General features: G+C 63.5%; 106 protein-coding genes, 3 pseudogenes, 1 riboswitch and 1 other annotated feature (2 of these 111 running past the window's edge). Of the genes and pseudogenes, 55 read left to right on the plus strand and 54 right to left on the minus strand.

Annotated elements, in window-relative coordinates; genetic code table 11:
* The 10 genes in view from BVG12_RS20760 to BVG12_RS20805 are tightly spaced (at most 35 nt apart) and all read right to left on the minus strand, a layout consistent with a single transcriptional unit that may run on beyond the window.
* Positions 1–787 carry the 5' portion of a TIGR03088 family PEP-CTERM/XrtA system glycosyltransferase gene (locus BVG12_RS20760; protein ID WP_075794065.1) on the minus strand. The gene continues 380 nt to the left of window position 1, outside the view, so only the first 787 of its 1,167 coding nucleotides appear in the window; it begins with the start codon at positions 785–787; its stop codon lies beyond the left edge, outside the window.
* Positions 788–806: 19 nt separating this feature from the next.
* Positions 807–2,024, minus strand: coding sequence for a TIGR04063 family PEP-CTERM/XrtA system glycosyltransferase (locus tag BVG12_RS20765; protein ID WP_075794066.1), 1,218 nt, complete (start codon positions 2,022–2,024; stop codon positions 807–809).
* 35 nt (positions 2,025–2,059) lie between these two features.
* Positions 2,060–3,613, minus strand: a complete 1,554-nt coding sequence (gene xrtA / locus BVG12_RS20770) for an exosortase A (RefSeq protein WP_075794067.1) — start codon at positions 3,611–3,613, stop codon at positions 2,060–2,062.
* Complete coding sequence (locus BVG12_RS20775; protein WP_075794068.1) at positions 3,604–4,806, minus strand: TIGR03087 family PEP-CTERM/XrtA system glycosyltransferase; 1,203 nt, start codon at positions 4,804–4,806, stop codon at positions 3,604–3,606. The genes xrtA and BVG12_RS20775 overlap by 10 nt, the downstream gene beginning before the upstream one ends.
* A gap of 4 nt (positions 4,807–4,810) precedes the next feature.
* Positions 4,811–5,908 carry a FemAB family XrtA/PEP-CTERM system-associated protein gene (locus tag BVG12_RS20780; protein WP_075794069.1) on the minus strand — a complete coding sequence of 366 codons (1,098 nt, stop codon included), beginning with the start codon at positions 5,906–5,908 and terminating at the stop codon, positions 4,811–4,813.
* Complete coding sequence (locus BVG12_RS20785; protein WP_083685266.1) at positions 5,905–6,789, minus strand: XrtA system polysaccharide deacetylase; 885 nt, start codon at positions 6,787–6,789, stop codon at positions 5,905–5,907. Before BVG12_RS20785 ends, BVG12_RS20780 begins: the two co-directional genes overlap by 4 nt.
* On the minus strand, positions 6,786–7,856 hold the full coding sequence (locus BVG12_RS20790) for an XrtA/PEP-CTERM system-associated ATPase (RefSeq protein ID WP_075794070.1): 1,071 nt from the start codon (positions 7,854–7,856) through the stop codon (positions 6,786–6,788). Before BVG12_RS20790 ends, BVG12_RS20785 begins: the two co-directional genes overlap by 4 nt.
* Before the next feature lie 17 nt (positions 7,857–7,873).
* Positions 7,874–9,424 carry a TIGR03016 family PEP-CTERM system-associated outer membrane protein gene (locus BVG12_RS20795; RefSeq protein WP_075794071.1) on the minus strand — a complete coding sequence of 517 codons (1,551 nt, stop codon included), beginning with the start codon at positions 9,422–9,424 and terminating at the stop codon, positions 7,874–7,876.
* Positions 9,405–10,334, minus strand: coding sequence for an XrtA-associated tyrosine autokinase (locus BVG12_RS20800; protein WP_075794072.1), 930 nt, complete (start codon positions 10,332–10,334; stop codon positions 9,405–9,407). The genes BVG12_RS20795 and BVG12_RS20800 overlap by 20 nt, the downstream gene beginning before the upstream one ends.
* A 16-nt stretch (positions 10,335–10,350) precedes the next feature.
* Positions 10,351–11,895 (minus strand): XrtA system polysaccharide chain length determinant, encoded by a 1,545-nt coding sequence (locus tag BVG12_RS20805; protein ID WP_075794073.1) that lies wholly within the window; start codon positions 11,893–11,895, stop codon positions 10,351–10,353.
* Between the two features lie 368 nt (positions 11,896–12,263).
* Between BVG12_RS20805 and BVG12_RS20810 the strand changes: the two genes are divergently transcribed.
* The 8 genes from BVG12_RS20810 (at position 12,264) to BVG12_RS20845 (ending at position 19,372) form a co-directional block, all read left to right on the plus strand.
* Entirely contained in the window at positions 12,264–13,067 is an 804-nt protein-coding gene (locus tag BVG12_RS20810; protein ID WP_075794074.1) for a S1C family serine protease, read from the plus strand.
* Between the two features lie 129 nt (positions 13,068–13,196).
* The gene (locus BVG12_RS20815; RefSeq protein ID WP_075796481.1) at positions 13,197–13,799 is read left to right on the plus strand and encodes an XrtA/PEP-CTERM system exopolysaccharide export protein; all 603 of its coding nucleotides are present in this window, start codon (positions 13,197–13,199) and stop codon (positions 13,797–13,799) included.
* 240 nt (positions 13,800–14,039) lie between these two features.
* A complete protein-coding gene (locus BVG12_RS20820; protein ID WP_156895696.1) occupies positions 14,040–14,612 on the plus strand; it encodes a hypothetical protein in 573 nt (190 codons plus the stop codon).
* Positions 14,613–14,627: 15 nt separating this feature from the next.
* The gene (locus BVG12_RS20825) at positions 14,628–14,894 is read left to right on the plus strand and encodes an HPr-rel-A system PqqD family peptide chaperone (protein WP_075794076.1); all 267 of its coding nucleotides are present in this window, start codon (positions 14,628–14,630) and stop codon (positions 14,892–14,894) included.
* Complete coding sequence (locus BVG12_RS20830; protein WP_075794077.1) at positions 14,888–15,805, plus strand: HprK-related kinase A; 918 nt, start codon at positions 14,888–14,890, stop codon at positions 15,803–15,805. The genes BVG12_RS20825 and BVG12_RS20830 overlap by 7 nt, the downstream gene beginning before the upstream one ends.
* The gene (locus tag BVG12_RS20835; RefSeq protein ID WP_075794078.1) at positions 15,802–16,890 is read left to right on the plus strand and encodes a nucleotidyltransferase domain-containing protein; all 1,089 of its coding nucleotides are present in this window, start codon (positions 15,802–15,804) and stop codon (positions 16,888–16,890) included. Before BVG12_RS20830 ends, BVG12_RS20835 begins: the two co-directional genes overlap by 4 nt.
* Before the next feature lie 18 nt (positions 16,891–16,908).
* Positions 16,909–18,531: a GMC oxidoreductase gene (locus BVG12_RS20840; RefSeq protein WP_075794079.1), complete on the plus strand. Its 1,623-nt coding sequence runs from the start codon at positions 16,909–16,911 to the stop codon at positions 18,529–18,531.
* A gap of 43 nt (positions 18,532–18,574) precedes the next feature.
* Positions 18,575–19,372: an SDR family NAD(P)-dependent oxidoreductase gene (locus BVG12_RS20845; protein ID WP_075794080.1), complete on the plus strand. Its 798-nt coding sequence runs from the start codon at positions 18,575–18,577 to the stop codon at positions 19,370–19,372.
* 63 nt (positions 19,373–19,435) lie between these two features.
* Here the strand turns inward: BVG12_RS20845 and pepA are convergent, their stop codons facing one another.
* From pepA to BVG12_RS20895, 10 genes are all read right to left on the minus strand, one after another.
* Positions 19,436–20,320: a flocculation-associated PEP-CTERM protein PepA gene (gene pepA, locus BVG12_RS20850; RefSeq protein ID WP_075794081.1), complete on the minus strand. Its 885-nt coding sequence runs from the start codon at positions 20,318–20,320 to the stop codon at positions 19,436–19,438.
* 184 nt (positions 20,321–20,504) lie between these two features.
* Positions 20,505–21,794 (minus strand): glycosyltransferase, encoded by a 1,290-nt coding sequence (locus BVG12_RS20855; RefSeq protein ID WP_075794082.1) that lies wholly within the window; start codon positions 21,792–21,794, stop codon positions 20,505–20,507.
* A 79-nt stretch (positions 21,795–21,873) separates the two neighbouring features.
* Entirely contained in the window at positions 21,874–22,938 is a 1,065-nt protein-coding gene (locus BVG12_RS20860) for a nitroreductase family protein (RefSeq protein ID WP_075794083.1), read from the minus strand.
* Complete coding sequence (locus BVG12_RS20865) at positions 22,935–23,822, minus strand: ThiF family adenylyltransferase (RefSeq protein WP_075794084.1); 888 nt, start codon at positions 23,820–23,822, stop codon at positions 22,935–22,937. The genes BVG12_RS20860 and BVG12_RS20865 overlap by 4 nt, the downstream gene beginning before the upstream one ends.
* Positions 23,823–23,890: 68 nt before the next feature.
* Positions 23,891–24,667 (minus strand): N-acyl amino acid synthase FeeM domain-containing protein, encoded by a 777-nt coding sequence (locus tag BVG12_RS20870; RefSeq protein WP_229503673.1) that lies wholly within the window; start codon positions 24,665–24,667, stop codon positions 23,891–23,893.
* A gap of 116 nt (positions 24,668–24,783) precedes the next feature.
* Positions 24,784–27,564 carry an XrtA/PEP-CTERM system TPR-repeat protein PrsT gene (gene prsT / locus BVG12_RS20875; RefSeq protein WP_075794085.1) on the minus strand — a complete coding sequence of 927 codons (2,781 nt, stop codon included), beginning with the start codon at positions 27,562–27,564 and terminating at the stop codon, positions 24,784–24,786.
* Positions 27,565–27,743: 179 nt separating this feature from the next.
* Complete coding sequence (locus BVG12_RS20880; protein WP_075794086.1) at positions 27,744–28,064, minus strand: hypothetical protein; 321 nt, start codon at positions 28,062–28,064, stop codon at positions 27,744–27,746.
* A gap of 40 nt (positions 28,065–28,104) precedes the next feature.
* A complete protein-coding gene (gene icmF, locus BVG12_RS20885) occupies positions 28,105–31,404 on the minus strand; it encodes a fused isobutyryl-CoA mutase/GTPase IcmF (protein WP_075794087.1) in 3,300 nt (1,099 codons plus the stop codon).
* Positions 31,405–31,599: 195 nt separating this feature from the next.
* Positions 31,600–35,175: an indolepyruvate ferredoxin oxidoreductase family protein gene (locus tag BVG12_RS20890; RefSeq protein ID WP_075794088.1), complete on the minus strand. Its 3,576-nt coding sequence runs from the start codon at positions 35,173–35,175 to the stop codon at positions 31,600–31,602.
* Positions 35,176–35,352: 177 nt separating this feature from the next.
* Entirely contained in the window at positions 35,353–36,285 is a 933-nt protein-coding gene (locus BVG12_RS20895; RefSeq protein ID WP_075794089.1) for a LysR substrate-binding domain-containing protein, read from the minus strand.
* Positions 36,286–36,420: 135 nt separating this feature from the next.
* Here BVG12_RS20895 and BVG12_RS20900 point away from each other — a divergent pair, with 135 nt between their 5' ends.
* The gene (locus BVG12_RS20900; RefSeq protein ID WP_075794090.1) at positions 36,421–37,641 is read left to right on the plus strand and encodes an HD-GYP domain-containing protein; all 1,221 of its coding nucleotides are present in this window, start codon (positions 36,421–36,423) and stop codon (positions 37,639–37,641) included.
* Between the two features lie 31 nt (positions 37,642–37,672).
* On the opposite strand, the gene BVG12_RS20905 is transcribed toward BVG12_RS20900, so the two are convergent.
* Positions 37,673–38,710: a GGDEF domain-containing protein gene (locus tag BVG12_RS20905; protein WP_075794091.1), complete on the minus strand. Its 1,038-nt coding sequence runs from the start codon at positions 38,708–38,710 to the stop codon at positions 37,673–37,675.
* Between the two features lie 389 nt (positions 38,711–39,099).
* Here BVG12_RS20905 and BVG12_RS20910 point away from each other — a divergent pair, with 389 nt between their 5' ends.
* The 12 genes from BVG12_RS20910 to BVG12_RS20965 all read left to right on the plus strand — a co-directional run bounded on the left by BVG12_RS20910 (position 39,100) and on the right by BVG12_RS20965 (position 50,121).
* Complete coding sequence (locus BVG12_RS20910) at positions 39,100–39,279, plus strand: Flp family type IVb pilin (RefSeq protein ID WP_075794092.1); 180 nt, start codon at positions 39,100–39,102, stop codon at positions 39,277–39,279.
* 61 nt (positions 39,280–39,340) lie between these two features.
* Positions 39,341–39,865 (plus strand): A24 family peptidase, encoded by a 525-nt coding sequence (locus BVG12_RS20915; protein ID WP_075794093.1) that lies wholly within the window; start codon positions 39,341–39,343, stop codon positions 39,863–39,865.
* Between the two features lie 94 nt (positions 39,866–39,959).
* Complete coding sequence (locus tag BVG12_RS20920) at positions 39,960–41,324, plus strand: DUF8689 domain-containing protein (RefSeq protein ID WP_083685272.1); 1,365 nt, start codon at positions 39,960–39,962, stop codon at positions 41,322–41,324.
* Complete coding sequence (cpaB, locus tag BVG12_RS20925; RefSeq protein WP_075794094.1) at positions 41,321–42,172, plus strand: Flp pilus assembly protein CpaB; 852 nt, start codon at positions 41,321–41,323, stop codon at positions 42,170–42,172. Before BVG12_RS20920 ends, cpaB begins: the two co-directional genes overlap by 4 nt.
* Before the next feature lie 20 nt (positions 42,173–42,192).
* Entirely contained in the window at positions 42,193–43,743 is a 1,551-nt protein-coding gene (locus tag BVG12_RS20930) for a type II and III secretion system protein family protein (RefSeq protein WP_075794095.1), read from the plus strand.
* 9 nt (positions 43,744–43,752) lie between these two features.
* A complete protein-coding gene (locus BVG12_RS20935) occupies positions 43,753–44,031 on the plus strand; it encodes a hypothetical protein (RefSeq protein ID WP_075794096.1) in 279 nt (92 codons plus the stop codon).
* 74 nt (positions 44,032–44,105) lie between these two features.
* Entirely contained in the window at positions 44,106–45,278 is a 1,173-nt protein-coding gene (locus BVG12_RS20940) for a CpaE/TadZ family protein (protein ID WP_075794097.1), read from the plus strand.
* Between the two features lie 19 nt (positions 45,279–45,297).
* A complete protein-coding gene (locus tag BVG12_RS20945; RefSeq protein WP_075794098.1) occupies positions 45,298–46,641 on the plus strand; it encodes a TadA family conjugal transfer-associated ATPase in 1,344 nt (447 codons plus the stop codon).
* 21 nt (positions 46,642–46,662) lie between these two features.
* Positions 46,663–47,646, plus strand: a complete 984-nt coding sequence (locus tag BVG12_RS20950; RefSeq protein WP_075794099.1) for a type II secretion system F family protein — start codon at positions 46,663–46,665, stop codon at positions 47,644–47,646.
* 10 nt (positions 47,647–47,656) lie between these two features.
* Positions 47,657–48,601, plus strand: a complete 945-nt coding sequence (locus BVG12_RS20955; protein WP_075794100.1) for a type II secretion system F family protein — start codon at positions 47,657–47,659, stop codon at positions 48,599–48,601.
* A 12-nt stretch (positions 48,602–48,613) separates the two neighbouring features.
* Entirely contained in the window at positions 48,614–49,708 is a 1,095-nt protein-coding gene (locus BVG12_RS20960; RefSeq protein WP_075794101.1) for a LytR C-terminal domain-containing protein, read from the plus strand.
* 89 nt (positions 49,709–49,797) lie between these two features.
* Positions 49,798–50,121 carry a BON domain-containing protein gene (locus BVG12_RS20965; RefSeq protein WP_075794102.1) on the plus strand — a complete coding sequence of 108 codons (324 nt, stop codon included), beginning with the start codon at positions 49,798–49,800 and terminating at the stop codon, positions 50,119–50,121.
* Positions 50,122–50,124: 3 nt separating this feature from the next.
* Here BVG12_RS20965 and BVG12_RS20970 read toward each other — a convergent pair whose 3' ends face one another.
* Positions 50,125–50,892, minus strand: a complete 768-nt coding sequence (locus tag BVG12_RS20970) for a GIN domain-containing protein (protein WP_075794103.1) — start codon at positions 50,890–50,892, stop codon at positions 50,125–50,127.
* 183 nt (positions 50,893–51,075) lie between these two features.
* Here BVG12_RS20970 and BVG12_RS20975 point away from each other — a divergent pair, with 183 nt between their 5' ends.
* Together BVG12_RS20975 and rtcA are read left to right on the plus strand one after the other, a co-directional pair.
* Positions 51,076–52,311, plus strand: coding sequence for an RtcB family protein (locus BVG12_RS20975; protein ID WP_075796484.1), 1,236 nt, complete (start codon positions 51,076–51,078; stop codon positions 52,309–52,311).
* Between the two features lie 11 nt (positions 52,312–52,322).
* Entirely contained in the window at positions 52,323–53,342 is a 1,020-nt protein-coding gene (gene rtcA / locus BVG12_RS20980; RefSeq protein ID WP_075794104.1) for an RNA 3'-terminal phosphate cyclase, read from the plus strand.
* Between the two features lie 85 nt (positions 53,343–53,427).
* Here rtcA and BVG12_RS34160 read toward each other — a convergent pair whose 3' ends face one another.
* Entirely contained in the window at positions 53,428–53,874 is a 447-nt protein-coding gene (locus BVG12_RS34160) for a hypothetical protein (protein WP_075794105.1), read from the minus strand.
* Positions 53,875–54,131: 257 nt separating this feature from the next.
* Here BVG12_RS34160 and BVG12_RS35865 point away from each other — a divergent pair.
* Positions 54,132–54,296 (plus strand): annotated as a pseudogene (locus BVG12_RS35865) (transposase); the annotation flags it as partial.
* Positions 54,292–54,461: pseudogene (locus tag BVG12_RS35870) on the plus strand (IS3 family transposase); the annotation flags it as partial. The pseudogenes BVG12_RS35865 and BVG12_RS35870, both read left to right, overlap by 5 nt.
* A 603-nt stretch (positions 54,462–55,064) precedes the next feature.
* Here BVG12_RS35870 and BVG12_RS34170 read toward each other — a convergent pair.
* On the minus strand, positions 55,065–55,754 hold the full coding sequence (locus BVG12_RS34170; RefSeq protein ID WP_156895698.1) for a hypothetical protein: 690 nt from the start codon (positions 55,752–55,754) through the stop codon (positions 55,065–55,067).
* 70 nt (positions 55,755–55,824) lie between these two features.
* On the opposite strand from BVG12_RS34170, the gene BVG12_RS34175 reads away from it, so the two are divergent.
* A complete protein-coding gene (locus tag BVG12_RS34175) occupies positions 55,825–56,193 on the plus strand; it encodes a hypothetical protein (protein WP_156895699.1) in 369 nt (122 codons plus the stop codon).
* A gap of 529 nt (positions 56,194–56,722) precedes the next feature.
* On the opposite strand, the gene BVG12_RS21005 is transcribed toward BVG12_RS34175, so the two are convergent.
* The 11 genes and pseudogenes from BVG12_RS21005 to petA all read right to left on the minus strand — a co-directional run bounded on the left by BVG12_RS21005 (position 56,723) and on the right by petA (position 68,034).
* Positions 56,723–57,921 (minus strand): IS3 family transposase gene (locus tag BVG12_RS21005; RefSeq protein ID WP_156895493.1). Its coding sequence is split into 2 segments (ribosomal slippage): positions 56,723–57,630 and positions 57,630–57,921, totalling 1,200 coding nucleotides; the frame shifts between segments, so codons are not numbered across the junction.
* Positions 57,524–57,640 (minus strand) — a sequence feature (AL1L pseudoknot). It overlaps the preceding gene by 117 nt.
* A 524-nt stretch (positions 57,922–58,445) precedes the next feature.
* Positions 58,446–58,931: a hypothetical protein gene (locus tag BVG12_RS34180; RefSeq protein WP_156895700.1), complete on the minus strand. Its 486-nt coding sequence runs from the start codon at positions 58,929–58,931 to the stop codon at positions 58,446–58,448.
* Positions 58,928–59,560, minus strand: a complete 633-nt coding sequence (locus BVG12_RS34185; RefSeq protein ID WP_169926834.1) for a hypothetical protein — start codon at positions 59,558–59,560, stop codon at positions 58,928–58,930. Before BVG12_RS34185 ends, BVG12_RS34180 begins: the two co-directional genes overlap by 4 nt.
* Positions 59,561–59,661: 101 nt before the next feature.
* Positions 59,662–60,828: a site-specific integrase gene (locus BVG12_RS34190; protein ID WP_156895702.1), complete on the minus strand. Its 1,167-nt coding sequence runs from the start codon at positions 60,826–60,828 to the stop codon at positions 59,662–59,664.
* On the minus strand, positions 60,825–62,306 hold the full coding sequence (locus BVG12_RS34195) for a site-specific integrase (RefSeq protein WP_156895703.1): 1,482 nt from the start codon (positions 62,304–62,306) through the stop codon (positions 60,825–60,827). The genes BVG12_RS34190 and BVG12_RS34195 overlap by 4 nt, the downstream gene beginning before the upstream one ends.
* Positions 62,303–63,406, minus strand: a complete 1,104-nt coding sequence (locus BVG12_RS21020; RefSeq protein ID WP_075794108.1) for a tyrosine-type recombinase/integrase — start codon at positions 63,404–63,406, stop codon at positions 62,303–62,305. Before BVG12_RS21020 ends, BVG12_RS34195 begins: the two co-directional genes overlap by 4 nt.
* A 521-nt stretch (positions 63,407–63,927) precedes the next feature.
* Complete coding sequence (locus BVG12_RS21025) at positions 63,928–64,398, minus strand: ClpXP protease specificity-enhancing factor (protein WP_075794109.1); 471 nt, start codon at positions 64,396–64,398, stop codon at positions 63,928–63,930.
* 89 nt (positions 64,399–64,487) lie between these two features.
* Complete coding sequence (locus BVG12_RS21030; RefSeq protein ID WP_036231132.1) at positions 64,488–65,099, minus strand: glutathione S-transferase N-terminal domain-containing protein; 612 nt, start codon at positions 65,097–65,099, stop codon at positions 64,488–64,490.
* A gap of 90 nt (positions 65,100–65,189) precedes the next feature.
* The gene (locus tag BVG12_RS21035) at positions 65,190–65,951 is read right to left on the minus strand and encodes a cytochrome c1 (RefSeq protein ID WP_075794110.1); all 762 of its coding nucleotides are present in this window, start codon (positions 65,949–65,951) and stop codon (positions 65,190–65,192) included.
* Positions 65,952–66,003: 52 nt separating this feature from the next.
* Positions 66,004–67,419, minus strand: a complete 1,416-nt coding sequence (locus tag BVG12_RS21040; RefSeq protein WP_075794111.1) for a cytochrome b — start codon at positions 67,417–67,419, stop codon at positions 66,004–66,006.
* A gap of 1 nt (position 67,420) precedes the next feature.
* Positions 67,421–68,034 (minus strand): annotated as a pseudogene (gene petA / locus BVG12_RS21045) (ubiquinol-cytochrome c reductase iron-sulfur subunit).
* 264 nt (positions 68,035–68,298) lie between these two features.
* Here petA and mscL point away from each other — a divergent pair.
* Genes mscL through BVG12_RS21065 form a run of 4 tightly spaced genes read left to right on the plus strand, consistent with a single transcriptional unit; the run spans position 68,299 to position 70,993 of the window.
* Positions 68,299–68,739: a large conductance mechanosensitive channel protein MscL gene (gene mscL / locus BVG12_RS21050; protein WP_075794112.1), complete on the plus strand. Its 441-nt coding sequence runs from the start codon at positions 68,299–68,301 to the stop codon at positions 68,737–68,739.
* Between the two features lie 16 nt (positions 68,740–68,755).
* Positions 68,756–69,907, plus strand: coding sequence for a Do family serine endopeptidase (locus BVG12_RS21055; RefSeq protein WP_075794113.1), 1,152 nt, complete (start codon positions 68,756–68,758; stop codon positions 69,905–69,907).
* Between the two features lie 15 nt (positions 69,908–69,922).
* Complete coding sequence (locus tag BVG12_RS21060; protein ID WP_075794114.1) at positions 69,923–70,609, plus strand: DUF2461 domain-containing protein; 687 nt, start codon at positions 69,923–69,925, stop codon at positions 70,607–70,609.
* Positions 70,610–70,621: 12 nt separating this feature from the next.
* Positions 70,622–70,993 (plus strand): cupin domain-containing protein, encoded by a 372-nt coding sequence (locus BVG12_RS21065; RefSeq protein ID WP_075794115.1) that lies wholly within the window; start codon positions 70,622–70,624, stop codon positions 70,991–70,993.
* A gap of 8 nt (positions 70,994–71,001) precedes the next feature.
* Here the strand turns inward: BVG12_RS21065 and BVG12_RS21070 are convergent, their stop codons facing one another.
* The 5 genes from BVG12_RS21070 to BVG12_RS21090 form a co-directional block, all read right to left on the minus strand.
* Positions 71,002–72,054 carry an NAD(P)H-dependent glycerol-3-phosphate dehydrogenase gene (locus BVG12_RS21070; RefSeq protein ID WP_075794116.1) on the minus strand — a complete coding sequence of 351 codons (1,053 nt, stop codon included), beginning with the start codon at positions 72,052–72,054 and terminating at the stop codon, positions 71,002–71,004.
* 11 nt (positions 72,055–72,065) lie between these two features.
* Positions 72,066–72,521 carry an SH3 domain-containing protein gene (locus BVG12_RS21075; RefSeq protein WP_075794117.1) on the minus strand — a complete coding sequence of 152 codons (456 nt, stop codon included), beginning with the start codon at positions 72,519–72,521 and terminating at the stop codon, positions 72,066–72,068.
* 131 nt (positions 72,522–72,652) lie between these two features.
* Entirely contained in the window at positions 72,653–73,126 is a 474-nt protein-coding gene (gene secB / locus BVG12_RS21080; RefSeq protein ID WP_036231111.1) for a protein-export chaperone SecB, read from the minus strand.
* A 135-nt stretch (positions 73,127–73,261) separates the two neighbouring features.
* Entirely contained in the window at positions 73,262–73,531 is a 270-nt protein-coding gene (grxC, locus tag BVG12_RS21085; RefSeq protein WP_075794118.1) for a glutaredoxin 3, read from the minus strand.
* 17 nt (positions 73,532–73,548) lie between these two features.
* Positions 73,549–73,953 carry a rhodanese-like domain-containing protein gene (locus BVG12_RS21090; RefSeq protein ID WP_075794119.1) on the minus strand — a complete coding sequence of 135 codons (405 nt, stop codon included), beginning with the start codon at positions 73,951–73,953 and terminating at the stop codon, positions 73,549–73,551.
* Between the two features lie 88 nt (positions 73,954–74,041).
* Here BVG12_RS21090 and gpmA point away from each other — a divergent pair, with 88 nt between their 5' ends.
* The 16 genes from gpmA (at position 74,042) to BVG12_RS21170 (ending at position 90,083) form a co-directional block, all read left to right on the plus strand.
* Positions 74,042–74,788, plus strand: coding sequence for a 2,3-diphosphoglycerate-dependent phosphoglycerate mutase (gpmA, locus tag BVG12_RS21095; RefSeq protein ID WP_075794120.1), 747 nt, complete (start codon positions 74,042–74,044; stop codon positions 74,786–74,788).
* A gap of 57 nt (positions 74,789–74,845) precedes the next feature.
* Positions 74,846–76,267: a murein hydrolase activator EnvC family protein gene (locus BVG12_RS21100; RefSeq protein ID WP_370662848.1), complete on the plus strand. Its 1,422-nt coding sequence runs from the start codon at positions 74,846–74,848 to the stop codon at positions 76,265–76,267.
* A 28-nt stretch (positions 76,268–76,295) separates the two neighbouring features.
* Positions 76,296–77,792, plus strand: a complete 1,497-nt coding sequence (locus BVG12_RS21105) for a S41 family peptidase (RefSeq protein WP_075794121.1) — start codon at positions 76,296–76,298, stop codon at positions 77,790–77,792.
* Entirely contained in the window at positions 77,789–78,544 is a 756-nt protein-coding gene (locus tag BVG12_RS21110) for a HesA/MoeB/ThiF family protein (RefSeq protein ID WP_075794122.1), read from the plus strand. Before BVG12_RS21105 ends, BVG12_RS21110 begins: the two co-directional genes overlap by 4 nt.
* Positions 78,545–78,710: 166 nt before the next feature.
* On the plus strand, positions 78,711–79,166 hold the full coding sequence (gene gspG / locus BVG12_RS21115) for a type II secretion system major pseudopilin GspG (protein ID WP_075794123.1): 456 nt from the start codon (positions 78,711–78,713) through the stop codon (positions 79,164–79,166).
* A gap of 13 nt (positions 79,167–79,179) precedes the next feature.
* Entirely contained in the window at positions 79,180–79,680 is a 501-nt protein-coding gene (gene gspH / locus BVG12_RS21120; RefSeq protein ID WP_075794124.1) for a type II secretion system minor pseudopilin GspH, read from the plus strand.
* 10 nt (positions 79,681–79,690) lie between these two features.
* Complete coding sequence (gene gspI / locus BVG12_RS21125; protein ID WP_075796486.1) at positions 79,691–80,080, plus strand: type II secretion system minor pseudopilin GspI; 390 nt, start codon at positions 79,691–79,693, stop codon at positions 80,078–80,080.
* Positions 80,077–80,760 (plus strand): PulJ/GspJ family protein, encoded by a 684-nt coding sequence (locus tag BVG12_RS21130; RefSeq protein WP_075794125.1) that lies wholly within the window; start codon positions 80,077–80,079, stop codon positions 80,758–80,760. Before gspI ends, BVG12_RS21130 begins: the two co-directional genes overlap by 4 nt.
* Positions 80,757–81,734 (plus strand): type II secretion system minor pseudopilin GspK, encoded by a 978-nt coding sequence (gene gspK / locus BVG12_RS21135; RefSeq protein WP_075794126.1) that lies wholly within the window; start codon positions 80,757–80,759, stop codon positions 81,732–81,734. The genes BVG12_RS21130 and gspK overlap by 4 nt, the downstream gene beginning before the upstream one ends.
* Positions 81,735–81,813: 79 nt before the next feature.
* Entirely contained in the window at positions 81,814–83,025 is a 1,212-nt protein-coding gene (gene gspL, locus BVG12_RS21140; RefSeq protein WP_075794127.1) for a type II secretion system protein GspL, read from the plus strand.
* Positions 83,022–83,540, plus strand: coding sequence for a type II secretion system protein M (locus tag BVG12_RS21145; protein ID WP_075794128.1), 519 nt, complete (start codon positions 83,022–83,024; stop codon positions 83,538–83,540). Before gspL ends, BVG12_RS21145 begins: the two co-directional genes overlap by 4 nt.
* A complete protein-coding gene (gspN, locus tag BVG12_RS21150) occupies positions 83,537–84,310 on the plus strand; it encodes a type II secretion system protein N (RefSeq protein WP_075794129.1) in 774 nt (257 codons plus the stop codon). The genes BVG12_RS21145 and gspN overlap by 4 nt, the downstream gene beginning before the upstream one ends.
* Positions 84,307–86,670 (plus strand): type II secretion system secretin GspD, encoded by a 2,364-nt coding sequence (gene gspD / locus BVG12_RS21155; protein ID WP_307189082.1) that lies wholly within the window; start codon positions 84,307–84,309, stop codon positions 86,668–86,670. The genes gspN and gspD overlap by 4 nt, the downstream gene beginning before the upstream one ends.
* A gap of 6 nt (positions 86,671–86,676) precedes the next feature.
* A complete protein-coding gene (gene gspE, locus BVG12_RS21160; protein ID WP_075794131.1) occupies positions 86,677–88,101 on the plus strand; it encodes a type II secretion system ATPase GspE in 1,425 nt (474 codons plus the stop codon).
* 3 nt (positions 88,102–88,104) lie between these two features.
* The gene (gene gspF, locus BVG12_RS21165; protein ID WP_075794132.1) at positions 88,105–89,325 is read left to right on the plus strand and encodes a type II secretion system inner membrane protein GspF; all 1,221 of its coding nucleotides are present in this window, start codon (positions 88,105–88,107) and stop codon (positions 89,323–89,325) included.
* 11 nt (positions 89,326–89,336) lie between these two features.
* The gene (locus BVG12_RS21170; protein ID WP_075794133.1) at positions 89,337–90,083 is read left to right on the plus strand and encodes a type II secretion system protein N; all 747 of its coding nucleotides are present in this window, start codon (positions 89,337–89,339) and stop codon (positions 90,081–90,083) included.
* Positions 90,084–90,096: 13 nt separating this feature from the next.
* On the opposite strand, the gene BVG12_RS21175 is transcribed toward BVG12_RS21170, so the two are convergent.
* The gene (locus BVG12_RS21175) at positions 90,097–90,828 is read right to left on the minus strand and encodes a helix-turn-helix domain-containing protein (RefSeq protein ID WP_075794134.1); all 732 of its coding nucleotides are present in this window, start codon (positions 90,826–90,828) and stop codon (positions 90,097–90,099) included.
* A gap of 237 nt (positions 90,829–91,065) precedes the next feature.
* Between BVG12_RS21175 and BVG12_RS21185 the strand changes: the two genes are divergently transcribed.
* Positions 91,066–91,452, plus strand: a complete 387-nt coding sequence (locus BVG12_RS21185) for a cupin domain-containing protein (protein WP_229503674.1) — start codon at positions 91,066–91,068, stop codon at positions 91,450–91,452.
* A 20-nt stretch (positions 91,453–91,472) separates the two neighbouring features.
* Here BVG12_RS21185 and BVG12_RS21190 read toward each other — a convergent pair whose 3' ends face one another.
* The 9 genes from BVG12_RS21190 to BVG12_RS21230 all read right to left on the minus strand — a co-directional run bounded on the left by BVG12_RS21190 (position 91,473) and on the right by BVG12_RS21230 (position 99,954).
* On the minus strand, positions 91,473–91,670 hold the full coding sequence (locus tag BVG12_RS21190) for a hypothetical protein (RefSeq protein WP_075794137.1): 198 nt from the start codon (positions 91,668–91,670) through the stop codon (positions 91,473–91,475).
* Between the two features lie 27 nt (positions 91,671–91,697).
* Positions 91,698–93,032, minus strand: a complete 1,335-nt coding sequence (gene hslU, locus BVG12_RS21195) for an ATP-dependent protease ATPase subunit HslU (RefSeq protein ID WP_075794138.1) — start codon at positions 93,030–93,032, stop codon at positions 91,698–91,700.
* A gap of 37 nt (positions 93,033–93,069) precedes the next feature.
* Entirely contained in the window at positions 93,070–93,606 is a 537-nt protein-coding gene (gene hslV, locus BVG12_RS21200) for an ATP-dependent protease subunit HslV (RefSeq protein WP_075794139.1), read from the minus strand.
* 107 nt (positions 93,607–93,713) lie between these two features.
* A complete protein-coding gene (locus BVG12_RS21205) occupies positions 93,714–95,039 on the minus strand; it encodes a hypothetical protein (protein WP_075794140.1) in 1,326 nt (441 codons plus the stop codon).
* Positions 95,040–95,267: 228 nt separating this feature from the next.
* Positions 95,268–95,720 (minus strand): RNA polymerase-binding protein DksA, encoded by a 453-nt coding sequence (dksA, locus tag BVG12_RS21210; RefSeq protein ID WP_036231049.1) that lies wholly within the window; start codon positions 95,718–95,720, stop codon positions 95,268–95,270.
* A gap of 189 nt (positions 95,721–95,909) precedes the next feature.
* Positions 95,910–96,953, minus strand: a complete 1,044-nt coding sequence (locus tag BVG12_RS21215; protein WP_075794141.1) for a CobW family GTP-binding protein — start codon at positions 96,951–96,953, stop codon at positions 95,910–95,912.
* Between the two features lie 123 nt (positions 96,954–97,076).
* On the minus strand, positions 97,077–98,024 hold the full coding sequence (gene xerC / locus BVG12_RS21220) for a tyrosine recombinase XerC (protein ID WP_075794142.1): 948 nt from the start codon (positions 98,022–98,024) through the stop codon (positions 97,077–97,079).
* A 1-nt stretch (position 98,025) separates the two neighbouring features.
* The gene (locus BVG12_RS21225) at positions 98,026–98,691 is read right to left on the minus strand and encodes a DUF484 family protein (RefSeq protein ID WP_075794143.1); all 666 of its coding nucleotides are present in this window, start codon (positions 98,689–98,691) and stop codon (positions 98,026–98,028) included.
* A gap of 186 nt (positions 98,692–98,877) precedes the next feature.
* Positions 98,878–99,954, minus strand: a complete 1,077-nt coding sequence (locus BVG12_RS21230) for a porin (RefSeq protein WP_075794144.1) — start codon at positions 99,952–99,954, stop codon at positions 98,878–98,880.
* 467 nt (positions 99,955–100,421) lie between these two features.
* Here BVG12_RS21230 and BVG12_RS21235 point away from each other — a divergent pair, with 467 nt between their 5' ends.
* A complete protein-coding gene (locus BVG12_RS21235) occupies positions 100,422–102,005 on the plus strand; it encodes a tetratricopeptide repeat protein (RefSeq protein ID WP_075794145.1) in 1,584 nt (527 codons plus the stop codon).
* Positions 102,006–102,157: 152 nt separating this feature from the next.
* Here BVG12_RS21235 and dapF read toward each other — a convergent pair whose 3' ends face one another.
* From dapF to BVG12_RS21250, 3 genes are read right to left on the minus strand one after another with little or no spacing between them, the layout of a single operon-like run.
* Positions 102,158–103,021, minus strand: coding sequence for a diaminopimelate epimerase (dapF, locus tag BVG12_RS21240; RefSeq protein ID WP_075794146.1), 864 nt, complete (start codon positions 103,019–103,021; stop codon positions 102,158–102,160).
* 10 nt (positions 103,022–103,031) lie between these two features.
* On the minus strand, positions 103,032–103,895 hold the full coding sequence (locus BVG12_RS21245; protein WP_075794147.1) for a lysophospholipid acyltransferase family protein: 864 nt from the start codon (positions 103,893–103,895) through the stop codon (positions 103,032–103,034).
* Positions 103,892–104,743 carry a lysophospholipid acyltransferase family protein gene (locus tag BVG12_RS21250; protein WP_075794148.1) on the minus strand — a complete coding sequence of 284 codons (852 nt, stop codon included), beginning with the start codon at positions 104,741–104,743 and terminating at the stop codon, positions 103,892–103,894. The genes BVG12_RS21245 and BVG12_RS21250 overlap by 4 nt, the downstream gene beginning before the upstream one ends.
* Before the next feature lie 180 nt (positions 104,744–104,923).
* On the opposite strand from BVG12_RS21250, the gene metK reads away from it, so the two are divergent.
* From metK to metF, 4 genes are all read left to right on the plus strand, one after another.
* Complete coding sequence (metK, locus tag BVG12_RS21255; protein WP_075794149.1) at positions 104,924–106,093, plus strand: methionine adenosyltransferase; 1,170 nt, start codon at positions 104,924–104,926, stop codon at positions 106,091–106,093.
* Between the two features lie 159 nt (positions 106,094–106,252).
* Positions 106,253–106,323: riboswitch (S-adenosyl-L-homocysteine riboswitch) on the plus strand.
* 28 nt (positions 106,324–106,351) lie between these two features.
* Positions 106,352–107,767, plus strand: coding sequence for an adenosylhomocysteinase (gene ahcY, locus BVG12_RS21260; RefSeq protein WP_075794150.1), 1,416 nt, complete (start codon positions 106,352–106,354; stop codon positions 107,765–107,767).
* A gap of 98 nt (positions 107,768–107,865) precedes the next feature.
* Complete coding sequence (locus tag BVG12_RS21265; protein ID WP_075794151.1) at positions 107,866–108,219, plus strand: phage holin family protein; 354 nt, start codon at positions 107,866–107,868, stop codon at positions 108,217–108,219.
* Positions 108,206–109,039 (plus strand): methylenetetrahydrofolate reductase [NAD(P)H], encoded by an 834-nt coding sequence (gene metF / locus BVG12_RS21270; RefSeq protein WP_075794152.1) that lies wholly within the window; start codon positions 108,206–108,208, stop codon positions 109,037–109,039. The genes BVG12_RS21265 and metF overlap by 14 nt, the downstream gene beginning before the upstream one ends.
* Before the next feature lie 54 nt (positions 109,040–109,093).
* On the opposite strand, the gene BVG12_RS21275 is transcribed toward metF, so the two are convergent.
* The gene (locus BVG12_RS21275) at positions 109,094–109,657 is read right to left on the minus strand and encodes a 5-formyltetrahydrofolate cyclo-ligase (RefSeq protein WP_229503675.1); all 564 of its coding nucleotides are present in this window, start codon (positions 109,655–109,657) and stop codon (positions 109,094–109,096) included.
* Positions 109,658–109,736: 79 nt separating this feature from the next.
* Here BVG12_RS21275 and BVG12_RS21280 point away from each other — a divergent pair, with 79 nt between their 5' ends.
* The 3 genes in view from BVG12_RS21280 to BVG12_RS21290 are tightly spaced (at most 35 nt apart) and all read left to right on the plus strand, a layout consistent with a single transcriptional unit that may run on beyond the window.
* Positions 109,737–111,746, plus strand: coding sequence for a lytic transglycosylase domain-containing protein (locus tag BVG12_RS21280; RefSeq protein ID WP_075794153.1), 2,010 nt, complete (start codon positions 109,737–109,739; stop codon positions 111,744–111,746).
* 35 nt (positions 111,747–111,781) lie between these two features.
* Positions 111,782–112,747 (plus strand): complex I NDUFA9 subunit family protein, encoded by a 966-nt coding sequence (locus BVG12_RS21285; RefSeq protein ID WP_075794154.1) that lies wholly within the window; start codon positions 111,782–111,784, stop codon positions 112,745–112,747.
* Positions 112,748–112,768: 21 nt separating this feature from the next.
* Positions 112,769–113,303, plus strand: partial view of a glutathione S-transferase family protein gene (locus BVG12_RS21290; RefSeq protein WP_075794155.1) — the 5' portion only. 182 nt of this gene lie beyond the right edge of the window; only the first 535 of its 717 coding nucleotides appear in the window; its start codon is at positions 112,769–112,771; the stop codon falls past the right edge of the window.

A 113,303-nucleotide genomic window follows, 5' to 3' on the forward strand; every position in this document is an offset into this window, starting at 1 on the left:
TGACGCCGAGGCGCGCGGCCTGTTCGCGCACGGCCGGCAGCAGCGGACCGTCGCCGACGATCGCGAGTTTCAAACGCGGCGCCAGGCCGGGCAGGCGGGCCCGCAGCTGCGCGAATGCGTCGACGAGGGCGCGGTGGTTCTTGACGTCCTGGATGCGCGCGACGGTGCCGATCACGATGTCGCCGTCGATGAACGGTGAGTCCGCGGCGGGCGCGCCGCCGGGCGCGTACTTGTCGGTGTCGACGCCGTTCTTGATGAACAGCGTCTTTGCGGCCGGGATGCGCACGACGTCGCCGAGCCAGCGGTTCAGGTCTTCGGACACGGGAATGAAGCGGTCGACGAACGGGACCAGACGGCGGCGCAGGAAGTTGTGTTTCGGGTTCAGGCCGTGCGGATCGCTCGCGTCGCGGCCATGTTCCGCGTGGATGCGCACGGGAACGCCCGCCATGGCCGCCGTGAACGCATACTCCAGCGCGGCCAGGTTATACGTGTGCAGCACGGTCGGACGCAGGCGCCGCATCAGGCGCCAGAACGTCAGGTGCGTGCCGAGGCCGAGGCCGGGCGGCTTGCCGAGCGCGTGCAGCTCGACGTCGCGGCGGGCGATGCGGTCGGCGAACGACGTGTAGGTCGTCAGGCAGACGACGGCGTGGCGCCACGCCGGCATGCGATTGATGCAGTCGACGAGCAGCGTCTCCAGGCCGCCGACGCCGAGCGAATACACGAGGTGCACGACCAGCGGCCGGGTGTCGACGCCGGCCGGCGCGAGCGCGGTTGCAGGAGCGTTCATCGTCGTGCCTTCAACGCGGTCATGCCGCCAGCGCCTTCTGCGTCAGGCGGCCGTAGATGGCCGGATAGCGGCCCACGCTGACCTTCCAGTTGCGCTCCGTCTCGACGTAGCGGCGGCCGGCCTGGCGCAGCTGCGGCCACGAGTCGTGCGCGGCCAGCAGGGCACCGACCTTGTCCGCCAGCGACTCCGGATCGTCGGCGCCGAACAGCACGCCGGTCTTGCCGTCTTCGATCAGCTCGAGGTGGCCGCCGACATCGGACGCGGCCAGGATGCGGCCCTGCGCCATCGCTTCCAGCGGCTTGAGCGGGGTGACGAGATCGGTCAGGCGCATCGACAGGCGCGGGTACACCAGCACGTCGAGCAGGTCGTAGTATTTGTTGACCTGGTCGTGCGGCACGCGGCCCGTGAACACGACCTTGTCGGCGATGTTCAGGTCCTTGGCCATCTGGCGCAGCTGGGCATCCTGCGGACCGCCGCCGACGAGCAGCACGCGCAGGTCCGGCATGCGCGCGACGAGCTTCGGCACGGCGCGCAGCAGCACGTCCAGGCCTTCGTACGCATAGAACGAGCCGATGAAGCCGATCAGGCGGGCGCCGGAGAGGCCCAGCTGCTCTTTGAGTCCGACGTCGGGCGTGCCGCCCATCGAGAATTTTTCGATGTCGACCGCGTTCGGGATGACCGTGACCTTGTCGGCCGGGACGCCGCGCGCGACGATGTCGCGGCGCAGGCCTTCGCAGATCGTGGTGACGGCGTCGGCCTGTTTCAGCGCATAGGTCTCGAGGGCGCGCGTGAGGCGGTAGCGCAGGCCGTTCTCCGTGCTGGTGCCATGGTCGACGGCGGCGTCTTCCCAGAACGCGCGCACTTCGTACACGACGGGAATGCCGAAGCGCTTGCCGGCGCGCAGCGCGGCGATCGCGTTCAGCGACGGCGAGTGCGCGTGCAGCACGTCCGGCTTGACCAGTGGGATGATCTCGGCCAGGCGCTTGGCCAGGCCGTCGATCACGTTCACCTGGTTCAGCACGGGCATCTTCGCCAGCGCACCCTTCGATTCCGGCGTGCGGTAGAAATGCAGGCCGTCGACGGTTTCTTCCAGCATGTCGCCGGAATTCTGTTTGGCGCCGGTGACGTGGAAGGTTTCCCAGCCGAGCGCGCGTTGTTCGCGCAGGATCGAACGGGTGCGGAAGGTATAACCGCTGTGCAGCGGGATCGAATGGTCGAGGACGTGCAGAACTCGCATGGTCTTGGTTTCCGTTCTTGTTGTCGCGTGATGAATTAGTGGGTTCGGGTCGCGTTCAGCGCCTGGTCCAGCGCAGCGCCCTGGTCGGCCAGGAACCGGTGCAGCGCGGCGCGCGTGCGTTCCTTGTCGTTGTCGTACGGGACCGCGAGCATCACGGCCGCGCCGTCGTCGCCGCGCATCATGGCCTTGTTCGCGGCCTGCCACAGCTTGCCGACGTAGTCGCTGCCCGTGTAATGCCCGCCGACCCATTTGAAGGCCCAGACCATGAGCGCGCCCTGCGGCGTGCGCAGGATGCCTTCGTGCAGCGTCACGGGTGTACCGGCGACGGTCTCGGCGCGCGCCGCGCTGTCGACTTCGTGCCAGGCATCCTCGTAGCCGCTCAGGCGGTTCATGGAACTGATCAGGTTCTTTTCCGGATTCTGGTTGCGGTAGTACAGGACGGTCAGGCTGACCGGCAGGCTGCCTGCCTGGTAGGCCTGGTGGAAGCGCGCGTCCGGCGTCATGTAGAAGGGTTTCCAGTCCGCGAAGTCGGCGGTTTGCGGCGCGGTCACGGCGATATCGGCCAGGCGCACGGGCGCCGGGTTGTGGTTGGCGCGCTCGCCCACCAGCGCCAGCGCGGGCCAGAACGCGCACACGAGCAGCACGCCGGCCACCATCGCCGGCAGGCGGCGCGGCGTGCCGGCCGCTTTCGCGATGGACGCGGCGACGGCCACCGGCGCGGACGTAGACACCGTGGCGCCGTCCTCGCGCCAGAAGCTGCCGATCCAGAACATGACGAACATGACGAGGCCGAAGAACAGCCAGCCGTAGATGATGTGGTCGACGCCCGTCGCCAGCTCCATGCCGGACAGGTGGCCGATCATCACGATCATGTACGCGCGCAGGCCGTTGGCGATGACGGGAACGATGACCGACAGGCCCACGAACAGCACGCGGCGCGCGGTCGAGCGGTAGGTCAGGTAGGCGTACAGGCAGCCCAGCGTGATCGAGGAAATCAGGTAGCGCACGCCGCTGCAGGCTTCGACGACGGACCAGCTGCCGGTCGGCAGTTCGAAGCGGGTACCGCTGCGCAGCACGGGAATGCCGGTGGCGCGCACGGCCCACACCGTGAAGTCGGCCGTGAACTGGATCAGCGGGCCGACGAAGATCTCGCCGAACGGCACCGCGAACAGCAGGAACAGCAGGGGGAATGTGAGCGAGCCGGCCAGGCGCGGGCCGAACAGGGCCAGCGCGGCGACGGGGAACATCGCGACGAACGTGTATTGCGATACGACCTGCACCTCGCCCAGCTGCGCGGCCAGCCAGCCGGCGCCGAGCAACCCCAGGAGCACCAGCGCGGGCGGCCAGGGCTTCGGCGGATACAGGCTGAAATTCTCGCGCCGGCGCCACACGAGCCACAGGCTGATCGGCAGGATCACGTAGCCGTGCGCGAAGGTCTCGGAACTGTTCCACACCGAGACGATCGAGCGCACCGTGCCCAGGTACAGCAGGAACGGCGCGAGCAGGGCCAGCGCGATCAGCATGGTGCCCTGGCGCGAGATGGGCGCGGTGGTGGCGTTGATCACGCCGGGCGGCGGTTTCAGGAACATTCGAGACTCTCCCCGATGCAGGCGAGGTTGCTGGACCAGCTGTAGCGGCGCTGGACCTTGGCGCGGGCGGCGGCGCCGATCGCGGCGGCCGCGCTGTCCTGGCCGGCCAGCAGCGTGGTCACGGCGTCGATGAAGGCGCTGGCATCCTCGGCCAGTACCAGCTCGCTGCCGGGGACCGCGTCGATGCCTTCCAGCGCCTGCGGCGACACGACGACCGGGGTCGCCATCGCCATCGCTTCCAGCACCTTGTTTTGGATGCCGCGCGCGATGCGCAGCGGCGCCACGGACACGGCGGCGTGCGCGATGTACGGCCGCACGTCCGGCACGGTGCCCGTCACGACGACGCCCGGCAGCTTGGCCAGTTCCTGCACGGTCGGCGCCGGGCGCGCGCCCACGATATAAAACGTCACGTCGGCGAAGCGTTCGCGCAGCGTCGGGAAGATGTCGGCGGCGAACCACTGCACGGCATCCACGTTGGGCCAGTAATCCATCGCGCCCGTGAACACGAGGGCGCGTTCGCCCGCCGCGTACGGATTCGCATGCGGCTGCTCGGGCGAAAAATAATCGGTGTCGACGCCATTGTTGAAGTGGCCGATCTTGGCGGTGCTTTCCGGCGCCAGCTGGCGGAACAGGTCGGCCTCGGGCGCCGAGACGAACAGCGACGCGTCGTAGTCGCGCGCCACGCGGCGTTCGTAGGCGAGCAGCTGGCGCGCCTCGTAGCGGTACAACCAGCTCATCGGCCACGATTTCTGGTCGGCGTACTGTCTCCACTTGTCCGAGTCGACGTCGCAGAAGTCGACGACGCGGCGCGCCGAGCGGTACGGGTCGGCGTACTGCGCCATCGCCGACGAGAACACGAGCACGCGCTCGATCTTGTGCTTCGACACCGTCTCGTCGACCCAGCGCGCGAGCGAGGCGTCGCGGTAGTACTCGAGCGAGAGCGAACGGTTCTTCAACAGCGCCTGCAGGCTGCGCACACGCGCCAGCAGGGGCTTCATGCCGGCGAAACGGCTGCTGGCGCACAGCGCCTCGACGTGCGGCACGTGTTGCCAGTCGTCGGGGTCGTCCACGAAAGTGGCCAGGTGCACGCGGTAGTGGCGGGCCAGGTGCTTCAGCAGGTGGTACGAGCGGATCTTGTCGCCCTTGTTGGGCGGGTACGGGATCCGGTGGATCAGCAGCAGCAGGTCTTCCATCGTGTTATCCCAGATTACGGACGATGTAGGGGCCCATGAAGTTCGCCACCGGCAGCGGCAGCTTCTTCCACATTTTGATGAACAGCTGGTATTTCGGGTTCAGCGGATTGTTGTCCGGCAGCGCGCTCGCGCCATACAGCTTGTACTCGTACGGCAGGTGTTGCGCCGTGAAGCCCCAGTTCTTCTTGAAGTCGTAGGCGCCGGTACCCAGCTTGCTGCGGCCGAAGTCGAACAGCCGGCAGCCGCGCGCGGCCGCTGCCTGCATCAAATTCCAGTACATGAAGTCGTTGCCGGCCACTTCGCGCGCGAGGTCCATGCCGCCGCCGTAGTAGGGCACGACTTCGTCGCGCCAGTAGAACGACAGCACGGCGGCGACGAGGCGGTTGTCTTCCGTGACGATGCTGCGCACTTCGCACTCGTCGCCGAAGACTTCCTGCAGCATGGCGAAGTATTTTTTCGGGAACACCGGCGTGCCCAGGCGGTGCACGCTGTGCGCATACGCCTCAAACATGCGGTCGACGTTCGCGTCGACCTCGCCGCGCAGGCCCAGCTTGATGCCTTTGCGGACCATCGCGCGCTGCTTGCGCGGGATCGCGTTCATGTTCGCTTCGTCGTCGCCCGTGATCTCCTTGCGGAAGGTGACGTACAGTTCCTTCGTGTGCCAGCTGGCGTCGTCCGGGTGGAAGCGCTGCATGCCGCGGTATTCCAGGTGGCCGACGCCGAGTTGTTGCGCGAGTTCGTGCGCGGCCTCGTCGAGCATCTTGCGCGCGGCATCGTTCGTCGCGGCCGGACCGCCGTACACGCAGAACGGCATCGCGCCGAGCGAGTGGCCGAACAGGCGGCTCTTGATTTCCGCGAGAGGCAGCACGCCGAGGATCTGGCCGTCCTGCTGCACGTAATAAAACCAGGTCTTGATGCCGAACGAGCCTTCGATGACCTTCTGCCAGCCGGACAGGTGGAAGAAGGTGGCGTCAGGACAGGCGCGCACGAACGCGTCCCAGCGGCCGTATTCGTGCGGCTGCAGCGTATGCAGCGTCATGGGGGAGGTCGCCAGTACGGGTGCGGCCCGTTTGGCGGCAGCGGCTTCGATGATCGAGTTCATGGGCGGTTCAGGAAGATGTTGTCCATGCGGTCCCACGCGAAGTCGCGCGCGAGGGCTTCGATACGGCGTTCCATCCGGTCGATGTTGATGTAGTGGCGGAAGCGCGCCTTGGCGCCGAGGCCTTCCGGACGCGGCTGGCCCGGGTCGACTTCCCACGGATGGAAGTAGAACAGGGCGGGCTGGCCGTCTTCGCGGTTGACCTTGGCCATCATCCAGCGCGACAGCGCATAGGGCAGCAAGCGGAAATAGCCGCCGCCGCCGGCCGGCAGGTTACGGCCCATCATCTGCACGGTCGTGATCGGGACTTCCAGCAGGCCGTCGGTGCCGTTCGGGTAGAACGCGAAACGCGGCGCTTCCGGCATGCCGTAGTGGTCGTGCACGACCGGGTAGATGCTCGAGCTGTAGCGGTAACCCGCTGCCAGCAGTTCGTCGAGCGCCCACAGATTGTCGCGGCCGATCGAGAAACTGGGCGCGCGGTAGCCCAGCACGGCCTGGCCGCCGATGTCTTCCAGCAGCGCTTTCGCGGAGCGGATGTCGTTGGCGAATTCGGCACGGGTCTGGTCCGATGCGCGCAGGTGGCCGTAGCCGTGGCTGGCCAGTTCGTGACCGGAGGCGACGATGCGTTTGACCACCTGCGGATAGCGCTCGGCGATCCAGCCCAGCGTGAAGAAGGTGGCGCGCACACCGTGGCGCTCGAACAGCGCGAGGATGCGATCCATATTCGCTTCGACGCGGCATTCGAGGCTCGGCCAGCTGGCGCGATCGATATAGGGCGCGAACGCGGAGACCTGGAAGTAATCCTCGACGTCGCAGGTCATCGCATTGCGGATGCGTTGTCCCGGGCCCGGCATGGGCCGCGGGGCGAGTTCGACCATGTTCATTCTTGGTTGTCCATAGGATGGGTTACCGCGCCCTGGGGCGTGGCGACGATTTTCTTCAGGATCGACAGTACGGAAACGATCGACTTCTCAAGGCGCATCATGCGTTCGTCGAGCACTTCGACGCTGCTCACCCGGCGCTCGCCGATGCGCTGGTCGATCGTGCGCAGGCCGGTCTTGTAGCTCGCGTCCACGTCCGATTCGGTCGCGGCATCGGGCAGCAGCTGCGGTGCCGGCGTGCCGATCGGATCGGGCACTTCGAATTCCTCGCTGATGTCCTTCACGACCGTGTTGATGTCCTGCTCGGCGAGCGCGTGCATCTCTTCCAGGTAGCCCATCAGCAGCACGCGGTCCATCAGCGTGTTGACCTTGCGCGGGATGCCGCCGCTGTAGGCGTAGATCGCGGCATGGGCGCCATCGTCGAACGACGGGTCGCCTTTCCAGCCGACGGTCGTCAGGCGGTGTTCGATGTAGGCGCGGGTTTCCTGCGCATCCATCGGGCCCAGGTGGTAGCTGGCGATCACGCGCTGGCGCAGCTGCTGCATGCCGGGGCTGTGCAGGGTGGCGCGGAATTCGGGCTGGCCGAGCAGGAAAGTCTGCAGCAGCGATTTGTCGTCGGTCTGGAAGTTCGACAGCATGCGCAGCTCTTCGACCGTGCGCGCCGACAGATTCTGCGCTTCGTCGATCACGAGCAAGGCGCGCTTGCCTTGGTGGTCGACGTCGCACAGGAATTTTTCCAGGCGCGTGAGCAGGTCCGTCTTGCTGGCGCCTTCGTACGGCAGGCCGAACGCCGACACGACCATGCGCAGCGTGTCGTCGGGGTCGAGGTGCGTGTTGACGATGTGGGCGGCGACGATCTGGTCGGACGGCAGCCGGTTGAACAGGTTGCGCACGAGCGTGGTCTTGCCCGCGCCGACTTCACCGGTGATGACGATGAAGCCTTCGCCCTGCGAGAGGCCGTACTCGAGGTAGGCCATGGCACGTTTGTGGCCTTTGCTGCCGAAGAAGAAATGCGGGTCCGGACGCAGCTGGAAAGGTTTGGCGGAAAATCCGTAGAAAGACTCGTACATCGTATGCCTCCGCGGGCTCAATACTGGACGGTAAGCGTCGCCACGATCGCGTTCTCGTGGTAGTCGCGGTTGTCGAACACGCCGACGCGGCCCTTCGAGTGGCGCAGGTCGAGCGATCCGGTGGTCTTGGTGTCGAAGCGGCTGCTCAGGCCCGCGCTCAGTTGGCGGATGTCGTTGGTGAGACCGGTGCGCAGCGATTTCACGTTCGCGCCGTACAGGTTGGCGTGGGCCGAGGTCCGCGTGGACAGCCGGTAATCGAAATTCGCACTGGCGCCGCGCTGGCTCGTGTCTTCGTTCAGGGAACTTAGCTGCGTCGGCAGCAGCGTGCTGTCTTCCTGCTGCAGCGACAGGGCGTTCGTGCGGTCCTTGAACACGGAGAGCAGTAAGGCGCTGCGCGCGCCCTTGAACGTGACGGAACCTTGCAGGCGCTTGTTGCGCATATAGCGGTTGCTCAGGTAGTTGATGCTGTTGGCGAGCGTGGGCGGCAGGCCCGTCTGCGCCATATACGCCTGCACGATCTGCTGGCGCAATACCGGATCCGGATACGCGCCGGCGAACAGGCGGTCGAGCATGGCGGCCGTGTCGAGCGCGGCCGGGATCAGGAATTGCGAGCGCGTCGTCGTGACGATGTCGGCATAGGTCAACGACCAGATGCTGTGCTGGGTACGGTAACTGCCGTCGAACGAACCCGTCTTGCCGAAGTAACGCCGGCCGTACGTGGCCGACACCCTGGTGCGCGACGACGGCTGCCAGATGAAGCCGCCCGACCAGCTGCGGCCGCGCGTCCGTTCGGCGAGCGCGCGGTATTGGTATTTGTCGTAGCCGACGCTGGACGTGACGCTCAAATGTGGCGTGAGCCGGTACTGCAGGCCCGCCAGGCTGTTTTCGGTCGTGGTGTTGCCCGTAAGCTGGGCGTTCATGTCCTGGTGCGAATAATGCACGTTCCAGCCGAGATCGGGGAACGCGGGGCCGCTGGTCACATCGAACGCACGCGTGCTGGCCAGGCTGTTGCCGAAACCGCTGTTGCTGCCGCTCTCGACCGAGTCGCGCGACAGGCGGGCCGTCATCGTCGCCGTCGAGCCGAAGCGGTGGCGCAGATAGGGGCTGATGCTCCAGGTGCGGATATCCGCGCTGTTGTTGGCCGTGTACGAATTGTTCGGGACCGGACCGAATGCCGACACCGCCTGGCGCGACCCGCTGGCGGTGGCATCCACGTACAGCAATTCCTTGACGGCGACGGCCTGGGCGGACGCCTGGTAGCTGCGGTCGCTGTTGCGCACGTTGGGCATGTCGTCGTTGCTGTAGACGTACTTGTGCCATTCCGCGCTGGCATTGAACTTCAGGCGCGACCCGGTGCCGGAGATGACCAGGTTGGGCGCCGCTTCGCTGATGAAGCTGCCGCGCGCCTGTTCGTCGGGCTGGTTGCCGGCGTTGTCGGAATACGATTCACGCAACTGGATGGTCGGCGTGACTTTCCATTCCGCCCTGCAGTCGTTCGCCAGCAGCAGCGCCGCCAGCGCAAGCGGCGTGAGTCTGAGCGCGGCCCAATTAGCCGTAGTGATAGTCATACGTTTCTTCGATGCCGGGGAACTCCCTGGTCTTGTTATAGATGAGATTGACGTTCGGATAGCCTTCCAGCTGGTGCAGGGCTTCCTTGACCGCGTGCTGGGTCGTCGTCTGCGCTTCGACCACCATCACGATCTGCCCCATGTGCGAGGCCAGCACGCGCGATTCGCTCGTCAGCAGCAGCGGCGGCGAATCGAAGATCACGACGCGGTCCGGATAACGATTGGCGATCTCGTTCACCAGCGTGCTCATGGCCGAGCTGGCCAGCAGCTCGGTCGCGCGCGGCGTGCTGGTGCCGGCCGGCAGGATCGACAGCGTGTCGACGTTCGTGCGCAGCATGACGTCGGCCATGTCGATCTTGTCGTCCAGCAGGATATCCATCAGGCCGCGGTGCGCGGGCAGGCCGAGCGAGCGCAGCACCGACGGGCGGGCGACGTCGGCGTCGACGAGCAGCACGGTGTGGTCGAGTTCCATCGCGATGCTCATCGCCAGGTTGATCGCGCAATAGGTCTTGCCTTCGCCCGGCAGCGAGCTGGTCACCATGATCAGGTTGCCCGGCTTTTCGCCCACGGCGCGTTCCGCAAAGGCGCGCTGCAGCAGCGGGCGCTTGATGACGCGGAAGTCTTCCAGCAGGCGCGTGCGGCCGCCGGCGGCGGTGACCATGCCCAGGTCGCGCATCCGGTTCAGGTCCAGTTCCACGCGGCGGGTCGAGAATTTCTGCGCCGGGTGCGGTGCCGCCTCGGCTGCCGCGGGTGCCGCCGCGGGTTCGGGCTGCACGGGGGGCGCGACCGGCGCGAGGACCACGTGGGGTGCCGCCTCGATGGCGTCGACCGCCGCTTCCGGCGTCTTGGCGACGGTGGGCGCGTTGCGCTGCAGGTCGATCCGGCTTGCCGCTTTTTCGATGATGCTCACGGTGTACTCCTTAATCTTAAAGCGTGGGGCGGACCAGGATTGCGGCCATCCCGATGCCATAGGCGCCGAACAGCAGCAGCACGGAGCTCGCGAGCGCGAACAGGCGGCGCTTGCGCTTGACGGTCTGCTCCGGCGTCCAGTTCATGCCGATCGAACCGAGCACCGGCAGGCCGGTCACGTCGCGCAGCGTGCTCTGGCTCAGGAAGGTCGGACGCAGTTGGCTCATCAGGAACGCGACGGCCAGACCCGCGACGAGGGCGCCGACGAACACGAGCGAGAACAGGCGCAGGCGGTTCGGGCCGCTTGGATGGTTCGGCACGGTCGGCGGATCGATCACGCGGAACTGCAGCATGTCGGTGGCGGACGACAGGTCGCCCGACAGGCGGGCCGACTCGCGGCGCTCGACCAGCTTCTGGTAGTTCTCGCGGTTGACCGTGTAGTCGCGGTTCAGCTGGGCGAACTGGGCTTCGATTTCCGGCGCCGTCGTGCTCTGGTTGCGCAGGCGCGCCACGCGGTTCTCGTATTCCGCGACGCGGGCACGCATCGACGCCACGCGCGCCTCCGCCTGCGACAGCGACACGTTCAGCTGCTGCAGCATCGGGCTGTAGCTGGCGCCCGGGTCGAGGCTGCGCTTCTTGTTCTTGGCCAGGTCGGCCTTCTGCGCCAGCAGCTGGTCGAGCAGGCGGCGGTTGGCGATCACGTCCGGATGCTGTTCCGTGTACTGCAGGCGCAGATTGTCCAGGTTCTTCTGCGCCTGCGCGATACGGGCTTCCAGTTCCGGGTCCACGAGGGCCGGGTCGACCGTCACGGTGCCCGGCTTGGCCGGTTCGCCGTCGATCTGGCGGCGGATCGCGTTGCGCGCCTGTTCCGCTTCGGCCAGCTCCAGCCTGGCTTGGCTCAGCTGGTCGTTCGCCGTTTGCAGCTGGCCGCCGAAGTCGCCGGTGCCGCTGCCGCCGCCCGGCAACATGCCGAGGTTCTTGAGCTTGAATTCCTTCAGCGAGTTCTCGGCCGCGGCCAGTTTTTCTTCATACGTCTTGATCTGGTCGTCGATGAACTGGACCGCTTTTTCCGAATCCTGCTTCTTCCCGCTGAAGCTGCCTTCGACGAAGATGGTCAGCAGGGACGATACGACGTCCTTGCCCAGCTTGGGATTGTCGGACACATAGGTCAGCGTATAGATGTCGTCGCGCTCCGTGCCGGAGACCTTGATCTGCGACATCAGCTCATCGACAATCTTGTCGTGTTCCTTGCTGTCCTTGGCCTTGACGTCCAGGTCGACCATGCGCATCAGGCGCTCGACGTTCGGGCGGCTGATCAGCGTACGGCGCATGAACATGACCTGTTGTTCCAGATTGGGCACGGTCGTCATGCTCGACAGCAGTGGTTTCAGGATGCTTTGCGTGTCGACATAAACGCGCGCCGATGCCTCGTATTGATTGGGCAGGCGCAATACGACCACCCAACCGATCAATGCGACAACCCAGGTAATGACGACGGCATGCCAACGGTATTTGCCAATCGCCTTGAGGAAGTTAAGAAGTACGGCTGTGATCTCTGCCATCTCGTCAGTCTCGCCATGAACGGCCCGCGACCTTTTGGGAAGGGGCCAGAAAAATAATCAAATACCTTGCATGATCGCTTGTACCCCGAGCAATTGCAATTACGCGCGAGAAAAATATGGCGGGCTCATTTGGGCGTGCCTCATCTGCAACACAAATGCCACCAAGCAATCTGAGGACCATGCGGTTTTTTGCTTAACAACCGTGAATTATTAGCACGGATTTAATAAAAAATCGTTAAACCGTTGTACGCCTTCAACGGCAACAACGCACGTCGAGGGATCGCATCGCGTAGACTTACGTTGCAGCAATTATTCAAGTTCAAGCGCTTTATTGTAATGTCTAAAATACAAAAGGGGGTGCACGGTTGATGCCGCTTCGAAATAAGGTACCCGCTCCGGTCAACCCGTCGCTCCCTGCCCGCCGTCGGGTGGCCGCGGCACTCGCCCTCCTGGCCGTGCCGCTCCTGGCCCCAGCGGCCGACCTCAGGGCGATCATTCCGACCATCAAACGGTCCGTCGTCGGTGTCGGCACGTTCGAGCGGACCCGCAGCCCGTCGACGGTCTTCGTCGGCACCGGTTTCGTCGTCGGCGACGGCCTGGACGTCATCACCAATGCCCACGTCGTCCCGGCCGCCCCGGCCGACGGCAAACTGGAGCAGCTCGGCATCGTCCTGCCGGATGGCGAAGGGGTGCGCTTCCGGCCGGCCGAGCTGGTGGCGCGCGACAACGAACACGACCTGGCCCACCTGCGCCTCAGCGGCACGCCATTGCCCGCGCTCGAGCTGGGTGATTCGGACACGGTCCAGGAAGGCCAGGAACTGGCGCTGACGGGTTTCCCGCTCGCCATGGCGCTGGGGCTCCACGCGGCCACGCACCGGGCCACGCTGGCGGCCATCACACCCATCGTCCGGCCGTCGCTCGGCGCCCGCAGCCTCGATCCGCGCCAGATCGCGGCCCTGCAGCGCGCGCCCTTCAATATCTTCCAGCTCGACGGGACCGCATATCCCGGCAACAGCGGCAGCCCAGTCTACGATCCCGCCACCGGCAAAGTCCTGGGCGTGATCAATGCCGTGTTCGTGAAAGGGCTCAAGGAGACGGCGATCACGGCGCCGAGCGGGATCACGTATGCCATCCCGGCCAACCATGTGCGTGATTTATTGAAGAAAAAGTGAGCAGAACAATTTCTATTGTGCGCAGTCTTTTCGTTGAGCACTATGTTATACAATACGAAGCTGTTGATGGCTTTATAACAACGGCTTTACCGAAAGGGATCTGACGTGGGCAAGTACAAGGCGAACCTGATGAAACATTCGGCGATGATGCTCGCCGCCGCATGCGCGCTGGCGCTGGGTGGCTGCGCTACGCGCGGCCAACAGCCGGTCGAGACGCAGGTGACGGATACGCAATACCTGATCGGTCCTGGGGACGCCGTCAACATCATCGTCTGGCGCAATCCGGAAGTGTCGATGTCGGTACCGGTGCGTCCGGACGGCAAGATCACGACGCCGCTCGTCGAAGACCTGCCGGCCGCGGGCAAAACCTCGACCGCGCTCGCGCGCGACATCGAAAAAGCCTTGGCCAAATACATCCAGCAGCCTGTCGTCACCGTCGTCGTGACGAGCTTCGTCGGCAATTACGACGAGCAGATCCGCGTGATCGGCCAGGCTGCCAAGCCGCAGGCGCTGCCGTACCGCCGTGACATGAGTCTGATGGACGTGATGATCGCCGTCGGCGGCACCACCGAGTTCGCGGCCGGCAATCGCGCCAGCCTGATCCGCAACGTGAACGGCAAACAGCAACGGTTCAACGTCCGCCTGGACGATCTGATCAAGGAAGGCGACATTTCGGCCAACGTGCCGATGCGTCCCGGGGACGTTTTGGTCATTCCGGAAAGCTTCTTCTGACACAAGATTCGTCGATATTTTTTACATCGCCCAGCATTCCAACTTACAATAGTAGTTGCTGGGTGGTACGGCACCAAAATAAGCACCTGATTTTAATGTAAGTTTTTCTTCCTGGCAGCATGCTGGCGCAAAACTTGCTTGTTCAGGTTCTGGTCGCCCTCAGTGAGCGCGACAACATTTTGGGGAACGCACGTGGCTACCGAACATCAAGATAACGACAAGATTCAAACGGCGCCGTCCTTGACTCAACGCGGGGCAGCCCGCCGCCGCCTGGCCCGGATCGGCATGGGCGCCGGCGTCCTCGCGACGCTGGAAAGCAAATCGGCGATGGCGTCGATGGTGTGCCGATCTCCTTCGGGCTCGCTGTCGAACGGCCTGTCGACGAGTCACTACGGACCGAAAGCACCTGCGTGCAGCGGATTATCGCCGGGCTACTGGAAACAGCCGCAACACGCGTGGCCGGTCTCGCGCGATCTCATGTTCAACAGCGTGTTCTATGCGGCCAGCTCCGGCACGGTGTGTCCGGTCCGGGCGAGTTCCTACCCCAACGGCAGCTACTACAAGCCGGGCTCGTATTTCTGCGCCAAGCTGGACGACATGCTGAACCCGCAGGACTTCGACAAAAACAATGTCGGCATGCACCTGGTGGCGGCATACCTGAATATCCTGGCGAAGTACGTCGGCTTCCTCGAGGTCACCGACCTGCAGACCATGTGGAGCGAGCTGCAGACGACGGGCCGCTACAGCCCGACCGCCGGGGTGTACTGGGACAATGCCCAGGTCGCGAACTACCTCAGCTCGATCCACGACTGACAGGCGGCGACACGCATGTGGCGTTTGACGCCTGGCCAGGCGCTGGCCTGCCGGGAATGGGATGGGGAAGCCGTGCTGTACAACGACTTGTCGGGCAGTACCCACTTGCTGGACGGCGCCGCCCTCGACCTGCTCCTTGCACTGCGCGATGAACCCGCCGATGCCGTCATGCTGGCCGCCCGCCTGGCCGAACGCTTCGATGCCGGCGACGACAACCTCGTTTCCCTGATCGACGAGATGCTGGTCGCGCTGGCCGGACTGGACCTGATCGAACCATGCTGACGGTCGGTTCGCTGTCGCGCGCCGAACTCACGGCGCGCCTGTCCGGCGACGGTCTCGTGTTGCGCACGGGGCCGTTCACCAACCGCATCCGCAGCGACGTATCCCCGCTGATCGACGGCCTCGCGCTGATGTATGCCGATTACCCCGTCGAGCCGGCGGGCGGCTTCGTCGATTTCCACCTCGAATTGCAGCGTTCGGGCGGCCTGCGCCGCTGGCATCGTTCCCAGGTTCATTTTACCTACGACGGCACGACGCCGTTCCAGCCGCTGCCGCTGGGGCAGGCCTATCCGATGCTGGAATGGACGATGAACTGGTGCGTCTCGCACCGCGCTCACGGCTACCTGATCATCCACGCGGCCGTACTGGAAAAACATGGCCGCGCGATTATCCTGCCGGCGCCGCCCGGCTCCGGCAAGAGCACCCTGACGGCCGCGCTGCTGGGGCACGGCTGGCGTTTGCTGTCGGACGAGCTGACCCTCGTGCACCTCGGGGACGGCGTACTGGTGCCGCTGCCGCGTCCGGTCAGTCTCAAGAACGCCTCGATCGACATCATCCGCGCCTTCCGTCCCGACGCCGTGCTGAGCCGTCCCGTGGAGGAAACAACCAAGGGGACGATCGCCCATTTGAAGGCGCCGCAGGACAGCATCGCCCGCGCCCTCGAACCGGCCAAGCCGGCCTGCATCGTATTCCCGCGCTGGGAGGCCGGCGCCGCCATCGCATTGGATCCGCTGCCCAAGGCGCGCGCCTTCATGCAGGTGGCCGACAACTGCTTCAATTACCAGGTGCTGGGCGCGCGCGGCTTCACCGCCCTCGGCGCGCTGATCGATGCCAGCGACACGTACACGTTCCGTTACAGCAGCCTGCCGGATGCGATGGCGTTGTTCGAGCGCCTCGCGCAGGGGCCGGCATGACGGGCCTGCCTCTCTTGATACGCGTATTGCGCGATCCGCACGCCGTGCGCGCCCTGGACGGTGCCGGCTGGGACTTGCTGCTGCGCCAGGCCGATGCCGCCAACCTCGATGCGTACCTGCTCGTGCTGCTGGAAGATGCGGGGTTGCTGGATACGGTCCCCGCCGCGCCGCGCGCGCACCTCGAGTGGACGCGCGTGGGCGCGGCCGGCCATGCCCAGGCGGCGCGCTACGAAGTCCGCCAGATCGGCCGTGCTTTGGAAGGGCTCGGATTGCCGCTGATCCTGCTCAAGGGCGCCGCGTATGCGATGGCGGGCCTGGACGCGGGCCGCGGCCGGCTGTTTTCCGACATCGACATTCTCGTGCCCAAGGCGCGCCTGCCCGAGGTCGAGGCGGCGCTCATGATGCATGGCTGGATCACGACCCACCACGACGCCTACGACCAGCGCTACTACCGGCAATGGATGCACGAGCTGCCGCCGATGCAGCACGCCCGGCGCGGCAATTCGATCGACGTGCACCACGCGATCCTGCCGGAGACGGCGCCCGTCCGTCCGGACCCGGACAAGCTGCGCGCCGCGGCCCGTCCGATCGCGGGCGAGCCGCAACTGGCCACATTGTCGCCGGCCGACATGGTGCTGCACAGTGCCGTGCACTTGTTCTTCGATGGCGAATTCGACAAGGGCTTGCGCGACCTGGTCGACTTGCACCGGCTGCTGGGCCAATTCGGCGCCGAGCCCGGCTTCTGGGACGCGTTGCCGGCGCGTGCCCGCGAGCTCGAATTGGGGCGGCCGCTGTTCTATGCGTTACGCTATTGTCCACGCCTGCTCGGCACGGTTGTCCCGCCGGCGGTGCAGGCCGCCGTGGTATCGGACGGGCCGAACCCGGCGCTGCTGTGGCTGATGGACCGGCTGTTCGGACGGGCGCTGCTGCCGCTGCATGCGAGCTGCGACGACGTGCTCAGCAGTCCGGCGCGCTTTGCGCTGTACGTGCGCGGGAACTGGCTGCGCATGCCGCCGCTGTTGCTGGCGCAGCATCTGTTTCATAAAGCGTTTATCACGAAGCACAACGAGTCGCAGGCGGCCTGAGCCTCGGCTGGGGGAACTATGTCCGAATCGTTTGATATCGACCAGAACTGGGATGCGGTCGTGGTGGGCACCGGCATGGGCGGCGCCACGCTCGGTTACGCGCTGGCGCGCGCGGGCCGCCGCGTGCTGTTCCTCGACAAGGGCGCCGCCCACCCGGACCTCGTGGGCCGCTACGCCGAGGACGCCTTTCCGCGGCCGGAGGCGCCGCAGCCGGCGCACCGGGACATCCTGAAACGGGCCGGCCGCTATCCGGACCAGATCGTCGACCGTTCGGCGCCGTGCACCCAGCGTTTCGTCCCCTTCATCGGATCCGGCGCGGGCGGCTCGAGCGCGCTGTACGGCATGGCGCTGGAGCGCTTCTTTCCATCCGATTTCGCCGCGGCCGATCACTACCAGGCACCGCCAGGCGCCGACCTGCCGCCGCGCTGGCCCGTCGCCTACGACGAGCTGGCGCCGTACTACGACAAGGCCGAGCAATTGTTCCGGGTGCGCGGCACGGCGGATCCGCTGCGTGCGGACGGGCAGCGCGAACACTTGCTGCCGTCGCCGCCGTTGACGCCGGGGTCCGCGGAACTGTTCGGCTTCTTCGAGGGCCGCGGCCTGCATCCGTACCGGTTGCCGCTGGCCTGCGAATTCGTCGACGGCTGCAGCGGCTGCCAGGGCTATCTGTGCAGCCGCGCCTGCAAGAACGACGCGGGGAAGATGTGCCTGGCGCCCGCCATGCGCGACCACGGCGCCCGCCTGCTCGACGAGTGCGAGGTCGTGGCGCTGGACGCGGACGGCAGCCGCGTCACCGGGGTCGTGTGCGAGCGGGGCGGCAACCGGTTCACCGTGCGCGCGCCCATCGTCGTGCTGGCCGCCGGCGCCCTCGAGACGCCGCGCATCCTGCTCGACTCGGCCTCGAACGCGTGGCCGCAAGGCCTGGCCAACGCCTCCGGTCTCGTCGGCAAATACCTGATGCGCCACCACATCGACCTGTACCTGATCGCGCCCAAGCTCAGGGGCGAGTTCGACAATCGCCAAAAAGAGCTCGCGTTTAACGATTTTTATCTGCTGGACGGGCAGAAACTCGGCTCCGTGCAATCGTTCGGCCGCCTGCCGCCGCCCGCCACGCTGGCGGCGTCCGTGGCCGACGACCTGCGCCAGGGCCCGCTGCCGTGGGTGGCGCCGCTGTTCAACTTGGCGAAGCCGTTCGTCACGCCGGTGCTCGACGGTCTCGTGCACCGGCGCATGATCCTCGCCGCGACGCTCGAGGACTTTCCGTATGCCGACAACCGCGTCGAGCCGGCGCGCGCCGATGCGCAAGGCGCCCGTCTCGCCATCGAATACCGCGTGCGCGACGCCGACCGTGCGCGCATCGCCGGCTTTCGCGCACGGATGCGTGAGGTGCTCGACGGCTACAGCTTCAAGCTCATCAAACAGGCCGAGAACAACCAGCGCATCGCCCACGTGTGCGGCACGTGCCGGTTCGGCGACGATCCCGCACAGAGCGTGCTCGACCGCAATAACCGCGCGCACGGGCTCGCCAATTTGTATGTCGTCGACAGTTCGTTCTTCCCGTCGTCCGGCGGCACCAATCCGAGCCTGACGATCGCGGCGAACGCCCTGCGCGTGGCCGATCACCTGCTGGCGCAGGCTTGATGCGGCTTTACCGATTCATCATTCATCGACAAGGAGAACGCCGATGCGGCTTTCCGACTTAAAAGGCCATTGGGCGCTGGTGACCGGCGCATCGTCCGGCATCGGCGAGGAATTCGCCCGTCAGCTGGCGCAGGCCGGCATGCAGCTGGTGCTCGTGGCGCGGCGCGACGAGCGCCTGCAGACCGTCGTCCAGGCATTGCGTGCCGAATACGGGGTCGAAGCGCGGGCCATCGCCGCCGATCTGGCCGATCCGGCCGCCGTGGCGCGCATCCGCGCGGAACTCGATAGCGCGGGCATCCGCGTGCGCCTGCTGTGCAATAACGCCGGGGCAGGGCGCTGGGGGCGGTTCGAGGCGACCGATGCGAGCGTCTACGACGAACTCAATACGCTCAACACGACCACGCTCGTCGCGATGTGCCGCCGTTTCTTCGAGCATCTGTCCTCGTTCCCCAGCAGCGCCGTGATCAATGTATCGTCGGCCGCGGCCTACCAGCCCGTGCCTTATATGGCGGTGTACGCGGCCAGCAAGGCCTTCGTGCAGAGCTTCAGCCAGGCGCTGCATGGCGAGTGGAAGGAACACGGGATCCTCGTGCAGACGCTCGTGCCGGGCCCGACGGCCACCGAATTCGACGCCAAGGCCGGCGCCTACGAGAGCGCCCTGGTGGAACGCGATCCGCCGGCCCACGTCGTGCGCGCCGCGCTGGCGGGGCTGGAACGCGATGTGCCCGTCGTGAACGCGGCCAAGGGCACCTATAAACAACGCGTGTTTGCCGGGCTCGCCCCGCACGCGATGGTCATCCGCGAAGTCGGCAAGATGTTCAAGCCGCCCGAAGGCACGTAAAACGGCAATAAAAAAACCGCGGTCGAAACCGCGGTTTTTTCATGAGGCGATCCGAAAGACCGATCAGGCCTTCGGAGCGCGGCGGCGACGCTGTGCGCCGACCAGACCCAGCATGCCCATGCCCAGCAGCATCATCGTGCCCGGTTCCGGAACAGCGTTCGTGAAGGTGTTCGAGCCGTCGACCTTGAAGACGATGTCTTTCGAGGTGTTCACGGTGTAATCCGGGAACAGGCTGCTGCCGCCTTTGTGGAAGTTCAGGGTAGCCGAGTTGCCAGCCGGGAAGTTCAGGTTCGATTCGAAGTTCACGCCGAACAGCAGGCTCGACACGCCGTCCAGATAGTTCGGATCGATGAAGTCACCGGCTTCGACTTTGCCAGCGGACAGCTTGGTCGAACCCTGGCCGCCTGCACCAACGATGGTGAAGGTCGACTGGGTGTTGCTCGGAACGATGGTCAGCAGGGCGATCAGCGTGCCGTCGTCGAAACCGGTACCGCCGGTGGTCGATGCATTGGCCTTGGTATCGTAGTAGATTGCGACTTTGTTGTCGGCTGCGGTGCCGGCCAGGCCGAACTCGGCGGTTGCGCCGGTCAGGTTCGTGACTTTTTCGGTCATCTTGGCGACGATCGTGAATTCGAACGTCTTGCCAGCGCCTTTGACGCCGTTGGCGTTGAAGTCCAGGCCGTTGAACAGGGCGGTCGTGTCGCCGTCGACACTGGCCAGGTTCGACTGGTACAGGAACTGGAAGGTCTGGCCGACGGTCAGCGGGGAGCCGAACGGGCCGACGCCTTTCGCAACACCGCTACCGGTCGCGTTCCAGTCCAGCGTGGTCGAATCCGTTGCCAGGACGTTGGTGCCATCCTTCAGGGTGAAAGCTTGTGCCGACGATGCGGCAAATGCGAAACCGAGGGCGGCTGCAACCGGGATCAGTTTGCGGAACGAATTCTTCATTGTGGCTCCAAGTAATCTGCAGTTAAGTTTGTCGGGGAGAGCCTGCGTTATTGCAGGCTTTGTCCAACCTAATGCAAGCACCATGCCAGCTTGCTGAGTGCCTTTTAAAATCAAGGACTTATATAAAAGTTGAGTAGCGCCAATAAATTGCAGGATGCATAGTGTAAAAAATACCGACAGTCATTTAACGCATATCGGAAAGCATCGCGCCGTCGTCCTCCAGCATGCCCAACCGGTGTTCGCCTGCGCCATGAGCCGGCGCAAACCGGTGGAAAGCACGTATCCCTTCCAGAAAAGCGGCCATGCGTTGCGGCGTCGGGTAATTGGCGAACGCATCGGCCACGCGCCGCGCCCCTGCCTTGAGCGTCGGATCGTCGAGCATCACGCGCACCTGGCGCGTCAGTTTTTTGGCGCGGAAACGGTCGGCGCGCAGCAGGGCGCCGGCGCCGGCCTTGATGACGCCGCTCATGTTCAGGAATTGGTCGAGGTTGGCGGCGATGCCCAGCACCGGCACGCCGGCGACCAAGGCTTGCTGGCTGGTCGGGCTGCCGCCATTGCAGACGACGAGGCTGGCACGCTGCGCCGCCAGGTCGCCCGGCAGATACGGTGCGACGAATGCATTCGCCGGCGCGCTGGCGACGTCGATCGTGCCGGCCGTGGCCGCGATGACGGTCACGGGCAGCGGCGCCAGCGCTTCCAGCACGAGCGGCAGCAGGCGGCCCTGGCCGGAACTGCCGAGGGTCACATAGACGATCGGCTTGTCTTCCGGCAGCTTGTCCCACCAATCGGGCTGGGCCAGCGGCGGTGCCCAGATGATGGGGCCGATGTATGCATGCTGCTGCGGCAGGCTTTTCGGAGGGAACAGTTCGGGGACGTCGGCATACATGCTGTAGTCGGCGTCCGTATAGACCTTGCGCAGGTCGGTGCCCAGCGAAGGCAGCCCGTACTGGCGGCGCACGCGGTTCAGCGGCACGGAGTGCGAGGCGAACGCGACCGGGCGCGCCATGCGGAAGATCGCATTGGCGATGCGGATCGGCAGGAGGCGCGTCAGCGGGATGTGCGGCACGGCGTAATGCTGCACGACGTAAGGGCTCCAGTACGCGTTCATCAGCGACACGTACGGAATCCGGCGCAGGCGTGCGCTGACGGACAACGATAGGCGGAAGTCGCCGACGACGATGTCGGGGCGCACGGCGTCGAGCACGCGCAGGTCGTCCTCGACGTAACCGGCCAGCGTCGCCGCGTTGTACACGGGCTTGCCACCCGCGAGCGCGTCGAGGAATTGCTGGCTGGGGATGCTGTGGATGGTCCAGCGGGTGAACTGCGTGCCGTTGAAACAGAATTCGTAGCCTTCCGCGCAGGCGAAATGCACGTCGAAGCGCGCGGGATCGAGGGATTGCGCGAGCGCGATGGGACGCCCGACGTGGGCCAGGGTGACCGCTTCCGCAAAGAATAGGATTTTGATACGTTCCATAGGGGCGTTGATCGTCAAAGGGTTGCGGGAACGTGCGTGACGGACGGCGCCGGCAGCGCGGGAAACCCGCGCCGCCGGTTTACTTCATCAGTTCTTCGAGCGGCTTGCGCAACGAACGGGCCTCGGGTGCCGGGCCGGCGCCGAGCCGTCCCATGAAGACCGGATGACCGTTGCCGGTGCCGATCAGCTTGTGCAGGCGCTGCCGCAATTGCCGCGCCGAACCGTGTAATTTGTCGACCGTCGAGAACGGCTGGTCGTGCTCCACGTAGGCGGAAAAGATCAGGGGCGTCATCTCGGGCTGCATGGCCAGGCCCAGGTGGGTCAGCGTCAGCCAGAAGCGCTGCACGGCGCGGCCGGCGGCGACGTGGTCTTCGACCGTCTCCGGCGCGCGTTTGGCCATGATGACGAAGTGGGCGGCGCAGCGCAGCCCCGGAACGAGGTCCATCTGCAGGCGCGGCGCCCAGGTGCCCATCAGGCGGTTCATCGTCGACAGGCGGCTCCAGCTGACCATCGCCCATTTCATCAGGCGCAAGGTGGCGGCGTCGACGCCCAGGGCCTGGTCGGGCACGCGGTCGGGGCTGTGGCGTGCGTTCCAGTGGATGATGCGGCGGTGCACCTCGTAGGCTTCCGGCATCGTCAGGCGCAGCTTGGCGTTCGAAAACATCAGGCGCGCCGCGGCCATCTTGCCACCGAAGCCTTCGATCCAGCGCACGTGGTAGCCGTCGCCGACGGCATCTTCGAGGGCGCGTTTTTCTTGGGGAAGCAGGGCGCGCGTGCTCATCGCGCGGCGCTGCACGCTGCGGGTCTGGATGGCGGCGATGAGCGGACTCGGTTTCGCCGCCGGATCAGGCACGAAACGCACGTCGAACACGGGCAGGTGGTCCTGGTCGTCCGGGCGTCGGGCGATCTCGGTGCGCAGGCCGTGGGCGGTGGCGGCGATCGCCATCGTTTCCAGCAGAGTGCCGTGCGACAACTGGCTCGGACGGCCGCGGAAGTCGTACACGGTATCTTCGCGCGTGTCGTAAAAGTGCACGGCGACGTGGTCCGGACCGAGCACTTCGAATCGCCACACCTGGGTGTTGTCGCCGCTTGGCGCCCAGCGTGCCAGGTCGAGGATGTCGCGGATCGTCTGCGGCAGGTTCATGCCTGTACCGCCTTCCCGGCCAGCTGGCGTGTCATCTGGCGCTTGGCGACGGCGATCATCAGCCGGTGCAGCGGATTGGCGTTGCCGCCCGGGCGCCAGGTGTGGGCCAGCTTGTTGCGATAGGCGTCGAACTGCACGCCGCGCGGCGCGGCCAGTACTTTGCCGCGGCCGAGCAGGATCTTGAGCGCCTCCGTGGCGACGATGCCGGCGCACAGCTGGCAGGCCATGAACGTGGACGGACCGCGGCGTTCCACGAAGTTGACGGCTTCCGGCACGACCAGGTAAGGACGGTGCAGGCCGGCCGGCGCGAGGCCGACGACGAAGCGGATCGCCTTGTCCAGTTCGGGCAGATCGCCCCATTGGAAATAGTCTTCGAACGTCATCTGTCCCGGCAGGAAGTTCAGCAGGGCGGCGCCCATGCCCAGCGGCGCGGCCGTCGTGGCCGGGATGCCGAGGCGGGCGCAGGCGGCGAACGTCTGCTGGCGGGCGTCGAAAGCGAAGAAGTCGAGGGCGTCGACGTACAGGTCGACGCCGTCCAGGAATGCGTTGAGATTGCCCTGGTTGACGCCGTCAGGAAAGATCTTGACGTCGATTTCGGGGTTGATGTCCTTGGCCATGCGAGCCAGGACCTCGGCCTTGGGCTGGCCGACCGTCGACATCATGGCGCCGACCTGGCGATTGAAATTGACGATATCGAACGTGTCGAAGTCGGCGATATGAAATTTTGTTACGCCCAGCCGCGCCAGGGTCAGCAGGTGTACGCCGCCGACTCCGCCGCCGCCCGCGATGGCGATACGTTTGCTGCGCAGGGTCTGCTGTTCTGCCGGCGTCACCCAGCCGATATTGCGTGAAAACGCCTGTTCATAGCGGAACGGATTTGTCATTGATGAGGAAAAACGGTTTTATCGATAAAAGGGGCCGTGGCGATGATACCTGCTGCGCACAGCCCTTTTTATGCGTGCTGTTCGTCCATGCGCAGGAGGCGGTTGATAATGCCTCGTTCTTCGCGCGGCGAGAAGAAATAGGGATAAAAGGACCGCTCGGAAACGTTGTTATCGGCGCTGAATGTGCCGCCGAATTTCTGGATCTGCTCGGTCACAAATTCCAGATTTACCCGCAATAGGTAGGCCGGTGCATCGACGCGCGGATTGATTTTGAGTTCGCCCTCCTGCTGGAAGCCGAGCATGCGTTCGTAAAAACGGCGATGGCGCGGATTCACTTCGATGACGATATCCGTACATTGATGGATGTCGCGGGCATAGATAACGGCCAGGTGGAACAGGTTGGCCAGCGAAGTCTTCGAACGTACCGACGGGTCGAACGCCAGCTTCGTGAATTCGCACAGGCGCGCACCCTGATTGCGGTGTGCGTCCAGCTCCTCCTTGAAGATCTGGTCCGCCATCAGGCCGATCGGCGAATCGATGCCGATTGTGAGCGTACCGACCACATCGCCCTTGTCGGTGGCGGTGAGCGTAATGCGATTCGGGTCGTCGCTGAATTGGTGCGTGCCTGAATAGCCGCGCCAGGCGTACATCTTGTTGATCAGCATACTTGCCGAATTTCGCCCGTCCGCAGTATCGGTAAGCCGGATTCCATACGAATCGTGGTTCACGATGACATCCTCATATTGCGAGGGCGTCATATTATCGCGATCACCAAAATCATGAGCGTCCGATAGGGATGCGGCCGAACCACCCTCTGGATCCTTAAAATCGTCGAAAGTCGTCATCGCAGGATTCCCCAAGTTTAAAATCACCCGCACGCGGCGGACGGAAGTTCTGGTAGCCCATGCCCTGGCGCTGCCGGGCATGGATTATTATTTATTTATTAACGTATATTAGCTTCTTACAATGTTTTTAGCAACGCGCGCGCTTCGTCGGCCTGGGCGAACGATTTATCGCTCGCGAGGAGCTTATCGAGCTCCTTGCGCGCGCCCGCCTTGTCGCCCGACTTGCTCAGGCCCACCGCCAGGTGGTAGCGCACTTCCGACGAGTTCGGCGCCAGGCTGCTGGCCTTCTGCAGCAGTGGCACGCCGCGCGTCGTATTGCCTTGCTCCACCAGCAGCCAACCCAGCGTATCCATGATGCCGGGGCTGTTGTCTGCCAGTTTATACGCCTGCTCGGCAGTTGCCAGGGCACGCGGATCTTTTTCTTGCTGATAAGCATACGCCAGGTTGTTCAGCGCGGCGGCGTTGGTCGGCGTGCGCTTGACGATACCTTCCAGGCGCGCGATCGCGGCCTTGTAATCCTTGGCGGCCAGGTCGTTCTCGGCCACGTACATGCCGATCAGGACGTCGTCCGGATGGTCCTTGATCCACTGGGCCGCGCGCGCCTGCGCTTCCTTGCCCTTGCCGGACAGCGTCATGGCCTGCAGGGATTTCACGAGAATTTCCGGCGCCTTGGCGAGCGACAAGGCCTTGTCGTAGGCCGGCAGGGCTTGCGCCGGCTTTTTCTGCGCCATCAGCACGTCGCCTTCCGTCGCATAGCCGACGGGTGATTTGTCGTTGAGCTTCTGGATTTGGCGGGCCATGGCCAGCGCGTCGTCCGGGTGGCCCATGCGCATGGCCAGCTCGACCTGGGCCAGGCGGGCGGGAAGCAGGTCCGGCTGCAGTTCGACGGCGCGCTTGAGGTCATCGACCGCGGCGGTATTGTTTTGCATCATCATGTGCACGCCGGCCAGGCGCAGGTGCGGCGCGGCCGATTTCGGCACCAGGTTGGTCAGCTTGCTGTAGGTTTCCAGCGCGCCGGCCGTGTCCTTGTTGGCGAGCTGGGCCTGGCCCAGCAGTTCCACCAGTTCCGGATTGGTCGGGTTGGCGGTCTGGAACTTGCGCGCCACGGTCAGGGCTTTCTGTGCCTGTCCCGTACGCAGGTAATGCCTGCCGAGCGTGATCGCGGGAACAACGGCATTCGGATTCGAATTGCTGGCCTTCTCGAACCACGTCGTCGCTTCGTCGGGATGATTCTGCATGAGCGCCAACTCACCCAGGGCACGCATCGCGTCGGCGTTGTTCGGTTCCTTTTGCAGGACTTTTTCGTAGCGCTGCTTGGCGGCGTCGGGTTTTTTCTCGACGAGGTCCAGGCGCGCCAGGTTCTGCACGGCCGGAATGAAGGTCGGCTGCAGGGCCACGGCCTTGTCCAGCGCGGCGCGGGCGGCGGGAATGTCGCCCTTCACCATGTTGACCGCGCCGCGTAGGGTCAGCACCTGCGGATTCTCGGGCTGCTGCTTTTCGAGGGCGTCGATGGCGGCCAGCGCCTTGTCGTAATGCTTGAGGCTGATTTCCGTCTGGACCAGGGCCATCGTGGCATGCGCCGACTTGGGATCGAGCTCCGTGGCCATTTCCAGTTCGGACAGGCCGCGTGCCTGGTCGCCCTGGGCCAGCTTGGACAGGCCGAGCGAGGTGCGCAGCCCGGCCGCCTTCGGCGCCAGCGCCGCGGCCTTTTCCAGGTAGGCGCTGGCTTTGTTGAAGTCATGCACCTGCATATAGGTTTCGCCGGCCAGGGCCAGGACCTGCGGATCGTCCGCCGCGCTCTTGAGTGCCGGCGCCAGGGTAGCGGCGGCATCGTTCGGCTGGGCGCTCTTGAGCTGGACCTGGGCCAGCAGCTTGCGGGCATAGACGTCGTTCGGATTGTTTTCCAGGTACTTGCGCAGGTGCTGGTCGGCCTGTTGCAGGGAGCCGAGATTCAGCTCGGATGCACCCGCCAGCAGGATGCTCGGCATATGATCGGGCGCGACTTTCAGCACGCGCTGCAGGGCGTCCTGGGCAGCTTGGTATTTGCCTTGCGAGAATTCGTACAGGGCGCGGGTATAGATCACGAGTAGATTGCCTGGCGCATTCTTCTCGGCGGCATCGATTTCCGTTTTCGCGTCCGGGAATTTGCCGCGGGTGATATCGATATAGGCTTTTTCGATATGGGCCGTACGATGGTGCGGATCGAGTGCCAGCGCCTGGTCGAAGGCGGCGATCGCCTCGTCGGCCTTGCCCTGCGTGCGCAGCATGGTGCCGTGCGCCATGAAGACTTCCGGATTTTTGGGATCCTTGGCCACCGCTTCATTGATATAGCGCTCGGCGGCATCCCTGTCCTGTTTGGCGATGGCGTAGCGCGCCAGACCGAGCAGCGTATCGCCCGCATTGGCGTTCAGCGCCAGCGCCTGGTCGAACGCCTGCTTGGCTTCGTCGACCTTGCCGGTCGACAGCAGGGCTTCGCCGCGCAGCGTCAGCAGCGGTGCCGACTTGGCGGCGACTTCCGGCGTGATGTCGTCGAGAATTTCCTTGAACTTGCCTTGCTGCGACATCGCCTTGGCCAACAGGGGCAGCACGCGGTCGGCCGCGACACCGCTCGATCGGGCCTTGCGGAATTCCTTTTCGGCCGAGGCGTAGTCGCCCATGCCGAGTTCCAGACTGCCCAACTGGATGCGCGCTTCGCCGTTTTCCGGGTTCTTTTCGACGGCATTTTTGAGCTGGATCATTGCCGACTTCAGGTCACCCTTCTTCTGATACTGTTTGGCTTCACCCAGCAGCTGTTCGGTCGATTGCGTGGAGCGACCGCAGGCGGACAGGCCGGCTACCATGAAAGCACCGGACAGGATGGCAGCGGTAAGTTTGAGCTTGTTCGGATGACGCGGCATCTAGAATTCCTTGGGATATGGGTCGTAACCGCATTGTTGTGCGGATTCCTCTTCAACAATAATACCTGAAGGAATAGTAATAAAGCCGCACAAGTTCGACGTCATGTTGCAAATCCCCCCACGAAAGTGGTGGAAGTCTCGCCCTTTTAACGTCATTTCTCGACAATATGACGGCCATATTACTGCTCCGGGCCGTTTTCACCTTTGCGCAGGCGGCTCAGCAGGGCTTCGACATTGTCGCCGACAGGCAAACCGTGGCGACGCAATAATTGCACGTGCAATACCAGATTCTCGAGTACGAGCTTGGCTGATACGGCCAGCAGGGTCATCAGGCGATCTTCGGTGCTGAAGTTCTCCATCGAGGCGGCCATCTCGCACAGGTGGTTGGCGACCAGCTCGCGCAGGTCGTCCTCGGGGAAGGGCAGGTCGGCGAAGTCGATCGGGTCTTCCTGTTCGACTTCGCGCATGAGGGCGGCAAGTTGTTGCGGTTGGATCGGCATGCGTGGCTCCGTGATGGTCCCGGAACCATTCTACCGGGGCTCACATATTGCGACGATATTGTCCGCCGACCTCGAACAGCGCCGTCGTGATCTGGCCCAAGGAACATACACGCACGGCGTCCATCAAACGCGCGAACACGTTCTCGTTGTCGATGGCGGCCTGCTGCAGGGCCGCCAAGGCGGCCGGTGCCTCGTCCGCATGACGGCGGTGGAAGTCTGCCAGGCGCGTGAGCTGCGATTGCTTTTCCTCAATCGTGGAGCGGGCCAGTTCGATCGTCGCCGGGGCTTGCGCACCCTTCGGGTTGCGGAAAGTGTTGACGCCGATGATGGGCAGACTGCCATCGTGCTTGCGGTGCTCGTACAGCATCGACTCTTCCTGGATCTTGCCGCGCTGGTAGCCCGTCTCCATGGCACCGAGCACGCCGCCGCGCTCGGCGATGCGCTCGAATTCCTGCAATACCGCTTCCTCGACGAGGTCGGTCAGTTCCTCCAGGATGAACGAGCCCTGGTTCGGGTTCTCGTTCTTGGCCAGGCCCCATTCGCGGTTGATGATCAGCTGGATCGCCAGCGCACGCCGCACGGATTCGTCGGTCGGCGTCGTGATCGCCTCGTCGTAGGCATTCGTGTGCAGCGAGTTGCAGTTGTCGTAGATCGCGATCAGCGCCTGCAAGGTCGTGCGGATGTCGTTGAAGTCGATCTCCTGCGCGTGCAGCGAGCGGCCCGACGTCTGGATGTGGTATTTCAGCTTTTGCGAGCGGTCGTTCGCGCCGTACTTGTCGCGCATGGCGACGGCCCAGATGCGGCGCGCCACGCGGCCCAGCACCGTGTATTCCGGGTCCATGCCGTTGCTGAAGAAGAACGACAGGTTCGGCGCGAAGTCGTCGATGTGCATGCCGCGTGCGAGATACGCTTCGACGAAGGTAAAACCGTTCGACAAGGTGAAGGCCAACTGCGAGATCGGGTTCGCGCCCGCTTCCGCGATGTGGTAGCCGGAGATCGACACGGAATAAAAATTGCGCACCTGGTTCTGGACGAAGTATTCCTGGATGTCGCCCATCACCTTCAACGAGAACTCCGTCGAGAAGATGCAGGTGTTCTGGCCCTGGTCTTCCTTCAAAATGTCCGCCTGCACGGTGCCGCGCACGTTCGCCAGCACCCAGGCCCGGATCTGCGCGGCTTCCTCAAGGTTCGGCTTGCGGCCGTTGTCGCGCTCGAACCTGTCCATCTGCTGGTCGATCGCGGTGTTCATGAACATCGCGAGGATGGTCGGGGCGGGGCCGTTGATCGTCATCGACACGCTGGTAGCAGGGCTGCACAAATCAAAACCGTCGTACAGCACTTTCATGTCGTCCAGCGTGGCGATCGACACGCCCGAGTTACCGACCTTACCGTAGATGTCGGGCCGCAGCGCAGGGTCGGCGCCGTACAGCGTGACGGAGTCGAATGCCGTCGACAGGCGCTTCGCGTCCATGCCTTGCGAGACCAGTTTGAAGCGGCGGTTGGTGCGGAACGCGTCGCCTTCGCCGGCGAACATGCGGGTCGGATCCTCGCCTTCGCGTTTAAAGGGGAACACGCCCGCCGTGTAGGGGAAGGCGCCCGGCACGTTTTCCAGCATCAGGAAGCGCAGGATCTCGCCGTGGTCCTCGAAGCGGGGCAGGGCGACCTTGCGCACCTTGTTGCCGGACAGCGTCGTGTAGGTGAGGTTCGTGCGGATTTCCTTGTCGCGGATTTTGACCACATGCTCGTCACCGGCATAGGTCTCCTGAAGCTGCGGCCAGGACGCGAGCAGTTTCTTCGCCTCGCCTTCCATCGCGTTGTCGCGTTCCGTGATCAGGTCGTCGAGGACCACTTCACGGTTGGCGGCGGCCAGCATGCGCTTCGTTTCCGTCAACTGCTGGCGCTCGCGCGCGAGCTTCACCTGCTTGGCGACGCTGCGGTGGTAGCCGCGCACCGTGTCCGCGATCTCGGCCAGGTAGCGCGTGCGCGCGGGCGGCACGATCACGTTCTTGCCGCTCGAGTATTTGGTGGCCGGCTTGGGCAGCTTCGACGTTTCCGTTTTCAGGCCGAATTGGGCCAGCGCCGGCAGCAGGCCGAGGTACAGGGCGGTCACGCCGTCGTCGTTGAAGCGCGACGCCTGCGTGCCGTAGACGGGCATCTCGTCCGGCGACTTGCTCCACAATTCCTTGTTGCGCTGGACCTGTTTCGCCACGTCGCGCAGCGCGTCCTGGGCGCCCTTGCGGTCGAACTTGTTGATGGCGATGAAGTCGGCGAAGTCCAGCATGTCGATCTTCTCGAGCTGCGAGGCGGCGCCGAATTCCGGCGTCATCACGTACATCGACACGTCCACATGCGGCACGATGGCGGCGTCGCCCTGGCCGATGCCCGACGTCTCGACGATGACGAGGTCGAAGCCCGCGACCTTGCACGCGGCGATCACGTCGGGCAGCGCCTGCGAGATCTCGGAGCCCGCCTCGCGCGTCGCGAGCGAGCGCATGAACACGCGCGCCCGCATTTCTCCATCCTTGTTCCACGGATTGATCGCATTCATGCGGATGCGGTCGCCCAGCAGCGCGCCGCCGGATTTGCGGCGCGACGGGTCGATCGAGATCACGGCGATGTTGAGGCGGTCGCCCTGGTCGAGGCGGATGCGGCGGATGAGTTCATCCGTCAGCGACGATTTGCCCGCGCCGCCCGTGCCCGTGATGCCCAGCACCGGCACTTTCAGGCCCTCGGCCGTGTCCATGATGCGCTTGCGCAGTTCGGCCGATGCCTTGCCGTTTTCCAGTGCCGTAATCAGCTGCGCGAGCGGACGGTGGCGCTGCTCGACAGATCCGGTCTGCAGCGGCTCGAGGGTGGTCGGGGCATAGGTCGACAGGTCGACGTCGCACGCTTCCAGCATCGAGCGGATCATGCCGACGAGGCCCATGCGCTGTCCGTCTTCCGGCGAGAAGATGCGCGTGACGCCGTAGGCATGGAGTTCCTCGATCTCGTGCGGGACGATGACGCCGCCACCGCCGCCGAACACCTTGATGTGGGCACCGCCGCGCTGGCGCAGCAGGTCGATCATGTACTTGAAATATTCGACGTGGCCGCCCTGGTAGCTGGAGATGGCGATGCCCTGCACGTCCTCGGCCAGTGCCGCGGTGACGACTTCGTCGACCGAGCGGTTATGGCCCAGGTGCACGACTTCGGCGCCGTTCGTCTGCAGGATGCGGCGCATGATGTTGATCGAGGCGTCGTGGCCGTCGAACAGCGAGGCGGCGGTGACGAAGCGGACTTTGTTGGACAGTTTGGCATGCTCCGGCAGGTCGAGCTTGGCGGCGGGCGTGATGTCGTTCATGGTGTTCCTTGGAAAACGGAAGCGAACTGGGGGTTCTTTGTACGGTATATGACGTTAACGTAAACGTCAAGAATGCATCGTCATTCCCGCGCGCGCGGGAATCCATGCTGAGTTTGCGTCTACGCTGCTTCAGTATGGATCCCCGCTTGCGCGGGGGACGACGTCGTGATAACGCGGGGACGACGTCGTAATAAATCAGGCGGCACGCTTTTTGATGTTGCCGGAGAGGAGCTCCTGCAGGCGCACCCGGTACTCGGCCACGGCCTTTTCCTTGACGTGCCCGAAGCCGCGGATCTGCTCCGGCAGCGCCGCCAGCTCGACGGCGACGGCGTGGTTGGCGGCGTCCAGCGACGGCAGCAGCGCCTCGATCATGTCACGGTATTCCTTGACCAGGGCGCGCTCCATCTTGCGCTCGGCCGTGTAGCCGAACACGTCGAACGCCGTGCCGCGCAAGCCTTTCAGCTTGGCCAGCAGCTTGAAGGCACTCCACATCCACGACCCGAATTCGGCTTTCACGAGGTGGCCCTTGGCGTCCTTCTTCGCAAACAGCGGCGGGGCCAGATTGAACTTCACGCTGAACGTGCCTTCGAACTGGCTTTGCAACTGCTCGACGAAGCGGCCGTCCGTGTACAGGCGCGCGACCTCGTACTCGTCCTTGTAGGCCATCAGCTTGGCGTACGATTTGGCCACGGCCATCGAGAGCTTGTTGCCGAGGCCAAGCGCCGCCTCGCGCTCACGCACGCGGGCGACCAGCGTTTCGTACTGCGTCGCGTAGGCCGCGTCCTGGTAACCGGTCAGGAACTCGACGCGCTTCCTGATCACGCTGTCGAGGCTCTGCGGCATCTGGATCACGACCGGTTGCGCCGGGATCGCCGTGCGTTCGACCCGTTTCAGGTCGACTGCGGCGCGGCGGCCCCACAGGAAGCTGCGCTGGTTCGATGCGACCGCGACGCCATTCAATTCGATGGCGCGCAGCAGCGACGCTTCCGACAGCGGCACGAGGCCCTTCTGCCACGCATAGCCCAGCATGAACAGATTAGCCGCGATCGAATCGCCCATCAGGTTTGTTGCCAGCTTGGTCGCATCGAGGAAGTCGGCACCGGCCTCGCCACCCACCGCTTCCACGATCAGCGAGCGGACTTGCTCGGCCGGGAATTCCCAATCTCTCTGTTGGGCGAAGGTGCCGGTCGGCTGTTCGTGCAGGTTGACGACGACCATCGTGCGGCCCGGACGCATTTTCGAAATGGCGTCGGCGGCGCCGGCGGTCAGCATGTCGCAGCCCAGCACGAGGTCGGCCTCGCCGGTGGCGATGCGCTGGGCACGCAGGCGTTCCGGCGTTTCCGCGATCTTCACGTGCGAGGTGACGGAGCCGTTCTTCTGGCTCATGCCCGTCATGTCCAGCACGGACGCGCCTTTGCCTTCGAGATGGGCCGCCATGCCCATCAGTGCGCCCACGGTGATGACACCCGTGCCGCCGATGCCGTTGATCAGGATGTTGTACGGCGCCGCGATCGACGGCAGCGATGGCAGCGGGAGCGGACCCCAGCCATCGTCGCCGTCCTTCTTGCTGGCGCCGGCCTTGTTCTTTTTGAGCGTGCCGCCTTCGACGGTGGCAAAGCTCGGGCAGAAGCCCTTCGCGCACGAATAATCCTTGTTGCACGCGGATTGGTCGATGGCGCGCTTGCGGCCGAATTCCGTTTCCTTCGGCAGGATGGACACGCAGTTCGACTGCACGCCGCAATCGCCGCAGCCTTCGCACACGGCTTCGTTGATCACCATGCGCTTGGCCACGTCCGGGAATTCTCCCTTTTTGCGACGGCGCCGTTTCTCGGCCGCGCAGGTCTGGTCGTAGATCAGCACCGTCACGCCCGGGATCTCGCGCAGTTCGCGCTGCACCTCGTCCATCTTGCTGCGGTCGTACAGCGTGACTTCGGCCGGCAGGGCCGAGCGGTCTTCATAGCGCGACAGGTCTTCCGTCACGAGCGCGATGCGCTGCACGCCTTCGGCCGCCATCTGGCGCGCGATCAGCGGCACGGACGTCGTGCCGTCGACCGGCTGGCCGCCGGTCATCGCGACCGCATCGTTGTACAGGATTTTATAAGTGATGTTGACCTTGGCCGCGATGGCGGCACGCACGGCGAGATAACCCGAGTGGAAATAAGTGCCGTCGCCCAGATTCTGGAATACGTGCGGCACCTTGGAGAACGCGGCCTGTCCGATCCACGGCGCGCCTTCGCCGCCCATATGCGTCGTCAGCTTGTTCATCTCCGGATAGATTGACGTGGCCATCACGTGGCAGCCGATGCCGGCCAGCGCGAACGAGCCGTCCGGCACCTTCGTCGACGTGTTGTGCGGGCAGCCGGAGCAATAGAAGGCGGGGCGGAACGGCGTCGTCACGGCTTTCATGAGCACCGCGTCCTTCGCTTCCAGGAAGGCCAGTCTCGCCTTGATCAGGTCGCGGGTGCGCTCATCGAGATTCAGCCGGGTGATGCGGCCGGCGATCACGCGCGCCACCTGGGCGACGGAGAAATCGGCCTTCGGCGGCAGCAGCCATTCGCCGCGCGGCGCGACCCATTCGCCCTTTTCGTCGAACTTGCCGATCACGCGCGGGCGCACGTCGTCGCGCCAGTTGTACAGCTGTTCCTTGAGCTGGTATTCGACGACCTGGCGCTTCTCTTCCACGACGAGGATCTCGTCCAGGCCCTGGGCGAATTCGCGCACGCCTTCCGGCTCCAGCGGCCAGATCATCGCCACCTTGAACAGGCGCAGGCCGACTTGCGCCGCCATCGCTTCGTCGATGCCCAGTTCTTCCAGCGCTTCCAGCACGTCCACATACGATTTACCCGACGCGATGATGCCGAGCTTCGCATCCGGGCTGTCGATCGTCGTGCGATTCAGCTTGTTCTCGCGCGCATACGCGAGGGCCGCGTAGATCTTGTAGTCCTGCATCAGGGCTTCCTGATTGCGCGCCTGCTGGCCCAGCGGGATGGACGACAGCCGCGTATTCAGGCCGCCTTCCGGCATCGCGAAGTCCTGCGGCAGTTTTACCTCGACGCGGAATGGATCGGCATCGACCGAGGCGCTCGATTCGACCGTATCCGCCAGCGCCTTGAACGCGACGGCCAGGCCGGAAAAGCGCGACATCGCCCAGCCGTGCACGCCCAGGTCCAGGTATTCCTGCACGTTCGACGGATACAGCACCGGGATCATGCACGCGGCGAAGATGTGGTCGGACTGGTGCGGCAGGGTCGACGAATAGGCGCCGTGGTCGTCGCCCGCGACGAGCAGCACGCCGCCGTTCTTGGCCGTGCCGGCATGGTTCATGTGTTTGAAGACGTCGCCACAGCGGTCCACGCCCGGGCCTTTCGCGTACCACATCGCGAACACGCCGTCGTACTTGGCCGGCCCGATCAGGTCCACGGTCTGCGTGCCCCAGACGGCGGTCGCCGCGAGATCCTCGTTCACGCCCGGCACGAACTGGATGGCTTTCGCTTCGAGGTGACCCTTGGCCTTCCACAGGTTCTCGTCCAGGCCGCCGAGCGGCGAACCGCGGTAGCCGGACACGAAGCCGGCGGTGTTCAGGCCGGCCTGTTCGTCGCGCAGCTTCTGGATCATCGGCAGGCGCACGAGGGCCTGAATGCCGGACAGGAAGATCTTGCCGGAGGTGGCGGTGTACTTGTCGTCGAGGCTGACGTCTTTGAGGGGAGCGGGAACGGCGGGCGTGGCAGGCATGGACGCGGATGCGCCCTGGCCCAGAACGGTGTCAGGCATGGTGTCTCCAAACTTTGTGTTTTCAGATGGACCCGTGCTGGTGGCGCGCCGGGTAGGCGCTTGCCGGATCGGGTCCCGGTGCCGCTTTGGCGGCTGTTACACCAAGTGTAGAGACAAGTTGACGTATACGGAAATACGAAATGGGGATGGAGCCATAAGAAAAAATGATGGCCCGCATTACGCCGCGACCGAACGCGCGCCGATCCAATGACCGTCGACACACAGCCCCTGCGCTACCTCGACCACGAGACGGCTGACGGCCGCGGCCGCATTGGTGAGCGGGATATTGCGCGAGGTGCACAGCACGACGGTGCGGGCGATGGCCGGGCTGCGGATGGCCAACGCCCGCATCGCGCCGCGCTCGACCTCGGCCTGCACTGGCGCCACCGGCAGGATGGTGGCGCCCATGCCGGCCAGGATGGCCGATTTCAGGATCGCGATCGAATTGATTTCGATGACGTCGCGCGTGGCCAGGCCCGCGGCCCGCGCCGTGCTTTCGATGCGCGGCCGCACGCCATGCTGCAGGCCCGGCAGGATCAGGGTCGTGTCAAGCGCGTCGCGCAAGGTCAGGCTGTCGCGCCCGGCGGCGGGCGCGTCGGCGCGGCAGATGAAGCGCAGCTCTTCTTCCACGAGTGGGGTGGCGACGAAACCACCGAGCTGGCCGTCGTCGAACAGCACGGCCAGGTTGATACGGCCGGCGCGCAATTGTTCGGCGAGGCTGCCGGTGATTTCCTCGGTCAGCTGCAGCGTGATTTCGGGATAGCGCTGGCGGATCGCCGTCAGCAGCGGCAGCGCGAGGGCATCCGAAATACTGTGCGGCAGGCCGAGCGTGACGCTGCCCGACGGCCGCTCGGCCGATTGCACGACGGCCGCCTGCGCATCCGCGACTTGCTTGAGGATGGCCAACGCATGTTCGTAGAACACCTTGCCGGCGTCGGTGCTGAGCACGCCCTGCGCCGAGCGGTGCAGCAATTGCACACCCAGTTCTTCTTCCAGCTGGCGCAGTTGCTGGGTCAGCGCCGGCTGCGCCACGTGCAGGACGAGGGCAGCGCGCGACAGCGAGCCGTGGTCCACGATGGCGACGAAATAGCGCAGCTGGCGGAGTTCCATTTTGTAAATACTTGTATCTTTATGGCTACATAAAGTGACCAGAAATTTATTTCCGGAAATTGTTGTTGCCACTCACTTGATATACTTGAACGACACCAAAACGTGGCGAGATTAACACACCCCCCGGATCCTCACATGCTCAAGAAAGTCGATTCTTCCCAGCTACGCGTGGGGATGTTTATTCATGACTTGGATTGCGGCTGGATGGAACATCCGTTCGTCCGCAACCGTTTCGTCATTACGACCGAGGACGAGATCCGCAAGATCCTGGCGGCCGGCATCCGTACCGTGGCGATCGATTGCGCGCGCGGGCTGGACGTAAGCAACGCCCCGACCGTGGCCGAGGCCGAGGCCGCGACGGAGGCCGAGGTCGCCGCGATTGCCGCCCAGCCGATAACGCCGCTGCGCACCACGCTGGCCGAGGAATTCGACCGCGCCATGACGATCCGGCGCCAGGCCGCCGGCCTGGTCAAGACGGTGATGCAGGATGCGCGCCTGGGCAAGGCGGTGGAAATGGACAGGGTGTCGCCGGTGGTGGAGAACATCACCGCATCGATCCTGCGCAATGCGTCCGCGTTGCTCGGTTTGTCCGCCATCAAGAACAAGGACGACTACACGTTCCTGCATTCGGTCAGCGTCTGCACGCTGCTCGTCGCCTTCTGTCGTTCGCGCCAGATGGATGCGGAGACCACGTACCAGGCGGGCATCGGCGGTCTGCTGCACGATACGGGCAAGGCTCTGGTGCCGGACGCAATTCTGAACAAGCCAGGGCGCCTGACCGAGGAGGAATTCGAGATCGTCCGCCGCCACCCCAGGGACGGCTACGATCTCTTGCGCCGCTCGCCCGAAATCGGCGCCATCCCGCTCGACATCACGCTGCACCATCACGAGCGCCGCGACGGCACGGGGTATCCGGACCGCCAGGGCGAACAGGACATCAGTGAGCTGGCCCAGATGGCTGCGATTGTCGACGTGTACGACGCCATCACGGCCGACCGCTGCTACCACAAGGGCATGCCGGCGGCCGAGGCGCTGCGCAAGATGTACGAATGGAGCAAATTCCATTTCAATCCGGCGCTGACCCAGGAATTCATGCGTTGCGTCGGCATCTACCCGATCGGCACCCTCGTCCTGCTGGAGTCGGGCCGCCTGGGCGTGGTCGTCGAACCGCACGAAACGAGCTTGCTCACACCTAAGGTCAACGTGTTCTACAGTACCAGGAGTCAGACCTATATCAAGCCGCAGGTGGTGGACCTGGCGCGCGGCGTGGGCCATGGCGGCGGCGACAAGATCGTGCGCCACGAATCGCCCGAAAAATGGCAGGTCGACCCGCTGCGTTTCCTGACGGTGGCGTAAGCCAGCGCGGCCTGACGCGCTCAAGCGGCGATCAGAAGAATTCAGCGGTGTCGTTGGACGTGACGGTATGCAACAGGCCGTGCGCGATGAGGTCGTCGTAATGGCAGGCGCGGTTGCGCCCGTTGCTTTTCGCGTAGTACAGCGCCTGGTCGGCATGGCCCAGCGTGACCACGGGCGATTCGTAGGCGCTGATGCTGACGAAGCCGACGCTGACCGTGACCCTCCCCACCTGCGGGAAGACGTGGCTTTCGACATTGGTCCGGAAGCGTTCGATGATTTTCCAGGCATTGTCCAGCGTGGTCGAGCGCAGCAGCACGACGAATTCCTCGCCGCCGAAGCGGAATACGCGATCCTGGGCGCGGAACGAGGATTGCAGCAGGTTGGCGATCAGGATCAGCACCTCGTCGCCGTACAGGTGGCCGAATCGGTCGTTGACGGCCTTGAAGTGGTCGACGTCGACGACGGCCAGCCACTGCTTTTCCTCGCCGTGATGCTGGCGCCGCTCGGGCAGCCCCGGCAGACGCGGATCCTGGTCGTGGGAATGCTGCAGCATGCGCGCCAGCTGGTCGTCGAAGGTCTTGCGGTTGAGCAGGCCGGTGAGTGAATCGCGCTCGCTGTAGTCGAGCAGGTTCTGGAAATTCCGGTAGACGCCGACGATGCCGCCGATCACATACACAGTGTCGTGCGAAAAAACCTTGTCGTCGCGGATTTCCAGGCAGGTCGTGGCCTTGTCGCCGAACCAGATCGGCAGCCACAACACGCGCATGCCGTCGGCGGAGATCGCTTCCGCGCTGGCTTCGTGCTCGGCAAGGCAGCGTTTCAGTTCTGGAAGGGCGGCCACGGGATCGCCGAGGACACCATCATGCGTCTCTTCCAGACGGGCGGCGCCACCTTTCACGATGCTGGCGCGTGCGCGCAGGTACTGCTGTCCGGACACGGTCGTGATGGCCAGTATGCGCGTCTGCGCCGCACCGGCCAGCTCCTGCACTGCCGAGATCACGGAAATATCGAGCATCGCGTGATCGCGGTGGCCGGTCATGTCCACCATGTGTTTCAGAAGCGAATCCATGTCGTTCTCAGCAATGTAATCAACCGACCTGCAGGCTGGGCACAGCCGCCGTCGCGTTCGCAGGTATCAGGCATTTCACAAAGAGCAAGCGAAACAGGATATAGCTTTTTTGCATTCTAAGCAATTATGCAAATGCAATTTTTTTAGCCTCAGTGAACTTTCTCAAACTCATCTGGCATCGTGTTTCCCCAGTCGAGGGGGATTTCGATTCAATAGAACAAAAAATAGTTCCGTGCAGCAAAGTTGTTGGTGGTCAACTTGCCGTACGGCATCAACTTTTATAGTGAACTCACTGGCCCGGAACGCAGCAAGTCAGCTAGGAAGTGATGACGTGACCCGCGCCTCCGGCTAGTAGCAGTTCTTATTAACCCACCATATGGGAGTTTGTCATGAGCAACTTCATCTCTGCAGTCAAAACCTTCGCCGCTGACGAGAACGGTGTGACAGCCATCGAGTATGGCCTGATCGCGGCCTTGATCGGCGTGGCGATGGCCGCCTCGGCGACAACTGTGGGCGAGAAGGTGAAGGCGACGTTCACCTACATTGCGGGACAGTTGGTTACCCCGTAACCGTAGTGTAGTGGCAGCCCTCCGGGTCTCCGGGCCCGGAGGGTTTTTTTTGGGAGCTGTCATGCAAATCGAACAATATCGCGATGCGCTGCTGCTGCTCATGGTGGGCATTGCCGCCGTCAACGATCTGGCGACGCGGCGTATCCCGAACCGTCTTCTGCTCGCCGGCCTGGCCGGTGCGCTGCTGCTGCACGCATTGTCCGCCGAACCGGGCGTCGCGTTGCTGTCCGCATGCGGTGGCATGCTGCTGGGCCTCGCCGTCTTCCTGCCGTTCTACCTGGTGCGCGGCATGGCAGCCGGCGACGTCAAGATGATGGCCGTGATCGGCTTCTTCACCGGTCCGGCCGAAGCGTTCCAGATTGCCGTCTTCACGTGGTGCGCGGGTGGCGTGATGGCGTTGTTCCTCATCCTGCTGCGCAGTCGCGTACGGCTGGCCTTCGTCAACATCGGCCACCTGCTGTCCGGACTCATCGTGCCGGGCACGAAATTGTCCGATACGACGCTCCCGCAGAGTGCCGGCTCGATGCCTTACGGGCTGGCCATTGCGTTCGGCACGATCGCCGCGCTGGTCACTCATTATGGATGAGTCCGCTCTTGGCGAACCTCAAGGGTGGCCAAAAGTCCGGTCGTTAGAATCATTCTGACCTGTTTCGGAAAACAAGCAAGGCAAGGGGGTTCCGATGTTTGAAACGCTATCGACAGGCAGTACCGCGCCTGGGGCGCGCACCGCGCAACCGACGCCGGCGGGCGGTACGGAGATCGCGCCGGTCATGCCGCGTCAGGCCAAGACCGTGCGCGACACCGGTCTCGAACCGCGCTTCGTGACGGACCTGGTACTCAAGGCGATTCAGGCCGGTGGCAAGGCGCCGTTGACGCATCTGGCCGGCAAGCTGCGACTGTCGATCAGCGTGCTGCGCGAAGTCCTCAATCCGCTGATCGCGGAACAGCAGGTGGAAGTGGCCTGGTGTGGCGAGTCCGACATCGACATGCAATACCAGCTGACGGCGATTGGCCAGCGCGGCGTCGCCGATGCCCTGGCGCGTTGCCGCTACCTGGGTCCTGCCCCCGTGACGCTCGCGTCGTATCGCGCCATGGTCGAACGCCAGGCGCTGCGCGACGCCGACGCCGACCGCATTACGCCCGCGCAGCTGGCTGGCGCGCTCGGCGAGGACGCCCTCGCGCCGGCCGCGCGCGACGTGTTGGGTGCGGCCCTGTACGCGCGCCGTTCGCTGCTGCTGTACGGGCCGTCGGGCAGCGGCAAGACCACGCTGGCGCGCAAGCTCGGGCGCTTGCTGCCGGGCCCCATCGCGGTGCCGTACGCATTGATGGCCGGACGCCAGGTGATCCGCCTGTACGATCCCGCCGTGCACGTGGCGCCGCCACCGATCGCGCGCCAGCAGGAAGAGCGGCGCAGTTGCGATGCGCGCTGGACCGTGTGCCAGCGTCCGCTCGTCCACGTCGGCGCCGAACTGGGACGCGACATGCTCGAGCTGCGCTACGACGCTGAGCAGGGCGTGTACCACGCGCCGCCCCACCTGCAGGCGAACAATGGAATGCTGGTGCTCGACGACGTCGGACGCCAGCGCATCGCGGCCGCCGAGCTGCTGAACCGCTTCATCGGTCCGCTCGATGCCGGCTGCGACCAGTTGTCGCTGCAGGGTGGCCAGACCGAACTGGTGCCGTTCGATGCCGCCGTGGTGTTTGCGACCAACCTGGCCCCGGGCGTCGTGTTCGACGATGCCGCGCTGCGCCGCATCGGTTACAAGGCCGACATCGGCCCCCTGGAGCCGCACGCCTACCGCGCACTGTTGCGCCGCCAATGCCGTCTGCGCCGCATCGAGTTCGAAGACGCCGCGGTCGACCATCTGATCGAGCGGCTGCACGCGCAATCCGGGCGCGCGCTGTTGGCCTGCTACCCGGGCGAACTGCTCGACCGGGTCGCCGATTTCGCCGGCTTCGCCGGGACCGAACCGCGTCTCACCGTCGCGGCGGTCGAGCAGGCCTGGCGCAGCATGTTCATCGCATGTGCGGAGGCCCAATCATGAAGAACAAGCGTGCCATCCTCGTCATGGCCGTCGCGATCCTGTTCGGCTTCGCGGCCGTCCTGTTCGCATCGCGCTGGCTGCTGAAGCAGCCGGGCAGCGGCAGCGACCATATCGTCGTGGCCGCGACCGACATCAGCCTCGGCCAGCGCCTGACGCCCGAGATGTTCAAGCTGGCCGACTGGCCGGCCGACAGCATGCCGAAAGGCGCCTTCATCGATCCGCAAAAACTGGGCGGCCGCGTCCTCAAGACGAATCTGTTGATGGGCGAGCCGGTCAGCGAAGCGAAGCTGGCGCCGGCCGGCACGCTCGGCGGCTTGTCGGCGCTGATCACGGAAGGCAAGCGCGCGATCACGGTGCGCGTGAATGACGTGATCGGCGTGGCGGGTTTCGCGCTGCCCGGGAACTACGTCGACATCATCGTCAGCACCCAGAAGGAGGTGCCGCCCGGTGCCGATGCCCACCAGCAGAATATCTCGAAGATCGTGCTGGAACGAATCCTCGTGCTGGCCGTTGCCCAGGAAGTCAATCGCGACGAGACCAAGCCCAAGGTCGTCAATGCGGTCACGCTGGAAGTCACGCCGGAGCAGGCCGAAAAGCTCGACCTGGCGCGCAGCGTCGGCACGCTGTCGCTGGCCCTGCGCAACCAGGTCGATCCGCAGTCGGCCAGCACCGAAGGCGCGACCAAGCTGACCCTGCTGCCCGAAGCGCCGCCGGCGCCCCGCAAGCCGGTACCGAAGCCCGCACCGGTGATGCGGCCGGCACCGGTGGCGGTCAAAGTGGCAGCCCCGGTGCGGCGCGATTGCGTCACCGTGCTCAATGGCCTGCGCATGTCGCAGGAGTGCTTCTGAACCTCATCCAGGGTAAAGCCATGAACGGATGCTTGACGCCATCACCGATGCTTCGCTGCCTGTTCGCCGCCGGCCTCGCGCTGGTGGCCGCCGGACCCGCCGGCGCAGCCGCTAAAACGAAAGCGCAGGCCGCGGACAACCCGGCCGAGGCGCCGCCGCGTGCCGAGGCCGGCCCCAACTGCAAGGGCGAGGCCGCGAAGCCGGCCCAACTGGCTCTGCAGGTCGGCAAGTCCAGCCTGATGCGCCTGCCGGAACCGGTCCAGCACCGCAGCGTCGGCAACCCGCTCGTCGTACAGGCGCTGATGGTGGCACCCGACACGCTGTACATCGCCGGTATCGATGTCGGCACGACCAATATGATCATCCAGGGCCGGAGCGGCCTGTGCAGCGTGCTCGATATCACCGTGGCGATGGACCCAGCCGCTCTGCAGGCGACGCTGGCCGTCGCCATGCCGGACGAGCACGACATCAAGGTGCTGGCCGCGTCCGACGCCCTCGTGTTGACGGGCACCGTAAGCGATATCGGCGCGGCCGCGCGCGCCGTCGAACTGGCGACGGCCTATGTGCGGCGGCCGCTGCGGGGACTGACGGTGCCCGACAAGGAGGACGCCGCCAGCCAGAGCCAGAGAGAAAACCAAAACCAGGCCGGTGCGGCCGCGGCCGCGGCGCGGGTGGTCAATATGCTGGCCGTGCGTGCGCCCCAGCAGGTGCAGTTGGAGGTCAAGATCGCCGAAGTGTCGAAGACCCTGCTGGATCGCCTGGAAGGCGGCGCCAGATGGACCTTCAGTTCCGGAAGTTGGGGCGCCATGCTGTTGTCGAACTTCATCAGCGGCACGGCGCGCGGGTCGCTCACGGCGGGGAAGAGTCTTGACCGCGGCTTCACCGCCGCGGCCGAGAAACAGGATGGCCTGGTGCGCGTGCTCGCCGAGCCGAACGTGATGGCGATCAGCGGCCAGGAAGGCACGTTCCTCGTCGGCGGCAAGTTTTATATCCCGGTCGCGCAGGACAACAACCGCGTCACGCTGGAAGAAAAGGAGTTCGGCGTCGGCCTGCGCTTCACGCCGACCGTGCTGGGCGGTGGACGCATCAATCTGCGCGTCGCGCCCGAGGTGTCGGAATTGTCGCGCGAAGGCATCGGCGTGTCGGCCACCGGATTCAACGGCACCGCTCTCTTGCCGGTCGTGACGACACGCCGCGCCACCACGACGGTCCAGCTGTACGACGGCCAGAGCTTTGCGATCGGAGGCCTGATCAAGAGCAACCTGGTCGCCAACCTGAAAGGGTTGCCCGTGCTGGGAGAAGTGCCCGTGCTGGGCGCCCTGTTCCGCAGTGCGGATTATCAACAGGACCGCACGGAACTGGTGTTCGTGATCACCGCCCACCTCGTCAAGCCCTTGTCCGGCAATGGTTACACGCTCCCGACCGACAAGGTGGGCGAGCCGTCGCGTGCCGGATTGCTATTGGGCGGGCGCCTGGAAGGCCCGCCACCGGCGGCGGCGACGGCCACCGTGTCGACCCCGGCACCGGCAGCCCCGTCGGCGCAAAGCGCGGGCGGCTTCGAACTGAAATAGGAGAGAGCGATGGCGATCAAATACGAGCGCATGGCGTGTGCGGCGCTGTCGGGCATGCTGCTGTGTGGATGCAGCACGGCCCCGCGCTTCGATGAAAACTTCGGCACCTCCGTGCGCGCCAACGCGGTGGCACAGGTGCTCGATCCGTCCGCAGCCGCCAACACGAATCCCGCCGCCGGTATGGACGGTTCCGCCGCCGTTATCGCCCATGGACGCTATCAGGATTCGTTCAAGGCGACGGAGCCGCCCATCAAGTCGCTGATCATCAACGGGATGGGCAGCAAATGACGCGCTGCCCCGGCCCGATCTGAACATCCTGTGCCTACCCAACCCGATGACCCAAAGCCGTCCCGAGGAGTCCGATGAAAGCCCTGCTGATCAGCCGCGACACCCAGCTTTACGCGGAGATCGCCTCCCAAGGCGCGGCGCGCGTACCGCCGTTGAACGTCGCCGCCAGCCGCGCCAGCCTGCGCGACGCGCTCGAGCGTCCGCTGTCTGATGGACCGAGCCTGATCATCGTCGACATCAGCGACGCCGATGCCGCCGACGGCGACTTGCTGGAGCGCCTGACCCGCCACTACTCGGCAGCGCATTTCATGCTGCTGACCGACAATCACCACCCCGACCTTCTGATCCGCGCGATGCGGGCCGGCGTCCGCGAAGTGCTGCCGCTGCCGCTGGTGCACCGGGCGCTGCACGAGGCCATCGACCGCATCGCGGCCAGCGCCGGCGTGGCCGCGATGCGCGACGGGAAGATACTCGCGTTCATCGCCTGCAAGGGCGGCAGCGGCGCGACCTTCATCTCCACCAATTTCGGCTATGCGCTGGCCACGCTGGCGGACAAGAAGGTACTGTTGATCGACCTGCATCGCCAGTTCGGCGACGCCACGTTGTACGTGTCGGACCAGAAGCCGGCCATGACGCTGTCCGACGTGTGCCAGCAGATCGCCCGCATCGACGGGCCGTTTCTGGAATCGTGCCTCGTGCACGTGGCGCCCGGTTTCGGGGTACTGGCCGCGGCCGACGACCCGGGCCAGACCACCGAAGCCAAGCCCGAACACATCGACACGATTCTGCGCATCGCGCGCCAGCACTACGATTACATCCTGCTCGACGTCGGCCGCCAGATCGACGCGGTGTCGCTGCGCGCGCTCGACAGCACCGACGCGATCTACCCGGTGCTGCAACTGGCGCTGCCGGACATCCGCGACGCGCGCCGCCTGCTCGACATCTTCCGCTCGCTCGGCTATGTGACCGACCACATCCGCCTGATCGTCAACCGCTACGAAAAGGGCGGCAAGCTGCGCCTGCAGGACCTGCACGCGGCGCTGGGCGCGGAAGTGCTGCACACCGTCCCCAACGATTACATCGCCGTCACCGACTCCGTCAACCAGGGCATTCCGGTATTGCAGCTGGCACGCACGAGCGCCGCCGCGCGCAGTCTCGCCGACCTGGTCGAAGTGGTGACCGCGCGCCGCATCCCCGAGGCCAAAGGCCTGCTCGACCGCCTGTTCGGGCGTGGCGAAGACGATTGATCTTTTCAAGGAGCCGTCCATGTCCCTGCGCGAACGCCTGTCCGTGACGGACGAGGAGCGCCAGCATCAGCCGGTAGCGGCCGCGGCGCAACAAGCCTACGCGGAACTGAAGAAGACGATGCACCAGATGATCCTCGACCGGATCGACCTGGAGCGCTTGAAACGCCTGACGAGCGAGCAGTTCAAGCACGAGCTGGCGCTGCTGGTCCAGCGCATCATCGAAGAAGAGCGCATCGTGCTGAACCAGCAGGAGCGCCATCATCTGGTGCTCGACATCCAGCACGAGATGCTCGGCTTCGGTCCGCTCGAGCCGCTGTTGAACGATCCGACCGTCTCGGACATCCTCGTCAACACCCACGACAAGGTGTACGTCGAGCGGCGTGGCCGCCTGGAGCTGACCGATGTCACCTTCCACGACAACGCGCACCTCATGAAGATCATCGAGAAGATCGTCTCGCGCGTCGGCCGTCGCGTGGACGAGTCGAGCCCGATGGTCGACGCGCGCCTGCCGGACGGTTCGCGCGTCAACGCGATCATCCCGCCGCTCGCGGTAGACGGGCCGCTGGTGTCGATCCGGCGCTTCGGCGCGACGCCGCTCACGGTACAGAATCTGCTCGACTATAAAAGCGTCACGCCACCGATGATCAAGGTGCTCGAAAGCCTCGGTCTCGCCAAGGTGAACATCCTGATCTCGGGTGGCACCGGCAGCGGCAAGACGACGATGCTGAACCTGATCTCCGGATTCATCCCCGGCAACGAGCGCATCGTGACGATCGAGGACGCGGCCGAACTCCAGCTGCGCCAGCCACACGTCGTGCGTCTCGAAACGCGCCCGCCCAACATCGAAGGCAAGGGCGAGGTGACGCAGCGCGCGCTCGTGCGCAACTCGCTGCGCATGCGCCCGGACCGCATCATCCTGGGCGAGGTGCGCGGGCCGGAAGCGCTGGACATGCTGCAGGCCATGAACACCGGCCACGAAGGCTCGCTCGCGACGATCCACGCGAATACGCCGCGCGACGCGCTCGCGCGCCTGGAGAACATGGTCGGCATGGCCGGTGTGAACTTGACGCCGCGCGCCATTCGCCAGCAGATCGCCTCCGCGATCACGGTGATCCTGCAGGCGTCGCGCCTGGCCGACGGCACGCGCAAGGTCGTGAGCATGCAGGAGATCACGGGCATGGAAGGCGAGATCATTTCGATGCAGGAGATCTTCCGCTTCGAGCAGACGGGCATCGACGCCGACGGCAAGGTGCAGGGCCATTTCTGCGCGACAGGCGTGCGGCCGCGCTTCGCCGACCGCCTGCGCATGTTCGGCGCGGCGGTGCCGGACGATACCTTCGATCCAGACCGCGTGTTCACCTGAACCGCTCAGCGCGAAATCAGCATGGACATCCTCTTCTACGGGTTCATCGTCTTCCTGTTCGCCGCCGTCATCCTCGGCATCGAGGGTGTCTATCTGTGGTGGGTGAACACGCACGGTGCCAGCGCCCAACGGATCGCGCGCCGGCTGCAGCTGATGTCGGGAAACCAGGCGCGTCATGCCGAACGCATCTCGATCCTCAAGCTGCGCCGCTTCGGCCGTAACGACCTGACCGACCGCCTGCTGCAGCGCTGGCGCTTTGCGCACCGCCTCGACCGGCTGCTGCTGCAGTCGGGGATCGCGTGGTCGGTCGAGCGCTTGCTGTTGTGCTCCGGCGCGGTCGCGCTGATCGCCGTTTATCTGGTGATGCAGTGGTCGCTGCCCCTGCCGCTGCCGGGGCGCGTCGGGATCGTCCTGCTGTGCGCCTTCCTGCCGCTGCTGCTGGTGCGCCGTACGCGCACGCGCCGCCTCGCGCGCATCGAAGAGCAGCTGCCCGACGCGGCCGACTTCATCGCACGCGCGCTGCGCGCCGGCCATTCGTTTTCGAACGTGCTGCAAATCGTCGGCAACGAATTGCCGGAACCGCTCAGCGGCGAATTCCGCATCGCGCGCGAGGAAATCAACTACGGCGTGCCGCTGGGCGAAGCGCTGCACAATATGGCGGCGCGCATTCCGTTGACCGACCTGCGCTACCTCGTCATCGCCATCCTGATCCAGCGCGAGACCGGCGGCAACCTGGCCGAGATCCTCAGCAACATCGGCCACATCATCCGCGGCCGCCTGCGGCTGGCGGCGCAGGTGCGCGTGCTGTCGGCTGAAGGGCGCATGTCGGCCTGGATCCTCGGACTGCTGCCGTTCGCCGTCGGCGCCATGCTGGTGCTGGTGAATCCCGGTTACGTCATGGTGCTATGGACCGATCCGATCGGCATGAAGCTCCTCTGGACCGCGCTGGTGATGATCATCGTCGGCGTGATCTGGCTGAGGAAGGTGATCCGCATCCGCATCTGAGGAGACATCGATGACTCACGCACAGCTGCTGTTCCTGTTGATCCTCTTCGCGGTCGTGTGCTGCCTTGCCTGGCTTGCGGCGGTGCTGTTCGCGCCCGCCGCGCTGCGTGCCCGGCTGGCGAGCTTCATGGGCCGTGCGGACGAGGCCCAAGCGGAGCGCAACGGCTGGATCGAACGCGTGGCGCGCGCCGCCAAGCCGCTGACCAAGCTCTCGGTGCCGGACGAGGGCTGGGAAAAGTCGGCATTGCGTACCCGTTTCATGAACGCCGGCTGGCGCAATCCGGCGGCGCCGACGCTGTACTTCGCCTCCAAAACGGCCCTGGCGCTGGGCCTGCCCGCGCTGGTCGGCATCGTGCTGGCCTTCGTGCCCGCCACCGTCGCCAATTTGGAAAGAGTGTTCGTGCTGCTGATTGCGGCAACGTGCGGCTACTACCTTCCGAACGTGATCCTCGAGCGCGTCATCAAGCGGCGCAAGCGCGACATCTTCGAAAACATTCCCGACGCGCTCGACCTGCTCACGGTGTGCGTGGAGGCCGGCTTGAGCCTGGAGCGCGCATTTGTCAAGGTCGCCGCCGAGATCCACGTCAAGAGCGTGACGCTGGGCCAGGAATTGCAACTGGTGCTGATGGAGATGCGTGCCGGCTTCAGCAAAGAAAAGGCACTGCGCAATTTCGCGTTGCGCGTCGGTCTGGACGACATCGATTCGCTCGTCGCGATGCTGATCCAGTCCGAACGCTTCGGCACGAGTATCGGCGACGCCTTGCGGGTGTATTCGGAAACGCTGCGCGGTAAGCGCCGTATCGTGGCGGAAGAGGCGGCCGCCAAGATCGGCCTGAAGCTGTTGTTCCCCCTCATCTTCTGCATCTTCCCGACCTTGTTGATGGTGTTGCTGGGTCCAGCCGGCATCCAGATCACCAAGCTATTCGGTACCGCATTGGGCGGTACCGCTGAATGAACGGAGATTGTCATGCGTGCGCGAATCCGCCTCTACACCGTGCCTTTGTTGTGCAGCGGCGTGCTGCTGCTGGCCTGCAGCAGTCCACCGCCGCGGCTTGAGGCCGGACCGTCTGCGTTTCCGGCGGCGGACGACAGCTATCTGCGTGGCCGCAACCTGTACCTCGCGCGCCGCTACGACGAAGCGATCGCCGCCTACGAGGCCGCGCTGCGCATCGACGGCACGCACGTCAATGCGCGCAACGGCCTGGCGATCGCCTACGCCGAGCGGCGCGATTTTACGCATGCGATTCCGATCTGGCGCGAGCTCACCCGCGACGCGACCATGGCGTCCGGCCCGGCGTCGAGCTTCCTGTTTGCCAATCTGGGATATGCTTACCTGCTCAGCGGCGATGTCGATGCGGCCCAGGTCGCGCTCGAAAAAGCTTGCCTGCTCGACCCGCTCAGCCAGCGCGCTTGGCAATACCTGGGCGAAACCCTGGTCAAGCTGGGTCAGGAAGAGCGTGGCCGGCAGATGCTGCGCCAGGCCGAGGCCTTGCGCGAACACGATTTCCGCGCCGACTACGCGACGGCGAACGGCGGCACGCGGCTGCCGGCCATTGAGGAGGCGGTCAAGACCGATCAGCATCCCGACGCCGCTGAATGGGCCTCCGTCGAAGTGACCCGCAGGGACGACGGCATGCTCGAGTTGCGGCGCGTGCCGGCGAATGTGGCGGTGCTGCGCAGGGAACCCGTCGGCACGGCGGCCGTTCAGCCGCAGGAAGAGGAAGCGGTCGCCAGACTGGAGATCAGCAACGGCGACGGCCGCGAGGGCCTGGCGCGCCTTCTGTCGCGCCAGTTGCGCGATCCTGGGCTCAAGGTCGTGCGGCTGACTAACGAAAAGGGATTCGGCGTGCGTCAGACGCGCGTCGAGTACCAGGCCGCGTTCCGGACGGCGGCGGAACGTCTGGCCCGGCATGTCGGCAGCGGTGAGCCGGTCGAGGTCGGCATGGCTGGGCACGCCGACGTGCGCCTCGTCATCGGGCACGACCTGCCGCTGCAGCGCATCGCGGCACGTCCGCCGTCGGGGCCGCTCCTGGCGCAGGCGGGCCGTTCCGGCGCGCCCTGAGCCCCAGTGCCGTTTTCACAACAGTAACGGGCGACAGGTTGTCCCGAAATTCGGAATAATTAAGTTCTTGATCATTCGGGAGAACCGCCATGAAGCTCACTCGTTTCCAGTCCGCTATTGCTCAGTCTGTTCTTGCGACGTCGCTGCTGGTCTCGCTCGCAGCCTGCGCCCCGACGCCGACCCGCGAAGGCACAGGCGAATACATCGACGACTCCTTGATTACCAGCAAGGTGAAAGCCGCCTTCGCCGCCGATCCGACGGTCAAGGCGACCCAGGTCAAGGTGGAAACTTTCAAGGGCACGGTGCAACTGAGCGGCTTCGTCGATTCGCGCGAATCCGCCGAAAAGGCGGTGGAAATCGCGCGTGGCGTGAAAGGCGTGAAGTCCGTCAAGAACGACACCGTCATCCGTTGATGCTTATTGCCAGCTGACCTTGCCGAAGCCGTTCGTCGTCGCATTGCGCGTGGCCGGCTTGCCGTAGACGGTGGCCGAACCCATGCCGCTCAGATTGACGTTGGCTGCCGTTTTCGCGTACACGCTGGCGCCGCCGAGGCCGGTCATGTCCAGGTCGACCGTTTCGGCGCGCAATTGTTGAGCGTCCAGACCGCCGACGCCGCCCAGTTGCGCGCGCAGTAACTTCGTCTGGCCGGCCACGGTGATATGCCCGGCGCCGCCCAGGTGCAGTTCGATACGATCGGCTTGGCCCGGATTCAGCGTGAGACCGCCGACGCCGCCCAGGCGCGCGTCGACGTCACGATATTGTCCCGTGAAGCGCACGGCGCCCGCGCCGTCCAGCGCGATCTTCAGCTTGTCGCCGCTGAAGCCGGAGACGTCGCTCGAGCCGACGCCCTGCGACACGAATTCCTGCAGGTTCGGCACGGTCATATCGGCGCGTAACTCGTTCTTGCTATTGCCTTCGAAGCGGGTATTGTTTTCCATGTCGATGACGAGCGTGTCGCCGCGCTGCGTCGTCGTCACCTTCGTCACATAGCGGCGGTCGCCGGACACCACGAGCGACGGCGTGGGGCCCTGGCGCAAGTTCAGGCGGATCACGCCGCCCAGGCGCACCTTCGACACGCCGGCATCCACATTGCGGTTTTCGCGGACGAGTTCGTCGGCCACGGCGGCATGCGCGCCGATTGCCAGGGTGGCGGCGAGAACGGCGCTCTTGATCAGGTTGTTCATTGTTGGGGTCTCCGATAGTGATCTGATGAAATCACTATAGGCAATCCCCCTGGACGGAACCCGTCGATTGTGACGGATTGCAGCATTGGCGGTACAGACCGTGAAATCGCCGTGCCGTCCCGCGTGCCCTTGGATTCCGCACAGACGCCGCCATGTTCTGCCCGAGCGCACGAGGAGACGATGATGAAAGACGAGCACTACGACGTCCTGGACGTGGAGGGCGGCCGTCCCGTCAAGATGTGGACGCGCGGCGTCCCGGTGGAAGAGGAAGCCAAGCGCCAGCTGGCCAACACGGCACGCATGCCGTTCATTTATAAGCACATGGCGGCCATGCCGGACGTCCACCTGGGCAAGGGTTCGACGATCGGCAGCGTGATCCCGACCTTGGGCGCGGTGATTCCGGCCGCGGTCGGCGTCGACATCGGCTGCGGCATGATGGCCGCCAAGACGACCCTGAGCGCGAACGACCTGCCCGACAACCTGGGCCCGCTGCGCAGCGCCATCGAGCGCGCCGTGCCGCACGGCATGTCGCCGAAGACGCGTGGTTTTAAAGGACGCGACCAGGGATCGTGGGACAGACCGCCACAAGCCGTCGACCAAGCCTGGACGGCGCTGAAGGATGAATTCGACGTCATCTGCGAAAAGACGCCGAAGCTGAAGCACACGAACAATTACAAGCACCTGGGTACGCTGGGCAGCGGCAACCACTTCATCGAGATCTGCCTGGACGAGCAAGGCTTCGTATGGTTCATGCTGCACTCGGGCTCGCGCGGGGTCGGCAATGCGATCGGCTCGCACTTCATCGAACTGGCCAAGCAGGACATGCGCACGCATCTCGCCAATCTGCCGGATCAGGACCTGGCATATCTCAAGGAGGGCACGCGACACTACGACGATTACGTGGAAGCCGTCGGTTGGGCCCAGAAGTTCGCACGGATGAACCGCGAAGTGATGATGCAGAACCTGATCGCGGCCGTGCGCACGGTCATCAAAAAACCGTTCGAGACGCACGTCGAAGCGGTGAACTGCCACCACAACTACGTGCAGAAGGAACACCACTTCGGCAAGGACGTGCTGGTCACGCGCAAGGGCGCCGTGTCGGCGCGCGAGGGCGAGCTGGGTATCATTCCCGGCTCGATGGGCGCCAAAAGCTACATCGTGCGTGGTAAAGGCAATCCGGAGAGTTTCCACAGCTGCAGCCACGGCGCCGGTCGCACGATGAGCCGCACGGAAGCCAAGCGCCGCTACTCCGTCGAGGACCAGGTACGCGCGACCGAGGGCGTCGAATGCCGCAAGGATGCCGCTGTCATCGACGAGATCCCGATGGCCTACAAGGACATCGATGCGGTGATGCAGGCGCAGAGCGACCTTGTCGAAGTCGTGCATACGTTGAAGCAGATCGTCTGCGTCAAAGGATGAACGGACAAGGCATGATCGAACTGGACGGCGCCGCCGGCGAAGGCGGCGGCCAGATCCTGCGCAGCGCGCTGACCCTGGCGATGATCACGGGGCAGCCGTTCCGCATCCGGAACATCCGCGCCAACCGCACGAAGCCAGGCCTGATGCGCCAGCACCTCGTGGCCGTGGAGGCCGCGCTGCAGGTCTGCGGCGGCGAGGCCGCGGGCGCCGCGCTCGGCAGCCAGGACCTGACGTTCGTGCCGGGCCCGGTCAAGGGCGGCGACTATGCGTTCGCCATCGGTACGGCCGGCAGTTGCACGCTGGTACTGCAGGCCGTGCTGCCGGTCCTGCTGAAGGCGGACAAGCCGTCGACCCTGCGGCTCGCCGGCGGCACGCACAACCCGATGGCCCCTCCGGTGCAATTTCTGCAGCGCGCGTGGTGCCCGCGCCTGGCCGAGATGGGCGCGCACATCGACATCCGTCTGGAACGCTTCGGCTTTTATCCGGCCGGCGGTGGCGTCGTCGAAGCCCGCGTCGAGCCGTGCACTGAACTGCGGCCGCGCACGTGGATGGGGCGCGGTGAACGTCGCGCCGCCTACGCCGAGGCGTTCGTGGCCGGCGTGCCGGAACGGGTCGCGTTGCGCGAACTGGAGTGCGTCGGCCAGGCCTTGCACTGGCACGAAGACCAGTTGCTCGTGCGTAGCCTGCCGGCCAACCAGGGCCCGGGCAATGCGCTGATGCTGACCCTCGAGTACGACCACGCGACCGAGGTGTTCACGGCCTTTGGCGAAAAATCCTTCTCGTCCGAACGTGTGGCGCATCAGGCGGTGCAGCGTACGCGCCAATACCTCGAATCGCGGGCCGCATTCGCCGAATACCTGGCCGACCAGATGATGCTCCCGCTCGCGCTGGCGGGCGGCGGCGGTTTTACGCTCGATGAGGTGTCGATGCATGCGCGTACCAATGCGCAAGTGATCGAGACATTCCTGCCCGTGTGCTTCGCCTTCGACAGGCAGGACGGCATCGACAGTTGCACGGTGGCGGGACGCTGACGCGTTATCAAACGATGGCGGGCAGGTGATGCCGGCACCCCTGCAACAGCATTGCATTCGAACGTGACTGGATGGCGAATGCAGTTTATTTGTATTCGGAGCCTTGGTAATCGACAAATCCGAGAGGAGCATGGGTGAAGTGGAGCACGGGGAGTATCGGACCATCGCTGCCATTGTTTCCCGTGGTTGGGTAGGCGCGGCTGGCATCGATGTACTCGCCTTGTACTTCGATTGGCGTACCAGCGTGAAACGGGATCGGGCCATGGTTGGCATCATTGTCGCCGAACCGGCAGGCCAGAAATAAGGTTTGACCGCTCAGATCCGGTTGATAGGTAGGATTATCGAACGGACCGACGTTTCCTACCAGAGGCAACATGCTTTTCACATAAATCCGCAGATGCTGATGTTGACCGTCGCCATCATCGGCCCCGGGAGCCAGGACCTCTTGCACAGTACCGGCCAAGTGAACGACGGGGCCGTGTGACGAGTGTTTGTCGGTGTAATGAGGATAGTGCCGTGCGAAATTGGACATTTGTGACCCCTGAGTTGGAGAAGAGAGCAGCTGTCAAATTCTAATCATGAGAACTGGCACATTAATAACATTGCAAAAATTTAACAAATCTGAAAGTCACGCTTTCATCGGCGGCGATGTGTTGGAAAATAAATGCCTATTTCTAGCAGCTTTGATGGTTAACTTGTGTGGATGTTGACCTTGCCACTCCGAATGGACATTTCTGACCTATGATTTGAGCATAGGAGAAATGAATGAGTACATAGCGTTACACGCCAGAATTCAAGGAAGAAGCTGTCGGGCAAGTAGTCGAGCGCGGCTACCCAGTCCCGGAATTTGCGGCCCGTTTGGGGGGGTCGACTCACGGCTTGTGCAAGTGGGTCAAGGCTGTGATGCCGACGAAGGACGAGAAACAAAGCGCAGAGCTGGTCGAAGGTCAATAAGATCAAGGCCGTACACGGCTACAAGGCCCCAGAAGGATTGCTGGGCGGCCTTCGATCATTGCGCCGAGCCGGCTCAATCGAGAATTCACCGTCGATGCGCCTGACCAGGCTTGGGTCGCCGATATCACCTACCTTCGAACGTGGCAGGGCTGGCTTTATCTGGCAGCCTGGGCCATGTCAGCCCAGAGGCCTTTGAGCGCGCCTCGATGTGAGGCCGGGATTTGTCTACTGAACTAGGGGAAGTCCAGCCGTTCCCACTACAAGACGGGTATATCGGTAGCAAAGATGAAGACCCATGGAGAGTTGAGCTTCAGCTGTCAAATCTAGATAAGAATCATCGAAGGGCAACCGCCAAATTGCATCGCTATTATCGACAGTTGGGATTTATGACAATGAAGGGTACGCCTTTTATGTTTCGGATGGGAGACTATGCGTTGCCTTCACCTGATGATCTGATCAAGTAACTCGATCTTATCAGCGGGTGATAAGCATGGCATCGAAAAGCAAAAAGCCCAACCATGAGGCTGGGCTTTTTACTTGAAGCTATGGTGCCGGCTGCAGGACTCGAACCCGCCACCTGATGATTACGAAACAGAATGGGCACCTGGCCGCTGTTGCGTTAGACATGCCCTTCAGCTTGAGCAGGGTGTTGCTTTTAAGTGGCCAATGTGTTGCTTTACATTCTTATACGTTAACACAAATGCGTTGGTTTTACGCCACTCTCTGCAAGCCGTTTTTCGGTTTTTAGTTATCCACAGGCTGTCGCGCTCAACACGTTTTGAGCGACTGCAAGAACATTACGGATCCATAATTAAGAAAAGTCCGCTTGCCGCAGCCAGCCCAACGCCAACACCGCCTGAAATCACAGTCGTACCGATGGAGGAGCCGCCTGCCGCAAGATATTTGCAGGATGCGCGGAAAATGGAATACGCAGTGAGAGGAGCATCGATAGGATATTTGTTTGGAACATTTACAGCTAAGTGCAGGCTTCGTTCCATTCTTTTTCTTTCCGATTATCAGATAGGGAGCGCCGGCCCGCAGAAACTTGTCAAAAGTTCTTTTTACTCTGGCCGCGATGTAAGAGTATTCATTCATGAAAACCCATTCCTCCGCAAGTACCTGATAGACGATATCATCGTCTACTTCGTTTCTTAAGTCGTCAAGAAACTCGGAATGTTTGTCAAAGCGGCTTTTAAACTCTGGCGCCTCCGTTACATCAAGCAATCCGCCCAGATCAATGTTGCGTTGGAAAAAACTGAAATCGATATTCGCTTGCCCGGGCAGTTTAAAAAAACGCCCTAGTGTTTCCCGCTCCGTTTTAGTTAGGCTATCCATCCTAAAAAAAATCGAGGGCAAATAAATTTTGACGATGTCTGCATGTTCTTCAGCAAGTGTTACGAATCTTTCTAGTCTCTGCATATTTGGGATTGCAGAAGGGTCCAGGATTGCATCGATCATTACACTTCCTTTGACTAAATATGGGTCGTTAGAAAATTCTGCGTTCACCGAAACTCTTCAAAAACTTTAGATGACCGAGATTTTCTTGCTCACTGGGTTAAGCGTGGAATTTCCTGCTTTATTGGTAGAAACCGCGTCCAAAAGCGACGCTAAAGTGGCTTACCATGGTGGTTATTGCTCTCTTATACTCAAGCACAAGACCACGCGAGTTGCTATTCTAGCATCTCCTTTGCTCTGTAGCGACGCATCTAATCACATACCGTGGAGAGAATTCGCTGTCGAGCTGCCGCAGGTTTTGGCACGCGAAGGCGTGAAAGATCTTACTCCAGACCTGATCGGCTTTTGCGCCGACGATGTAGCCGTCCAGCGTAGCCACCGCGTGACGTGCGTTGTATGTCCGGCTCATGCACAGCACGTCGTCGATATCCAGAAAAACTAGTGTGTCACTCACTAGAAAGCTCTCCATGTATTCCAATCTCTTACCCAACGGCTTATGTTCTATGAGAGTTCTAACATTTACCTAGAAAGGCTCGTAAATGTGGTCAGTCGTGTACTTTTGCCAGAAATGACGCGCTTCTAACGAGCATTCGACTGCCATAACCTCATCACCGGCCAAGATTGCGCTCTTTGAACTCCATCGCTGTGCTCACGATTACGTCAACTTGGTACCGATCGGAGATCGCTGCGATCGGCGTTTTTCCATGAAGCGAATGCTTTGGCGTCATGAAGAACTGGAACATTACGTCCCCAGTAAGACCTGCAAGCGAGAGGCACACTGTTTCGACATCACCGCAAATTGATACATCCGCGAAAAAACTGGGAAACCATCGTTCGCCTCTACTACCGCTCACGTAAAACATGCTGCTATCTTGGATAGCTTGTTCAAGGACAGCAAGAGTGAACCGCCCCGGGAATAGTGGAGGCTGGTTGGTTTAAGTTAATGCGGTTTCATCGGCAGCGATCTTGAGCTACCGATAGTAGTTTGCCTCAGCTTCCGCGGGCGGGATATAGCCGATTGGTTCCATCAACCGGTGGTGGTTGAACCAGGCCACCCATTCCAAGGTTGCCAGCTCGACAGATTCCCGAGTTTTCCAGGTTCGGCGGTGAATCAATTCCGTCTTGTACAAGCCGTTGATCGTCTCAGCCAGTGCGTTGTCGTAGCTGTCTCCCCGATTGCCGACCGACGGTTCGATACCTGCTTCGGCCAGGCGTTCGCTGTAGCGAATGCTGAGATATTGCGAGCCCCTATCGGAATGATGGATTAAAGTTCCATTTTCACCGGGCTGGCGAGCATACAATGCCTGTTCAAGCGCATCCAGAACGAAATCAGTGGTCATCGACGAACTGACCCGCCAGCCGACAATGCGCCGGGCGAAAACGTCCACCACGAAGGCTACGTACAGCCAGCCCTGCCACGTCGAAACGTATGTAAAGTCCGACACCCACAGCTGATTTGGACGGTCAGCCCTAAACTGCCGATTCACCCGATCCAGCGGACGTGGGGCGGCAGAATCGGGAATCGTTGTCCGGACTCGCTTGCCGCGCACAGCACCTTGCAAACCCAGCCGCTTCATCAAGCGCTCGACCGTGCAGCGAGCGATGGCGATGCGTTCCCGGTTCATCTGCTTCCAGACCTTGTCGGCTCCGTAGACCTTCATGTTGGCCTGCCAGACCCGGCTGATTTCCGGACACAGAATCTCATCGCGCTTCGCCCGCGCGCATCGCTTCGACGAATCACGAAGCTGTGCCGCATGGCGCCGATAACCCGACGGGGCAATCCGCAAGACCTTGCAGATCGGCTCGACCCCGAAGGTGTCGCGATGCTGATCGATAAAGGCCTTCAGGACTTCAAACGGCGGTCGAGCTCCGCCTGGGCGAAAAACGCGCTTGCCAGCTTCAGGATTTCGTTCGCCCGCCGCAGCTCTTTGTTCTCGCGCTCCAGGGCTTTGAGTCGCTCACGCTCCTCTGTTGTCACTCCTGCGCGCTCTCCCTGGTCAATCTGGTCGCGCTTGACCCATTCATGCAGCGTTTGTGGCGTGCAGCCGATCATCCCTGCAATTGACTCGACCGCCGCCCACAGCGAAGGATGCTCATTACGCTGCTCCCGTACCAGACGGACTGCGCGCTCCCGGACTTCCGGCGAAAATTTGCTTGGCTTCTTGTTCATAGCTCCATTCTCTCAAGAGTTGGAGCCTCCATCAAATCCGGGGCGGTTCAATCCCAGGTTCCGTGTAGCAAGAATGAACGGCTCAGATAGCCGCCGAACGAAACTCGATCTACTGTTTGGGCGTTCGTTACGCCTTGCAAGCTCTGGGCCAATGAAGCACATGCATTGGAATTGAAGAGTATGGTGCCGAGTGTCTGACTCGAACAGACGACCTACCGCTTACCTTACCACTACGGCTTTCGCCGCCATATGTTTGTGGTCTGGACTATCCCTTAGCCATAGCAACGCTTTAGGCTCCCCCCGTCTAGTCTCTACACCTTCCTGCGTTAGCAGGCTTGGCTCGGGATCGGCTTAGCCATGCGGCCTTAGCGTTCCCCGAATTTGAAGGGTTCTACTCCTACCGTTTCCAGTAGGGCACTCGTATGTTCAAGGCGGTTGCTCTACCAACTGAGCTAACCCGGCACTGTCCCTTAGTATACTCCATTGTGCGGCTGTTCAGGAAGCAATTGCTTGCCCCAACGTGATCAGGTGCTTTTGGGTCTCGTCGAGCGCCTACTCGGCGTCTTGAGGGGAATCACCTCTGCCCGTTCAGAACTCATACCTGCAGGACGTACAGTCTCGCCGATGGCCTTGTACTCCTTCCAGAATCGCTCAAGCGCGTTTAGTCCACCGGCCTTCATAACCGCTTGAATGCAAGCAGCATGTGAAGCGATCAGGGCTGCAACCTGAGTTCCGAGCATGGCGTTAGCATCCTCTGCTTGAGTCAACTTGTCGCTCAGAGACTTTGATTGGACGAAATGAGGGTTCAACGCACTTCGCAATTGTTTCTGGCGAGCCTGAGCGTTTGATATCATTTCCATACGCTTAGGGTTTCTCGTGAATGCAGACGCATTGTGTAAGGTAGCGTGGTTCCGGGACACTTCTCGAACAGTGATGTCAGTATCCGAAGCTAACAACGCGTCCAACACCCTCGACAGTTCGATGTTCAGTGCGTCGAGTTTGGGCTTCATCGGAAGAGATCCTCTATAGGTGTTGAGTGGTCTGTCCCACTTTCAAACAAGGGCTTACTCGGTTGAGCAGCTAATGCGAGGTCAATGCCGATAATTAACTGCTCTGCATGCGCAATTTGGTTCTTGCGTCCAATAGATTTTATCGGCTTGGCCGCTGCGGTATCCCTCATGACTTTTAAATCGGCACGGAGAGATTCTAAGGAAATGCGATGTTCCTTCATGCCACTTGGAAGGAAATGTCGACAATTATCGAAACACTTGAGATGTTTAACACAGGGGTTTACCGCAAAGCTTGTTATACAGAAACCATACGGCGTCGAGTGAAAGCCATCGCTATTTTGAGATAAGTACAAAAATGCAGCCTCGTCCCCACTTTCTCGCTGAATTTTCTTAAAAGTCATAGCTATAGAACTTCCACCAAATAGGTCGGATAAGACCATCTTTGCTACCGTTTCCTGAGGTGTTCCAGGTTGAAAGAGATTAGCAGCCTTATCTGGAATATCGACATCTTTCAAGCGTTCGCCTAAGCTCCGGTGATCGTACACATAGCTTTGAGTTACCGACTCACGACCGAAATGTTGAGTGATGATAGTGTCCGGCACGCCTTGGCGAAATAATTCTGTATTCATCAAATGGCGTAACGAATGTGGCTTGATCGATAGCTGAGCCTTATTGGGCAGATTGCTATATTGTGTGAATATAGTTCCCTTCTTAGAAGCCTTTTCGGTACTTAAAAAGCTAAAAAGGAGGATTGGGCGGCAATTTCAATCTTTCTAGTACTATCAATGAACTCTGGTAAATCACCTCTGCAATTGTGAAGTACTAAGAACAAAAAATCTCCGATGGTCAGCTGTTCTCCTGATGCCGTCGTAAAAGTTCGTTCAACAGAGTTCTGACTTTTGATTGCGTCGCGGAGTGGTCGCGTGGCCTCTAGTATTTCCAATACTGTCAACTCCACCAGCTTCGCAAACCGCGCCGGCACCCATTGAAAGTCCTCAACAAGTACTTTGTCTCCTTTTTTTCTTCTCTTTTCTCCAAAGTATTTAATCTTTAGAGACCGGCTAACTCCGCCAATTTCGCCAGCTGGCTTGCCTGTAACGATATCAATATGAGTCTCCCATTGGAGGCAATCGGCAGGAAGTAGCACTACTTCATTAAGTCTCAAGCCCGTTAGAGTTAGCATTCGAGCTATTGCGAATCGAATCTTATGCTGGTGTCCTAACGGCGATTCGTTAAATACAATGCGGACCATTTCATGCAGTGCTTCTGCAGATGGAAGTTTTTTGCTTCCCTTTCTTTCAGATAGCATATTGCTTAAAATGGAGTTTAGCTCTTTTTCGCCTTTGTAAACCAAAGGTACATGTAGAGAAAGCAAATTCGAATTTAGAAAGCCTGCAAGAACACCAATGCTTGCCCTGACGCTGGTTCTTTTGGGGAATAAATCTAAATATCGGTCAAGGTCTTCAGAGTTTAATTCCCACGGGTATTTATTTGTGCACGAGAAAAAAGACTTCAATAGAGAAAATTCGTTTCTAACAGATCGTGGCAATATACCTTCTGATGCCCGATGTGCGACTATTGCCTTTAAGAATTCTTGAGTTATTTCGCTGAGAGCCGGCCCAGATGGAAGCAAAACCTCCGGCCATCCGGCTTGAGACGCGCGCGAACGTACTTCTTCATCAATGGAAAAGCTGGTCAAGCGAGCTGCGTGACGTTCATTGTTGGATGAGAATCGGCGAATGTCCCAATCTTCATTGGAACTTATTTTTCCAAGTTCATCACATTGGATATGCCATGAAATTCCTCGCTCCGAAGCCAGACCGTATGCTCGCTCAATAAAATGATGGTAGCTGGCTGGGATACGAGTAATCGAAATTTGAGAAAGAGTTTGGCTCATTTCTGAGATGCGCTTTCGTTCGATATGTCGAGGGCTCGCTGAGCACCTGCTATAGCGGTAGTTAGCTGCAAGTACGCTGGGCTCTCTTTACTCCCCCCAGCTTTAAAAAAAGACAGAACTTGTTCTCGCATTCCAGCAATCGCCTCTTTATGCACAAGGGGATCTAGCACGGGCATATATTTTTTGCAGTTATAACATGACATGACTGGGTCATACATGCAATTTCCTTGACCTGCAGCGCACAACCCTATACCTGCAATCAATCTGCTTCCAACAATACCCGCGATTTGGTCGTCCTCATGTGCATCCTCAAGCTCTTTTGGCGTCACATATTTCCCTGTTGCAATTAACTCGAGCTTAGAATAAAGGGCAGATGTACCTAGAGCTTTATTTAGAAATTCGACTTGCTTTCGGCTTGACTTAAGATAGGTATTTCCCGAATTGAGCTGGGTTTGTCCAAGAAAATTTTTTATGTCGGTTCGACTATGACCAGCGTCAGCTAAAGTTTGTGCTCCAGTATGTCGCAACTTGTAATAATTATACTGTATGCTTACGCCAAATTGTTTGGCAACCTTCTTTGTGAGTGCCCAAAGCTTCGTGCTGTCAGCTGTAGAGAAAATACGGGTTCTCGCAGCATTATTCGCTGAGTTTAGTAGCTTGATAACAAGCGGGGCCCATTCTGGCTTTATGCTGCGCGAAAGTTCCACGTCACCTCGGCCTCCCTTCTTTTTGGCTTGATGAAAGGAGACAATACACGCCAATTTTCCGTCGTTTTCTTCTATAAGTTGAATGTGATTTGTTAAAAGGGTCAATATCTGGACTGGACGGATAGCGTGTTGAAATCCCAAAGCTAAGGCTGTGAGACCTTCGATTTGCCACTCTTCTAAATTTGGTGAGGCCGCCTGCTCGTCAAGTAAACGGATAATATCCGCTTGAGAGGAGGTGGAAAGTAATTTCGAGCGGTTTGCGATCCTCTCCTTTCGCACGGCTCGCTTTGAGCTTTCTCTCGTGTTGAGTTTCTTTATAAACTTCTGATGTGTTGTATCCCAAGGTCCCAAGGAATGTCGCGCAGCGAGTTTCAAAATAGATTTCCCCGCTTTAGCAAGGTCGGGGGTCAATATATTTTTATCCCAAAATGATATTATATCGCTAGGTTTCGTTTCAAGTAACTCAAGGAATATGATCCAGTGACGTAGTAGAGTGTACGTAAATTTATAGAATGATGATGGCGAAAAATTTGCTTGCGTAAGAAGCACTAAGGTCTGTTGAAAAAGACCTACTTCCCCAGGTAAAAATTCAAATTTTCTTATTATGCCTTGAATGGATGGAGACCAAAGGGTTTCGCCCAATACCAAGGTTACCGATTTTCCTGAATATTTGTCATATAATGTAAATGTCTCTGGCACAGCTGGCCACCCCCAAAACATTGGGTTAGCTTCGTGACCGTCGCTAGGAAAAAGGGTCTGATGTATATTCATCTGCTTACTCGGTACGTGTCTAACATCGCATCGAACGTCTTGGCAACAGAATTTTTGACGTCGTCTTGAATGGCAGCGCGAGCATAAGTATCTGGCATATCAGAATTCTTACTCCAGCCGAAGAACACTCTCATTCTCTCCATAGCCTTTTCTTTGTCGCCGTCAGATAAAAATGCGACATAGCGAACGCATGCACATGTATGCCTTAGGTCATGGGGAGAAATAAATTTTTTATTAGCTCGTTGGCGAAAAGCTTTTAATGTGTCAGGTTCCATCGCAAGCGAATACATCCTTAGAGCTTTAGTCACAGATTCAGCGGAAAGTGGCTCACCAGTATCTGAAGTAAAGAGGAATTGATGTTCGGTACTTTCTGTTCGATATTCTCCAATATATCGCACGATTAGTTCTGCGAAGCTTTCAGAAACGGGTACTTCACGATGCGACCATGGGGTTTTAATGCTGGGGCGTGTGGTACGTATATCGACATAAGCTAGGTCTTCTTCGGAAGTATTCGTAACATTTAGCCAGTATCGTACCTCACCCGATCGCATATCTAAATCCTGCTTAAGGGAATCAAGCGTTAGAAGTAGAGTTTCACCCCTGCGCAGACCACAGAGCAGCATCAACAAAACTAATAGCCAGTTTCTTACCTGAATAGCAGGCGTTATGAAAGGATTGTCTGCTGCTCCAGGCTCGGCTACCGCAAGAAGGCCCTTAAGCGCTGTATCGGGTAATGCTCGGATAAACTTTACCCTGCCTTTATTAGAGGCCCGAAGCGTTCCAGGTTGTGGAACGGCTTTTTGAAGAGAGCGCCATTGTTGGCTGCTTACGGCCCAGTGATTCGCAAAGTAATGAAAAAATCTGCTGACAGTATCCCAGCAAGAAACGTCTGTGCTACTAAATGAATTTTTCGATGTAAGCGAGATATAAAATGAATCGAATATCTCGTGTAGGCGCTCTGCGTTTTTGTCTCCAAAAGCGTTGTCTAGTGCGTGTTGACCAAATTTGCTATCGCAATAGACGTAAAATCTGTCGAGGTAACGGAGCCGTCCAATTAGAGTGTTCTCAGCCCAACTGCCCCCTTCATAAAGCGTCCACACCGTTGACCAGTATCGTGGTCGAGGAAGCGGAGACGGTTCAGTAATGACGTGAGTGGGGAAAGCGCCAGTGCGATAAAGTGGCATTTGGCCCACCCTATAGGTTTAAAGGGATAGCAAAGGCACCAGAGCGTTGGGGCCGAAAGGTACGCGGAGTCATCGCCAGGCGAAAGGCGCCTAAGGTTAACCACTTGAAGGAAATGACGAATCTGTGGCGAATTGCCGAAGTAGGGCTACCGACTGCTGAACACGCACGCGCAAAAAGCGCTGCGTTGTGGAAAGAAAGGGGATGAAGGGCAATGGCGATCGACTGCAGAGGAGCCGAGTCGACCTCTTGTTTCAGAAAGCGTTTTGGTAGACCCATGCTCGCATCCTTACAGACGAATCCTACGAAGACTGTCATAGGACAACTGTAGCGATGCTAGCCCAAGCCTGCAGCAAACGCAACAGGCGGGCAAGGTACACATTCAAATCAACTGCTCTACCTGATGAGCTAAGCCGGCAATGTGGCCAGGATTATACCCTTATTTGATCCGGGTCAACGTCGGGCGGCCACCTTTTTTGGGTGGTTCGTTGTCGTCGTCGGGTGCATGCGACACCTCGGAGGTCTTGGCCGGGACGGCGGCCAGGCCAGGGGCCGGGCTGGCTGCCGGTTCCGGGGCGGAGGGCAGGTCGGCGGCCGTCGTCGTGACGTCGAAGGCCATGCCCTGGCCGTTTTCGTTGGCGTAGATGGCCAGCACGTTGTGCACCGGGATGTACAGCTCGCGCGAGACGCCGTTGAAACGCGCTCGGAACGTGATCGCGTCGTTGTCCATTTTCAGCCCGGAGGTCGCGCCGTAGCTGATGTTGAGGATGATCTCGCCCTTTTTCACGTATTCCATCGGAACCGTGGTGGCGGCGTCGACCTTGACGGCCAGGTAAGGCGTGTAGCCGCTGTCCGTGCACCATTCGTAGATGGCGCGCAGCAGGTACGGCTTGGTGGAGATGTCTGGCATGGTGTGATCGAAATGATGCGAGATGTTACACGCCAGTGTACTTCGATTCGCCCGCGGCGTCGTAAACTGGCGTGCAACGAAGGCGGCGCTCAGCGGCGCATGACCTTTTCGGACGGGGTCAGGGCTTCGATGTAGGCCGGACGCGAGAAGATGCGCTCGGCGTACTTCATCAGCGGGGCCGCGGTCTTCGACAGTTCGATGCCGTAGTGGTCAAGACGCCACAGCAGCGGGGCGATGGCCACGTCCAGCATCGAGAACTCGTCGCCCAGCATGTACTTGTTCTTCAGGAACAGCGGGGCCAGCGTCGTCAGGCGGTCGCGGATTTCGGCTCTAGCCTTGTCGTGGCTCTTGTCGCCCACCTTGTTGCGCTCGTTTTCGAGCGTGTTGACGTGGACGAACAGTTCCTTCTCGAAATTGAACAGCATCAGGCGGGCACGGGCGCGCATGAGCGGGTCGGCCGGCATCAGCTGCGGATGCGGGAAGCGCTCGTCGATGTATTCGTTGATGATGTTCGATTCGTACAGAATCAGTTCGCGCTCGACCAGGATCGGCACCTGGCCGTACGGATTCATCGTCGAGATGTCCTCGGGCTTGTTAAACAGGTCCACGTCGCGCACTTCGAAGTCCATGCCCTTTTCGAACAGGACCAGGCGGCAGCGCTGGGAGAACGGGCACGTGGTGCCGGAGTAGAGAACCATCATGGTTTATAGTTCCTTCAAGAAACAAAGGGGTGAAGCGCCAGGCGGCTCACCCCGAATAGACATTACCCGCATTATAACCGGGCAATCAACTCACTTTACGTCTTTCCAATAAGAAGCATTCAAAGACCAGGCCAGGAAAGCGAAGAAAGCGAGGAAAATCACGACGATCGCACCCAGGCGCTTGCGAAAGTCGCGCGCCGGTTCGGCCATCCAGTCCATGTATGCGACCAGATCGGCCACCTGCGAATCGAACTCCTGCTGGCTTACCGTGCCCGGCGTCACTTGCTCGAAACCAGCGAAGTGGTGCACGGTCTTGCCCGGCTCGTGCGGATCCGGTTCCTCGACCATCTTGACCGTACGCACGCCCTGCAACTGCCACAACACGTGCGGCATGGCGACGTTCGGCATGACCAGGTTGTTCCAGCCGGTCGGGCGGGTATCGTCCTTATAGAAAGTGCGCAGGTAAGTGTAGATATAGTCGGGGCCGGAACCGGCGCCCGAGGCGCGCGCACGCGTGATCACCGACAGGTCCGGCGGCACGGCGCCGAACCAGGCTTTCGCATCCGCGGGACGCATCGCGATCGTCATCATGTCGCCCACCTTCTCGCCCGAGAACAGCAGGTTGTTCTTGATCTGGTCTTCGCTCAATCCCAGATCACGCAGGCGATTGTAGCGCATCGCCGATGCGGAATGACAGTTCAGGCAGTAGTTGACGAACAGCTTGGCGCCGTTTTGCAGCGAGGAGATATCGGTGCGTTCGGGCGCGCGGTCGAGCGGGAACGCCCCTTCGTTCGCGAACACGAATCCCGGCAGCAACGCCAGGATCGCGAGCAGTTTTTTCGAGAAAAGCATCTTGATGTCCTTTGGCTTGGGCGGAACACTGCCGGGGGCAGTGTTCCGGAATTCAATGCGGGGTGAATGTGACGCGCTTCGGTACCGGCTTGAACCGGCCCATCTCGCTCCACCACGGCATCAGCAGGAAGAAGCTAAAGTACAGCAGGGTGCAGGCCTGGGCGACGAGCGTGTAGGCTGGCGTCGGCAACTGGGTGCCGAGGTAGCCGAGCGTCAGGAACGCCAGGAAGAACACGGCGTACACGGTCTTGTGCCAGCTCGGGCGGTAGCGGATCGACTTCACCGGCGAATGGTCCAGCCACGGCAGCAGGGCCAGGATCACGACGGCCGAGCCGAACAGCACGACGCCCCAGAATTTCGCGTCCAGCACCTGCGGCAGCATGCCGATCTCGGCCAGGATGGCGATCACGGTCACCACGATCTTGGTCTTGTACGACAGGCGCGAACGGAGCCAGATGAACACGACATACGCCGCCACGCCGGCCATCACGACCCACATGAAGTCCGAGGTCGTCGCACGCAGCACGGAATAGAACGGCGTGAAGTACCACGTCGGCGCGATGTGCGGCGGGGTCTTGAGCGAGTCGGCCGGCAGGAAGTTGTTGTATTCCAGGAAGTAGCCGCCCATTTCCGGCGCAAAGAACACGACGCTGCTGAAGATCAGCAGGAACATCGAGACGCCGAACAAGTCCTTGGTCGTGTAGTACGGGTGCGAGGGGATCGTATCGACGCCGTGGCCGTCCGGCCCCAGGTTTTCCTTGACCTCGATGCCGTCGGGGTTGTTCGAGCCGACTTCGTGCAGGGCGATCAGGTGCGCGGCGACGAGGCCCAGCAGCACCAGCGGGATCGCGATCACGTGGAAGGCGAAGAAGCGGTTCAGGGTGGCGTCCGACACGACGTAATCGCCGCGGATCCACAGCGACAGGTCCGGGCCGATGAACGGGATGGCGCTGAACAGGTTCACGATCACCTGGGCGCCCCAGTACGACATCTGGCCCCACGGCAGCAGGTAGCCGAAGAAGGCCTCGGCCATCAGGCACAGGAAGATTGCGAAGCCGAACAGCCAGATCAGCTCGCGCGGCTTGCGGTACGAACCGTACAGCAGGCCGCGGGTCATGTGCAGGTACACGACGATGAAGAAGGCCGAGGCGCCCGTCGAGTGCATGTAGCGCACGAGCCAGCCCCACGGGACTTCACGCATGATGTATTCGACCGAGCCGAACGCGAGGCCGGCGTCCGGCTTGTAGTGCATGGTCAGGAAGATGCCGGTGACGATCTGCATCACCAGGATCAGCATCGCCAGCGAGCCGAACAGATACCAGATGTTGAAGTTTTTCGGGGCGTAGTAGCGGCCCCACTGGTCGTTCCACAGCTTCGACAGCGGGAAGCGGTCATCGACCCAGGCCAGGGCCCGGTGGCTTTTCGGCGCGTCGGCCGGGAGTTTGGTTTCCTTGAACGCTGCGCCCATCTTATGCCTCGCCTTTCTCGTCTTTGCCGATCAAGATCTTGTTGTCGGACAGGTACATGTACGGGGGACGTCAAGGTTGGCCGGGGCCGGCTTGTTCTTGAAGACGCGGCCCGACAGGTCGAACGTCGATCCGTGGCAGGGGCAGAGGAAGCCGCCGTGCCAGTCGTCCGGCAGGTTCGGCTGGGGACCTTCGGCAAAGCGGGCGGAGGGCGAGCAGCCCAGGTGGGAGCAGATGCCGACGACGACGAGGACTTCCTTGTGTTTCTCGTACGCGCGGAATTCGTTCTTCGCGTATGCCGGCACCGGCATTTGATAGGGTTTATCGGAATTCGGATCAGCGACCAGATTGTCGTTCTTCGGCAGACTGGCCAGCATTTCGGGCGTGCGGCGGAGGATCCACACGGGCTTGCCGCGCCACTCCACGACTTTCAATTCGCCCGGCTTGACGTCGGAAATATCCGCTTCGACCGGAGCACCGGCCGCCTTCGCTCGTTCGGAGGGCTGCAACGTACTGACCAGCACCCCGGCCGTTGAAACACCGACAACGCCACCCGCCGCGCATGTAGCCACGAGCAAGCCTCGCCGGCCTGAATCGACCTGCTTCTCATTACTCATACCAACTCCATTCGTCAAATGCGAAATGTTGCAATGCAATACGTTGCAATAGGGTATTAACCTTTTATGCAACGGTCGATTATATGTGAACAGTTTTGCAAATTAAAGAAAAAACGTTTGCATTGTCGCGACGCTTCCCAAATGCTCATTTTTGCGATAGGGGCCCCGACCACATGCTCATCTCGGCCGTCGGGTGCACTGCACGTTTCCTGTATCATCGCTGTGAACCTGGCAAGGTTTTTAAAAACACAAAGGAGGTCTGGGATGGCTATGATGGAAGAGTTCAAAAAGTTCGCGATGAAAGGCAACGTCGTCGACCTGGCGGTCGGTGTGATCATCGGCGGCGCGTTCGGACGTATTGTCGATTCTCTCGTGCAGGACGTCATCATGCCGCCGATCGGCAAGCTGTTCGGCGGACTCGATTTCGCCAGCTACTACGTCCCGCTCAACGGCCAGCCATACGGCCTGCCGCTGGCCGAAGCCAAGAAGGCTGGCGCCGTGCTGGCGTACGGTAACTTCTTCACCATCCTGCTGAACTTCCTGATCCTCGCGTTCGTGATCTTCCAGATGGTGCGCCTGATGAATCGCATGCGCGCGCCGTTCACCAAGGCCGAGGAAGCGCAGCAGGCGGCCGCTGCAGTGGCAACGTCGGAAGAGGTCGTTCTGCTGCGTGAAATCCGCGATGCGCTGACGCTGAAGCGATAGCCGCGGGAGCCGTCCGATGCGCCGCTACTGGCTGCTGTTCGCCCAGACCGTCACGATCGCCCTCGGCATCTACGTCGTGATCGCGGCGCTGCGGCCAGAGTGGACCGGGCGTGCGCCCACGCAGGTGGGCATCGGCGGGCCGGGGCCGGCAGTGCCGGTGCTGCAGGCACCCGCCGGAGAACCGGCGCCGGCCAGCTACCGCGACGCGGCCAGCCGCGCCATGCCGGCCGTCGTCAACATCCTCACCAGCAAGGCGCTGCGCGAGGCCCATCCGCTGCTGAAAGACCCGTTCTTCCGGCGGTTTTTCGGCGACAAGATGCCGCCGCAGGAACAGATGGCCAGCCTGGGTTCCGGCGTGATCGTCAGCGGCGACGGCTATATCCTGACCAATTACCATGTCGTCGAAGGCGCCGACGAGATCGAGGTCGGCCTGGCCGACGGCCGCAAGTCGGCCGCCAGCGTCGTCGGCACCGATCCGGAAACGGACTTGGCCGTCATCCGCATCAAGGCCGATAAATTGCCCGTGATCGTGCTGGGCGACATCAATCAGGCGCGCGTGGGCGACGTCGTGCTGGCGATCGGCAATCCGTTCGGCGTGGGCCAGACCGTCACGCTCGGCATCATTTCCGCGCTGGGCCGCAACAACCTGCACATCAACCATTTCGAGAATTTTATTCAGACGGACGCCGCCATCAACTTCGGCAACTCGGGCGGAGCGCTCGTCGATGCGCGCGGCAACCTGCTGGGCATCAACTCGGCCATTTATTCGCAGACGGGCGGCTCGGTCGGGATCGGCTTTGCGATTCCCGTGTCGACGGCGAAGTCCGTGCTCGATTCCATCATCAAGCATGGCCAGGTCGTGCGCGGCTGGATCGGCGTCGAATCGCAGGACATCACGCCCGAAATCGCCGACAGCTTCGGCCTCGCGCGCGACCGCGGCGCCATCATCGCGGGCGTCGTGCGCGGCGGCCCGGCCGACCGCGCCGGCATGCGGCCGGGCGACATCCTGTTGGCCGTGCAAGGCAAAAAAGTGAGCAACACCAACGACATGATGAACCTCATCGCGGACCTGCCGCCCGGCGGCAAGGCCCAGATGACGGTGATGCGCAAGAACCGCGAGACGACCATCGACGTCACCGTCGGCCGCCGCCCGCGTCAAACCCCTTGATTATCCGGACTTTCCATGCACCTGCGCGACCTCACGCAATTTCTTTCCGAACTCAAAGAGAACAACACCCGGCCCTGGTTCATCATGAACAAGCCCCGCTACGACATCCTGCGGGCCGAATTCATGGAAGTGCTGACGGAACTCATCAAGGAGGTCGGCAGGTTCGACAAGCAGGTCGTCGCCTGCGACCCCAAGAAGGCGATGTTCCGCTTCCAGCGCGATACCCGCTTTTCGCACGACAAGACGCCGTATAAGACGCATTTCTCGGCCGGGATCGCACCCGGCAACAAGCGCCGTCCCAGCGAAGGCGGCGGGCCGACCTATTACTTCCACATCGAATCCGACGGCACGCTGCTGTACGGCGCCGGCGAATACCTGCCGCCGGCAGCGCGTCTGAAGGCGATCCGCGAGCACGTCGTCAACGATGCGACAGGTTTCGCCAAAATGTTGAAGAATAAACATCTGCGCGAGGCGTATGGCGACCTGCAGCCGGAAGACAAATTGCAACGCCCGCCGAAAGGATTCGATCCGAACCATCCGCTGGTCGAATACCTGAAGCTCAAGAGCTATTTTGTCTGGAACGAAGAGAAGCTGGACATCAACGCCCCGGACAAGCTCGTGCCACAGCTCGCGCAGGGATTCAAGGACGCCACCGCGCTCGTCACCTGGCTGCGCGGGGTGCCGCAGACATTCGAAGAGTAAAGGGAGTCACACATGGCGTTACACCACGCAGTATCGGGTGAGCGGATCGCACTCCAGCGGGGCGAAGACGACATCGCGAACTTCACGTCGATCGCATTGATCAAGACCGATCACATGGAATTGATCCGGCTCGTGATACCCAAGGAAAAACCGATGCCGGAGCACTGGGTCGAAGGCGAGATGACGTTGCTGTGCCTGGAGGGCGAGATTGCGTTCCAGGCCCACGGCCGCACGACCATCCTGCGACCGAACGAGATGGTGTATCTGGCCGGCGGCGAACCGCATGCGATCCAGGCCAACCAGGATGCGGTCGCGCTGCTGACCATCTTGCTGCATCCGGGCGATAACGCGGGCGGGCCGACGCGGAACGCGCCGGCGGCGTAGCCCCGGGATCAGGCCAGTTCGTCGCGCGGGTCCCGCGCCAACAGCCTGCCCACCATATCGCTGGCGGAATCGCCATCGAACAACACGCCGGCCACCGCATTGGTGATCGGCATGTCGACGCCCAGCCTGGCCGCGAGCTCGCGCACGGCCTTGGCGCAGGGCACGCCTTCGGCCACATGGCCGAGTTCGCGGACGATGGTGTCGAGCGGCTTGCCCTGGGCCAGTGCCAGGCCCACGCGGCGGTTGCGCGACAGGTCGCCCGTGCATGTCAGGATCAGGTCGCCCATCCCCGTCAGCCCCATGAAGGTGCCCGCATGGCCGCCCAGCGCCAGGCCGAGGCGGGTGATTTCCGCGAGACCGCGCGTGATCAGCGCGGCGCGCGCGTTCAATCCCAGCCCCAGGCCGTCGGCCGTGCCGGTGGCGATGGCGAGGATGTTCTTGACGGCGCCACCCACTTCCACGCCGACCATGTCATCGCAGGAATACACGCGGATATTGCCGCCATGCACGAGCGCGACGACACGCTCGCGCAGTGCCTTGTCGGTCGACGCCACCGTCAGCGCGCACGGCAGGCCGCGCGCCACTTCCTGGGCGAACGACGGACCGGACAGTGCAGCGCCCGGCACGGCATCGCCCAGCACCTCGCGCACGACCTGGTGCGGCAGCAGGCCGGTCTCGTATTCGAAACCCTTGCACAGCCAGACGATGTTCGGAATGGCGCGGCCCTTCAGTTGCTGCAGGAGCGGACGCAGGCCGGCCACGGGGCAGGCGGCGATCAGCAGCGGTTCGGCACCGGGTTGCGCCGCAGCGTCGCCTACGCGCATGTCGACGACATGGGCGACGGCCGCGTCGAAGTCGGCCGTGACGTTCAGGCCGTCCGGCAACCGGAAGCCGGGCAGGTAATGGGTGTTTTCGCGCGCGCCGGCGGCTTGCGCCATCTGCGCGGGATTGCGTCCCCACAGCAGGACGTCGTGGCGCGCGGCGAGCGCGATCGCCACCGCCGTGCCCCAGGCGCCGGCACCGAGGACGGTGATCTTTTGGGGTGGTTTCGGTTCGTGCATGGAAGAACGGGCTAGATGCCCCAGATGTCGGACGCTTTGACGTAGCCGCCGATGCCGTCGCGGTGGCGCACGCGCACCCAGTTGCCGGCTTCCGGATCGACGAGTTCGAGGAGGACGTTCTTTTCGGCCGTCATCACGACGGGCGCATTGTCGTCGGGCGCCGAGCGCACCTTGGCGGATGCGGCACGCACGATGACGTTGCGCCGGGCCGACAGGTTCTTCGCTTCGGTCCAGGCCATGTCGCCGGAAGCGTCGCGCACCTTGACCCAGTCGCCATAGCTGAGGACCACCTCGACCGGCATGCCGCTGGGGGCGATGAACAGCTTGCCGCTCCGGCTGGACGGGGCTTCGTACAGGATCACGGCATGCGCGCCGACCGTCTTGAAATCGAACGCGGCGGCCGCGCACGATGCCAGCAGCAGCAAGGTGCCTGCGATGAGTCGATGGCGGAAACGGATGGGGCGCATGTGGGCCTTTGATTACGGTACACGCAGGACCGGGCTGGATCGACCGGCAATGAAGCGTGTCGGCAAAAGCGCGTCAATGAAACGAGGCGTCCGGCCCCGCCCTGGACGGGCGGCGCGGGACGCCCGGGATATTACTGGTTACCAGCCGGCGTGCCTGCTGCGGCAGCCTGCTCGGCCAGCGCCTGGCGGCGCTGCTGGTAGAACACTTCGAAGTTGATCTCGGCCAGGTGGACCGGCGGGAAACCGGCACGGGTGATCACGTCGGCGATGTTTGCACGCAGGTAAGGATAGATGATGTTCGGGCAACCGATGCCCAGCAGAGGATCCATCTGCTCGGCGGGGATGTTGCGGGCTTCGAAGATACCTGCCTGCTTGCCTTCGGCCAGGAAAGCGACCTTGTCCTTGACCTTGGCGGTGACGGTGATGGTGACGGTCGATTCGTAGATGCCGTCGGCGATGCCTTCGGCGCCGACGTCCAGCGAGACCTCGATCGTCGGGGCTTCCTGCTCCAGGAAGATCGCCGGGGAATTCGGTTGTTCCAGCGACAGATCCTTCAGGTAGATACGCTGGATTTGGAATACGGGTTGCAGGTTTTCGTCAGCCATGGAACGCTTTCGTGTAATTTTTAAGAAGAATGGCAAAGCCTGCCATTCGAGGTGCTTGACTTGTCAAGGCGCCGGCAATTGTATCAAAACCAATTCGGTTTCAGTAGTTGACGGAGCCCTGCTTGACCTGCTGATTCAGGCTGCGCTGCCGTTGAGCAGCGGGTCCAGGCGGCCGGCCTGGTCGAGGGCGTACAGATCGTCGAAGCCGCCCACGTGGGTGTCGCCCACGTAGATTTGCGGCACGGTACGGCGGCCGGTACGCTGCATCATGATGGCGCGCTGTTCCGGGTCAAGGTCGACGCGGATGCGTTCGATGTCGGTCACGCCCTTGGCTTCCAGCAGGCGCTCGGCGCGTACGCAGTAGGGGCAGCTGGCAGTGTGATAGAGGACAACATGGGCTGTCATGGCAGAATCCTTTCAAATTATTTGATCAGGGGCAGGCCGGCAGCCATCCAGGCCGCGATACCGCCTTCCAGGCCATAGATATCTTCGAACCCTGCCGCTTTCAACAGGCGCGCCGCTTTATCGGCGTGTTTGCCGTCTTGATCGACGACAATGATGGTCTTGACCCTCGACTTGTCCAGCTCGCTGGTACGATTGCCCAAGTCTGCCAGCGGAATGTGTTTCGCGTCGCGCAGGTGCCCGTTGGCAAATGCGTCGGCGCCGCGCACATCGATCACGGCGGTGGATTTACCGCGGTTGATCATCTGGGTGGCCTGCAGCGGCGATGCCACACGGCCACGCGGCGCCAGCGATAACCATAGCAGCGCGCCCCCCGACAGGACGGCGATCGCAACAGTGATGAAATGGTCGATGATGAATTTCACGAAGGTTCCGTTGGTTGAACTGAATCATCGCATTATAAAATAGAAGTCGGATCGGTATTTCCTGCTCACTTTTTTCTATAAAGCACCTATGTACAAAATCGTATTCATGCGCCACGGCGAGTCCACCTGGAACCTCGAGAACCGTTTCACCGGCTGGACCGATGTCGACCTGACCGAAAAAGGCGTCAACGAAGCCAAGACGGCCGGCCGCCTGCTGAAGGAAGCCGGCTTCACCTTCGACCTAGCCTACACGTCGGTCCTGAAACGTGCGATCCGCACGCTGTGGCTGGCCATGGACGAGATGGACATGATGTGGCTGCCGGTCAAGAACGACTGGCGCCTGAACGAGCGCCATTACGGCGCCCTGCAAGGCCTGGACAAGGGCGAGACCGCCGCCAAGTTCGGCGACGAGCAGGTGCTCGTATGGCGCCGCAGCTACGACACGCCGCCGCCCGCGCTGGAAGCGAACGATCCGCGCACGTCGTTCAACGATCCGCGCTACGCCGGCCTCGACAAGGCGCAGATCCCGCTGACCGAATGCCTGAAGGACACCGTCGCCCGCGTGATGCCGGCCTGGGACGAAGAAATCGCCCCGGCCATCCGTGCCGGCAAGCAGATCCTGATCTCGGCCCACGGCAACAGCCTGCGCGCCGTGATCAAGATGCTGGACAACATCAGCGACACCGACATCGTCGGCCTGAACATCCCGAACGGCACCCCGCTCGTGTATGAACTGGACGCGGACCTGAAGCCGATCCGTCATTACTACCTGGGCGACCAGGAAGCGATCGCGGCCGCCATGGCCGCCGTGGCCAACCAAGGGAAGGCGAAGTAAGTCTTGCTTTCCTTCGTGAAGTCGACGTCCGCGGGCCTGTCCGTCCGCGGCAAGCTGTTGTGCGGCCTGGTGGCCTGTGCGTTCGCCTTCGGCGGCGCGCAGGCGGCGCCGCGCCAGACCGAGCGCAGCAAGCAAAAAGCCGCCGCCGAGGCGGCGCGCGCCGGTATCCAGCAAAAACTCAGTGCGCTCAAGAAAGACATCAGCCGCACCGAGAGCGAAAAGGAAGACGCGGCCGACGAGCTGGCCGAGTCGGAAGAAGCGATCTCCGACGCCAACCGCTCGCTGCGCGAACTGGCCGACGAGCAGGCTGCCACCAATGCCAAGCTGAAGGATCTCGCGACCGAAGAGGCGCGCCTTGGCGAGACCATCGCGGTCCAGAAGCGCCAACTGGCCAAGCTGTTGCGCGAACACTATGTTGCCGGCAACGAGGACCGCATCAAGCTGCTGCTGTCGGGCGATAACCCGAACCGGATCAACCGCGACCTGCAGATGATGGCCTATGTGTCGCAGGCGCAAGCCAAACTATTGAATTCCCTGCGCGCGAACCTGGCGGCCGTCGAGGCGAATCACGCCGAGACGCAGAACGCCAAGGACGAGCTGGAAGAAATCGCACAAGAGCAGAAGTCGCAGAAGGCGCTGCTCGAAAAAGAAAAGAGCAAGCGCGCCACCCTGCTGGCGAATCTGTCGAGCAAGCTGACGGACCAGCGCAAGCAGGCGAGCCGCCTGGAACAGGACGAGCAGCGCATGAGCGGCCTCGTCGACCGCCTGACGCGCCTGATCCGCGAACAGGAAATCGCGGCCGCCGCCGAGCGCAAGCGACAACAGGAACTGGCCGCCGCGCGCGCGAAAGCGGCCGCCGAAGCGAAAGAACGCGCGCTGGCGCGGGCCAAGGCGCAGCGCGAAGAGCGCGAACGCCTGGCGCGCGAAGCGGCCAGGGAAGCGGCCAAGACCGGCAAGCCCGTTAAACCGTTGCCGCCGCCGAAGCCCGAGCCGGAAGAGACGCGGGTGGCCGAGGAGCCGGCACCGAAACCGGAAGCACCGCAGCGCCGTGCCGACACGGCACTGGCCGCCGACCTGCCGAGCGGCGCCTTCGAAAGCCTGCGCGGCCGCCTGCCGGCCCCGATCGCCGGCAAGATCGTTGCCCGTTTCGGCGCCAAGCGCGGCGACGGCCCGACGTGGCGCGGCATGTTCATCAAGGCGCCGGAAGGCACCGATGTGCGCGCCATCGCGGCCGGCCGTGTCGTGTTCGCCAACTGGATGCGCGGCTACGGTAATTTGATCATCGTCAACCACGGCGGCGAGTACCTGTCGATCTACGGCAACAACCAGACGCTGATGAAGCAGGCCGGCGACGCCGTCAAGCCGGGTGACGTCATCGCCAGTGCGGGCAACACCGGCGGTAACGAGGAATCAGGGCTATACTTTGAGCTCAGGCATCTCGGGAAGGCTTTCGATCCGGCGGGCTGGATCAGGTTCTAATTTCCGGAAGCACAATCCAGGAACAAGCATGGGCAAGAAACTCAAGAACCTCGGTCTGATCGGCCTCGGCATGGTGGCCGGGGTGGCCGCCTCGGTCCAGTACTCGGCACTGGCGCAAAAAGGCGGCGACGCCCCGTTGCCGCTGGACGAACTGCGCCAGCTCGCCGATGTGTACGCCCTCATCAAGAGCGATTACGTCGAGAAGGTCGACGACAAGAAGCTGTTGTCGGACGCCATCGCCGGCATGGTGAATTCGCTCGATCCGCACTCGGTCTACCTGGACCAGAAGGACTTCGCCGAGATGCGCGAAGAGGTGCAGGGCCGCTTCGTCGGCCTCGGCATCGAGATCGCGATGGAGGACGGCTACGTCAAGATCGTATCGCCCATCGACGATTCGCCCGCCTACCGCGCCGGCATCAAGGCTGGCGATCTGATCACCCGCATCGACAACGTGCCCGTGAAGGGCCTGTCGCTGGACGACGCCATCAAACGCATGCGCGGCGAGCCGCACAGCAAGGTGATGCTGACCATCGCCCGCCGCGGCGCCGACGCGCCGTGGGTCGTGCCCGTCGAGCGCGAGGAAATCCACGTGGCCAGCGTCAAGGCAAAGATGATCGAGCCCGGCTACGCCTGGCTGCGCATCAACCAGTTCCAGGAAGAGACCGTCGACGAGGTTGCCGACAAGCTCAAGGATTTATACGCCCGTAACCCGAACATCAAGGGGCTCGTGCTCGATTTGCGCAACGATCCGGGCGGCCTGTTGCCGAGCGCGATCGGCGTGTCGGCCGCGTTCCTGCCGGCGAACGACGTGATCGTGTCGACGAAGGGCCAGCTGGCCGAATCGAATACGACGTTCTACGGGCGGCGCGAATTCTATGCCGTCAAGCCGGGCGCCGATCCGCTGGCGAAACTGCCGGCCGCACTGAAAACCGTGCCGATGGTGGTGCTGGTCAACACGGGCTCGGCATCGGCGTCGGAAATCGTCGCGGGCGCCTTGCAGGATTACAAGCGCGCCATCGTGATGGGCAGCCAGACGTTCGGCAAGGGATCCGTGCAGACCTTGCGCCAGCTGACGCCGGACACGGCCGTCAAGCTGACGACGGCACGTTACTTCACGCCGAAAGGCCGCTCGATCCAGGCGCTGGGCATCGTGCCCGATCTCAAGGTCGACGAGACGCCCGAAGGCGACGGCCTGAACGCCGTGCGCGTGCGCGAAGCCGACCTGGATCACCATCTGAAGAACGAAGCGGCCGACAGCAAGAGCGCCAATGCGAAGTCGCGCCGCGACGAGCTCGAGGAAGAACAGTTCACCGTCGCCGCGCTGAAGAACGCCAAGCCGGTCGAATTCGGCGGCAAGGACGATTTCCAGCTGGCGCAAGCCCTCAATCACTTCAAGGGCCTGAAGGTGGAACTGGCCAAGGCCGATCCGGACGCCGATAAGCCGGCGCCGGCCAAGCTGCCGGGCCAGGAGCAGAAGCCGGCCGAGATCAAGGACGGCGCCAAGCCGCCTGCGCCGAAGCGATGAACGACCAGCAACTGCTGCGTTATTCGCGCCATATCCTGCTCGACGAGATCGGCATCGAAGGCCAGGAACGCCTGCTGCGCGCGCGCGTGCTCGTGATCGGCGCCGGCGGCCTCGGCTCGCCGGCCGCGCTGTATCTGGCGGCGGGGGGCGTCGGGCGCCTGACCCTCGTCGACGACGATACCGTCGACCTGACGAATCTGCAGCGCCAGGTGATGCACACGACGGCGCGCGTGGGCCAGCCAAAGGTCGAGTCCGGCCGTGAAGCCCTGCATCAGATCAATCCCGACGTCGAGGTCGTCGCCTTGCGCGAACGCGCCGATTCCGCGCGTCTGGCGGAACTTGTTGGCGCTGCCGATGTCGTACTTGATTGCAGCGACAACTTCGCCACCCGCCACGCCATCAACCGTGCCTGCGTTGCCGCCGGCGTTCCGCTCGTTGCCGGCGCCGCGATCCGTTTCGACGGGCAGATCTCGGTCTACGACGTGCGCGACCCGGCATCGCCCTGCTATGCCTGCCTGTTCCCGGAGGATGGCAAGTTCGAGGAAGTGGCGTGCAGCACCATGGGCGTGTTCGCACCGCTGGTCGGCATCATCGGTGCCATGCAGGCGGCCGAGGCGCTCAAGCTGCTGGCCAGGAGCGGCCGTTCGCTGGCCGGCCGGCTGCAGATGCTGGACGGGCGCAACATGGAATGGACGGAAATCGGCGTGGCGCGCAACCCGTGCTGCCCGGTCTGCGCGGGGCGACCGGCGTAGAATGAAGCTGCGGTATCCGGCCGCTCACGCCGAAAGTGTCTTTCTGCGCCGTCTATCTTACAATTAGACAATTTTCCGAACGAGTTGGAATATTTTCCAAACGACTTTTAACGTCACGAGGTCGCGTTCGGCCTTATACTGTTTTTTCGACACATTCATCACATCTATGCAGAACTTCAAGCATCGTTTCGCGCGGCAGCGCCGCCAGGGCGGTTTCACCCTCGTCGAAATCATGGTCGTCGTGGTCATCATCGGCATCCTGGGCGCGCTCGTCGTGCCCAAGCTGCTGGGCCGAACGGGCGAGTCGCGCGTGACCGCGGCCCGCGTCGACATTGCCACCCTGATGTCCGCGCTCAAGCTGTACAAGCTCGACAACCAGCGCTATCCGACCACCGAACAAGGCCTGCAAGCCCTCGTCCAGAAGCCGACCAGCGGCCCCCCCGCCAACGGCTGGAAGGAAGGCGGTTACCTCGAGAAGCTGCCGAAAGACCCGTGGGGCAATCCGTACCAGTACCTGTCGCCTGGCCTGCACGGCGAGGTCGACGTGTTCTCGCTGGGCGCGGACGGCCAGCCGGGCGGCACCGGCGAGGACGCCGACATCGGCTCGTGGGACAACAAATAACCCCGATACGCCGATGACCAAGCGCGCGCGCGGCGTCCCGCGCCTGCCCGGCTCGCCGGGCCACCGCGGCTTCACCCTGGTGGAGATCATGGTCGTGATGGTCATCATCGGCGTCACGCTGGGACTGGCGAGCCTCAACGCCATCCCGAGTCCCCACCAGGACCTGCAGAAGGAAGCGCAACGCCTCGCCCTGCTGCTGCAACTGGCGCGCGACGAGGCCATCGTGCGCAACCGCCTCGTCGCGTTCGAGGCCACGCCCGAGCGCTATCACTTCCTCGTGCGCACCGAAACGCGCTGGCAGCCGATCACGAACGACGACCTGCTGCGCGAGCGCGATTTCAAGAATGCCCCGCTGACCCTGCTGCTGGACCCGATCAGCGCGGGCACCGTCAATCCGCTGCGCATCACGTTCGGCAGCGAACCCGTCGACAAGCCGTTCGTGCTCACCCTGGCCAGCGGCAACGACCGCGTCGCCATCCGCGCCGACGGGGTCGGGCACTTCACGGTGGAGTGAGGAGGCGATGATGAACCGCATCCGATTCCCGCACCGCCAACGCGGCTTCACGCTGCTGGAAGTGCTCGTGGCGCTCGTCATCGTCGGCACGGCGCTGGGCGCGGGCCTGCGTGCCGTCGGCAGCCTGACGGCCAACAGCACCGGCCTGCGCGCGTCGATGATGGCGACGTGGTCGGCCGAGAACCGCCTCGTGCAGATCCGCCTCGGCAAGGAATTCCCGGACATCGGCAAGCACAGCTTCGACTGCCCGCAGGGCGACCTGCACCTCGTGTGCCAGGAAGAAGTCATCGCCAGCCCGAATCCGCGCCTGCGCCGGGTCGAAGTGTCCGTGTTCGACATCGAAAACCCCAACCGGCGTATCGTCAAGCTGGTACAACTCGTATTGAAACCGTGGCGATGACGACTTACTCGCGGCCCCGCGGCTTCACGTTGGTGGAGCTGCTCGTGGCGATCAGCATCCTGGCCATCGTGGCCGTGCTCGGCTGGCGCGGGCTGGATAGCATCGTGCGTGCGCGCGTGGCCCTCACGCAGCAGATGGAAACGACGCGCGGCATGCAGCTGGCGTTTGCCCAGATGCAGAGCGACTGCGAGCACATCGTCCAGCGCGACGTCGTCGACCAGCGGCCCTATCTCCTCATCGGCGCCGACCGTTTTACGCTCGTGCGCGAAGTGTTTACGGAAAACCAGCCGTCGCGGCTGCAGGTGGTGGCCTACCGCATCGTCAACGGCACGCTGATCCGACGCGAATCGCCGCCGACGCGCGACCTGGTCCAGCTCGACGCCTTGTGGCAGGCCGTCACCAGCGATGCCGACAGCAACCCGGCCGTGGCCCTGCAGGCCGGCGTGACGGGGATGCAGGTCGCGACCTGGCTCAATAATGCATGGCGCCAGGGCGGTGTCGATCCCGGCGCGAATGCGGCCGGCACGGCGCAGGCCCCCTCCGCGGCCGCGCCGCCGCAGCAGTCCGATCAGGCGGCGCCGCCGCAAGCGGCGAACGAACCGACCGGCATGCAGGTGGCGTTGCAGGCCCAGGGCCTGCAGGCGCCGATGGTCAAGTCCTTCCTGCTGGGGGAGCCATGAGATTGCGACATACACCCTGGCGCGAACGCGGCGTGGCCGTGATCACGGCGCTGCTGCTGACCACGCTGGCGATTTCCATCGTCGCAAGCCTGTTCTGGCAGCAGCAGGTGCAAGTGCGCTCGATGGAAAACCAGCGCCTGCACCTGCAGACCAAGTGGATCCTGCGCGGCGCGCTCGACTGGGCGACATTGGTCCTGTTCCAGGACGGTATCGACCATCGCGACTACACGTCGCTCGACCAGGTATGGGCGACGCCGCTGGCCGAGACGCGCCTCGACCAGTACGTCGAGCGCCAGCGGGTCGAAGGAGAAAGTTTCGATGCCAGCCTGTCCGGTAACATTGTGGACGCATGCTCGCGTTACAATTTGCGCAACCTGGGGATGGGCAAAGGGCTGCCGGATCCGCAACAGCTGGAGATTTTCAAACGCCTGCTGAACAACCTGCAGCTGGACCAGGGGCTGGCGCTGCGTGTGGCCAACTTCGTCGCGGCCGGATTGCCGGCCACGGCGGAGGACATGGCCGATCCGACGCGCCAGCCCGCGCCCGTGATCGGGGCGCCGGTGAAGATCTTGCAAGTGGAGGATTTATTGACGGTGCAGGGCGTGACGCCGGCCGTCGTCGAGCGCCTGCGGCCGTTCGTGACCGTGCTGCCGGGAAAGACGCCGGTGAACGTCAACACGGCGCCGGCGGAAGTGCTGGCGGCCCTGATGGCGAACATGTCGGTATCGGAAGCGAATACGTTGATCGTGCGGCGCAAGCAGGCACCTTGGCGCGAGAAGACGTATTTTGACGCGGACATCGGCGAGGGCCGGGATGCGACGCCGGGGGCGGCGAGCGTGAAAAGCGACTGGTTCCTGGTCGACACGCGGATTCGCCTGGACCGCGCCGCGCTGGATGCGCAGGCGCTGATCCACCGGTCGCCGGCTCTGGTCGCTGGCGGCGGGCCCAAAGTGGTGTGGATACGCCAATATTAAAAAAGTTTTAAGTGAGGTCTCGAGGGATAGCGCAGGGCATGTTAAAACGACCAACAAGAGATCGAGAAAGCGAGACAGTTTGAGTACACTTTATATCCGGCATCCTGCGCGTGCCGAAGGTGAACATGCGTTGTGCCGCTTCGCCCTCGTCACCGATGACGGCGCGATCGACCAGCATGGCGAAGGACCACTGCGCAACCTGGGCGACCTGGTCGGCACGAGCCGCCGCATCGTGCTGCTGCTGGCCGCGACCGACGTCACCCTGTTGCAGGTGCAGGCGCCGCCGCTGTCCGGCGCGCGCCTGAAAGCGGCGCTGCCGGCCTTGGTCGAAGAACATATCCTGGGCGATCCGCTCGATGCCGTGCTCGTCGCGGCGCCCGAACAGCCCGACGGCACGCGGCCCATCGCCGTCGTCGAGCGCGACTGGCTGGAAGTCATCGTGAAAAGCCTGCTGGCCCAGGGCGCGCGCACCATCATGGCCGAGCCCGCGCAACTGTGCTTGCCTTTGCAGCCGGGCAGCGTCTCGGCTGCAATTTCCGGTGTCGAACTGACGTTGCGCCAGAGCCTGTTCCAGGGCTTCGGCCTCGCGCTCGATGCGACCCCGTCCGTCGTGCTGCAGACCGCGCGCGCCTTCAGCGGTGACGCCCCGCTCGTGCTGTACGTGCCGCCCGCTCAACTGGGCGAGTACCAGGCGCTGGCGCAGGAAGCCGGCCCCGGCATCACGCTCGAAGCCGACGACTGGACGCACTGGATCGCCGGTTCCAAGACCACCGCGCTGGACCTCGTGAGCGGCCTGGGCGCGGCAGGCAGCCCGGCGCGCGACTGGCGCCGCTGGCGCTGGCCGATCGCGCTCGCCGCACTGGTCATCGCCGTCAACCTGATCGGCCTGAACGTCGACTGGCTGCGCCTGCGCCGCGAAGCCAACACGATCCGCCAGTCGATGACGCAGACCTTCCGCAACGTGTATCCGCGCGAGACGGCGATCCTCGATCCGGTGCTGCAGATGCGCCAGAACGTCGCCCGCGCGCGCGCCAACACGGGCGAGGTGGCGCCCGACGAATTCACCTACCTCGCATCGGCACTGGGCGAAGCGACGCGCTCGCTCGGACGTCCGATTGGAATTACATCAATTGAGTACCGCGAACGCGCGTTGACCGTCAAAGTCAAACCGGAAACGGTCGACCCCGGTTTGACCGGGCAGTTGCGCACGGCCCTGGCCACGCGTCGGCTCACGCTGGAAGAAGCGGCGCCGGGCAACTGGGTCATCCGCAGCACGGGAGCCAAACCATGAGCATCGCCACCACCATCGCCCAGTACCGCGAGCGCGCGACGGCGCTCTGGCTCGCGCGCACCGAGCAGGAGCGCCGTTTCCTGGCGGTCGGCGGCGGCGTCGTGCTGGCCGCGCTGTTGTATCTGCTGCTGGTCGATCCGGCCATCGAAGGGCGCGCCCAATTGCGCCGCTCGCTGCCGCAACTGCGCCAGCAAGCCGCCGAGCTGCAGTCCATGGCCCAGGAAGCGACCGCGCTGGCGCAGGCGCCCGAAACGCACGTCGTGCCGCTCACGCGCGAAGCCGTGACCAGCAGCCTGTCCGGGCGCGGCCTGAATCCGCAATCGCTGTCGATGAACGGCGAGTACATCAAGCTGCAATTGAATAACGTGGCGTTCGCCAACCTGGCCATGTGGCTGGACGAGCAGCGCCGTGCCAACCGCTTGCTCGTGCAGGACGCCACCGTGACTTCATTGCCCGCCGCCGGCCAGGTCGACGCCAGCCTGACCTTGCGCCAGAACACCGGCAGCGGCCGATGAAGCGGACGTTCGCCTGGATCGCACTGCCGACGCTGGCAGTGATCGTCACCGTGCTGGCGTTCCTGCCGGCCGCCTGGCTGGGCCCGATGGTCGAACGCCAGACCGGGGGACGTTTGACTCTGGGGGATGCGCAGGGTACGCTTTGGCGCGGCTCAGCCTTTGTGGGCGGCGCGCCGGGCAGCAGCGGCGCCGTCACGCCGTTGCTGCCCGGACGCTTTACCTGGCGCCTGTCGCCGCTGGTGCTGTTCGGCGATGTCAGCATGGACCTGGCCAACGACCAGGCGCTGGCGCAGCCGGTGCACGTCAGCGGCAGCTGGTCGCAATGGCAGATCAGTGCCGGCCAGCTGCTGTTGCCGGCCGAGGGCCTGGTCGGGTTGGGCGCGCCCCTGAACACTCTTGCGCTCACGGGCACGATCAAGCTGTCCTGGAATCTGCTGGACATCGCGCGCCAGGGCAATACCGTGGCCGTGAGCGGCCGCACGGTGCTCACGCTGACCGACATGGGATCGCGCATGAGTCCGATCAAGCCGCTCGGCAGCTACGAGATGGCCATGGACTGGCACGGCCAGCGGGCCGATGTGGTGCTGCGCACGGTGAGCGGTGCGCTCTTGCTGTCTGGTAATGGAGCATTGGAAAATGGCCGCCTGCACTTCTCGGGGCAGGCGGCAGCGGCCGACAAGTACGAAGACACGCTGGGCAACCTGCTCAACCTGCTGGGGCAACGGCGTATGGTGAACGGCAAGAACATAATCGCGTTAGAGTTCAGATGATGAAAACAAACCTCCGTAGCACCAAGCAACCTCCAGCCCTGCGCCGCATCGTGGCCGCCGCCATGGTGTGCTGCCTCGTCGGAACAAGCGTGCCGATCGTGCCCGCCTTCGCCCAGGACGGCGGCGGCGCCGCGCTCAACTTCGTCAACGCCGACATGGAGTCGGTGATCAAGGCGGTCGGCCATTACACGGGCACGACCTTCATCATCGACCCGCGCGTCAAAGGCACGCTGACCCTCGTGTCGGAAAAAACGTTGACCAAGGCCCAGGCCTTTGCCCTGCTGACCTCGGCGCTGCGCCTGCAGGGCTATGCGGTCGTCATGGGCGAGGGCTATGCCAAGGTGGTGCCGGAAGCGGAAGCGAAGCTGCAATCGTCGCCCACGCAGGTCGGCGTCGGCGGCGCGAAGGCCAGGGGCGACCAGATCGCCACGCAGGTCTATCGCCTGCAGCATGAATCCGCCGCCAACCTGACGGCCGTGCTGCGTCCGCTGATCTCGCCGAACAACTCGATCATGGCCGATCCGGGCAACAACAGTCTCGTGATCACGGATTACGCCGATAATCTGCGCCGCCTGTCGAAGATCATCGCCGCGCTCGACGGCCCGGCCGTCGGCGACCTCGACGTGATCCCGATCCGCAACGGCATCGCCAGCGACGTCGCCACGCTCGTCACGCGTCTGATGGAACCGGCCGCCGGCGGCGATGCCGGCCGCGTCACCGTGCTGGCCGATCCGCGCACCAATACCGTCATCGTGCGCGCGCCGTCCCCGGCCCGCGCGAACATGGCGAAGAACCTGATCGCCAAGCTCGACCAGCCGACGACGGAACTCGGCAACATCCACGTGGTGTATCTCAAGAACGCCGACGCCAGCAAGGTCGCGCAGACGCTGCGCGCCGTCGTGTCGCAGGATGCGTCGGCCGTGCCGGTGCAGCAGCAGGGCACGTCGGGCGGCTCGATCCAGTCCACCGGCACCGGCGGCGCGGGTACCGGCGCCGGTTCGCTCGGCGGCCAGCAAGGCCAGCAGAGCAGCGTCGGCATGGGGGGCACGGGCGGCAGCTTCGCCCAGCAGGGCCAAGCCACGTCCGGCGGTGCCGGCGGCGGCCAGGGTTCGGGCTTCATCCAGGCCGATGCGTCGACCAACAGCCTCATCATCACGGCGCCGGATGCCGTGTACCGCAACCTGCGCGCCGTCATCGACCAGCTCGACGTGCGCCGCGCCCAGGTCTACATCGAGGCGCTGGTGGTCGAGGTCACGTCGACCGATGCCTCCGAATTCGGCGTGCAATGGGTGGGCCTGACCGGCAACAACAACAGCAGCTACCGCGTGGGCGGCCTGCAATCGTTCAGCCTCGGCGGCAGCAGCAACAACATCGTCAACCTGGCGCTGGCCGCGGCGACGGGCATCCACGGCTCGTCCAGCACCACCACGGGCAGCTCGATCCCGACGCCGACCGGCCTGTCGATCGGTCTCTTCAAGCAGGTCAACGGCGAGCTGGGCCTGGGCGCGATCGCGCATGCCCTTGAAAGTACGGGACACGCCAACATCTTGTCCACACCGAACATGATCACCCTGGACAACGAGCTGGCGACGATCAAGGTCGGCCAGAATATCCCGATCATCACCGGTTCCTTCACGACGGGCGCGAGCGGGGCGAGCAATCCGTTCCAGACGGTCGACCGCAAGGACGTGGGCCTGCTGCTGAAAGTGCGCCCGCAGATTTCCGAAGGCGGTACCATCAAAATGGCGATCTACCATGAGAATTCGGGGATCGACAATTCCGTCAGCACGTCGTCGGGAATCGTGACCACCGTCCGCGCGATCGAGAGCAACGTGTTGGCCGACAACGGCCAGATCGTCGTGCTGGGCGGCCTGATCTCGGACGACGAATCCGAGAACAACGAGAAGGTGCGCGGACTGGGCGACATTCCGATACTGGGCAACCTGTTCAAGTACCGGACCCGGAATCGCGCCAAGCGTAATTTGATGGTGTTCCTGCGCCCCGTCGTGGTCCGCAGCAAGGAACAGAACGACAGCCTGTCGATGGACCGTTACGAATTCATGCGGGCCGCCGGCGAGATGGCGCAGCCGGCCAATGACACCGTGCTGCTGAAGAACCTCGGCGCGCCGGTGTTGCCTAACCTGACCAATGGCCAGCCGCCCACGGGCGGCGCGATGGCCACGGTGCCGCCGCCGGCACCGGCCGCCGCGCGTCCGGGCGCCGCCACGGGACCGGGCACGGTCCAGCCGAAGTCCCAGGGCCAGCCGGTCCAGCCGGCCGCGCCGGAATTCCGTCCGGTGCAACCCGCGCAACCCGCGCAACCCGAGTATCGGCCGGCGCTACCTCCCCAACAGAACTGACAGACGATGAATAACTTGTTGCCCTTCGCGTTCGCCCGAGATTATGGCGTGCTGGCGCGTTCCAATGGCGACCCTTCGCAAGCCGTCGAAGTGCTGGTCTCGAACGCGACCAAGCCGGCGGCGATCGCCGAGGTCTCGCGCCGTTTCGGACGCATCACACTGCGGCGGATGGAACGCGCCGAATTGGAATCGGCCATCGCGGCCGCGTACCAGTCGGCCGGCGGCGACGCGTCGCAGGTCGCGGACGAGTTCGACGCCGACCTCGACCTGACCAAGCTCTTGCAGGACGTGCCCGCCATCGAGGACCTGCTGGAATCGTCCGACGATGCTCCGGTCATCCGCATGATCAATGCGCTGCTCACGCAATCGCTGCGCGAAGGCGCGTCGGACATTCACATCGAGCCGTTCGAGCAGACGTCCGTCGTGCGCTTCCGCATCGACGGAGCGCTGCGCGACATCGTGCGTCCGCGCAAGGCCATCCATGCGTCGCTGATCTCGCGTATCAAGATCATGTCGCAGCTCGACATCGCGGAAAAGCGCCTGCCGCAGGACGGCCGCATCACGCTGCGCATCGGCGGCAAGCCCGTCGACGTGCGCGTCTCGACCTTGCCGACCGGCCACGGCGAGCGCGCCGTGCTGCGTCTGCTCGACAAGGAAGCGGGCCGCCTCGATCTCGGCCACCTGGGCATGAGCGAGCAGATGCTGCCGCAGTTCGACAAGCTGATCAACCAGCCGCACGGCATCGTGCTCGTCACGGGCCCGACCGGTTCCGGCAAGACGACCACCCTGTACGCGTCGCTGTCGCGCCTGAATTCGACGACCACCAACATCATGACGGTGGAAGACCCGATCGAATACGACCTGCCCGGCATCGGCCAGACGCAGGTCAACGCCCGCATCGACATGACCTTTGGTAAAGCCCTGCGTGCGATCCTGCGCCAGGACCCGGACGTCATCATGATCGGCGAGATCCGCGACCTCGAAACGGCCCAGATCGCCGTGCAGGCGTCGCTGACGGGCCACCTCGTGCTGGCGACCTTGCACACGAACGACGCCGCCTCGGCCGTGACCCGTCTGCTGGACATGGGCATCGAACCGTTCCTGCTGTCGTCGTCGCTGCTGGGCGTGATGGCGCAGCGCCTCGTGCGCAAGCTGTGTCCGTACTGCAAGCGCCAGGAGGGCGGGCAGTGGGTGGCGGTCGGTTGCGACCGCTGCGGCCACACGGGCTTCCACGGCCGCGTGGGCGTGTACGAACTGCTCGAGACGAACGAGCAGATCCGTTCGCAAATCCACAACCAGGCCGCCGAGGCCGAGATCCGCGACACCGCGCTGAAAGTCGGCATGAAGACGATGCGCGAGGATGGCGAACGGTGGGTGCGCGAAGGCGTCACGACGGAAGCCGAACTGGTCCGCGTGACCAAGGCGGACTGATCGATGCCAGCCTTCCGCTACGAAGCCGTCGACGCCGGTGGCGTCACCCGCAAGGGCGTCCTGAACGCCGACAGCCCCCGTGCCGCGCGCGCCGACCTGCGCCTGCAGGGATTGACACCGCTGGCTGTCGAGGCCATCGCGGCCCAGGTCGACGAGAGCGGTGCGGCGCGGGCACGCGGCTTCGGCGAGCGCCTGTCCCAGGTCGAGCTCGCGCTGTTCACGCGCCAGCTCGCCAGCCTGCTGGAAGCCGGCCTGCCGCTCGAGCAGGCCTTCACGGCCCTGCTGGAACAGGCCGAGCGCGCCTACGTGCGCGACCTGATCGCGTCAATCCGGTCGGAAGTGATGGGCGGCGCCTCGTTCTCCAGCGCACTGGCGCGCCATCCGCGCGACTTCGCCGAGATCTACCGCGCCCTCGTCGCGTCCGGCGAACAGATCGGCCAGCTGTCGCGCGTGCTGTCGCGCCTGGCCGACTACATCGAACGCCGCAACGCCCTCGTGCAGCGCGTGCGTCTTGCTTTCACTTATCCGGCGATCGTCACCGTCGTCGCGTTCGCGATCGTGATCTTCCTGCTGACCTATGTCGTGCCGCAGATCGTGTCGGTGTTCGCGAACACCAAGCAGAAGCTGCCGTTCCTGACGGTCCTCATGCTCGGCGTGTCGAACTTTACGCGTGCTTACGGGATCTATGTCGCATTGATCGTCATCGCGCTGTGGTTCGCGTGGCGCCGCGCACTGCAGAACCCGGCGCTCAAGCACCGCTGGCATACGTGGCTGCTGAACGCGCCCGTGTACGGTAAGTTCGAGCGCAGCCTGAACACGACCCGCTTCGCCAGCACGCTGGCGATCACGACCGGATCCGGCGTGCCCATCCTGCGCGCGCTCGAGACGAGCCGCGACACGTTGTCGAACGTGGCGATGAAGGACCTCGTGGAGCAGGCGACGGCCAGCGTGCGCGAAGGCGTCAGCCTGGCGCGCGCGTTGTCGGCGCAAAAGCTGTTTCCGCCGATGCTCGTGCACATGATCCGCGCGGGCGAGATCACGGGCGAGCTGCCGGCCATGCTCGAGCGGGCGTCGAATTCGCAGCAGGTCGAGCTCGAGCGGCGCACGATGACCATCGCCGGCCTGCTGGAACCGGTGCTGATCCTGGCCATGGGCCTCGTCGTGCTGTTGATCGTGCTGGCCGTGCTGATGCCGATTATTGAAATCAACCAGTTGGTGCAGTGACAAGGAAACTGATGAACAAGCGCGTGCCTTTACTCCTGAGCCTGCTGGGCGTCATCCTGCTGGCGGCGTCACTCGCGTATTGGATCCTGCAGTTGTATCAGCCGCCGCAGCGTCCGCTTGCGGCGGTACCGCAGGCTGCGCTGCCCGACCCGGCCATCGACGCCGCCGCCACCTTGTTCGGCGGCCAGGTTTCCGTGGCGAGCGCGACCAATTACCAGTTGACGGGCGTCGTGGCGGACGGGAGCAGCAGCGTGGCGATCATCGTCGCCGAAGGTTCGCCGCCGAAAGCGCTGAGGGTGGGCAAGGAGCTAGCGCCGGGCATCACCCTGGCGGAAGTCCATCCCCGTTACGTGATGCTGTCCGACGGCGGCGTGATGAAGCGCGTCGACCTGGCGACGGATGCCAAGGCCGCCGCGCCGATGGGCGGCCCGGCCGGCGTGCCTGGTGCCCCGGGGGCGCCGCAGCCGAACGCCCAGCCGAATGCCCAGCCGAACTTCCCGCAGCCCCAGCAGATCACGGTCGCACCGGCCGTGCAGCCGGTGCAGAACAATGCCGCGGCCGTGCCCGAACCGCCGATGTCGCCGGGCGCCGTGCAGCCGCAACAGCAGCCATCGATGACGAACCCGGGCGACGTCGGCGCGCACGACAATCCGCCGCCGGCGAATCCGAACCCGATCAATGGGGCGCCGAACCAAGTCCCGATGCCGCCACAGACGCGCGGCAGCGAGAACCCGGCCGGCCAGACGAACACGCAGTGAGCGGCACCGCCGTTCAACGCCTGAGCGCAGTGAACGCGGAAAATTCCCACGAACGAAATCCCACCAGCAACGTAAAACCGTCGCGCTCCTGCGGCGGCAGGCGGCGGTCGTTGCGGTGCATGCGCGCCAATTCGCCGGCCAGCTGGTGAATCTTTTCCGCCAGTTCGGCCGCGCTTGCCAGCGACAGGCGCGCGGGCAGGCACATCAAGGTTTCGCCGGCGCCGTCGAAGCGGCCGGCGAAATAATCCTCGACGACGTTCGTGCGGAAGAAGCGCTGCACCGGCCCGTCCGGCAGCCAGCGGAAGGCGTTCGACACGCGCAGCGTGTAGCGGTTCAGCGGTTTCAGTTCGATCACGCCGAGCCGGTCGAGTTCCACGAGCAGCCCGATGCATTCGGGTTCGGTCAAACGATAGGTTTCGACCACTTGCTCCAGGCTCCAGTGACCCAGACAACAGATCGCGACGAGCAGCAGGCGCGGATTGGCCACGAGAGCCGTTTCCTGCACGAGGGTCAAGGTGTCCGCCTGCGGACGCGCATCGGCCGCGCGCCGCAGCACATCCTCCATCGCGATGCCCGCCGCCTGGCAGATCTGGGCCAGGCGCGACAGAGTCATGTCCTTCTGGCCGAACATGCGCTTGATACTCGATTCGCTCATGGCGATGCGGTCGGCCAGCATTTTGTAGGTGATCCCGGCGGCGCGCAATTCGGCGCGCAGGATGTCCAGCAGCATGTCGGGAGAGCTCATGGGTGGTGTCGTTTCCCTGTTTTCGTTCGTCAACTCGCGCTAACGAATGTACAGAAGAAGGCAAGCCAGTTCAAGAAATGCCGGGTCCAGCCGGCGCCCGGCGCCGTGCGCGCGCGGGACCGCTTGATGGGCCCGGTTAGCGTCGTGATGCGCATCAAAACATGCCGGCGTCCACGCAGCGCCGCCGTCGTGCTACTGTCTAAGTGCTGGCATCGACGCGTGAAGACGGAGGTGATCATGAGGATGAAAACGACGCCGGTCATCGTGCTGGCCTTGCTGGGCGCGGCGGCATTGGCGCAGGTCGCGGGCGTGCGGCGCACCGATCTGCTGCGGCACGACAGCGTGGTGCCGGGACGCGAAGTCGTCGAGGTGCGTGTCGAGGTCGAGCCTGGCCATGGCGTACCGAGGCATACCCATCCGGGCGACGAAGTCCTTTATGTTGTCGAAGGCACGCTGGAGTACCTGCCCGACGGCAAGGCGCCAGTGACGCTCAAGGCGGGGCAATCCGTATTCATCCCGGCCGGCGCCATCCACGCGGCCAGGAATCCCGGCACCGGGAACGGGGTTGGCATCGCCACCTATTTCGTCGACAAGGGCAAGCCGCTGATCACGCTGGCGAAATAACGGCGCCGGAGCGCCGGCCGTCACTCCTCGTCCGGCTCCAGCTTGGTCTTCTTGAGCGCACGCTTGGCGGCCAGCCGTTCGCTGGCCGTCGTCTTGGCGTGCGAGCCGGCCGCGCGCGCCTTGGCGAAGCCGGCGAACGGGTTGCGGGGTTTGAGCGGCGGCGTCGGCTCGACACGCAGCCGCATCTTCTGCCGGGTTGCCAGTGCTTTGTTTGCCATCGCCGCCTCCTTTCTTACCGTCGTGGATTACAACACGTAGCGCGACAGGTCTTCGTTGACCGCCAGCGCATCCAGGCGCTCGTTGACGTAGGCCGCGTCGATGACGAGCGTTTTGCCCGCCTTGTCGGTGGCCGAATACGAGATCTCTTCCAGCAGCTTTTCCATCACCGTGTACAGGCGGCGCGCGCCGATGTTCTCGGTGCGCTCGTTGACGGAATAGGCGATCTCGGCCAGGCGGTGGATGCCCTCGTCGGCGAATTCCAACTTCACGCCTTCCGTCGCCAGCAGGGCTTCGTACTGCTTGGTCAGGCTGGCGTCGGTCGACGTCAGGATGCTTTTAAAGTCGTCGATCGACAGCGATTCCAGTTCGACGCGGATCGGGAAGCGGCCCTGCAGCTCGGGGATCAGGTCCGACGGCTTGGACAGGTGGAACGCGCCCGAGGCGATGAACAGGATGTGGTCGGTCTTGATCATGCCGTACTTCGTGTTCACCGTCGTGCCTTCGACGAGCGGCAGCAGGTCGCGCTGCACGCCCGCGCGCGAGACGTCGGCGCCGCCGTGTTCCGAGCGCGAGGCGATCTTGTCGACCTCGTCCAGGAACACGATGCCGTTCTGCTCGACGTTGGCGATGGCTTTCTGCTTCATCTCGTCTTCGTTGATGAGCTTGGCAGCTTCCTCGTCGACGAGCAGCTTCATCGCCTCCTTCACCTTCATCTTGCGGGGCTTCTTGCGACCACCGCCGACGCCGGCGAACATCGACTTGATCTGTTCCGTCATCTCTTCCATGCCCGGCGGCGCCATGATTTCCATCTGGGGCGCGGCATCTAGAACGTCGATCTCGACTTCCTTGTCGTCCAAAGAACCTTCGCGCAGGCGCTTGCGGAAGGTCTGGCGCGTGGCATCGCCGCCTTCCTTGTTGTCGCCGCTGACGTTGAAGCCGAAGTCGCGCGCCGGCGGCACGAGGATGTCGATGATGCGGTCCTCGGCCGCGTCCTCGGCGCGCTGGCGCACCTTCTTCATTTCGCTGGCGCGGGTCTGCTTGACGCCGATGTCGATCAGGTCGCGGATGATGGTGTCGACGTCGCGGCCGACATAGCCGACTTCGGTGAACTTGGTCGCTTCGACCTTGATGAACGGCGCATCGGCCAGCTTGGCGAGGCGGCGCGCGATCTCGGTCTTGCCGACGCCGGTCGGGCCGATCATGAGGATGTTTTTCGGGGTGATCTCGTGGCGCAGCGGTTCCTCGACCTGCTGGCGGCGCCAGCGGTTACGCAGCGCGATCGACACGGCGCGCTTGGCTTTACCTTGGCCGACGACGTGCTTGTCGAGTTCCGAGACGATTTCGGACGGAGTCATGTTCATATGTGTGCTCATGAATGCTTGCTTGCGGGAGAGCCGGTCAGTCCAGCGTCTCGATGATGTGCGACATGTTCGTGTAGATACAAAGTTCGCCTGCGATGGTCAGTGCTTTCTTGACCACGTCGGCCGGCGGAAAATCCGTATTTTCCTGCAAGGCCTTGGCGGCCGATTGGGCGTAGACGCCGCCCGAGCCGATCGCGCCGATACCGTCCTCGGGTTCGAGCACGTCGCCGTTGCCGGTGATGATCAGGGTCTTTTCGCGGTCGGCCACCAGCAGCATGGCCTCCAGGCGGCGCAGCACGCGGTCGGTGCGCCAGTCCTTGGCCAGTTCGACCGAGGCGCGCAGCAGGTTGCCCTGGTGTTTTTCCAGTTTCGCTTCGAAGCGGTCGAGCAGGGTGAAGGCGTCGGCCGTGCCGCCGGCAAAGCCGCACAGCACCTTGTTCTGGTAGAGCTTGCGCACCTTGCGCGCGGAGCCCTTCATGACGACGTTGCCGAGGGTGACTTGTCCATCGCCGCCGAGCGCGACCTGGTTGCCGCGCCGTACGCTGACGATCGTCGTGCCGTGAAATTGTTCCATATTTGCCTCGTGGTTGATCTGCTCACCGCAAGTGGGGATGTCAGATGAAATTGCAAGACTGGATCATATCCAACGGTCAATTGAAACCTGGCACATACTCCGCGGTATCAGTACTTGTGTGCATACAGGCGCACCTGCTCGCCGACGCCAAGCAGGCGCAGCAGGGCGGCGGCGAGATGGTTCAGGTCGCGCAGCACCACCTCGCGCCCGTCCCGGGTCAATGTGCCTAGATGAACGGCAAGGGCGTTCGCGGCCGCGTAATCGATGCGGGCCAGGCGCGAGCCGTCCAGCACGAGGCTGGGGCCCGTCGCGTGGTCGGCGATGGCGGCCAGCAGCGCGGCGCTGTCGCCCCGGATCACGGCCGGCAGCAGGAAACGGTCGCCCGCCGTCTCCGGGCCTGCGGCCAGACTCACTGCCGCGTGTTTGGGTTCCTCGAACGACGGCGGCGATACTTCGAAGGTGACGCAGTAGTCCATCGCGGTCTCCTCGAAATCCTTTTCGCGGTTCGTCAGCAGCAGCAGTTCCAGCAGCAGCAGCCAGGGCGCTTCCCCGGTGCCGCGGTCGCCGATGGCCAGCATCGGGCGCAGCACGGCGACGAGGTGGTCGGCCGCCGCCAGCACCAGCTCGCGTCCCGCCTTGCGCAAGGCCTGCAGCGCATCCAGCAGCAGGGCGCAGCCCGGCGGCGTCACTTCCGTAATGGCTTGGAATTCGAACCGGACCAGCGGACTGGGCGAAGCCACCTGCGCGCGCGCGAGTTGCGTACGGATAGCGTCGCCGTCGTCCAGGCGGCCGGACAGGACCGCGGTCGGGATCGCGCCGGAAAACTGGGTGTCCAGCGCGCGCGTCATTTCCGCGAACGGATGATATGTGGGCGGCGATGTTTCGAAATGGCTGGCGTAGTCGATCGCGATGCTTTCGAACTCGCGCTCCAGGCCCAGGATCTGGTACAGGTCGAACAGCATCCACCACGGCAGGCGCTCGCTCGTGCCACCGTTGCCCTCCCGGACACTCGTGCGCAGGAGCAGGGCGGCGGCCTCGAGCTGGTCGTTGGCATACAGGATCGCCGCTTCCTCGACGACGGGGGCGCTGGACGGCGCGGCGGCCGCGTCCGGCAAGTCTTCCGGGCCCAGCAGGATGTCCGTGTTCTGGTCGGGCAGCGGCGCGCTGGCGGCGCCGGACACCGCGGCCGGGGGACGCCGGCTGCCGGCCCACGCGTCGTCGTCGAAGATGGCGGAGGTCATCTCCAGTTCGATTTCGTCGATCTTGGCGGCGGTGGCCCGGGCGATTTCACGCTGGCGCTCGCGCTCCGCTTCCGTATCGAGCGCCAGCCGCGTGACGGCACCGGCCGCGAGCGGATGATCCGGGCGCGGACGCGTGCCCGCACCCGCAAGCGGTGCGTCGCTTTTTTTCTTCAGGAAATCGAAGAGCCCCATCCCGTCCTTGTCTGCCGCGCAGCGGCGCCCGGTCGTTTGCCGGTCGAGACATTAGCATGGCGGCGCGGATGACACGGTGCGCACGCCTGAGCTGCGTCAAGCCTTTGGCGATCCGTTTAGTGTATCCGATAGGCAATAACTCGTGCGCACGAACCCGTGCCCGGCATGGGCTCCAAAAACAAAAAAGCATGCGGCGGGCGCATGCTTTTTCATTGGCGCGCACGGCGATCAGTCACCGTACAGTTTCTGCTTCAGCTCGCGGCGCTGCTGGGCTTCCAGCGACAGCGTCGCCGTCGGGCGGGCGATCAGACGGGGGATACCGATCGGCTCGCCGGTTTCCTCGCACCAGCCGTACTCGCCGGACTCGATCGCGGCCAGCGATTGCTGGACCTTCTTGAGCAGCTTGCGCTCGCGGTCGCGGGTACGCAGTTCCAGCGCATGCTCTTCCTCGATGGTGGCGCGGTCGGCCGGATCGGGAACGAGCACGGTTTCGCGCAGGTGTTCCGTCGTTTCGCCGGCGTTTTTCAGCAGTTCCTTCTCGAGCTCCTGCAGGCGGTTCTTGAAGAACGCCAGCTGGGCCGGGTTCATGTAGTCGTCGTCGCTCATGGCCCGAATTTCTTCTTCCGTCAGGAGGCGTTCTTCGGGCTGCGCAACGGTATTCGGTTTCGTTGTTTTAGTCATGACTTCACTTACCTTTGATACGACAGAGTTTCCATTTTATCAGCTTACTCAGCGGCCACCAGTGCTTCGGTGCGCGCGCCGGGCCAGCTGCCGTGACCGTCCCCGGCTGTGCGGGCGGGGCTGTTCAGTCGTTCAACCACAGGGTGCATGCAGGTCAACAAGCAAGGAGCACCATAGAACCGGAGTAGTTTATACCAAACACTGTTCCAATCCGCGAATAAAGACATCTTTGGGTAAATTTTTACCGATAAACACCATCTTACTCCCGCGCGGCTCGCCATCCGCCCACTTTGCACCGAGGTCGCTGCCCATGATTTGATGCACGCCTTGGAAGACCACCTTGCGATCCGCGCCAGCCATCGATAGCACGCCTTTATAACGCAGCATGTTCGGGCCGAACACTTGCACCATGCTGCCGAGGAATTGATCCAGACGTTCGGGGTCGAACGCGCGCTCGCTCTTGAACACGAAGGCCGCGATGTCGTCGCTGTGATGGCCATGATGGTGATCGTGGCTGTGGTCGCAGGCCTCGGTGTGCACGTGGTCATGGTCGTGACCGTGTTCGTGTGCTTCGTCGGTCGTGAGGAAGGCCGGATCGAGTTCCAGCTTGTCGTTCAGATTGAAACCGCGCAGGTCGAGCACGTCGCTGATCGGTGCGCGGCCGAAATCCGACGTGCTGATCGGCGCACGCGGATTGATGCGGCGGATACGCGCCTTGAGTTCCTCGACGGCGGCGGCATCCACGAGGTCGGTCTTGGACAGCAGGATCTTATCGGCGAAACCGACCTGGCGCTGGGCTTCCTCGTGGCGGTCCAGCTGGTCCATGGCGTGGCGCGCGTCGACGACGGTCACGACGGCATCCAGTAAATAGTGAGCGCCGACTTCTTCGTCGACAAAGAACGTCTGGGCCACCGGGCCAGGATTGGCAAGGCCCGTCGTTTCGATGACGACGCGGTCGAAGTTGATTTCGCCCGCCTCGCGCTTGCGCGCCAGGTTCGTCAACGCCACGATCAGGTCGCCGCGCACGGTGCAGCAGATGCAGCCGTTGTTCATCTCGACGATCTGCTCGCTCGGGTCTTGCACGAGGATTTCGTTGTCGATGTTTTCCTGGCCAAATTCGTTTTCGATGACGGCGATGCGCAGGCCGTGCTCTTCCTGCAGGATACGATTGAGCAACGTGGTTTTGCCGGCGCCGAGGAAGCCGGTCAGGATAGTGCTGGGAATCAATTCCATATGTCGCTGTCCAATGGTGTGAGCCGTTCCGGCTGCGAAGAATCGGAAGATTATGCCGGATTTTGCGGATCGTCACCAGCCGCCGTGCCGTGTCTGTCTGCCGGGGGACAGCTTATTTGCTATTCATTTGCGCTTGGCGCGCGGATGGGCTTGGTCGTAGACGGCGGCCAGGTGCTGGAAGTCGAGCGACGTGTAGATCTGGGTCGACGTAATGCTGGCGTGACCCAGCAGTTCCTGCACGGCGCGCAGGTCGCCCGAGGATTGCAGCAGGTGCGAGGCGAACGAGTGGCGCAGCACGTGCGGGTGCACGTGGACCGGCATGCCGGCCTTCTGGGCATGGGCTTTCAGGCGGTATTGCACGACGCGCGGGCTGATGCGTGTGTCCCGCGTCGACAGGAACAGGGCGGCGCTGCCGTCGCGCGCCGGCGGACGCACGGCCAGCCAGGCTTCCAGCGCCGCGCGCGCCGGACCGCCGACGGGCACGCGGCGCATCTTGTTGCCCTTGCCGGTGACGACCACTTCCTGCGCCTCGAGTTCCAGCCAGCCGAGCGAGGCCGGTACGCCATCCCGGGCCGGGACGTGGTGCACGTCGAGCCCGGCCAGTTCGGACACCCGCAGGCCGCTCGAGTACAGCAGCTCGAACATGGCGCGATCGCACAGTTCCGGCGGCTCCGCATGGCCGGGTGTCGCTTTTTCCATCAGTTGGACGGCATCGTCAACAGCCAGCGCTTTCGGCAGGCGCTTGGCGCGGCGCGGCGCGCGCACACCGTCGACCGGGTTCGCCGCGAGGGACAGCTGGCGCGACAGCCAGTCGAAAAAGCCGCGCCAGCCGGACAGTTTGCGTGCGATCGAGGCGGCGCTCTGTCCCCCGGCGTGCAGTTTTGCGGCACAGCGCCGGATATCGAAATGGGTCAGCGTGGGCCAGTCGGCCTGGCCCGCCCGATTTACGAGCCGGGTCAGTTCGGCCAGATCGCGGCCGTAGGCGGCGATCGTGTGTTCGGACAACTGGCGCTGCGTACGCAGTTCCGCCAGGTAGCGGCCGGTCCAGTCGTCGGCGGCCGGCGTGTCCATGTCAGCCGAGCAGGGGCGCGAGGGCGTTGCTGGCCGTCTCGCCGATGTGGACGAGGAAATCCGTCGCCATCGTCGCGCCGAAACGATCCGGATCCGGAGAGCCGAGCACGAGCAGGCCGAAGGCGCTGCCGCCGGCGCGCAGCGGGAGCAGGACGGTGGAGTGCACGGTGTCCCCTTCGCCCAGCCAGCCGACCGCCTCGAATTCCTTGTTCGGACCGCAGTAGGGGGCCCGCAGGCTGCTGGCGAACAGGCGCACGTCCTCGGACACGCCGTTCGTGTACCAGGCATTCGCATGTTCGGCGGGCAGTTTCCACAGGCGCAGGGTAGCTTGCGGCACGATGAAATGCTTGACCAGGCCATCGGCCACGGCGCCCGGGATCTCATCGTGTGCGCGGGTGCGCAGCAACTGTTGCGTCCAGCCGTGGAAACGGTTGGCGATGGTCGCGTTTTCCTCGGCGTGGCGCACCAGTTCGGACATGCGCAGTTCCAGGGCCCGGTATTTGTCGCGCATGACTTCCATCTGGCGCTCCTGCAGCGATACCGCGCGGCCCGTAAGCGGGCTCGACAGCTTTACTTCGCCCAGCAGGGCGGCGTGTTCGACGAAGAACTGCGGATGGTCGACCAGGTATTGGGCGATGGCGGTGGAATCCAATGTTGCGGCGGTCATGTGCGGCTTGCGAGATGGGTAGACTGTTCATTTTAACCGACAGCAAAGTCTCGGCACAGATTTCCTGCTGGCACTGTACCGCCGCCGCATCAGCCAGAAGCAACAAGGGCGAACCAGGTTGCCCTGGTCCGCCCTTGCTTGTGCGATGCTGCGGGGCTGCCCCCGCAGTCTCAACCAATTCGCAGCTTAGAACGAGTGGTTCAGGCCCACGTCGTAGTGGTTGACGGTCGGGGTAGCCGAAGCTGCACCGGTCGCCTGGTTGAAGATGTTCGTCTTGCGCGATGCGTCGACGTACAGGTACGTACGCTTCGACAGGCTGTACTCGTAGCCCAGCGAGTACTGACGGGTGATCAGGTCGTGCAGACGGACGTTTTCTTCCTGCTTCTTCAGACCGAAACCGGCCAGCAGCTTGCCCGGGCCCACAGCGTAGGTTGCACCGAGTTCCGCGCCCTTGATGGTCGGACGCTGGGTGTTGGTGTGCTCCATGTTCTGGTGGGAGTAGGTGCCCATCAGTTTCAGTTCCGGGGTCACCGAGAACGAACCTGCGACCGACCAGACTTTCGATTCGACGGCGTTGCGCTCGTAAGCCAGCATCGCGGCGGCCGGACCGTTGTTATAGGTACCAGCGATCGAGAACGGGTTGGCCGAAGCTTGTGCGCCTGCGGCGTAGGTGGCAGCGCCGGCGCCGACACCGGTCAGGCCGCCGCCGGTGGCTTCTTTCGAGGCCCACGAAGCGTTCACCTGGAAGCCATTGGCGACCGGCGAGTTATAGAAGATCGCGTTCGAGATACGGTTGTTGTTCGGCGAGCCACCAGCGTTGACGTCCAGCGGAGCCGAGTTGAAGCCGGCGACCGAGATGTCGGTATAGAAACCAGCCGGGGTTGCCAGGCCGTGCCACGGTTCGAACGAACCGACGATTTCCTGGAACGGGGTCAGGCCACGGCCCAGACGGACCATACCGAAGTCACCCTGCAGACCGACGCGGGTCTGGCCCTGGAACAGCGGACGGCCGTTGTTCTCGTTGGTGCCGGTGTCCGGCTCGTAACGCATTTCCACCTGGAACAGCGCTTTCAGGCCGTTGCCCAGGTCTTCGGTGCCCTTGAAGCCCAGGGTGTTCGAGGCGCGCTTGCCGATGTTCAGAGTCTGGTCGGTGCGCTTGATGACGCCGACGTCGATGTTGCCGTAGATTTGCACAGCGGTTTGAGCTTGCGCCACGCCGGCGAATGCGCCGAGCAGAGCGGCCGCTACGAGGGTTTTTTTCATCTATTTTTATCCTAAAAAGTGAATCGAAGGAATCCAGAGAGCATTGAGATTTTTATTAGTTGCTGAACACTCGGATGTCTGAACCTTAAATGCTTAATGCGTCAAGATTGTTTGATTTGTCAATTATGACTGTTGCACTTGGTCGAAAGCCAATAAATCCAATCGTGCTGTTGTATTTTCGAAACGGCCCCGCTGGGATCGGCCGCGTACTTTAAGCCTCGTTTAAGTTTCCGGGCATCATCATTCCGTCCCCGTACCACGGCAGGGTTTGTGCAGGCTCAAAGGCCTTTGGAATCGCAGGCGAATCGCGCCGACGCGGCTTTAGACTTTGGCCCATCCGACGTCCATTGCTACCGCAGTGCGCGCCACATGAGCTCATCGGTAGCACATCGTAAGCGATCTTGCACGCATCTGCGTTCATTGTGTCGTGTACATTTCCTTGGCGTCTCAACATCCAGAAGAGAACGATGGCAAATCGTGAAGAACTGGCGGTCATCCGCGGCGCCCGCGCGGGACGCGCCGAATCGCAACTGGCCCTGGGTCGGCTCTATCTGTTCGGCAGTGCGGGTCTGCCGAGGAGCCTGCCCACGGCCCTCCATTGGCTCGATCGTGCCGCACAGCAAGGTTGTGTCGAAGCGTGGCAATTGATCGGTAATCATATTCCGGTCGATCTCGCCCGTGACAATCCGCAGCCGGTCACCGGCTGGTACGAACGGGCGTATGACGGCGGCCTGGTGCGGGCCGGGCTCGTTTATGCGCAACTGGTGCTGGACGCGGCGCGCGACGGCCAGTGCACGCCGGCCCAGCGCACCAAGGCCTTGCGGGCCCTGGAAGACGCGGCCCGGGCCGGCTTCCCGGAAGCGCAGTGGCTGCTCGCGCGCGAACACGGTGCCGCGCCGCCCGAGACGGACGAGGCGGGCGCCCGTATGCCCGCAGCCCGGGCGCCCGTGGCCAGTCCGGCCGGCCAGCGCTGGCTGCGCCAGGCCGCAGACAGCGGCGTCGGCGCCGCCCAGTTCGCGCTGCTGGAACAGGACTGGAATGCGGGCCGCTGGGCCGCCTGGCTGGAGCGGGCGCTCCCGCTGGCGCGCACCCTGGCCGGTTCCGACGCGGCCCAGGACCACACGGCCGCCCGGCTGGCGCCGGACGAGGTGCTGTTGCTGTCGCGCTGCGCCCAGCTGGTCGAGGCGAACGAGGCGCCGCACGACGTCACCCCGGAGGAATTGCTCAGATTCTGGGAAATCGCCGCGGCCGAACAGGACCGCCATGCGCAGTTCGCGCTCGGCCTGTGGTGCGCCCGCATGCGGGTCGACGGCAAGCGCATTCCCGGCAGCCACGGCGCGGCCAATTTCAAGAAGTCCGTGCGCTGGCTGACGCAGGCGGGCGAGCAGGGCCTGGCCGAGGCCTGGTATGCCTTGTCGCGCATATATATAAAGCCGGAATTCTCGCAGCGTAATGTCCTGGAAGCGCAGAAGTACCTGGAGCGCGCGGCGGAGATGGGCTATCGCGATGCCCAGCTCGAGTGCGGGAACGCGGCATGGCGGGCGCGGCGCGAAAACGAGAACAACGACGTGCGCGCCCTGTTCTGGCTGCAGAAGGCGGCGGCGCAGGGGTGTCCCAAGGCCGCGGCCGCGTTGCGCAAGCTGGCGCCGCGCCAGCCCGGCGCCTGGACGGACCTGGGGGCGCTGACGGCGGGACGCGACCTGGCATCCCATCCTCTGCTGGCGGCGCGGCTGGAGCTGGCCGTGGCGTTCGGTCTGAGCCGGGCCGAGGCGCTGTTGCTGGACATCCGCAACGCCGACCGCGGCCACTGCCTCGTGATCGACATCCGTGCCAGCTATGGGCGCAGCCGGCGTCGCCTTATTTCCGTGGAAACCGCGCAGGAACGCCAGCTGCTCGACCGCGTGGCGCTCGTCTTCGAGAACGTCGATTGCGGTCCGGGCGGCCCGGAAGGGAATTACCGCCAGCGCCTGTACCGGCTGCGCAGCCTGTTGCCTGACATGGATGGTGCCGATCCGGGCGCGGATGAGGGGGATTATTCGCTGGCCGCGTAGCGCGCGGCCAGGCATACGCTAACCTCGGAAAACCGTCGCGAGCGGCAGCAATGGCGTTCGAGAAGCCCAGCTGTACGAATAGTACAGCGAGCATCGCAGCCTGCGCGGCCCGGTCGACAGTGCAACGCGCAGCAGGTTTTGCGACGTTCCCGTCAGATTTCGATCTCGCCTTCGAACACGGTCTCCGCCGGACCGGTCATGTAGACGGGCTGGCCTTCGCCTGCCCAGTTGATGGTCAGCTTGCCGCCGCGCGCCTGGACCTGCACGGGCGAATCCAGCAGGCCGCGCCGGATGCCGGCCACGACGGCGGCGCAGGCGCCGGTGCCGCAGGCCAGCGTCTCGCCGACGCCTCGTTCGAACACGCGCAGCTTCACGTGGCCGCGGTCCAGCACCTGCAGGTAGCCGGCATTCACACGGCGCGGGAAACGTGGATGGTGTTCGATCTGCGGGCCGGTCTCGAGTACGGGCGCCGCGTCGACGTCGGCAACGACCTGCACCGCGTGCGGATTGCCCATCGAGACCGCCGACACGAGGACGGTCTGTTCCTGCCCTTTTTGCGAGACGGTGAGCGGCCACAGCGTGTCCCGTCCTGCGGCCACGCCTTCCAGACCGGCCGCATCGAACGGCACCCGGGCCGGTTCCAGGATCGGAGCGCCCATATCCACCGTGATATTGCCGTCGTCTTCCAGGCGCGGCGTGATGATGCCGCTCATCGTTTCGACGCGGATGCTGCGCTTATCCGTCAGCCCTTTGTCGCTGACGAAGCGCACGAAGGCGCGCGAACCGTTGCCGCACTGCTCGACTTCGCCGCCGTCGCTGTTGAAGATGCGATAGCGGAAATCGCTGCCTGGCGTCACCGGCCGCTCGACGACGAGGATCTGGTCGGCGCCGATGCCGAAGCGGCGGTCGGCAATGTGGCGCCATTGTTCCGGGCCGAAGTCGATGTGCTGGTTGATCGCATCGATGACGACGAAGTCGTTGCCGGCGCCGTGCATCTTGGTGAACTTGAGTTTCATGGTGTGGTCTTTAATCGTAGAACGAAGGCTCGCCGGGCGGCCGGGTCTTGAAGCGCTTGTGCGTCCAGAAATACTCGGCCGGATGTTCGCGCACGCGGTCCTCGATGAAGGCGTTCATGCGGCGGGTGGCGGCGATGATGTCGTCGCCGGGGAAATCTTCCCATGCTGGATAGAACTCTACCCGATAGCCTTTGTAGTTGGGCAAGAAAGTGGCGACGAGCGGAATGACTTTTGCGCCGGTCGCGCCCGCCAGGCGGCCCATTGCGGTCAAGGTCGCGGCCGGCACGCCGAAGAACGGCACGAAGGCGGCATCCTTTTCGCCGAAATCCATGTCCGGCAGCATGTAATAGGGAATGCGTTCGCGCAGCGCGCGGATGATCGGCTTGATGCCGTCGCTGCGCGTGAACAGGCGCACGGGGCCGTAGCGTTCCCGGCCATAGCGCAACAAATCGTCGAACGCTTTGTTCTTTTGCGGCGAATACATGGTCGACAGCGGCATCACGCGTGCCGCCACGCCGCCCACGTCCAGGCAGACGAAGTGCGGGCAGAACAGGATGGTCGGGCCGCTTTCCATCTGCTCCTGCGGGACCTTCGGGACGACTTCGATCAGGCCGTGGATGCGTTTGAACGGCGCCCACCAGATCAGCGAGCGCTCCAGGATGCTGCGCGAATAGGCCATGAAGTGGCGCTTGGCGATGTCGACCCGCTCCGCTTCGCTCAATTCCGGCATGCACAGGCGCAGGTTGATCAGCGCGATCTTGCGGCGCTTGGGGATCGCGTAATACATCAGCCAGCCGACCGCATTGCCGATGCGACCGAGGACAGGCAGCGGCAGGAAGTGCAGCAGCCACAACAGGAAAATCAGGAACCTCATGCGACGGTCTCGGCTTGCGGTGCTGCAACGCCTTGCGGCTTCTTGTAGCGGTTGTAACTCCAGAAATACTGGGCGGGGCAGAAGGCGATGAGTTTTTCCATCTGGCGGTTGATGCTGGCGGCCTGCTGGCCCGCGTCGCCGTCCAGCGAGCCTTCGAACGGCACGAAGCGGATGGCGAAGCCGCGGCCGCGCGGCAGGCGTTCCGCATACACGGTCAGGATGTCGGCCTTGCCCAGCTGGGCCAGCTTGGCGGGCAGGGTCATCGTATAGGCGTCGCGCCCGAAGAACGGCGCCCACACGCCTTCGCCTTCCTGCGGCACCTGGTCGGGCAGGACGCCCACCGGCTGCCCGCCCCGCAGCGCCTTGACGAGCATACGCACCCCGGCCAGGTTGGCCGGGGCCAGGTGCATGTGCTGGCGCGCACGGGCGCCTTCGACGAGGGGTTTCAGCGCGCTCTGGCGCGGCGGGCGGTACATGACCGTCAGCTCGACGCGCAGCGACACCTGTTGCGCGGTCAGTTCGAAGCAGCCCAGGTGCGGCGTGAGGAAGACGATGCCGCGGCCGGCGTCGAGCTGGCGCTGGACCAGTTCCCAGTTTTCCATGGTGACGTGGCGGGTGACGCGTTCCTGCGGCGCGCACCAGACGAACGGCAGTTCGGCGATCGCTTTGCCGGATTCGGCGATCGCGGCGCGCAGGTGGCCGCCGTAACCGGCCCGTTCAAGATTCTCGCGCAGGCGCCGACGGTGCGACGGAGATAGCAAATAGACAACCCAGCCGAGCGCGGCGCCGAGCGCGTGCAGGGCACGCAGCGGCAAAAACGACAGGATTCGAAACAAAAGGACGAGCATTTATTGATTTAAGGTAGAGAACCGATGGGTTGCTGTGCCAGAATTTTTGGAGGAGCGTAAAATACCACTTGTGTAGCATCCGCGGAGTTAATGACAACTTGCGAAGCGGAATATAAATCTCGCTAAAGCGTCGCAGGCTTTGATGCTGCGGCAATTTTTATTACAGTATCAGGAGCCTCAATGTCTTCCAACGACTACCTCTTCACGTCCGAATCCGTTTCGGAAGGCCACCCGGACAAGGTTGCCGACCAGATCTCCGACGCCATCCTTGACGCCATCCTCGAGCAAGACCCGCGCGCGCGCGTGGCTGCCGAGACCCTGTGCAACACGGGTCTCGTGGTGCTGGCCGGGGAGATCACGACGCACGCAAACGTCGATTATATTCAAGTTGCACGCAACACCATCAAGCGCATCGGTTACGACAACACCGACTACGGCATCGACTATAAGGGTTGCGCCGTGCTGGTCGCCTACGACAAGCAGTCCCCGGACATCGCCCAGGGCGTCGACGAAGGCGCGGGTCTCGACCTCGACCAGGGTGCCGGCGACCAGGGCCTGATGTTCGGCTACGCCTGCGACGAGACGCCGGAACTGATGCCGGCCGCTATTTATTACGCGCACCGCCTCGTCGAGCGCCAGTCGCAGCTGCGCAAGGACGGCCGCCTGCCGTGGCTGCGTCCGGACGCCAAGTCGCAGGTCACGCTGCGCTACGTCAACGGCCGTCCGGTGTCCGTGAACACCGTCGTGCTGTCGACCCAGCACGCGCCGGAAGTCAGCCACAGCCAGATCGAGGAAGCGGTGATCGAAGAGATCATCAAGCCCGTGCTGCCGCGCGAGTGGCTGCAGGACACCCGCTACCTGGTCAACCCGACCGGTCGCTTCGTCATCGGCGGCCCGCAGGGCGACTGCGGCCTGACCGGCCGCAAGATCATCGTCGACACCTACGGCGGTGCCGCACCGCACGGCGGCGGCGCGTTCTCCGGCAAGGATCCGTCCAAGGTCGACCGCTCGGCCGCGTACGCCGCCCGCTACGTCGCCAAGAACGTCGTGGCCGCCGGCCTGGCGCGCCAGTGCCAGGTGCAGGTCAGCTACGCGATCGGCGTGGCCCGTCCGATCAACATCACGGTGTACACGGAAGGCACGGGCGTGATCCCGGACGAGAAGATCGCCGAACTGGTGATGGAACACTTCGACCTGCGCCCGAAAGGCATCGTCCAGATGCTCGACCTGCTGCGTCCGATTTACGCCAAGTCGGCCGCCTATGGTCACTTCGGCCGCGAAGAGCCGGAATTCACCTGGGAGCGCACCGACAAGGCCGCGCTGCTGCGCGCCGAAGCCGGCCTGGCGTAATTCCAGTTCAACTTGGGCCCCGCTTCTGCGGGGGCGACGGTCCCTCCGCGGGGGGCGACGGTTCCTCCGCAGGGGCGACGGCTCGTATAAGTGTTGCTTTAAGCACGTCATTCCCGCGAAGGCGGGAATTCAAGTTCGCCGCATCGTGTTAAACTAATGAATTCCGAGGAGCGTTGCGACGAGATTCCCCATCTCGCCAGGCTCGGATATCAACACCGCGCTCACGTTACTTTTTTCTTAACTTGAAAGGAGGGCGTGATGAGCGCCGTACTCAAAGACACCACCCAGGACTTCCTCGTTGCCGACATCGGCCTCGCCTCGTGGGGCGAAAAGGAAATCCGCATCGCCGAAACCGAAATGCCGGGCCTGGTGGCCATCCGCGAGGAATACGCGGCCAGCCAGCCCCTGAAGGGCGCGCGCATCGCCGGTTCGCTGCACATGACCATCCAGACCGCCGTGCTGATCCGCACGCTGGAAGCCCTCGGCGCGCAAGTGCGCTGGGCCTCGTGCAATATCTATTCGACGCAGGACCACGCCGCCGCCGCCATCGCCTCGGTCGGCACGCCCGTGTTCGCCGTCAAGGGCGAGACGCTGGACGAGTACTGGGAATACACCCATCGCATTTTCGAATGGCCGGGTGACAACCACGCCAACATGATCCTGGACGACGGCGGCGACGCGACGCTGCTGCTGCACCTGGGCGTGCGTGCCGAGAAGGACATCTCGGTGCTGGACAAACCGGGTTCGGAAGAAGAGATCTGCCTGTTCAATGCGATCAAGGGCCGCCTGGCCGTCGATCCGCAGTGGTACTCGAAGCGGCTGCCGGAAATCAAGGGCGTGACGGAAGAAACCACGACCGGCGTGCACCGCCTGTACCAGATGCACGCGGAAGGCAAGCTGGCTTTCCCGGCGATCAACGTCAACGATTCCGTGACGAAATCGAAGTTCGACAACCTGTACGGCTGCCGCGAATCGCTGGTCGACGGCATCAAGCGTGCGACCGACGTGATGATCGCCGGCAAGATCGCTGTCATCGCCGGCTACGGTGACGTGGGCAAGGGCTCGGCCCAGGCCATGCGCGCCCTGTCGGCCCAGGTGTGGGTGACCGAGATCGACCCGATCTGCGCCCTGCAGGCCGCGATGGAAGGCTACCGCGTCGTGACGATGGACTATGCCGCCGAACACGGCGACATCTTCGTCACCTGCACCGGCAACTACCACGTGATCACCGAGCAGCACATGCTGCGCATGAAGGACCAGGCGATCGTCTGCAACATCGGCCACTTCGACAACGAGATCGAAGTCGCCGCGCTGCGCAAGTATCAGTGGGAAAACATCAAGCCGCAGGTCGACCACGTGATCTTCCCGGATGGCAAGCGCATCATCCTGCTGGCCGAAGGCCGCCTCGTGAACCTGGGCTGCGGCACGGGCCACCCGTCGTACGTGATGAGCTCGTCGTTCGCGAACCAGACCATCGCCCAGATCGAACTGTTCTCCAACACCGCCGCCTACCCGGTCGGCGTGTACACGCTGCCGAAGAAGCTGGACGAGAAAGTCGCCCGTCTGCAGCTCAAGAAGCTCAACGCCCAGCTGACCGAGCTGACCGACGAGCAAGCCGCCTATATCACGGTGAGCAAGGAAGGCCCGTACAAGCCGGAACACTACCGTTATTGATCTGGTAAGCTCTTCCGTGAATTGACGCCGCACTCCCGCCGGATTCCATCGTCGGCGGGAGGTGCGGTGTGCTGGACAACCCCTCACGAAAGACACACATGCGCTTGCTCCTGACCTGGCTGATCAATGCGGCAGCCCTGATGGCCTTGCCTTACCTGATGCATTCGGTATCGGTCGACAATCTCGGCGCCGCCCTCGTGGCCGCGCTCGTCCTGGGCCTCGTGAACACGGTGATCCGTCCCGTGCTCGTCGTGCTGACCCTGCCCGTGACCTTTTTGTCGCTCGGCCTGTTCATCCTGGTGATCAATGCGCTGTTGTTCTGGCTCGTCGCGCACCTCGTCGCGGGCTTCCATGTGGCCGGGTTCTGGTCTGCCTTCCTGGCGGCGATCCTGTACAGTGTCATTTCGTGGGCGCTTTCTACCTTACTTCTCAATAAAGATGGAAACCCCTAACATCAGTATCGAGTTTTTCCCGCCCAAGACCCCCGAGGGCGCGGAAAAACTGCGCGTGGCTCGCCAGAAGCTGGCCGAGCTGAATCCGAAATATTTCTCCGTGACGTTCGGCGCCGGCGGCAGCACCCAGCACGGCACGCTGTCCACCGTGCTCGAGATCCTGGCCGAGGGTCATGAGGCCGCACCGCACCTGTCGTGCGTGGGCGGCACGCGCGAATCGATCCGCGCGATCCTGCAGGAATTCAAGGACAAAGGCATCCGCCGTCTCGTCGCGCTGCGCGGCGACTTGCCGAGCGGTTATGGCGGCGCGGGCGAATTGCGCTATGCCAGCGACCTCGTCGAGTTCATCCGCCAGGAAACGGGCGACTGGTTCCACATCGAGGTGGCCGCGTATCCGGAAATGCATCCGCAGGCAAGGTCTCCGCAGGACGATCTGCAAGCGTTCGCCCGCAAGGTCAAAGCCGGCGCGAATGCCGCGATCACGCAGTATTTCTACAATCCGGACGCGTATTTCCAGTTCGTGGACAATGCGCGCAAACTGGGTGTGGACGTGCCCGTCGTGGCCGGCATTATGCCGATCACGAATTACACCCAGCTGATGCGCTTCTCGGACATGTGCGGCGCCGAGATTCCGCGCTGGATCCGTTTGAAACTGGCCAGCTTCGGCGACGATTCCGCGTCGATCAAGGCGTTCGGCCTGGACGTGGTGAGCGGCCTGTGCGAGCGCCTGCTCGCCGGTGGCGCGCCCGGCCTCCATTTCTACAGCATGAACCAGGCGGCGGCCACGACCGCGATCTGGCAGCGCATCACCGGCGCCTGACCGATAGACGCCATCGATGCCCGTGCAGCCAACCGGCGCACGGGCATTTTTTTATCAGGTGACGTTGGTCGTTTCCGTCACGATCACATCCAGCGGCACGTCGTGCGGCGCGTGCGAGAACACGGCTTCCTGGTTACTGTAGGCAATGCCCAGCGTGTGCGGGCGGGGCAGTACTTCGAGGGTGCGGTCGTAGTAGCCGCCGCCGTACCCGAGGCGATACCCCTCGGCATTGAAACCGAGGCAGGGGATCAGCAGGGCCGGCGGCCGCTCGATGAAGCGCAGTTGGGCCGGCACCTGCACGCCCGCTTCGTCCGGCAACATGGGTTCGCCGGGCGTCCATTCCGTGAACGTCAGCGGGGCATCCCGTTCCATGACGACAGGCAATGCCAAACGCACGCCGGCCCGGTGCAATTCCGAATAGGCCGCCCGCAGATCGGGTTCGCCGGCCAGCGGCCAGTACACGCCCATGGCGCTCACTTGACGCAGGCGCCACCAGGCGACGACCTGCGCGCCGATATGTGCATCCCACTGGACCTTGATTGCCGGGTCAAGCGCCCCACGTGTTGTCTTGAGCGCCTTGCGCAATGCCGTCTTCGCTGCCTGTTTCTCGTCCGCCACGCTCGGGTTCGAGGGGCATGGTATTCTTGATTCGCCGGTCATGGATGAAATGAAGCCTACATTGAACATTGCATTATCGATGTCGCAGAAACTGATTGCCGGCGCCGTATTTGCCGCTTCCAGCCTGCTCTTCCTCGCGTCGCCCGGCGTTGCGGCCCAAGCTGCTTCGCCCGTTACGACACAGCCCGCACCCGCCGTGCCTGCGCCCGTCGTCGCACCCGGGCCGCAGCCGGACGCGAGCCGCGAACAGGACGAGATCTTCGCGCAGCTGCGCGATGCCGCCCGCAAGAACGATGCGGATAAGGTCGCCGCGCTGGCGGCGCGCCTGCCGGACTACGCGATTCCGTCCTACGTCGACTATTATCGGCTCAAACCACGGCTGCGCGACGCTTCCAACGAGGAAATCCTGGATTTCCTGAAACGCTACGAAGGCAGCGCGATCGCCGACCGCCTGCGCAACGACTGGCTGTTGGAACTCGGCCGCAAGCGCGACTGGACCAACTTCGACCGCGAGCTGCCTCTGTTCGTCAAGAACGACGACTATCAGGTGAAATGCTATGCGCTGCTGTCGCGCGCATCGAAAGGGCAGAACGTGGCGGCGGAGGCACGCGTGCTGCTCGACAATCCGCCCATGTACGGCGAAGCCTGCGCCGCGCTCGTCAACCAGCTCGTCCAGTCCGGCCAATTCACGAACAACGATCTGCTGGCCCAGCTGCGCCTGGCCGGCGAAATGCACGCGACCGGACCGTCGCGCCGCACGGCGCTGCTGCTGGGCGCGTCGGACACGCGCGCGGCCCAGGCCGTCGACCTGCCCGCCGTGGCGATGGCGCGCGGCATCGGCAGTTCGCGCGCCGACCATGAAATCTATCTCGTCGCCATCGGCCGCATGGCGCGCACCAGCCTGAAACTGGCGACGGTGGCGTTGAACCGGAACGCGGGCAAGCTGTCGCCCGAGGAAAGGGCGATCGGCTGGGCGAACATCGCGCTGGCCGCGTCGTTGACCCTGGCGCCCGAAGCGTATGACGATTGGAAAAAGGCGGCCGGGGCCCCGCTGACGTGGAACCAGCTGGAGTGGAAGACCCGCATCGCGCTGCGCCGCGGCGACTGGAAAACGGTGCGTACGACGATCGAGGCGATGCCCGTGCAGCAGCACGACGAGCCCGTCTGGACCTATTGGCTGGGCCGCGCCCTGCAGGCGGAGGGCCGGCGCGAGGATGCGCAGGCGCTGTTCCGCCGCATCGCCGACCAGAACAATTTTTATGGCCAGCTGGCGATGGAAGAGCTGGGCATGCAGATCAGCATCCCGCCCAGCGCCGCGCCGCCCACGCCGGCCGAGCTGGCGCAGGTGGCCGCGAATCCCGGCTTCAAGCGGGCGCTGAAATTCTTTTCGATGCGCATGCGTTTCGAAGGTACGCGCGAATGGAACTGGGCACTGAACGGTTTCACGGAGCGCCAGTTGCTGGCCGCCGCCGAGTTCGCGCGCCAGAACGATATCCTCGACCGCATGCTGTCCACGTCCGAACGCACGCGCACCGAATTCGACTACACCCAGCGCTTCCCGGCGCCGCACAACGACATCCTGCATCCGACGGCGCAGGGCCTCGGCCTGGACCAGGCGTGGGTCTACGGCCTCATCCGCCAGGAATCGCGTTTTGTGTCCGACGCCCAGTCCGGCGTCGGTGCGTCCGGGCTGATGCAGGTGATGCCGTCGACGGGCAAGTGGGTGGCGGAAAAGATCGGCTTGACGGACTATGGCCACGGCATGCTCAGCGATATCCGGACGAACATCGTGCTCGGCACCAATTACCTGAACATGGTGTTGAACAATGCGGAAGGGTCGCAGGTGCTGGCGACGGCCGCGTACAACGCCGGCCCGGGACGCGCGCGCACGTGGCGGGGCCTGTTGACGGCGCCGATGGAAGGGGCCGTGTTCGTCGAGACGATCCCGTTCGACGAAACCAGAACCTATGTGCGCAACGTGATGTCGAACGCGACGAATTATGCCGCCTTGTTCGAGAAGCGGCCGCAATCGCTCAAGGCGCGCCTGGGAACGATCACGCCGCGCGCAAGCGGCATCGGCTTGCCGTGACCGCGGCCGCGCCGCGCACGGGTCGAGGAGGCCATATGCACGAGCAGTCGGTCGTATTGTTCGGCGGGACCGGATTCATCGGCAGCCATCTGGCGGCCAGGCTGTCCGAGCACGCCGTGTCCATCGTCGTGCCGACGCGGCACGAAAGCCATGCGATGCACCTGATGCCGCTCGGCGTCGACATCGTGCAGACCGACCTCCACGACGACGCGGCCTTGCGCCGCCTGGTGGCCGGGCGTGACGCCGTGATCAACCTGGTCGGCATCCTGCATTCGCGCCGCGGCGATCCGTACGGCCCCGACTTCCGCCGCGTCCACGTCGACCTGCCGCACCGCATCGCTTGCGCCTGCGCGGCCGAAGGTGTGCCGCGCTACCTGCACATGAGCGCGCTGGGCGCCGACCGGCAGGGACCGTCGATGTACCAGCGCTCGAAGGCCGATGGCGAAGCGGCCGCGGCGAGCCAGGCGGCCGTCGCGGCGACGATCTTCCGGCCGTCCGTCGTGTTCGGTCCGGAAGACCGTTTCCTGAATATGTTCGCGCGGCTGCAGCGCCACCTGCCCATCGTCCCGCTCGCGTGTGCCCACGCGCGCTTCCAGCCGGTGTACGTGGGCGATGTGGCGGAAGCGTACGTGCGCGCGCTGTTCGATCCGCACACGGCCGGCCTCACCTATGAGCTGGGCGGGCCGCAGGTCTATGAACTGGCGGAACTGGTGCGGCTGGCGGGCCGTTATGCCGGCCACGAGCGCAAGATTCTTGCCTTGCCGGATGCGCTGGCGCGGCTGCAGGCGACGTTCTTCGAACTGTTGCCGGGCGAGCCCGTCATCACGCGCGACAACCTCGATTCGATGAAGGTCGACAACGTGATCCACCCGTCCGCGGACAATAAAGTCTTGACAACAGCGGCGCTGGGAATCAAGCTCACGGCGCTCGAGGCCGTCGCACCGCAGTACCTGGCGCCGCCTGGCGGACTCGACGTCCTCCGCGCCCGCGCCGGGCGCTGACCTCAACGATCACGCCATACCATGCAGACTACCGAACTCGATCCGACTTTGACGCAGACCCTCGACAACGCACGCCAGGCCGGCCTGACCCTGGTCATCGGCAACAAGAATTACTCCTCGTGGTCGATGCGGCCTTGGGTGGCCGCCGTGGCCGCCGGCATCCCGTTCACGGAAGTGCGCATCTTGCTCGACCAGCCGGATACGGCCGCCAACATCGCGCGCTACTCGGCCGCCGGGCGCGTGCCCGTGCTGCTGGCCGGCGAGATGACCATTTGGGACAGCCTGGCGATCTGCGAATACCTGGCCGAGCAATTCCCGGACAAACATCTGTGGCCGCAGGACGTGGCCGCGCGCGCGCTGGCGCGTTCGGTCGTGGCGGAAATGCATTCCGGCTTTACCGACCTGCGCACCGCGATGACGATGAACGTCAAGGCCCGCCTGCCGGGCCGCGGCCGCACGCCGGGGGCGCAGGCCGACATCGGCCGCATCTGCGAAATCTGGGAAGAGTGTCTGTCGCGCTTCGGCCATCACCAGTTCCTGTTCGGTGATTTTTCCA

Source organism: Massilia putida (assembly GCF_001941825.1).
Lineage (GTDB): Bacteria > Pseudomonadota > Gammaproteobacteria > Burkholderiales > Burkholderiaceae_D > Telluria > Telluria putida.

Excerpts from the sequence above, each read along its gene's own strand:
- BVG12_RS21250 (WP_075794148.1), bottom strand. The coding sequence starts at position 104,743 with ATGCTCGTCCTTTTGTTTCGAATCCTGTCGTTTTTGCCGCTGCGTGCC.
- BVG12_RS20965 (WP_075794102.1), top strand. The coding sequence starts at position 49,798 with ATGAAGCTCACTCGTTTCCAGTCCGCTATTGCTCAGTCTGTTCTTGCG.
- BVG12_RS34190 (WP_156895702.1), bottom strand. The coding sequence starts at position 60,828 with ATGAGCCAAACTCTTTCTCAAATTTCGATTACTCGTATCCCAGCCAGC.
- BVG12_RS21170 (WP_075794133.1), top strand. The coding sequence starts at position 89,337 with ATGAACAAGCGCGTGCCTTTACTCCTGAGCCTGCTGGGCGTCATCCTG.
- gpmA (WP_075794120.1), top strand. The coding sequence starts at position 74,042 with ATGTACAAAATCGTATTCATGCGCCACGGCGAGTCCACCTGGAACCTC.
- BVG12_RS20865 (WP_075794084.1), bottom strand. The coding sequence starts at position 23,822 with ATGACAAATCCGTTCCGCTATGAACAGGCGTTTTCACGCAATATCGGC.
- BVG12_RS20790 (WP_075794070.1), bottom strand. The coding sequence starts at position 7,856 with ATGTACGAGTCTTTCTACGGATTTTCCGCCAAACCTTTCCAGCTGCGT.
- BVG12_RS20870 (WP_229503673.1), bottom strand. The coding sequence starts at position 24,667 with ATGACGACTTTCGACGATTTTAAGGATCCAGAGGGTGGTTCGGCCGCA.
- BVG12_RS21245 (WP_075794147.1), bottom strand. The coding sequence starts at position 103,895 with ATGAGGTTCCTGATTTTCCTGTTGTGGCTGCTGCACTTCCTGCCGCTG.
- metF (WP_075794152.1), top strand. The coding sequence starts at position 108,206 with ATGGAAACCCCTAACATCAGTATCGAGTTTTTCCCGCCCAAGACCCCC.
- BVG12_RS21065 (WP_075794115.1), top strand. The coding sequence starts at position 70,622 with ATGGCGTTACACCACGCAGTATCGGGTGAGCGGATCGCACTCCAGCGG.
- BVG12_RS20915 (WP_075794093.1), top strand. The coding sequence starts at position 39,341 with ATGCAAATCGAACAATATCGCGATGCGCTGCTGCTGCTCATGGTGGGC.
- BVG12_RS20805 (WP_075794073.1), bottom strand. The coding sequence starts at position 11,895 with ATGGCAGAGATCACAGCCGTACTTCTTAACTTCCTCAAGGCGATTGGC.
- BVG12_RS21055 (WP_075794113.1), top strand. The coding sequence starts at position 68,756 with ATGCGCCGCTACTGGCTGCTGTTCGCCCAGACCGTCACGATCGCCCTC.
- BVG12_RS21030 (WP_036231132.1), bottom strand. The coding sequence starts at position 65,099 with ATGATGGTTCTCTACTCCGGCACCACGTGCCCGTTCTCCCAGCGCTGC.
- BVG12_RS20905 (WP_075794091.1), bottom strand. The coding sequence starts at position 38,710 with ATGGATTCGCTTCTGAAACACATGGTGGACATGACCGGCCACCGCGAT.
- xerC (WP_075794142.1), bottom strand. The coding sequence starts at position 98,024 with ATGGACACGCCGGCCGCCGACGACTGGACCGGCCGCTACCTGGCGGAA.
- gspG (WP_075794123.1), top strand. The coding sequence starts at position 78,711 with ATGCAGAACTTCAAGCATCGTTTCGCGCGGCAGCGCCGCCAGGGCGGT.
- BVG12_RS21025 (WP_075794109.1), bottom strand. The coding sequence starts at position 64,398 with ATGCCAGACATCTCCACCAAGCCGTACCTGCTGCGCGCCATCTACGAA.
- BVG12_RS21105 (WP_075794121.1), top strand. The coding sequence starts at position 76,296 with ATGGGCAAGAAACTCAAGAACCTCGGTCTGATCGGCCTCGGCATGGTG.
- BVG12_RS20775 (WP_075794068.1), bottom strand. The coding sequence starts at position 4,806 with ATGGAAGACCTGCTGCTGCTGATCCACCGGATCCCGTACCCGCCCAAC.
- BVG12_RS34170 (WP_156895698.1), bottom strand. The coding sequence starts at position 55,754 with ATGATCGATGCAATCCTGGACCCTTCTGCAATCCCAAATATGCAGAGA.
- BVG12_RS20795 (WP_075794071.1), bottom strand. The coding sequence starts at position 9,424 with ATGACTATCACTACGGCTAATTGGGCCGCGCTCAGACTCACGCCGCTT.
- pepA (WP_075794081.1), bottom strand. The coding sequence starts at position 20,320 with ATGAAGAATTCGTTCCGCAAACTGATCCCGGTTGCAGCCGCCCTCGGT.
- grxC (WP_075794118.1), bottom strand. The coding sequence starts at position 73,531 with ATGACAGCCCATGTTGTCCTCTATCACACTGCCAGCTGCCCCTACTGC.
- BVG12_RS21280 (WP_075794153.1), top strand. The coding sequence starts at position 109,737 with ATGTCGCAGAAACTGATTGCCGGCGCCGTATTTGCCGCTTCCAGCCTG.
- BVG12_RS21130 (WP_075794125.1), top strand. The coding sequence starts at position 80,077 with ATGACGACTTACTCGCGGCCCCGCGGCTTCACGTTGGTGGAGCTGCTC.
- BVG12_RS20840 (WP_075794079.1), top strand. The coding sequence starts at position 16,909 with ATGTCCGAATCGTTTGATATCGACCAGAACTGGGATGCGGTCGTGGTG.
- BVG12_RS21060 (WP_075794114.1), top strand. The coding sequence starts at position 69,923 with ATGCACCTGCGCGACCTCACGCAATTTCTTTCCGAACTCAAAGAGAAC.
- BVG12_RS20815 (WP_075796481.1), top strand. The coding sequence starts at position 13,197 with ATGAAACATTCGGCGATGATGCTCGCCGCCGCATGCGCGCTGGCGCTG.
- BVG12_RS20955 (WP_075794100.1), top strand. The coding sequence starts at position 47,657 with ATGACTCACGCACAGCTGCTGTTCCTGTTGATCCTCTTCGCGGTCGTG.
- mscL (WP_075794112.1), top strand. The coding sequence starts at position 68,299 with ATGGCTATGATGGAAGAGTTCAAAAAGTTCGCGATGAAAGGCAACGTC.
- icmF (WP_075794087.1), bottom strand. The coding sequence starts at position 31,404 with ATGAACGACATCACGCCCGCCGCCAAGCTCGACCTGCCGGAGCATGCC.
- BVG12_RS20785 (WP_083685266.1), bottom strand. The coding sequence starts at position 6,789 with ATGAACATGGTCGAACTCGCCCCGCGGCCCATGCCGGGCCCGGGACAA.
- BVG12_RS20825 (WP_075794076.1), top strand. The coding sequence starts at position 14,628 with ATGTGGCGTTTGACGCCTGGCCAGGCGCTGGCCTGCCGGGAATGGGAT.
- BVG12_RS20835 (WP_075794078.1), top strand. The coding sequence starts at position 15,802 with ATGACGGGCCTGCCTCTCTTGATACGCGTATTGCGCGATCCGCACGCC.
- BVG12_RS21205 (WP_075794140.1), bottom strand. The coding sequence starts at position 95,039 with ATGGGGCTCTTCGATTTCCTGAAGAAAAAAAGCGACGCACCGCTTGCG.
- BVG12_RS20935 (WP_075794096.1), top strand. The coding sequence starts at position 43,753 with ATGGCGATCAAATACGAGCGCATGGCGTGTGCGGCGCTGTCGGGCATG.
- dapF (WP_075794146.1), bottom strand. The coding sequence starts at position 103,021 with ATGAAACTCAAGTTCACCAAGATGCACGGCGCCGGCAACGACTTCGTC.
- rtcA (WP_075794104.1), top strand. The coding sequence starts at position 52,323 with ATGATCGAACTGGACGGCGCCGCCGGCGAAGGCGGCGGCCAGATCCTG.
- hslU (WP_075794138.1), bottom strand. The coding sequence starts at position 93,032 with ATGAACATGACTCCGTCCGAAATCGTCTCGGAACTCGACAAGCACGTC.
- gspN (WP_075794129.1), top strand. The coding sequence starts at position 83,537 with ATGAAGCGGACGTTCGCCTGGATCGCACTGCCGACGCTGGCAGTGATC.
- BVG12_RS20975 (WP_075796484.1), top strand. The coding sequence starts at position 51,076 with ATGAAAGACGAGCACTACGACGTCCTGGACGTGGAGGGCGGCCGTCCC.
- BVG12_RS21145 (WP_075794128.1), top strand. The coding sequence starts at position 83,022 with ATGAGCATCGCCACCACCATCGCCCAGTACCGCGAGCGCGCGACGGCG.
- BVG12_RS21175 (WP_075794134.1), bottom strand. The coding sequence starts at position 90,828 with ATGAGCTCTCCCGACATGCTGCTGGACATCCTGCGCGCCGAATTGCGC.
- BVG12_RS20970 (WP_075794103.1), bottom strand. The coding sequence starts at position 50,892 with ATGAACAACCTGATCAAGAGCGCCGTTCTCGCCGCCACCCTGGCAATC.
- BVG12_RS21265 (WP_075794151.1), top strand. The coding sequence starts at position 107,866 with ATGCGCTTGCTCCTGACCTGGCTGATCAATGCGGCAGCCCTGATGGCC.
- BVG12_RS21035 (WP_075794110.1), bottom strand. The coding sequence starts at position 65,951 with ATGCTTTTCTCGAAAAAACTGCTCGCGATCCTGGCGTTGCTGCCGGGA.
- BVG12_RS20900 (WP_075794090.1), top strand. The coding sequence starts at position 36,421 with ATGCTCAAGAAAGTCGATTCTTCCCAGCTACGCGTGGGGATGTTTATT.
- gspH (WP_075794124.1), top strand. The coding sequence starts at position 79,180 with ATGACCAAGCGCGCGCGCGGCGTCCCGCGCCTGCCCGGCTCGCCGGGC.
- gspI (WP_075796486.1), top strand. The coding sequence starts at position 79,691 with ATGAACCGCATCCGATTCCCGCACCGCCAACGCGGCTTCACGCTGCTG.
- BVG12_RS21190 (WP_075794137.1), bottom strand. The coding sequence starts at position 91,670 with ATGGCAAACAAAGCACTGGCAACCCGGCAGAAGATGCGGCTGCGTGTC.
- BVG12_RS21285 (WP_075794154.1), top strand. The coding sequence starts at position 111,782 with ATGCACGAGCAGTCGGTCGTATTGTTCGGCGGGACCGGATTCATCGGC.
- BVG12_RS34175 (WP_156895699.1), top strand. The coding sequence starts at position 55,825 with ATGACCGAGATTTTCTTGCTCACTGGGTTAAGCGTGGAATTTCCTGCT.
- BVG12_RS21215 (WP_075794141.1), bottom strand. The coding sequence starts at position 96,953 with ATGGAATTGATTCCCAGCACTATCCTGACCGGCTTCCTCGGCGCCGGC.
- BVG12_RS20960 (WP_075794101.1), top strand. The coding sequence starts at position 48,614 with ATGCGTGCGCGAATCCGCCTCTACACCGTGCCTTTGTTGTGCAGCGGC.
- BVG12_RS20765 (WP_075794066.1), bottom strand. The coding sequence starts at position 2,024 with ATGCGAGTTCTGCACGTCCTCGACCATTCGATCCCGCTGCACAGCGGT.
- gspE (WP_075794131.1), top strand. The coding sequence starts at position 86,677 with ATGAATAACTTGTTGCCCTTCGCGTTCGCCCGAGATTATGGCGTGCTG.
- BVG12_RS20950 (WP_075794099.1), top strand. The coding sequence starts at position 46,663 with ATGGACATCCTCTTCTACGGGTTCATCGTCTTCCTGTTCGCCGCCGTC.
- BVG12_RS20845 (WP_075794080.1), top strand. The coding sequence starts at position 18,575 with ATGCGGCTTTCCGACTTAAAAGGCCATTGGGCGCTGGTGACCGGCGCA.
- gspD (WP_307189082.1), top strand. The coding sequence starts at position 84,307 with ATGATGAAAACAAACCTCCGTAGCACCAAGCAACCTCCAGCCCTGCGC.
- BVG12_RS20860 (WP_075794083.1), bottom strand. The coding sequence starts at position 22,938 with ATGAACCTGCCGCAGACGATCCGCGACATCCTCGACCTGGCACGCTGG.
- BVG12_RS20780 (WP_075794069.1), bottom strand. The coding sequence starts at position 5,908 with ATGAACTCGATCATCGAAGCCGCTGCCGCCAAACGGGCCGCACCCGTA.
- BVG12_RS20890 (WP_075794088.1), bottom strand. The coding sequence starts at position 35,175 with ATGCCTGACACCGTTCTGGGCCAGGGCGCATCCGCGTCCATGCCTGCC.
- prsT (WP_075794085.1), bottom strand. The coding sequence starts at position 27,564 with ATGCCGCGTCATCCGAACAAGCTCAAACTTACCGCTGCCATCCTGTCC.
- BVG12_RS20830 (WP_075794077.1), top strand. The coding sequence starts at position 14,888 with ATGCTGACGGTCGGTTCGCTGTCGCGCGCCGAACTCACGGCGCGCCTG.
- gspF (WP_075794132.1), top strand. The coding sequence starts at position 88,105 with ATGCCAGCCTTCCGCTACGAAGCCGTCGACGCCGGTGGCGTCACCCGC.
- metK (WP_075794149.1), top strand. The coding sequence starts at position 104,924 with ATGTCTTCCAACGACTACCTCTTCACGTCCGAATCCGTTTCGGAAGGC.
- BVG12_RS34180 (WP_156895700.1), bottom strand. The coding sequence starts at position 58,931 with ATGAAGCCCAAACTCGACGCACTGAACATCGAACTGTCGAGGGTGTTG.
- BVG12_RS34185 (WP_169926834.1), bottom strand. The coding sequence starts at position 59,560 with ATGAATACAGAATTATTTCGCCAAGGCGTGCCGGACACTATCATCACT.
- BVG12_RS20880 (WP_075794086.1), bottom strand. The coding sequence starts at position 28,064 with ATGCCGATCCAACCGCAACAACTTGCCGCCCTCATGCGCGAAGTCGAA.
- BVG12_RS34160 (WP_075794105.1), bottom strand. The coding sequence starts at position 53,874 with ATGTCCAATTTCGCACGGCACTATCCTCATTACACCGACAAACACTCG.
- hslV (WP_075794139.1), bottom strand. The coding sequence starts at position 93,606 with ATGGAACAATTTCACGGCACGACGATCGTCAGCGTACGGCGCGGCAAC.
- BVG12_RS21225 (WP_075794143.1), bottom strand. The coding sequence starts at position 98,691 with ATGACCGCCGCAACATTGGATTCCACCGCCATCGCCCAATACCTGGTC.
- xrtA (WP_075794067.1), bottom strand. The coding sequence starts at position 3,613 with ATGTTCCTGAAACCGCCGCCCGGCGTGATCAACGCCACCACCGCGCCC.
- BVG12_RS21070 (WP_075794116.1), bottom strand. The coding sequence starts at position 72,054 with ATGCACGAACCGAAACCACCCCAAAAGATCACCGTCCTCGGTGCCGGC.
- BVG12_RS20895 (WP_075794089.1), bottom strand. The coding sequence starts at position 36,285 with ATGGAACTCCGCCAGCTGCGCTATTTCGTCGCCATCGTGGACCACGGC.
- ahcY (WP_075794150.1), top strand. The coding sequence starts at position 106,352 with ATGAGCGCCGTACTCAAAGACACCACCCAGGACTTCCTCGTTGCCGAC.
- BVG12_RS21040 (WP_075794111.1), bottom strand. The coding sequence starts at position 67,419 with ATGGGCGCAGCGTTCAAGGAAACCAAACTCCCGGCCGACGCGCCGAAA.
- BVG12_RS21110 (WP_075794122.1), top strand. The coding sequence starts at position 77,789 with ATGAACGACCAGCAACTGCTGCGTTATTCGCGCCATATCCTGCTCGAC.
- BVG12_RS20810 (WP_075794074.1), top strand. The coding sequence starts at position 12,264 with ATGCCGCTTCGAAATAAGGTACCCGCTCCGGTCAACCCGTCGCTCCCT.
- BVG12_RS20920 (WP_083685272.1), top strand. The coding sequence starts at position 39,960 with ATGTTTGAAACGCTATCGACAGGCAGTACCGCGCCTGGGGCGCGCACC.
- cpaB (WP_075794094.1), top strand. The coding sequence starts at position 41,321 with ATGAAGAACAAGCGTGCCATCCTCGTCATGGCCGTCGCGATCCTGTTC.
- BVG12_RS21185 (WP_229503674.1), top strand. The coding sequence starts at position 91,066 with ATGAGGATGAAAACGACGCCGGTCATCGTGCTGGCCTTGCTGGGCGCG.
- BVG12_RS21230 (WP_075794144.1), bottom strand. The coding sequence starts at position 99,954 with ATGAAAAAAACCCTCGTAGCGGCCGCTCTGCTCGGCGCATTCGCCGGC.
- BVG12_RS20930 (WP_075794095.1), top strand. The coding sequence starts at position 42,193 with ATGAACGGATGCTTGACGCCATCACCGATGCTTCGCTGCCTGTTCGCC.
- BVG12_RS20855 (WP_075794082.1), bottom strand. The coding sequence starts at position 21,794 with ATGGAACGTATCAAAATCCTATTCTTTGCGGAAGCGGTCACCCTGGCC.
- BVG12_RS20910 (WP_075794092.1), top strand. The coding sequence starts at position 39,100 with ATGAGCAACTTCATCTCTGCAGTCAAAACCTTCGCCGCTGACGAGAAC.
- BVG12_RS21075 (WP_075794117.1), bottom strand. The coding sequence starts at position 72,521 with ATGCGCCCCATCCGTTTCCGCCATCGACTCATCGCAGGCACCTTGCTG.
- secB (WP_036231111.1), bottom strand. The coding sequence starts at position 73,126 with ATGGCTGACGAAAACCTGCAACCCGTATTCCAAATCCAGCGTATCTAC.
- BVG12_RS20945 (WP_075794098.1), top strand. The coding sequence starts at position 45,298 with ATGTCCCTGCGCGAACGCCTGTCCGTGACGGACGAGGAGCGCCAGCAT.
- dksA (WP_036231049.1), bottom strand. The coding sequence starts at position 95,720 with ATGACTAAAACAACGAAACCGAATACCGTTGCGCAGCCCGAAGAACGC.
- BVG12_RS34195 (WP_156895703.1), bottom strand. The coding sequence starts at position 62,306 with ATGAATATACATCAGACCCTTTTTCCTAGCGACGGTCACGAAGCTAAC.
- gspK (WP_075794126.1), top strand. The coding sequence starts at position 80,757 with ATGAGATTGCGACATACACCCTGGCGCGAACGCGGCGTGGCCGTGATC.
- BVG12_RS21235 (WP_075794145.1), top strand. The coding sequence starts at position 100,422 with ATGGCAAATCGTGAAGAACTGGCGGTCATCCGCGGCGCCCGCGCGGGA.
- BVG12_RS20940 (WP_075794097.1), top strand. The coding sequence starts at position 44,106 with ATGAAAGCCCTGCTGATCAGCCGCGACACCCAGCTTTACGCGGAGATC.